General features: G+C 73.3%; 105 protein-coding genes and 5 pseudogenes (1 of these 110 only partly in view). 56 read left to right on the top strand and 54 right to left on the bottom strand.

What is annotated here, in order from left to right; all coding sequences use genetic code 11:
* On the bottom strand, positions 1-258 hold a 258-nt coding region (locus tag ACFV9J_RS21540), incomplete at its 3' end, for a glycosyltransferase (protein WP_385356395.1).
* Between the two features lie 142 nt (positions 259-400).
* Between ACFV9J_RS21540 and ACFV9J_RS21545 the strand changes: the two genes are divergently transcribed.
* The 7 genes from ACFV9J_RS21545 to ACFV9J_RS21575 all read left to right on the top strand — a co-directional run bounded on the left by ACFV9J_RS21545 (position 401) and on the right by ACFV9J_RS21575 (position 6,141).
* Positions 401-1,402, top strand: a complete 1,002-nt coding sequence (locus ACFV9J_RS21545) for a mechanosensitive ion channel family protein (protein WP_385356397.1) — start codon at positions 401-403, stop codon at positions 1,400-1,402.
* A gap of 139 nt (positions 1,403-1,541) precedes the next feature.
* Entirely contained in the window at positions 1,542-2,180 is a 639-nt protein-coding gene (locus ACFV9J_RS21550; RefSeq protein WP_385356398.1) for a class I SAM-dependent methyltransferase, read from the top strand.
* A 125-nt stretch (positions 2,181-2,305) separates the two neighbouring features.
* Positions 2,306-2,494 carry a hypothetical protein gene (locus ACFV9J_RS21555; protein WP_115740535.1) on the top strand — a complete coding sequence of 63 codons (189 nt, stop codon included), beginning with the start codon at positions 2,306-2,308 and terminating at the stop codon, positions 2,492-2,494.
* A gap of 20 nt (positions 2,495-2,514) precedes the next feature.
* Entirely contained in the window at positions 2,515-3,219 is a 705-nt protein-coding gene (locus tag ACFV9J_RS21560; RefSeq protein WP_385356400.1) for a hypothetical protein, read from the top strand.
* A 41-nt stretch (positions 3,220-3,260) separates the two neighbouring features.
* Positions 3,261-4,148, top strand: a complete 888-nt coding sequence (locus tag ACFV9J_RS21565) for a DUF6895 family protein (RefSeq protein ID WP_385356401.1) — start codon at positions 3,261-3,263, stop codon at positions 4,146-4,148.
* Positions 4,145-5,065 (top strand): DUF6895 family protein, encoded by a 921-nt coding sequence (locus tag ACFV9J_RS21570; protein WP_385356402.1) that lies wholly within the window; start codon positions 4,145-4,147, stop codon positions 5,063-5,065. Before ACFV9J_RS21565 ends, ACFV9J_RS21570 begins: the two co-directional genes overlap by 4 nt.
* On the top strand, positions 5,062-6,141 hold the full coding sequence (locus ACFV9J_RS21575; protein ID WP_385356403.1) for a serine hydrolase domain-containing protein: 1,080 nt from the start codon (positions 5,062-5,064) through the stop codon (positions 6,139-6,141). The genes ACFV9J_RS21570 and ACFV9J_RS21575 overlap by 4 nt, the downstream gene beginning before the upstream one ends.
* 71 nt (positions 6,142-6,212) lie before the next feature.
* On the opposite strand, the gene ACFV9J_RS21580 is transcribed toward ACFV9J_RS21575, so the two are convergent.
* The 6 genes from ACFV9J_RS21580 to ACFV9J_RS21605 all read right to left on the bottom strand — a co-directional run bounded on the left by ACFV9J_RS21580 (position 6,213) and on the right by ACFV9J_RS21605 (position 12,859).
* A complete protein-coding gene (locus ACFV9J_RS21580; RefSeq protein ID WP_385356404.1) occupies positions 6,213-7,589 on the bottom strand; it encodes an alpha-lytic protease prodomain-containing protein in 1,377 nt (458 codons plus the stop codon).
* Positions 7,590-7,789: 200 nt separating this feature from the next.
* Positions 7,790-9,451 carry an alkaline phosphatase D family protein gene (locus ACFV9J_RS21585; protein ID WP_385356406.1) on the bottom strand — a complete coding sequence of 554 codons (1,662 nt, stop codon included), beginning with the start codon at positions 9,449-9,451 and terminating at the stop codon, positions 7,790-7,792.
* A 228-nt stretch (positions 9,452-9,679) separates the two neighbouring features.
* On the bottom strand, positions 9,680-10,480 hold the full coding sequence (locus ACFV9J_RS21590; RefSeq protein WP_385356407.1) for a class I SAM-dependent DNA methyltransferase: 801 nt from the start codon (positions 10,478-10,480) through the stop codon (positions 9,680-9,682).
* Positions 10,481-10,578: 98 nt separating this feature from the next.
* Positions 10,579-11,535 carry a transporter gene (locus ACFV9J_RS21595; RefSeq protein WP_385356408.1) on the bottom strand — a complete coding sequence of 319 codons (957 nt, stop codon included), beginning with the start codon at positions 11,533-11,535 and terminating at the stop codon, positions 10,579-10,581.
* Positions 11,532-12,422, bottom strand: coding sequence for an ATP-binding cassette domain-containing protein (locus ACFV9J_RS21600; protein WP_385356409.1), 891 nt, complete (start codon positions 12,420-12,422; stop codon positions 11,532-11,534). Before ACFV9J_RS21600 ends, ACFV9J_RS21595 begins: the two co-directional genes overlap by 4 nt.
* A complete protein-coding gene (locus ACFV9J_RS21605; protein WP_385356410.1) occupies positions 12,419-12,859 on the bottom strand; it encodes a GntR family transcriptional regulator in 441 nt (146 codons plus the stop codon). The genes ACFV9J_RS21600 and ACFV9J_RS21605 overlap by 4 nt, the downstream gene beginning before the upstream one ends.
* A 106-nt stretch (positions 12,860-12,965) precedes the next feature.
* Between ACFV9J_RS21605 and ACFV9J_RS21610 the strand changes: the two genes are divergently transcribed.
* From ACFV9J_RS21610 to ACFV9J_RS21620, 3 genes are all read left to right on the top strand, one after another.
* Entirely contained in the window at positions 12,966-13,646 is a 681-nt protein-coding gene (locus tag ACFV9J_RS21610) for a transcriptional regulator (RefSeq protein WP_385356411.1), read from the top strand.
* Between the two features lie 8 nt (positions 13,647-13,654).
* The gene (locus ACFV9J_RS21615) at positions 13,655-14,632 is read left to right on the top strand and encodes a threo-3-hydroxy-L-aspartate ammonia-lyase (RefSeq protein ID WP_385356412.1); all 978 of its coding nucleotides are present in this window, start codon (positions 13,655-13,657) and stop codon (positions 14,630-14,632) included.
* Positions 14,633-14,713: 81 nt separating this feature from the next.
* Positions 14,714-15,073, top strand: coding sequence for a cupin domain-containing protein (locus ACFV9J_RS21620; RefSeq protein ID WP_007389344.1), 360 nt, complete (start codon positions 14,714-14,716; stop codon positions 15,071-15,073).
* A 91-nt stretch (positions 15,074-15,164) separates the two neighbouring features.
* On the opposite strand, the gene ACFV9J_RS21625 is transcribed toward ACFV9J_RS21620, so the two are convergent.
* The 8 genes from ACFV9J_RS21625 to rhaI all read right to left on the bottom strand — a co-directional run bounded on the left by ACFV9J_RS21625 (position 15,165) and on the right by rhaI (position 25,100).
* On the bottom strand, positions 15,165-16,475 hold the full coding sequence (locus ACFV9J_RS21625) for an FtsX-like permease family protein (protein WP_385356413.1): 1,311 nt from the start codon (positions 16,473-16,475) through the stop codon (positions 15,165-15,167).
* 4 nt (positions 16,476-16,479) lie between these two features.
* Positions 16,480-17,265, bottom strand: a complete 786-nt coding sequence (locus tag ACFV9J_RS21630; RefSeq protein ID WP_385356414.1) for an ABC transporter ATP-binding protein — start codon at positions 17,263-17,265, stop codon at positions 16,480-16,482.
* Between the two features lie 125 nt (positions 17,266-17,390).
* Positions 17,391-18,038: a lactate utilization protein C gene (locus tag ACFV9J_RS21635; RefSeq protein ID WP_385356415.1), complete on the bottom strand. Its 648-nt coding sequence runs from the start codon at positions 18,036-18,038 to the stop codon at positions 17,391-17,393.
* The gene (locus tag ACFV9J_RS21640; RefSeq protein ID WP_385356417.1) at positions 18,035-19,513 is read right to left on the bottom strand and encodes a lactate utilization protein B; all 1,479 of its coding nucleotides are present in this window, start codon (positions 19,511-19,513) and stop codon (positions 18,035-18,037) included. Before ACFV9J_RS21640 ends, ACFV9J_RS21635 begins: the two co-directional genes overlap by 4 nt.
* Entirely contained in the window at positions 19,510-20,262 is a 753-nt protein-coding gene (locus ACFV9J_RS21645) for a (Fe-S)-binding protein (protein WP_385356418.1), read from the bottom strand. The genes ACFV9J_RS21640 and ACFV9J_RS21645 overlap by 4 nt, the downstream gene beginning before the upstream one ends.
* Positions 20,263-20,340: 78 nt before the next feature.
* A complete protein-coding gene (locus ACFV9J_RS21650) occupies positions 20,341-21,795 on the bottom strand; it encodes a rhamnulokinase family protein (protein ID WP_385356419.1) in 1,455 nt (484 codons plus the stop codon).
* Entirely contained in the window at positions 21,792-23,831 is a 2,040-nt protein-coding gene (locus ACFV9J_RS21655; RefSeq protein WP_385356421.1) for a bifunctional aldolase/short-chain dehydrogenase, read from the bottom strand. The genes ACFV9J_RS21650 and ACFV9J_RS21655 overlap by 4 nt, the downstream gene beginning before the upstream one ends.
* 108 nt (positions 23,832-23,939) lie before the next feature.
* Entirely contained in the window at positions 23,940-25,100 is a 1,161-nt protein-coding gene (gene rhaI, locus ACFV9J_RS21660; protein ID WP_385356422.1) for an L-rhamnose isomerase, read from the bottom strand.
* A gap of 276 nt (positions 25,101-25,376) precedes the next feature.
* Between rhaI and ACFV9J_RS21665 the strand changes: the two genes are divergently transcribed.
* The 10 genes from ACFV9J_RS21665 (at position 25,377) to ACFV9J_RS21710 (ending at position 35,650) form a co-directional block, all read left to right on the top strand.
* On the top strand, positions 25,377-26,894 hold the full coding sequence (locus tag ACFV9J_RS21665; RefSeq protein ID WP_385356423.1) for a sugar ABC transporter ATP-binding protein: 1,518 nt from the start codon (positions 25,377-25,379) through the stop codon (positions 26,892-26,894).
* Positions 26,891-27,931, top strand: a complete 1,041-nt coding sequence (locus ACFV9J_RS21670) for an ABC transporter permease (protein WP_385356424.1) — start codon at positions 26,891-26,893, stop codon at positions 27,929-27,931. The genes ACFV9J_RS21665 and ACFV9J_RS21670 overlap by 4 nt, the downstream gene beginning before the upstream one ends.
* Positions 27,924-28,937 (top strand): ABC transporter permease, encoded by a 1,014-nt coding sequence (locus tag ACFV9J_RS21675; protein WP_385356425.1) that lies wholly within the window; start codon positions 27,924-27,926, stop codon positions 28,935-28,937. The genes ACFV9J_RS21670 and ACFV9J_RS21675 overlap by 8 nt, the downstream gene beginning before the upstream one ends.
* Before the next feature lie 40 nt (positions 28,938-28,977).
* Complete coding sequence (gene rhaS / locus ACFV9J_RS21680; protein WP_385356427.1) at positions 28,978-30,060, top strand: rhamnose ABC transporter substrate-binding protein; 1,083 nt, start codon at positions 28,978-28,980, stop codon at positions 30,058-30,060.
* A 27-nt stretch (positions 30,061-30,087) separates the two neighbouring features.
* Positions 30,088-30,408 (top strand): L-rhamnose mutarotase, encoded by a 321-nt coding sequence (locus tag ACFV9J_RS21685; RefSeq protein ID WP_356856219.1) that lies wholly within the window; start codon positions 30,088-30,090, stop codon positions 30,406-30,408.
* A gap of 86 nt (positions 30,409-30,494) precedes the next feature.
* Entirely contained in the window at positions 30,495-31,520 is a 1,026-nt protein-coding gene (locus ACFV9J_RS21690) for a LacI family DNA-binding transcriptional regulator (protein ID WP_385356428.1), read from the top strand.
* A gap of 127 nt (positions 31,521-31,647) precedes the next feature.
* Entirely contained in the window at positions 31,648-32,949 is a 1,302-nt protein-coding gene (locus ACFV9J_RS21695; RefSeq protein WP_385356430.1) for an alpha/beta fold hydrolase, read from the top strand.
* Between the two features lie 18 nt (positions 32,950-32,967).
* On the top strand, positions 32,968-33,711 hold the full coding sequence (locus ACFV9J_RS21700; protein WP_385356432.1) for a PIG-L deacetylase family protein: 744 nt from the start codon (positions 32,968-32,970) through the stop codon (positions 33,709-33,711).
* Positions 33,712-33,769: 58 nt separating this feature from the next.
* Complete coding sequence (locus ACFV9J_RS21705) at positions 33,770-34,744, top strand: sigma-70 family RNA polymerase sigma factor (RefSeq protein WP_385356638.1); 975 nt, start codon at positions 33,770-33,772, stop codon at positions 34,742-34,744.
* 57 nt (positions 34,745-34,801) lie between these two features.
* A complete protein-coding gene (locus ACFV9J_RS21710) occupies positions 34,802-35,650 on the top strand; it encodes a pentapeptide repeat-containing protein (RefSeq protein ID WP_385356434.1) in 849 nt (282 codons plus the stop codon).
* On the opposite strand, the gene ACFV9J_RS21715 is transcribed toward ACFV9J_RS21710, so the two are convergent.
* Positions 35,612-37,186, bottom strand: coding sequence for a cytochrome P450 (locus tag ACFV9J_RS21715; RefSeq protein WP_385356435.1), 1,575 nt, complete (start codon positions 37,184-37,186; stop codon positions 35,612-35,614). The two genes, ACFV9J_RS21710 and ACFV9J_RS21715, sit on opposite strands and share 39 nt — an antisense overlap.
* A gap of 122 nt (positions 37,187-37,308) precedes the next feature.
* On the opposite strand from ACFV9J_RS21715, the gene ACFV9J_RS21720 reads away from it, so the two are divergent.
* Positions 37,309-37,917: a TetR/AcrR family transcriptional regulator gene (locus ACFV9J_RS21720; RefSeq protein WP_385356437.1), complete on the top strand. Its 609-nt coding sequence runs from the start codon at positions 37,309-37,311 to the stop codon at positions 37,915-37,917.
* 107 nt (positions 37,918-38,024) lie between these two features.
* Entirely contained in the window at positions 38,025-38,750 is a 726-nt protein-coding gene (locus ACFV9J_RS21725; RefSeq protein WP_385356439.1) for a DUF2470 domain-containing protein, read from the top strand.
* On the opposite strand, the pseudogene ACFV9J_RS21730 reads toward ACFV9J_RS21725, so the two are convergent.
* From ACFV9J_RS21730 to ACFV9J_RS21745, 4 genes and pseudogenes are all read right to left on the bottom strand, one after another.
* Positions 38,718-39,081: pseudogene (locus tag ACFV9J_RS21730) on the bottom strand (beta-propeller fold lactonase family protein); the annotation flags it as partial. The gene ACFV9J_RS21725 and the pseudogene ACFV9J_RS21730 sit on opposite strands and share 33 nt — an antisense overlap.
* A 155-nt stretch (positions 39,082-39,236) precedes the next feature.
* Positions 39,237-40,301 carry a hypothetical protein gene (locus tag ACFV9J_RS21735; RefSeq protein ID WP_385356440.1) on the bottom strand — a complete coding sequence of 355 codons (1,065 nt, stop codon included), beginning with the start codon at positions 40,299-40,301 and terminating at the stop codon, positions 39,237-39,239.
* Between the two features lie 61 nt (positions 40,302-40,362).
* Positions 40,363-41,619, bottom strand: a complete 1,257-nt coding sequence (locus ACFV9J_RS21740) for an aromatic acid exporter family protein (protein ID WP_385356441.1) — start codon at positions 41,617-41,619, stop codon at positions 40,363-40,365.
* A 105-nt stretch (positions 41,620-41,724) separates the two neighbouring features.
* The gene (locus ACFV9J_RS21745) at positions 41,725-42,219 is read right to left on the bottom strand and encodes an FBP domain-containing protein (RefSeq protein ID WP_385356442.1); all 495 of its coding nucleotides are present in this window, start codon (positions 42,217-42,219) and stop codon (positions 41,725-41,727) included.
* A 189-nt stretch (positions 42,220-42,408) separates the two neighbouring features.
* Here ACFV9J_RS21745 and ACFV9J_RS21750 point away from each other — a divergent pair, with 189 nt between their 5' ends.
* Positions 42,409-43,698 carry an ROK family protein gene (locus ACFV9J_RS21750; RefSeq protein ID WP_385356444.1) on the top strand — a complete coding sequence of 430 codons (1,290 nt, stop codon included), beginning with the start codon at positions 42,409-42,411 and terminating at the stop codon, positions 43,696-43,698.
* Positions 43,699-43,762: 64 nt separating this feature from the next.
* On the top strand, positions 43,763-44,071 hold the full coding sequence (locus ACFV9J_RS21755; RefSeq protein ID WP_385356445.1) for a hypothetical protein: 309 nt from the start codon (positions 43,763-43,765) through the stop codon (positions 44,069-44,071).
* 17 nt (positions 44,072-44,088) lie between these two features.
* On the opposite strand, the gene ACFV9J_RS21760 is transcribed toward ACFV9J_RS21755, so the two are convergent.
* From ACFV9J_RS21760 to ACFV9J_RS21775, 4 genes are all read right to left on the bottom strand, one after another.
* The gene (locus tag ACFV9J_RS21760) at positions 44,089-45,120 is read right to left on the bottom strand and encodes an SDR family oxidoreductase (protein WP_385356447.1); all 1,032 of its coding nucleotides are present in this window, start codon (positions 45,118-45,120) and stop codon (positions 44,089-44,091) included.
* A 296-nt stretch (positions 45,121-45,416) separates the two neighbouring features.
* Positions 45,417-46,616, bottom strand: a complete 1,200-nt coding sequence (locus ACFV9J_RS21765; RefSeq protein ID WP_385356449.1) for an aromatic acid exporter family protein — start codon at positions 46,614-46,616, stop codon at positions 45,417-45,419.
* 103 nt (positions 46,617-46,719) lie between these two features.
* Entirely contained in the window at positions 46,720-47,376 is a 657-nt protein-coding gene (locus ACFV9J_RS21770) for an HAD family hydrolase (RefSeq protein WP_385356451.1), read from the bottom strand.
* Positions 47,377-47,457: 81 nt separating this feature from the next.
* On the bottom strand, positions 47,458-48,489 hold the full coding sequence (locus ACFV9J_RS21775) for a PHP domain-containing protein (RefSeq protein WP_385356453.1): 1,032 nt from the start codon (positions 48,487-48,489) through the stop codon (positions 47,458-47,460).
* Between the two features lie 159 nt (positions 48,490-48,648).
* Between ACFV9J_RS21775 and ACFV9J_RS21780 the strand changes: the two genes are divergently transcribed.
* Positions 48,649-48,885: a hypothetical protein gene (locus tag ACFV9J_RS21780; RefSeq protein WP_109030702.1), complete on the top strand. Its 237-nt coding sequence runs from the start codon at positions 48,649-48,651 to the stop codon at positions 48,883-48,885.
* 33 nt (positions 48,886-48,918) lie between these two features.
* Here ACFV9J_RS21780 and ACFV9J_RS21785 read toward each other — a convergent pair whose 3' ends face one another.
* The gene (locus tag ACFV9J_RS21785; RefSeq protein ID WP_385356455.1) at positions 48,919-50,196 is read right to left on the bottom strand and encodes a ricin-type beta-trefoil lectin domain protein; all 1,278 of its coding nucleotides are present in this window, start codon (positions 50,194-50,196) and stop codon (positions 48,919-48,921) included.
* A 130-nt stretch (positions 50,197-50,326) separates the two neighbouring features.
* A complete protein-coding gene (locus ACFV9J_RS21790) occupies positions 50,327-50,866 on the bottom strand; it encodes a VanZ family protein (RefSeq protein WP_385356456.1) in 540 nt (179 codons plus the stop codon).
* 340 nt (positions 50,867-51,206) lie between these two features.
* On the opposite strand from ACFV9J_RS21790, the pseudogene ACFV9J_RS21795 reads away from it, so the two are divergent.
* Positions 51,207-51,878, top strand: a pseudogene (locus ACFV9J_RS21795) (NADH-quinone oxidoreductase subunit D); the annotation flags it as partial.
* A gap of 28 nt (positions 51,879-51,906) precedes the next feature.
* Here ACFV9J_RS21795 and ACFV9J_RS21800 read toward each other — a convergent pair.
* Together ACFV9J_RS21800 and otr(A) are read right to left on the bottom strand one after the other, a co-directional pair.
* Positions 51,907-52,590, bottom strand: coding sequence for a DUF4230 domain-containing protein (locus ACFV9J_RS21800; RefSeq protein WP_385356457.1), 684 nt, complete (start codon positions 52,588-52,590; stop codon positions 51,907-51,909).
* A 17-nt stretch (positions 52,591-52,607) separates the two neighbouring features.
* Positions 52,608-54,527 (bottom strand): tetracycline resistance ribosomal protection protein Otr(A), encoded by a 1,920-nt coding sequence (otr(A), locus tag ACFV9J_RS21805; RefSeq protein ID WP_385356458.1) that lies wholly within the window; start codon positions 54,525-54,527, stop codon positions 52,608-52,610.
* A gap of 201 nt (positions 54,528-54,728) precedes the next feature.
* On the opposite strand from otr(A), the gene ACFV9J_RS21810 reads away from it, so the two are divergent.
* Positions 54,729-55,682 (top strand): ribose-phosphate diphosphokinase, encoded by a 954-nt coding sequence (locus tag ACFV9J_RS21810; protein ID WP_385356459.1) that lies wholly within the window; start codon positions 54,729-54,731, stop codon positions 55,680-55,682.
* Here ACFV9J_RS21810 and ACFV9J_RS21815 read toward each other — a convergent pair.
* A complete protein-coding gene (locus ACFV9J_RS21815) occupies positions 55,648-56,034 on the bottom strand; it encodes an anti-sigma factor antagonist (RefSeq protein ID WP_385356460.1) in 387 nt (128 codons plus the stop codon). The two genes, ACFV9J_RS21810 and ACFV9J_RS21815, sit on opposite strands and share 35 nt — an antisense overlap.
* A gap of 136 nt (positions 56,035-56,170) precedes the next feature.
* Positions 56,171-57,112: an NADP-dependent oxidoreductase gene (locus tag ACFV9J_RS21820; RefSeq protein WP_385356461.1), complete on the bottom strand. Its 942-nt coding sequence runs from the start codon at positions 57,110-57,112 to the stop codon at positions 56,171-56,173.
* A gap of 172 nt (positions 57,113-57,284) precedes the next feature.
* Here ACFV9J_RS21820 and ACFV9J_RS21825 point away from each other — a divergent pair, with 172 nt between their 5' ends.
* Positions 57,285-57,680, top strand: coding sequence for a VOC family protein (locus ACFV9J_RS21825; protein WP_385356462.1), 396 nt, complete (start codon positions 57,285-57,287; stop codon positions 57,678-57,680).
* Positions 57,681-57,700: 20 nt separating this feature from the next.
* Here ACFV9J_RS21825 and ACFV9J_RS21830 read toward each other — a convergent pair whose 3' ends face one another.
* A complete protein-coding gene (locus tag ACFV9J_RS21830; RefSeq protein WP_003978083.1) occupies positions 57,701-58,009 on the bottom strand; it encodes a DUF4235 domain-containing protein in 309 nt (102 codons plus the stop codon).
* Between the two features lie 48 nt (positions 58,010-58,057).
* Positions 58,058-59,083: a glutathione S-transferase family protein gene (locus ACFV9J_RS21835; protein ID WP_385356463.1), complete on the bottom strand. Its 1,026-nt coding sequence runs from the start codon at positions 59,081-59,083 to the stop codon at positions 58,058-58,060.
* A 245-nt stretch (positions 59,084-59,328) separates the two neighbouring features.
* Between ACFV9J_RS21835 and ACFV9J_RS21840 the strand changes: the two genes are divergently transcribed.
* The gene (locus ACFV9J_RS21840) at positions 59,329-60,243 is read left to right on the top strand and encodes a cation diffusion facilitator family transporter (protein ID WP_385356640.1); all 915 of its coding nucleotides are present in this window, start codon (positions 59,329-59,331) and stop codon (positions 60,241-60,243) included.
* 64 nt (positions 60,244-60,307) lie between these two features.
* On the opposite strand, the gene ACFV9J_RS21845 is transcribed toward ACFV9J_RS21840, so the two are convergent.
* On the bottom strand, positions 60,308-60,757 hold the full coding sequence (locus ACFV9J_RS21845; protein WP_385356464.1) for a nitroreductase family deazaflavin-dependent oxidoreductase: 450 nt from the start codon (positions 60,755-60,757) through the stop codon (positions 60,308-60,310).
* Positions 60,758-61,066: 309 nt separating this feature from the next.
* On the opposite strand from ACFV9J_RS21845, the gene ACFV9J_RS21850 reads away from it, so the two are divergent.
* Entirely contained in the window at positions 61,067-62,299 is a 1,233-nt protein-coding gene (locus ACFV9J_RS21850) for a cytochrome P450 (protein WP_385356465.1), read from the top strand.
* A gap of 12 nt (positions 62,300-62,311) precedes the next feature.
* Positions 62,312-62,512 carry a ferredoxin gene (locus tag ACFV9J_RS21855; RefSeq protein ID WP_385356466.1) on the top strand — a complete coding sequence of 67 codons (201 nt, stop codon included), beginning with the start codon at positions 62,312-62,314 and terminating at the stop codon, positions 62,510-62,512.
* Here the strand turns inward: ACFV9J_RS21855 and ACFV9J_RS21860 are convergent.
* Complete coding sequence (locus ACFV9J_RS21860) at positions 62,487-63,065, bottom strand: TetR/AcrR family transcriptional regulator (protein WP_385356468.1); 579 nt, start codon at positions 63,063-63,065, stop codon at positions 62,487-62,489. The two genes, ACFV9J_RS21855 and ACFV9J_RS21860, sit on opposite strands and share 26 nt — an antisense overlap.
* Positions 63,066-63,161: 96 nt before the next feature.
* On the opposite strand from ACFV9J_RS21860, the gene ACFV9J_RS21865 reads away from it, so the two are divergent.
* The 3 genes from ACFV9J_RS21865 (at position 63,162) to ACFV9J_RS21875 (ending at position 65,222) form a co-directional block, all read left to right on the top strand.
* Complete coding sequence (locus ACFV9J_RS21865; RefSeq protein WP_385356470.1) at positions 63,162-63,599, top strand: nuclear transport factor 2 family protein; 438 nt, start codon at positions 63,162-63,164, stop codon at positions 63,597-63,599.
* A gap of 9 nt (positions 63,600-63,608) precedes the next feature.
* Complete coding sequence (locus ACFV9J_RS21870; RefSeq protein WP_385356471.1) at positions 63,609-64,175, top strand: flavoprotein; 567 nt, start codon at positions 63,609-63,611, stop codon at positions 64,173-64,175.
* Positions 64,176-64,253: 78 nt separating this feature from the next.
* Positions 64,254-65,222: an aldo/keto reductase gene (locus ACFV9J_RS21875; RefSeq protein WP_385356472.1), complete on the top strand. Its 969-nt coding sequence runs from the start codon at positions 64,254-64,256 to the stop codon at positions 65,220-65,222.
* A 37-nt stretch (positions 65,223-65,259) separates the two neighbouring features.
* On the opposite strand, the gene ACFV9J_RS21880 is transcribed toward ACFV9J_RS21875, so the two are convergent.
* Both ACFV9J_RS21880 and ACFV9J_RS21885 read right to left on the bottom strand, forming a co-directional pair.
* Positions 65,260-65,925 carry a DUF4232 domain-containing protein gene (locus ACFV9J_RS21880; RefSeq protein WP_385356473.1) on the bottom strand — a complete coding sequence of 222 codons (666 nt, stop codon included), beginning with the start codon at positions 65,923-65,925 and terminating at the stop codon, positions 65,260-65,262.
* Positions 65,926-66,055: 130 nt separating this feature from the next.
* Complete coding sequence (locus ACFV9J_RS21885; RefSeq protein ID WP_385356474.1) at positions 66,056-68,437, bottom strand: SpoIIE family protein phosphatase; 2,382 nt, start codon at positions 68,435-68,437, stop codon at positions 66,056-66,058.
* A 277-nt stretch (positions 68,438-68,714) separates the two neighbouring features.
* On the opposite strand from ACFV9J_RS21885, the pseudogene ACFV9J_RS21890 reads away from it, so the two are divergent.
* The 5 genes and pseudogenes from ACFV9J_RS21890 to ACFV9J_RS21910 all read left to right on the top strand — a co-directional run.
* Positions 68,715-69,584 (top strand): annotated as a pseudogene (locus ACFV9J_RS21890) (sugar-binding domain-containing protein); the annotation flags it as partial.
* 220 nt (positions 69,585-69,804) lie between these two features.
* A complete protein-coding gene (locus ACFV9J_RS21895; RefSeq protein ID WP_385356641.1) occupies positions 69,805-71,034 on the top strand; it encodes an RNA-guided endonuclease InsQ/TnpB family protein in 1,230 nt (409 codons plus the stop codon).
* Positions 70,982-71,644, top strand: a pseudogene (locus ACFV9J_RS21900) (discoidin domain-containing protein); the annotation flags it as partial. The gene ACFV9J_RS21895 and the pseudogene ACFV9J_RS21900, both read left to right, overlap by 53 nt.
* A 154-nt stretch (positions 71,645-71,798) precedes the next feature.
* The gene (locus tag ACFV9J_RS21905) at positions 71,799-74,042 is read left to right on the top strand and encodes a cellulase (protein WP_385356476.1); all 2,244 of its coding nucleotides are present in this window, start codon (positions 71,799-71,801) and stop codon (positions 74,040-74,042) included.
* A 359-nt stretch (positions 74,043-74,401) separates the two neighbouring features.
* The gene (locus ACFV9J_RS21910) at positions 74,402-76,003 is read left to right on the top strand and encodes an RICIN domain-containing protein (RefSeq protein ID WP_385356477.1); all 1,602 of its coding nucleotides are present in this window, start codon (positions 74,402-74,404) and stop codon (positions 76,001-76,003) included.
* 70 nt (positions 76,004-76,073) lie between these two features.
* On the opposite strand, the gene ACFV9J_RS21915 is transcribed toward ACFV9J_RS21910, so the two are convergent.
* On the bottom strand, positions 76,074-77,243 hold the full coding sequence (locus ACFV9J_RS21915; protein ID WP_385356479.1) for a lactate 2-monooxygenase: 1,170 nt from the start codon (positions 77,241-77,243) through the stop codon (positions 76,074-76,076).
* A 361-nt stretch (positions 77,244-77,604) separates the two neighbouring features.
* Between ACFV9J_RS21915 and ACFV9J_RS21920 the strand changes: the two genes are divergently transcribed.
* Positions 77,605-78,039, top strand: coding sequence for a protease inhibitor (locus tag ACFV9J_RS21920; RefSeq protein WP_087788454.1), 435 nt, complete (start codon positions 77,605-77,607; stop codon positions 78,037-78,039).
* A 133-nt stretch (positions 78,040-78,172) separates the two neighbouring features.
* Here the strand turns inward: ACFV9J_RS21920 and ACFV9J_RS21925 are convergent, their stop codons facing one another.
* The 9 genes from ACFV9J_RS21925 to ACFV9J_RS21965 form a co-directional block, all read right to left on the bottom strand.
* A complete protein-coding gene (locus ACFV9J_RS21925) occupies positions 78,173-78,448 on the bottom strand; it encodes a CDGSH iron-sulfur domain-containing protein (RefSeq protein WP_385356481.1) in 276 nt (91 codons plus the stop codon).
* A complete protein-coding gene (locus tag ACFV9J_RS21930; RefSeq protein ID WP_385356483.1) occupies positions 78,429-79,073 on the bottom strand; it encodes a HemK2/MTQ2 family protein methyltransferase in 645 nt (214 codons plus the stop codon). Before ACFV9J_RS21930 ends, ACFV9J_RS21925 begins: the two co-directional genes overlap by 20 nt.
* Before the next feature lie 30 nt (positions 79,074-79,103).
* A complete protein-coding gene (locus ACFV9J_RS21935; RefSeq protein ID WP_385356484.1) occupies positions 79,104-80,135 on the bottom strand; it encodes an iron-containing redox enzyme family protein in 1,032 nt (343 codons plus the stop codon).
* A gap of 55 nt (positions 80,136-80,190) precedes the next feature.
* Complete coding sequence (locus ACFV9J_RS21940; RefSeq protein ID WP_385356486.1) at positions 80,191-80,370, bottom strand: hypothetical protein; 180 nt, start codon at positions 80,368-80,370, stop codon at positions 80,191-80,193.
* A 66-nt stretch (positions 80,371-80,436) separates the two neighbouring features.
* Positions 80,437-81,447: a Ppx/GppA family phosphatase gene (locus tag ACFV9J_RS21945; RefSeq protein WP_385356487.1), complete on the bottom strand. Its 1,011-nt coding sequence runs from the start codon at positions 81,445-81,447 to the stop codon at positions 80,437-80,439.
* A 30-nt stretch (positions 81,448-81,477) separates the two neighbouring features.
* Positions 81,478-84,300 (bottom strand): NHLP bacteriocin export ABC transporter permease/ATPase subunit, encoded by a 2,823-nt coding sequence (locus tag ACFV9J_RS21950; protein WP_385356488.1) that lies wholly within the window; start codon positions 84,298-84,300, stop codon positions 81,478-81,480.
* A gap of 1 nt (position 84,301) precedes the next feature.
* Positions 84,302-86,524 (bottom strand): NHLP family bacteriocin export ABC transporter peptidase/permease/ATPase subunit, encoded by a 2,223-nt coding sequence (locus tag ACFV9J_RS21955; protein WP_385356489.1) that lies wholly within the window; start codon positions 86,522-86,524, stop codon positions 84,302-84,304.
* Positions 86,521-87,327: an HlyD family efflux transporter periplasmic adaptor subunit gene (locus ACFV9J_RS21960; RefSeq protein ID WP_385356491.1), complete on the bottom strand. Its 807-nt coding sequence runs from the start codon at positions 87,325-87,327 to the stop codon at positions 86,521-86,523. Before ACFV9J_RS21960 ends, ACFV9J_RS21955 begins: the two co-directional genes overlap by 4 nt.
* A gap of 153 nt (positions 87,328-87,480) precedes the next feature.
* Positions 87,481-87,696, bottom strand: a complete 216-nt coding sequence (locus ACFV9J_RS21965) for a hypothetical protein (RefSeq protein ID WP_003978108.1) — start codon at positions 87,694-87,696, stop codon at positions 87,481-87,483.
* A gap of 581 nt (positions 87,697-88,277) precedes the next feature.
* Here ACFV9J_RS21965 and ACFV9J_RS21970 point away from each other — a divergent pair.
* The 4 genes from ACFV9J_RS21970 (at position 88,278) to rfbB (ending at position 93,858) form a co-directional block, all read left to right on the top strand.
* Positions 88,278-89,513, top strand: coding sequence for a S1 family peptidase (locus ACFV9J_RS21970; protein WP_385356493.1), 1,236 nt, complete (start codon positions 88,278-88,280; stop codon positions 89,511-89,513).
* A 426-nt stretch (positions 89,514-89,939) separates the two neighbouring features.
* Complete coding sequence (locus ACFV9J_RS21975) at positions 89,940-92,426, top strand: SpoIIE family protein phosphatase (RefSeq protein WP_385356494.1); 2,487 nt, start codon at positions 89,940-89,942, stop codon at positions 92,424-92,426.
* A 100-nt stretch (positions 92,427-92,526) separates the two neighbouring features.
* Positions 92,527-92,706 carry a hypothetical protein gene (locus ACFV9J_RS21980; protein ID WP_385356496.1) on the top strand — a complete coding sequence of 60 codons (180 nt, stop codon included), beginning with the start codon at positions 92,527-92,529 and terminating at the stop codon, positions 92,704-92,706.
* 177 nt (positions 92,707-92,883) lie between these two features.
* Entirely contained in the window at positions 92,884-93,858 is a 975-nt protein-coding gene (rfbB, locus tag ACFV9J_RS21985) for a dTDP-glucose 4,6-dehydratase (protein WP_385356498.1), read from the top strand.
* Between the two features lie 19 nt (positions 93,859-93,877).
* Here the strand turns inward: rfbB and ACFV9J_RS21990 are convergent, their stop codons facing one another.
* The gene (locus ACFV9J_RS21990) at positions 93,878-94,462 is read right to left on the bottom strand and encodes a hydrolase (RefSeq protein WP_385356499.1); all 585 of its coding nucleotides are present in this window, start codon (positions 94,460-94,462) and stop codon (positions 93,878-93,880) included.
* Between the two features lie 122 nt (positions 94,463-94,584).
* On the opposite strand from ACFV9J_RS21990, the gene ACFV9J_RS21995 reads away from it, so the two are divergent.
* Positions 94,585-95,085, top strand: a complete 501-nt coding sequence (locus ACFV9J_RS21995) for a metallophosphoesterase family protein (RefSeq protein ID WP_385356500.1) — start codon at positions 94,585-94,587, stop codon at positions 95,083-95,085.
* A 399-nt stretch (positions 95,086-95,484) separates the two neighbouring features.
* Here ACFV9J_RS21995 and ACFV9J_RS22000 read toward each other — a convergent pair whose 3' ends face one another.
* Positions 95,485-95,850 (bottom strand): nuclear transport factor 2 family protein, encoded by a 366-nt coding sequence (locus ACFV9J_RS22000; RefSeq protein ID WP_385356501.1) that lies wholly within the window; start codon positions 95,848-95,850, stop codon positions 95,485-95,487.
* 181 nt (positions 95,851-96,031) lie between these two features.
* On the opposite strand from ACFV9J_RS22000, the gene ACFV9J_RS22005 reads away from it, so the two are divergent.
* The gene (locus tag ACFV9J_RS22005) at positions 96,032-96,316 is read left to right on the top strand and encodes a hypothetical protein (RefSeq protein WP_385356502.1); all 285 of its coding nucleotides are present in this window, start codon (positions 96,032-96,034) and stop codon (positions 96,314-96,316) included.
* Positions 96,317-96,324: 8 nt separating this feature from the next.
* Here the strand turns inward: ACFV9J_RS22005 and ACFV9J_RS22010 are convergent.
* A pseudogene (locus tag ACFV9J_RS22010) lies at positions 96,325-98,110 on the bottom strand (ABC transporter ATP-binding protein).
* A 177-nt stretch (positions 98,111-98,287) separates the two neighbouring features.
* On the opposite strand from ACFV9J_RS22010, the gene ACFV9J_RS22015 reads away from it, so the two are divergent.
* From ACFV9J_RS22015 to ACFV9J_RS22025, 3 genes are all read left to right on the top strand, one after another.
* Positions 98,288-99,376 (top strand): S-(hydroxymethyl)mycothiol dehydrogenase, encoded by a 1,089-nt coding sequence (locus tag ACFV9J_RS22015; RefSeq protein ID WP_385356503.1) that lies wholly within the window; start codon positions 98,288-98,290, stop codon positions 99,374-99,376.
* Positions 99,376-100,005, top strand: coding sequence for an MBL fold metallo-hydrolase (locus ACFV9J_RS22020; protein ID WP_385356504.1), 630 nt, complete (start codon positions 99,376-99,378; stop codon positions 100,003-100,005). Before ACFV9J_RS22015 ends, ACFV9J_RS22020 begins: the two co-directional genes overlap by 1 nt.
* 155 nt (positions 100,006-100,160) lie before the next feature.
* Complete coding sequence (locus ACFV9J_RS22025; RefSeq protein WP_385356505.1) at positions 100,161-101,087, top strand: SDR family oxidoreductase; 927 nt, start codon at positions 100,161-100,163, stop codon at positions 101,085-101,087.
* On the opposite strand, the gene ACFV9J_RS22030 is transcribed toward ACFV9J_RS22025, so the two are convergent.
* Positions 101,071-101,610, bottom strand: a complete 540-nt coding sequence (locus ACFV9J_RS22030) for a hypothetical protein (RefSeq protein WP_385356506.1) — start codon at positions 101,608-101,610, stop codon at positions 101,071-101,073. The two genes, ACFV9J_RS22025 and ACFV9J_RS22030, sit on opposite strands and share 17 nt — an antisense overlap.
* A gap of 50 nt (positions 101,611-101,660) precedes the next feature.
* Here ACFV9J_RS22030 and ACFV9J_RS22035 point away from each other — a divergent pair, with 50 nt between their 5' ends.
* Both ACFV9J_RS22035 and ACFV9J_RS22040 read left to right on the top strand, forming a co-directional pair.
* Positions 101,661-102,461, top strand: a complete 801-nt coding sequence (locus ACFV9J_RS22035) for an SDR family NAD(P)-dependent oxidoreductase (protein WP_385356508.1) — start codon at positions 101,661-101,663, stop codon at positions 102,459-102,461.
* Positions 102,462-102,666: 205 nt separating this feature from the next.
* On the top strand, positions 102,667-103,362 hold the full coding sequence (locus ACFV9J_RS22040; protein ID WP_385356509.1) for a L,D-transpeptidase family protein: 696 nt from the start codon (positions 102,667-102,669) through the stop codon (positions 103,360-103,362).
* Positions 103,363-103,395: 33 nt separating this feature from the next.
* On the opposite strand, the gene ACFV9J_RS22045 is transcribed toward ACFV9J_RS22040, so the two are convergent.
* The gene (locus ACFV9J_RS22045; protein WP_385356510.1) at positions 103,396-104,583 is read right to left on the bottom strand and encodes a Gfo/Idh/MocA family protein; all 1,188 of its coding nucleotides are present in this window, start codon (positions 104,581-104,583) and stop codon (positions 103,396-103,398) included.
* Between the two features lie 174 nt (positions 104,584-104,757).
* Between ACFV9J_RS22045 and ACFV9J_RS22050 the strand changes: the two genes are divergently transcribed.
* On the top strand, positions 104,758-105,924 hold the full coding sequence (locus ACFV9J_RS22050) for an ROK family protein (protein WP_385356511.1): 1,167 nt from the start codon (positions 104,758-104,760) through the stop codon (positions 105,922-105,924).
* A 191-nt stretch (positions 105,925-106,115) separates the two neighbouring features.
* Positions 106,116-106,301 carry a hypothetical protein gene (locus ACFV9J_RS22055; RefSeq protein ID WP_003978128.1) on the top strand — a complete coding sequence of 62 codons (186 nt, stop codon included), beginning with the start codon at positions 106,116-106,118 and terminating at the stop codon, positions 106,299-106,301.
* A 73-nt stretch (positions 106,302-106,374) separates the two neighbouring features.
* Here the strand turns inward: ACFV9J_RS22055 and ACFV9J_RS22060 are convergent, their stop codons facing one another.
* Positions 106,375-107,739 carry a S1 family peptidase gene (locus ACFV9J_RS22060; RefSeq protein ID WP_385356512.1) on the bottom strand — a complete coding sequence of 455 codons (1,365 nt, stop codon included), beginning with the start codon at positions 107,737-107,739 and terminating at the stop codon, positions 106,375-106,377.
* A 151-nt stretch (positions 107,740-107,890) separates the two neighbouring features.
* On the opposite strand from ACFV9J_RS22060, the gene ACFV9J_RS22065 reads away from it, so the two are divergent.
* The gene (locus tag ACFV9J_RS22065) at positions 107,891-109,072 is read left to right on the top strand and encodes a MalY/PatB family protein (protein WP_385356514.1); all 1,182 of its coding nucleotides are present in this window, start codon (positions 107,891-107,893) and stop codon (positions 109,070-109,072) included.
* Between the two features lie 51 nt (positions 109,073-109,123).
* Positions 109,124-109,531 carry a PPOX class F420-dependent oxidoreductase gene (locus tag ACFV9J_RS22070; RefSeq protein ID WP_385356516.1) on the top strand — a complete coding sequence of 136 codons (408 nt, stop codon included), beginning with the start codon at positions 109,124-109,126 and terminating at the stop codon, positions 109,529-109,531.
* A 7-nt stretch (positions 109,532-109,538) separates the two neighbouring features.
* Here the strand turns inward: ACFV9J_RS22070 and ACFV9J_RS22075 are convergent, their stop codons facing one another.
* Positions 109,539-109,961 carry a zinc ribbon domain-containing protein gene (locus ACFV9J_RS22075; protein ID WP_356856064.1) on the bottom strand — a complete coding sequence of 141 codons (423 nt, stop codon included), beginning with the start codon at positions 109,959-109,961 and terminating at the stop codon, positions 109,539-109,541.
* Positions 109,962-110,143: 182 nt separating this feature from the next.
* Entirely contained in the window at positions 110,144-110,878 is a 735-nt protein-coding gene (locus ACFV9J_RS22080; RefSeq protein ID WP_385356518.1) for a TetR family transcriptional regulator, read from the bottom strand.
* Between the two features lie 130 nt (positions 110,879-111,008).
* Here ACFV9J_RS22080 and ACFV9J_RS22085 point away from each other — a divergent pair, with 130 nt between their 5' ends.
* Positions 111,009-111,681 carry the 5' portion of a hypothetical protein gene (locus ACFV9J_RS22085; RefSeq protein ID WP_385356519.1) on the top strand. The gene runs 161 nt beyond the window's last position, so the window shows 673 of its 834 coding nt (coding positions 1-673); its start codon is at positions 111,009-111,011; its stop codon lies beyond the right edge, outside the window.

A 111,681-nucleotide genomic window follows, 5' to 3' on the forward strand; every position in this document is an offset into this window, starting at 1 on the left:
GTAGCCGGGCAGGGCGACGTAGCCGCCGAAGCCGACCACGGCGTCCGCCCTGGTGCGCTCCAGGATCTGCTCGGTCGCCTTGATGGTGCCGCGCAGCCGGCCGGGCACCGTGATCAGCTCGGGGGTGGGCTTGCGCGGCAGTGGAACGGCGGGGATCAGCGCGAGTTCCGGATCACCGAACAGCCGGTCCTCCAGATACGTCATGGTGAACAACAGCAGACCCAGTGCGGGCAGCAGCAGGACGGCAACGGTGACCACGCCGGGGACCCCTTCCGCCGAGGGACGACGCCGGGCGGGTGCCCCGAAGGGCGCCGGTGAAAGCCGTCATGTTCGCGCGGCGGATGGGTAGGCGGCTGCGACGACGGACAAGACGCCCCCGAGGAACGGAGCAGCCGAGCCGATGTCGCACATCTCCCCGTCCGCCGAACCGGCCACGAACCCGCAATTGGCGGGCTCGTGGTCGGACTGGGTCGGCGAGCACACCACGGCACTGATCGGGATACCGCTGCGCATCGCGCTCATCGTCGTGATCCTGCTCGTGCTGCGCGCGGTGGCCAAGCGGGCCATCACCCGGGTCGTCCAGCGGGTCCTGGAACCGTCGGCGGGCGAGGCCGAACGCAGCCGCCCCCGCAGGCCGTCCCGCGGCGCCGCCGTCCTGCACCGCGACCGGTCCCGGGCCCGGCAACGCCGCGAACAGCGGGCCCGCACCATCGGCTCGGTGCTCAGCAGCGCCGTCACCATCGTGCTGTTCATGGTCGGCGTGGCCATGGTGCTCGACCAGGTCGGCATCGCCCTCGGCCCGCTGCTGGCCAGCGCCGGGGTGGTCGGCCTGGCCATCGGTTTCGGCGCCCAGAGCCTGGTCGCGGACTACCTGTCCGGGCTGCTCATCATGGTCGAGGACCAGTACGGCGTCGGCGACTCGGTCGACCTCGGCGAGGCCGTCGGCGAGGTGGAGCACGTCGGCCTGCGCCTCACCCACGTCCGCGACCTCAACGGAGGCCTGTGGCACATCCGCAACGGCGAGATCCTGCGGGTCCGCAACGACAGCCAGGAGTGGGCCCGCGCCGTCCTGGACGTCGCCGTGTCCCACGAGGCGAACCTCGACACCGTCTACCGCGTGCTGGAGGACACCGGCCGCGCGCTGCGCGAGGAACCGGACTTCGCGGACGTCCTGCTGGAGGACCCCGCGGTGTGGGGCGTGCAGTCCCTGGACGCCGACGGCGTGCTGGTGCGCCTCGCCGTCAAGACGGTGCCGCTCCAGCAGTGGGGCGTCACCCGCGAACTGCGCCGCCGTGCCAAGGAGGCACTGGACGACGCGGGCGTCGAGATCCCCTTCCCGCGCCGGGCGATCTGGGTGCGCACCGACAGCGCGGGCGGCGACGCGGAGGCGCTCACGCGCTGACGGACCGCTCCGCCGCCGCCGGATTTGCCGGACCGGCAAAGAACTTTGGTGCCGCCGGTCCGGCCGGGGCAGCCTGCACACGGAGCGCGCGGCCCCCGCGCCTTGTACCGAGCAGACGACCCCGGCCCCAGGAGGCACCATGACCGACATCCCCGCGCCGGCCCCCGCCGCGGAATTCTGGGAGGCCCGCTACCGCGACTCCGGCCGCGTGTGGAGCGGCCGCCCCAACGAGCTGCTGGTGCGCGAGGCGGCCGCCCTGACGCCCGGCACCGCCCTGGACCTCGGCTGCGGCGAGGGCGGCGACGCCGTGTGGCTGGCCGCGCGGGGCTGGCGGGTCACCGGCGTGGACATCGCCGTCACGGCCCTCGAACGCGCTGCCCTGCACGCGGCCGAGGCGGGCGTCGGGGACCGTGTCACCTGGCAGCGGCACGAGTTGGGCGAGTGGTTCCCGGAGGGCACCTTCGACCTGGTGAGCGCGCACTACCTGCAGTCGCCGGTCGCCCTGGACCAGCGAGGGGTCCTGCGCCGCGCGGCGGCCGCCGTCGCACCCGGCGGGACTCTCCTGCTCGTCCTGCACGCCGGCTGGCCGTCCTGGCAGACCGAACCCCCGTTCGACGCCGAGTTCCCCACCCTGGACGGCGTGCCGGCCGACCTCGCCCTGCCGGACGGCGGATGGAGCGTCGAGACCCGCGAGACCGTCCGCCGCGCCAGCACCTCGCCGGACGGCGTCGAAGGCCACCGCGAGGACCACGTGTGGCGCTTGCGGCGAAACCGGTGATGTCTGCTTCGACTGATTTGTTGAAAAAGTTATCTCATGAGTTTTTTGAGAGATAGGCATGGTTTTGTGAGTACGGGGACACCTGTGGTGTGAAGGCTATTGGCCGACCAGAGGGAGATGGTGACATGCCTTCCAAGGAGACGGTGACCGAAGAGATCACCCGCACCCCGAACATCGACATCGACGCGGCGCTCGACCCGGCCGAGGCGGAAGGCGTCTTCCGCGACAGCCGCGAGTGCGCGGCACTGGCCCTGGCGGGTGGCGACTACGGCCTGCTGCTGTCGCCGCCGACCCCGCGCCCGAAGAAGGGCTGACCGACCGACAGGAGCAGTGAATGCACCAGCCAAGCACTTCGTCCTTCCTGAAGGACGCGGTGCGGGAGTTGGCAACCGGCGTGGCCTCCGCTCTCAGCAGCGGGGGCCACGGCCCGGTGTCCGGGGACCTGTCGCCGGCCACCGGCGCCGACGGCTACGCACCGGCCGCCGTCCGGGTCCTGGGGGCCGACTTCCTGCTGCCGCACCTTCTCTTCGGCACCCGCCCGGGCGAGGCCGAACTCGCCCTGTTCCGCCAGGCCGTTCAGAGCTACCCGCCGCGTGCCGACGCCGCGCCCACCGTGGTGTGGAGCCACTGGGCGATGACCCGGACCCTGCACCGGCTGACCGGACCCGGCCCGACCGGACCCGGCCCGACCGGTCCCGAACCGGCCGTCGGCCGGCTAGACGTCGCCGACTGGCGGACCCTGAGCCACCAACTCGCCGTCCTGGCCCCGCTCGCGCTCCCCGGCGAGGACTGCGCCGTGGCCCGCGTGGCCCGGCAGCGCCCCCTCGACCTGGCCCGCGGCTTCGTCCGCGCGGTCCGCCGCCGGGACTGGCTCCAGGCGGCCGGCGCCGGCCGCTGGCTCACGGTGCTGGACGGCGTCCCGCAGACCCTCGGCCTCGACTCCGGGCTGGACTTCGTGGAACTCATGGCCGACGGCGACCCGCAGGTGGGCCTCCAGGTGCGGGCGGCCCGGTTGCTGCGGGCCGGGGCACTCGTGTGAGCGCCGTGCCCGTCCGCGAGGCGGTCCGGAGCGTACGGGACGTGGCGGACACGGCACTGGCCTGGGCTGACGCGCACCGCGACGCGTTCACCCTGGGCGACGACGCCCTCGCCGCGCACGCCGAGGTCGACCGCACCTGGAAACCACTCGGCGAACTCGCCCAGGTGTGCGCCACCGTGGCCGCGCTCACCAGCCCCGCCGACCCCCTGCACACCCGCGCCCGCGACCTGCTCGACCACGCCTGGGACCAGACCGGCCGGGGCGCGCTCCTGGTCGCCGTACAACGCCAGGAGCCCTTCGCGACCTACCCGCTGGAGGTCTACGCCGCCTTCGCCGCGGCCGGGCTGCGCCACCGCGACTACGAGAGGGCCGCCGCCACGGTGGCCCGTACCCGGGGCTGGCGGCTCACCGAGCAGGACCCGACCCGTCGGCTCGGCGTCCTGGCGGCCGAACGGCACGGCGGCATCACCCGGTCCGCGGACCCCGACGCGGTACGGGACGGCACCTGGCTGGGCGGCCTGCCCGAACCGTGGACTTTCGAACGGTCCGCCGGATACGCCCTCACCCATGTCGTCTTCCACCTCACCGACTGGGGCCGGGCCGGTCCGGCCGGCGTCCCGGCCCGTCTCGCGCAGTACCTGACGCAGTGGCTGCCGCCCTGGCTCGACACCTGCCTGGACGCCGGCCTGTGGGACCTCGGCTGCGAACTGCTCGCCGTGGCGGCGAGCGTGCCCGGCTCGCTCGGCCCGCCCGCCCTCCGGGAGGGGTGGCAGCGCCTCGCGGCGGCCCGGCACCCGTCGGGCGCCCTGCCCGAGGTGGCCGCGGCCCCCGCGGACGACTTCACCCACTGCTACCACTCCACCCTCATGGCCGCGTTCGCGGCGACCCTCACCCACGTACACCTCGGCGGACAAGGAGCGCTCGGATGACCGCCACGCGCCTGATGCACACCGTCGGGGCCCGCGCCCTGGAATGGCTGTGGGCCCACCGGGACGGCTTCCGGCTGGAGCCCGACGCGGACCCGGAGGTGGGTTTCCTCCAGCGCTTCAAGCCGATCGGCGAACTGGCCCTGATCTGCAAGGTGCTCTTCCGCGAGGGCGTGGCCGGCTCCCGGCAGACCGAACTGGCCCGGCGGCTCCTCGACCACGCCTGGCGCGAGAGCCTGGACGGCGGCCGGATGCTGGTGCGCGGCCAGCGCACGGAACCGATCTCGTCCATCCCCTTCGAGGTGTACCTGCCCTTCAGGGAACTGGGCCACAGCCAGCCCGAGCTGGAGCGGGCCGCCGTCCTCAACCACCGGCTGGACAGCTGGGCGGCCTTCGAGCGGACCCCCACCCGAAGACTGGGCCTGGCCGCGTTCCAGCGCCGCTTCGGCCTGAGCCCCCACCCGTCCGAGGCCGAGGCTCTGAGCGACACCTGGCTGGCCCGCACCCCCGAACCCTGGACGGTCGAGGGCCACATCGCCTACGACATCACCCACGCCGTCTTCCACCTCACCGACTGGGGCGAGAACCCCACCGGCCTGCCGCCCCACGTCGCCGACTACCTCACGGCCTGGCTGCCGAGCTGGATCGACGACTGGACGGACCTGGAACGCTGGGACCTGCTCGGCGAACTCCTCGTCGTCGACGCCTGTCTGCCCGAACCCGTCCTCGACGAACGGGCCTGGGAGGCCTTCGCCGCCGCCCAGCAGCCCGACGGCGCCATGCCCGCCATCCGCGACATGCCCGAGGGCGGCCCCGACGAGGTGTTCGACATCGTCTACCACCCGACGCTCGTCGCCGCCTTCGCCTCCCAGCTGGCCACCTCCCGCGCCCTCACCGAGCTGGCGCACTCCGCGTCGTGACGGGCCCCCGCACGCCCTGGCCGGGCGTCCCCGCCACCGAGGAGTCCGCCCCGCCGCAGCGGGCACCGGCCGACGACACGGCGCTGCGCGAGCGGCTGACCGAGGCCGTGCACGCCTGCGACGCGCCCGACGTCGTCTTCGCCGTGTCCCGGCGCGGCCGCCGCACCCTGTACGCGGGCGGCACCGCCCCGCCGCCCGCCGTACCCCGCGAGGACCTGCGCTACGAGATCGGTTCGGCGTCCAAGACGTTCGCCGCGCTGCTGCTGACGCGACTGATCCGGCGCGGCGTGCTCACCGGCTCGGAGCCGGCCGCCGGCTGCCTGGACCCGGGCAGGACGCCCGGCCCGCACCCCGTGACCCTCGCCCACCTGATCACCCACACCTCGGGACTGCCCGCCCTGCCGGCCGGCTTCCTGCGCCGGGGACTGCCCGCCTGGCACACCAACCCCTACGCCCGCTACCCGGCCGAGCGGTTGACCGACACCTTCCTGCGCCACGAGCCGAAGCACCGCCCCGGAACCCGCTGGCACTACTCCAACTACGGCGTCTCCGTGCTCGGCCACGCCCTCGCCGCGACCACCGGCACCGCCTGGGAGGACCTGATCACCGGGCAGGTGCTGCGCGCCCTCGGCCTCAGCGGAACGGCCCTGCGCGCAGAGGGGCCCGAGAGCGACGCCGTGGGCCACCGCAAGGACGGCCGCACCCCCGTGCCGCCCTTCGACGCGGGCGGCTTCCAGGCCGCCGGAGCCGTCCGGTCCACCCCCAACGACCTGCTCACCTTCCTGGAGGCGCACCTGGACCCGGACCGCTCACCGGCCGCCGGTGCGCTGCGGGCGGTGCGGGTGCCGGTGCTCCGGCGCGGACTGGGACACCGGCACGTGCACACGGTGGGGTGGTTCCGGCACCCCACGGACGGCGGGCCGATGTACTTCCACAGCGGCGCCACCCTGGGTCAGCAGGCGTTCCTGGGCTTCCGGCCCGACACGGACACGGCCCTGGCCGCCGTGTGCACCCGCCGGTTCCGCGCCCGGGACGCGTTCATCGCCACCGCCTACGCGCTCCTCGCGGACGGGTAGGCCCCCCAGCCCGCCGGGACACGGGCCGGCGCGGGGCCGCTTCGGGCGGACCCGCGCCGGACGACTGTCCGTCAGACCCGCTGCCACAGGGCCGGGGCGCTCGCCGGTGACCCGGCGCCCTGGGCCTGGTGGCTCTGCAGGCAGCGGTAGCGCACGCCGTCGTAGGAGACGGTGGTGCCGACCTCGTAGACCCGGCCCGCGGTCCACGCGTCCGCCGCCGCGTTGTCCTGCGGCGCGGGTGTCCCGGTCGCGGCGGAGGTGGTCTTCAGGGTGAGGCCGAAGTCGCTGAGCAGCGGATTGATGGGCTGGTAGAAGGTGGTCCCGCCGTTGGTGCAGTCGCCGGAGCCGCCGGACGTGGTGCCCTGCGCCTGAACGCCCGACACGAAGGGCCCGCCGGAGTCGCCGGGTTCGGCGCACACCGTCGTCTCGGTCAGCCCGTCGACGGTGCCCTCCGGGTAGGTGACACTCGTGTCGTGCTGCTGGATCGTGCCGCAGTGCCACCCCGTGGTCGAACCGGAACGGCACACCGACGCGCCCACGAGCGCCTCCACCGACCCGGCGAGCTGGATCTTCTCGCCGCCCTCGGCCTTCACGTCCGGCGTCGCGGTCCAGTCGGAGTTGACGCCCACCCAGGCCATGTCCTTGCCGGGGAACGTGGAGGCCTGGAAGGTGCCCTGGTCGGCCTCGTTGAACCCGGTGGTGGTGGCGCCCGGGTCGCCGCAGTGCCCGGCCGTGGCGAAGCCCTCCTGGTCGTCCTTGGTGACGGAGAAGCCGATGGAGCAGCGCGCCTGGTCGTTGATGTAGAAGGCGTCGCCGCCGACCAGGTCCTCCAGCACCCGCGGCTGGTCCGGCGAGACGCGGACGCCCACGTCCGCGGCCGGCACACCGGCCGCCTTGACGAAGGCGGCCGCGGCCGACGCACCGGTCGCCTGGACCGTGACCCGGTTGGTCTTCACGTCGACGTACCAGACCGGCGTCTGCCGGGTCCGGGTGCGCACGGCGGCGGCGTCCAGCTTCTCCTTGACCGCGCGCAGTTCGGCGAGGTTCCGTCCCACGACGGCCGCCTTGGCACCCTGCGCCTCGATGGCCGCGGTGTCCGCGGCGTCGGTGGTGGCGACGGTCAGCTCGGCGGAGGTCGCCCCGCTCACCCAGGCACCGGCGAAGCGGTCGCCCAGCGTGTTGCGCAGCATGCCCGCGCGGGTGCCCGCCTCCGCCTCGTTGACCAGCCGGGCCGCCGCCTGTCCCGGCGTCAGCTTCAGGTCGCGCTCCATCGCGCTCAGCATGCGCGCCGGCGCGGTGGCGGCGTCGGGCGTGCGGGCCACGGCGGGCCGCGGCCCGGGGACGGGCGGCGGCGCCGCCGAGGCGGCCGAGGGGAGTGCGGTCAGAACCAGGGCGCCGAGCGCGGTGAGGGCTGCGCGGCGGCTGCGCGCGGCGTGTCTGCCGACCATGCGATGTGCCTCCTTCGGAAGCTGTGCGAGACAGCGGGGTTCGGTGGGCGACCGTGGATCACGGTGCGCCTGCGGCGAAGTCACAGGCATTGCCGCAGGGATCCGCGGCGAAGCCCGACCCCGGGCTGTTTCGCGCGATGGGGGACGCCGTGGGTGCCATGTGCAGTACGCGGGCGCCCTCCCGCCGGGGCCGGGACCGATCAGGCGGGCTTCAGTCCCGGTTCGCCCGCCTCGGTGACGAAGGACGCGGCCGTGGTGATGGGGGCGCCGGGGGTGCTGATGGCGGACACGGTCCTGAAGTCGAGGTGGGTGGCCTGCCGGCCGAGTTCGGCCCGGACGTAGCCGCGCTTGCCGTTGTAGAACTTCATGTGCGGGTTGGCCTTGAGATACAGGTCCCAGTTGGCGGGCTGCTCCACGCCGTCCCGGCCGCTGGCCACCGAGGTGCAGGTGACCTCGGTGCCGACGGTGGCGGAGGCCGGGTCGTCGAAGTCCTCCTTGACGTCGAGGGCGTAACCCACGTGCACGTCGCCGGTGAGGATCAGCCAGTTCTCGACCCCCGCGGCCTTCGCCCCGGCGACCACCCGGTCGCGCGAGGCCCGGTAGCCGTCCCAGGCGTCCATGGAGAGCGCGGCGTCGGCGGTCACGTCGAACCTGCGCTGGGAGAAGCACACCTGCTGGGGCATCACGTTCCACAGCGCGGTGGAGCCCTTCCAGCCGTCGAGCAGCCACTGCTCCTGCGCGGCGCCGGTGATGGTGCGCGCCGGATCGTCCGACTCGGCGCCGGGGGCGTGCGGCCGGTCGTCGTAGGCCTGGTCGGAGCGGTACTGGCGGGTGTCCAGGATGTCGAACTGGGCGAGCGTGCCCCAGTGCAGCCGGCGGTACAGCCGGGCGTCGGGACCCTGCGGCAGCTGGGCGGCGCGCAGCGGCTGGTTCTCCCAGTACGCCCGGTACGCGGCGGCCCGGCGCAGCAGGAACTCGGACGGCGGGATGTCGTTCTCCGGGATGCTGCCCGCGTAGTTGTTCTCGGTCTCGTGGTCGTCCCAGGCGACGACGAACGGGTGCGCCGCGTGGGCGGCCCGCAGATCCTCGTCGCTCTTGTAGAGCGAGTAGCGCAGCCGGTAGTCCGCGAGGGTCATCGTCTCGCGGTTGAACACATCGGGCAGCGTGACGTCGGTGTAGCGGCGCTCCCCGCCCTCGGAGTTCACCGCGTACTCGTACAGGTAGTCGCCGAGGTGGAACACCACGTCCACGTCGTCCTGGGAGACATGGCGCAGCACGGTGTAGTAGCCGTCCATGTAGGCCTGGCAGGCGACCGCGGCGAGTTTCAGCGACGTGGTGATGCTGCCCGCCGCGGGGGCGGTGCGGGTACGGCCGGCAGGGCTGAGCCACGCCCCGGCACGGAAACGGTAGTAGTAGACGGTCCCCGGTGTCAGGCCCTTCACGTCGACATGGACGCTGTGGTTGTACTCGGCGTGGGCGTCGGCGGTGCCCCGGAACAGGACGGCCGCGAAGTACTCGTCCAGGGCCACCTCCCACTCGACGGTGACCCGCTCCGTGCCCATCCCGCCGTCCTGAAGGAACGGCTCGGGGGCCAGCCTGGTCCACAGCAGCACCGAGTCCGGCAGCGGGTCGCCGGAGGCGACGCCGAGGGTGAAGGGGTCCTTGCTGATCCGGGCGGTGCGTTCGGGTGCGGCGACCGCGCCGCGGGCCGGCAGGTTGGTGGAGAAGGCGAGCGCGGCGGCGGCCGCGGTCACGGTGAGGAAGCGCCTTCGGCCGAGGTGCCGGGCGGCGGCGCCCAGCACGGCGTCGTGGGGGGAGAAGGCGTGCTCGGCCAGTGCGCTGGGTCGGCCCGTGGGCGCCATCTGGTGTCCTCTCGTACAACGGGGCGATGCGCGGACCCCGCATGTTAAGCAGACAAAACGCCTTAAACGGGCAGGGCTTGCGGAGTGATCACACAGGAGGAGGTACGCGCGCGTGGGCGCGGCTGCCGGCCGCCGGGGCGCGGACTCCCGGTCCGCCTGACGGCGCGTCGACCCGCGCCCGTAGGGGCCGGACGAACCGTCCGGCCCCTACGTCATGGGATCGGCCGCCTACGACGGCAGCGGTGAGCGGCTCACCCGGATCTTGGACTGGCCGTGCGGCCGCTTCTCCCAGTCCTCCATGAACCGCGCGTGCAGGCCGTGCTGGGCGGCCAGGGTGAGCAGCGTGTCCGTGCGGTAGTAGAAGTCCTCTCGGAGCACCTGGTGCTCGGTGCCCTCCGTCCGGTCGAAGGTGAAGTCGAAGAACCCGGTGTCCGTCAGGACGCGCCCGACGTGCGCCAGGCACTCGTCGATGACGTTCAGCGGCGAGTGGGAGAAGACGCTGTGCGCGTGGACGACGTCGAAGTGGTCGTCGGGCAGGAACTCCAGCCGCAGGTCGCCGGTGATGGTCAGGTGGGGCAGCTTGGCCTGGAGCCCGCGCTCGGTCAGGGTCCTCTTGGCGGCGATCAGGATGTCCGGCGAGATGTCGACGCCGTAGTAGTGGCCGCTGTCGAGGTGGTCGATGAACCGCCAGCCGCCGCGCAGGTTGCCGCAGCCGATGTCGAGCATCCGGTGTTCGGGGCGCAGTCCGTGCTCGACCAGGTAGTCGAACTGCATCTGCCCGAGCGCCAGCCAGCGGTCGTGCGTCCGGCTGCCGACCGCGGCCTCGGGACTGCGCCGGGCGTCGGAGGCCATCACCGCCCGGTAGTAGCCGACGTGGTCGGGGTGCTTGACCCGCAGCCACGCGTCCCGGCCGGCCCGGCGGACGTAGGGGCCGACGCGCTCGGGGTGGCGCAGCGCGTACCCGACCTTGTGCGTGAGCGCGGCGCGGTTGCTGCGCAGCTTCTTCGGGGACTTGGCGTCTTTGGGCATGGGGGGAACGACCTCCGTACGACGGACTCGGGCAGTGGAACTCGGACAGTGGAACTCGGACAGTGGGACTCGGGCAGTGGGAGAGGCCGGCCGGGGTGTCAGACCCGGCGGCGCAGCAGAAGGACCGTGACGAGGACGAGGACTAGGGCGAGGCCGCCGAGCAGTGCCGTGTCGGTCCACTGGAAGCTCCAGTAGTCGCCGGCCGGATTGGCCTCGTAGTAGCGGGAGACATACCCGTGCCGCGTCATGCACTCCCGCAGTTCCCGCCCGGAGGGGAAGGCGCACTCCAGCACGGAGTCCCGGCGGCCGGAACCGGTGATCAGGCCGTAGTGCCCGGTGGACCACTTGTCGCCCATCGGCTCCTTCGGCTGCCAGCCGTCGCTGACGTACCGGTGCGGCGGAACCAGCAGCCGGGCCCGGTGCGTCCACTGCACCGCCACCGCCGCCACGCCGGTGACCAGCAGCGTCCAGGCCATCGCGGACAGCACCCGGCGCGTGAGCAGACCGGCGAGGGTGCCCACCGCCAGCCCGAACAGCGCGGCGGCGACCAGGGAGGGCCCGGAGCCGGTCAGCGCGGTGGCCTCGTACCAGAACAGGCCGTAGCTGCGGTTGGCCGCGGGCTCCCACCACCAGCGGAACAGCAGGGCCAGCGCGCCGGACAGCGTCACGGTGCCGAGCGCGGCCAGCGCGAACCGGGACGCGAACCACTGGGCCCGGCCGACGCCCTGGGACAGAACCATCCGGTGGGTGCCCAGCTCCCGGTCGCGGCCCAGCAGCGGCGCGCCCCAGAACATGCCGACCAGGGCGGGCAGCGCGATGTTGAGCGCGCCGAGCAGCCGGAGCGGCTCGACGTCCAGGAACCGGGGCAGTCCGTCCGGCGCCCGGGTGCAGTACAGCGGCCCGGGGTCGCAGCCGTCGAACAGCCCGCTGCGCAGGTCGTCGACCATGCCCGCGCGGGAGTACGCGGCGAGCGCGGCGGCGGCCAGCAGGACCGCGGCGCCGCAGACGATCAGTGCCCGTTGCTGGCGCCAGGCCAGCCACAGCGTGCCCTTCACGCCGCCTCCCCGTTCGCGGCCGCGGCACCGTCCTGGAGGTGCCCGAGCAGGATCTCCTCCAGGCCGGGCCGCTCGACGTGCCAGTCGCCGCCGACCGGGCCCCGCGGGCGCACCAGGGCGGTCAGCTGCCGCCCGTGCGTACGGCGCCGCACCACGGTGTGCTCCCGCAGCGCAGGCTCCTCGTCGACGTGCCCCGTGAGCAGGGTGTGGCCCTCGCGGAGCGCGTCGGCGTCCTCGCTCAGCTCCACCCGGCCGGCCCGCAGCAGCAGCACCCAGTCGCAGGTCTGCTCCAGATCGGGCAGGACGTGCGAGGACATCACGATGCTCACCTCGCGCTCCGCCGCCTCGGCCATCAGCGTCGCCATGATCTCGGCGCGCACCACCGGGTCGAGGTCGGCGAGCGGCTCGTCCAGCAGGAGCAGTTCCGGCCGCTTGCCGAGGGCCAGGGCGAGCGCCACGCGGGTGCGCCGGCCCGGCGACAGCTCGCCCACCCTGGCCGTCGGGGCGATGTCCCCCTCGCGCACGACCCGCTCGGCGACCGACCGGTCCCACGAGGGGTTCAGCTTGCCGCCCATGCGGAGGGTGTCGGCCACGGTGAAGCGCGGGTAGAGCGGCCTGTCCTGGGTCAGCAGGGCCACCCGGGTGCGGGCCGCGGCGGCGTCCGGCGCCGAGCCCAGCACCCGTATGTGCCCGTGCGTGGGGCGCAGCAGCCCGCCGGCCAGGTGCAGCAGCGTGCTCTTGCCGGCGCCGTTGCGGCCGACCAGGGCGGTGATGCGGCCGCGCGGCACCGTGAACCCGCAGTCCCTCAGCGCCCGGTCGCCGCGGGCCCGGTAGCGGAACCCGAGGTCCGTGGCGTGCAGCGCGGCGGGCTCGTCAGGCCCGGTCATGCGTCCTCCTGTTTCCGTCCCCGGTCGCCCGGGTCGTGCTCGTGTTGCCCGTCGTGCTCGTCGAGGGCCGCCGTGACCAGGGCGAGTACGTCGTCCCGCTCCAGTCCGGCCGCCAGGGCCCGTGCGACCCATTCGGCGACGTCCGCCCGCAGGGGCGAGTCGTCCTCCGCGCCGGGCCGCGCCAGCGACCGGGTCACGAAGGTGCCGAGCCCGCGCCGCGAGCGGACCAGGCCCGCCTGCTCCATGTCGCGGTACGCCCGGAACACGGTGTTGGGGTTGATGGCGGTGGCGGCGACGACCTCCTTGGCCGTCGGGAGTCTGTCCCCGACCCGCAGCACACCCATCCGGAGTGCCTGCTCGGTCTGCCGCACGATCTGCACATAGGCCGGGATGCCGCTCTGTCGATCGATCCGGTACTCGACCACGTCACCTTCCATGCTTTCATTAATTCATTAGTAGAAGCATGATCAAATCCCGCCCCGATGTCAAACGGCACCCACCTTGGACTGTGCGTCCAGCGGCTGGACGTGTAGTCTCAGCCGTATGAACGAACCCGCACTGGACGCCGAACGCGACGCCGTCCTCGCCGCGCTGCGCCCCGTTATCGACGGGATCGCCGCGACGTTCGGGCCGGTCTGCGAGGCGGTGCTGCACGACTACCGGCGCCCCGAGCGCTCGGTCGTGGCCGTCGCCGGGGCGGTGACCGGGCGCACGGTGGGCGGGGCGATGAGCGAGATCGGCATGCGCGTGCTGGCCCGCGGCGACGAGGCGCACGACGAGCTGAACTACGTCACCCGCACGCCCGACGGCACCCTGCTCAAGTCCTCCACCATGGTGCTGCGCGACTCCACGGGCGCCGTGTTCGGAGCCCTGTGCGTCAACCTGGACGTCACCGCCGTCGACCGGGCCCACGCCCTCCTCGGCGCCCTCGCCGGGACCGCCCGCGCCCCCGCCCACGTACCGGCGACCACCTTCGGCGACGACATCGACGCCGTGGTCGACGCCATCGTGGACGCCCACCCGCTGCGCCGCGACACCAGTTGGGCGGCGCTGGACCGGGACCGGCGGCTGCAGCTGTTCCGCGACCTCGACGGGCGCGGCGTGTTCGCCGTACGCCGCTCGGTCGAGCACGTCGCCACCCGGCTCGGCATCTCCCGCGCCTCCGCCTACCACTACCTCTCCCAGGCCCGCGCCGACACCGGCCCGGCCGCCGACACCCCCTGAGGACTCCCGTGACGACCACCACCCCGCCGGTCACCCTCGACGACGTCCGCTCCGCCGCGGCCCGCATCAAGGGCGTCGCGCACCGCACCCCGGTGCTGCGCTCGCGCACCCTGGACGCCCTCGTCGGCGCCGAGGTCTTCCTCAAGTGCGAGAACCAGCAGCGGGTCGGCGCCTTCAAGTTCCGCGGCGCCTACAACGCGGCCTCCCGCCTCACCCCGGAGCAGCTGGCCCGGGGCATCGCCGCCTACTCCTCGGGCAACCACGCCCAGGCGGTCGCGCTGGCCGCCCGTGAGCTGGGCACGACCGCGGTGATCGTCATGCCCGAGGACGCGCCGCCCGCCAAGCGGGACGCCACCGCGGGCTACGGCGCCGAGATCGTCACCTACGACCGCTACACCGGCGACCGCGTGGCCGTCGCCGAAGCGCTGGCCGCCGACCGCGGGCTGACCCTGATCCCGCCCTACGAACACCCGCACGTCATCGCGGGCCAGGGCACCGCCGCCCTCGAACTGGTCGAGGAGACGGGGGAGCTGGACGCGCTGGTCGCCCCGGTCGGCGGCGGCGGACTGATCGCCGGGAGCGCCACCGCCGTCAAGGCCCTGCACCCCGGCACCCGGGTGATCGGCGTCGAGCCGGAGGCCGGGGACGACACCAAACGCTCCCTGGCCGCGGGCCGGCGGGTCACCGTGCCGGTCCCGCGCACCATCGCCGACGGCCAGGCCCTGCCCACCCCCGGCGAGCTGACGTTCTCCCTCAACCGGCGCCTGCTCGACGGGATCGTGCTGGTGTCCGACGACGAGATCCGGGACGCGATGCGGTTCGCCTTCGAACGGCTCAAGACCGTCCTCGAACCCAGCGGCGCCACACCACTGGCCGCCCTCATGAACGGCCGGATCGACGCCCTGCCGCGCCGCGTCGGCGTGATCCTCTCCGGCGGCAACGTGGACGCCGCCCGGTTCGCCGAACTCTGCGGCGCGCCCCGCTGAGCCGCGCGCGTCCCCCCGGATGGCGCCGCCGAGTTGACAGGCGGACGATGGAGTGGTGGGGACAGGGAAAGGAGGAGCGTCATGCTGGAGGCAAAGACGCTCGACAAGCCGGACGAGCGGCGCGATTTCCCCCGCGGGCACATCGAGGCCGTGCACATGGAAGGGCTCGACTTCGCCGTCGCCACCTTCGAACCGGGCTGGCGCTGGTCGGAGTCCGTGGCGCCGATCGCGGGCACCGACAGCTGCATGATCCACCACAACTGCTACGTGGTCGAGGGACGCATGCACGTCCGCATGGACGACGGCACCGAGAGCGAGGTGGGCCCGGGCGACGTCTTCGTCTGCTCGCCGGGCCACGACGCCTGGGTCGTGGGCGACGGACAGTGCGTCGTGTACGACTTCGCGGGCAGCATGGCGAAGGAGTACGCCAAGGCCGACTAGCGCGCCGCCGGCCGGCACACGAGAGGAAGGGGGCGACCGCCACGGCGGCCGCCCCCTTCCCCCTTCCCCCTTCCCCCTTTGCCCTCGCCGCTCACGCGGCCGACGTCACCGCCCCCACCGCCGGCGTCCGCAGCACCCGCCGGGCCGTGCCCAGGCTCGTCCCCAGCGTCACCGCCGCCGCCAGCGCCACCATCGCGAGCCACACACCGAGGAACTGGTCCGGCAGCACCGCGTCGGTGCGGACGACCGTGAACGGCACCACACCGGCCAGCGCGGCCACCGTGCCGAAGAACACCCCCGTGACCGTGAGGAGCACGCCCTCGGCGCCGACCACGCCCAGCACCTGCCCCGGCGTCGCCCCCGCCAGCCGCTGCTGACCGAACTCGCGCGAGCGGTACGTCGTCGCCGCGTACAGCGAGTTGACCAGCATCACGCAGACGAACACCGCGATGATGCCGACCACCGTGAGGTTCAGCGTCTCCAGGTTCTTGGCGTCGACCGACTTGACCAGACCGGAGGCCTTGACCGCGTCGCTCTCCACCGACTGCATCGTGAGCGTCGCCGTCGACACCGCGGTGAACAGGATCAGCGAGACCAGGATCCCGGCCAGGTGACTCGCCCGCTCACGCAGGTTGCGCACCGCCAGCCAGCCGCTCGCGCCGCTCAGCGGCAGCCGGTCGAGCACGCCCTTCAGCAGCCGCGGCGACAGCAGGGCGAAACCGACCGACAGCAGGATCGCCCCGTAGGCGGGCGCCGCCATCAGCATCTCGTCGGTCGCGGAGAACAGGAAGGTGGCACCGGCCGCCGAGGCACCGGTGACCAGCGCCGCACCGGCCAGGAACCGCTTCGCGCCGGTCCGCTCCCGGCCACCGCGCGTCAGCCGCCGCACCGCCAGGAACGCGGCGCCCGCGGACGCCAGCAGGGTGATGTCCACGCCGCTCAGCAACGCGACGGGGCCGAAGGAGTAGTCCACCGACCGCGCCACCTGGCCGCTGTCCTGGAACATGTCCAGCAGTGCCCGCCCGCCGAGCATCGCCGGGCCGATCGCCAGTGCCGCGCCCACCAGCGCCACGGCCACCGCCTCGCCCACGACCATCCGCTTGATCTGCGCCGGGGTCGCCCCCGAGCAGCGCAGCAGGTCCAGTTCGGCGGTGCGCTGACGCACGTTGACCGTCAGCGTGGAGGCCACCGCGAAGAACACCAGCAGCGTCCCGTAGCCGCCGACGACCCCCGCGGCCGTGCCCAGCGTCTCCGAGCTGACCGGGTCGACGCCGCCCTGCCCGGCCGTGTCGTGCATCGAGTTGAACGTCATGATGATCGCCGCCCCCAGGAAGGCGGACAGCAGCGTCGCCAGGAACCGCCCGGGACGGCGCCGGATCGACCGGAGAGCCAGTAGGAACATCACCTCACACCCCCACCGGCATGTCGTCGCCCAGGTGCGCCAGCCGCTCCGCGACCGCGTCCGGGGTGGGCGCGTCCATCCGCCCCGCCAGCCGGCCGTCGGCGAGGAAGACCACCGAGTCGGCGTACGAGGCGGCGACCGGGTCGTGCGTCACCATCACCACGGTCCGCCCGTGCGTCCGGACCGCCTCCTGGAGCAGCAGCAGCACCTGCCGGGCGCTGCGCGTGTCCAGCGCGCCCGTCGGCTCGTCCGCGAAGATCACCCGCGGTTCGGTGACCAGCGCCCGGGCGATCGCCACCCGCTGCCGCTGACCGCCGGAGAGCTGGTCGGGACGGTGACCGAGCCGGTCGCCGAGGCCGACCGAGGTCAGCACCTCGCGGGCGCGGTCGCGGTCGACGCGCCGCCCGGCCAGCTTGAGCGGCAGCACCGTGTTCTGCGCGACGGTCAGCGTCTCCAGCAGGTTGTACTGCTGGAAGACGAACCCGACCCGGCCGCGCCGGAACCTGGTCAGCTCCGCCTCGCCGCCACCCGTCAGCTCCTTGCCGTCCACGCACACGATGCCGCTGTCCGGCCGGTCGAGGCCGGCCGCGCACTGCAGCAGCGTGGACTTGCCCGAGCCGGACGGTCCCATCACCGCGGTGAACGTGCCGCGTCCCAGGCTCAGCGTCACACCGTCCAGAGCGGTCACGGCGTTGTCCGCCGAGCCGTACGTCCGGGTCACCTTGACCAGCCGGAGTGCCTCGGGGGCGGGGCCGGGGCCTTGGTCGCCTCGTGCGCCGGAGCGAAACATCCTGATCACCTTCCGTGTGGCACGCCCTGTGCGGTGCCTCGTGGAAGACGCTACGGAGAGTGGGGCCGGACCACACTGGGTGCAGAGCCCGTATCGGGGGGTGTACTCAGCGACACCCCGCCGCGCTACGAGCCGCCCACCAGCACCACCTCCAGGGTGCGCGGGCCGTGCACCCCCTCGACGCGGTCCAACTCGATGTCACTGGTCGCGGAGGGCCCGGAGATCCACGTCAACGGCCGTTTCGGATCGAGGCGTCCGAGCGCCTCGGGCACCGAGGACACGACCTGGCCGGGTACCCGTACGACGCAGATGTGGTGGTCGGGGACGAGGGTGATGCGCCGCCGCCCCTGGTCGGGGGAGCCGTCCAGGACGATCGTGCCGGTCTCGGCGACGGCGACGGCGCAGCCGGTCACCACGCTGTCGACCCGGTCGAGTTCCGGGGCCGTACTCGCCGCCGAGTCCTGGACGAGCGTCGTGCCGACGGCCCCCAGCCACCCCGTCGGCAGCCCCGGCGGAACCACCACGCTCCCGGAACCGCGCGCAGCCAGCAGCCCGGCCACCAGCCCGGGCAACTCCCCGTCCGAGCACCGGTGCACGAGGGCCCGGTAGTCCGCCAGGTTCTCGGCGAGGAGGTCCACCGTCTCCGGCACCGACCGGCGCCCGTGCTCGCGCAGATAGTCCCGGGCGACGGCCTCCTCGTAGGGCCGCGCGTCGTCCGGCACGTCCGCCAGGGCCCGCCGCACCCGGCCCAGAACGCGTTCCCTGCTGTTCACTTCGCTCCGTCCTTCCCGCCGTGCGTGCGCTGCCACCAGTCCCGGAACGGCTCCGCGGGCACCGCCGGCAGGTCCCGGCTGCCGCTCCACGCCCGGCCGGGACCGGGCAGCGTGCGCGGATGCAGACGCCGGGTGCGCGAGGCCAGCCGCTGCCCGGTCCGCAGCGCGCCCGGCCGCGTGAACGCCCACTGCGCCGCCCGCATCGCCGCGCGTTCGGCGGCGTGCCCCTTGGCCGGCTTCAGCACCACCCGGTTGCCGCCCCGGACGGCCGGCCCGCCCTGCACCACCCGCTCCCGCAGGTGCACCAGTACCTCGGGGATGTCGATGGCGACCGGGCACACCTCGTAGCAGGCACCGCACAGCGAGGACGCGTACGGCAGGGAGGCGTCGATCTCGCTGCCGGTGCCCCGCAGTTGCGGGCTGAGGATCGCGCCGATGGGGCCCGGATACACCGAGCCGTAGGCGTGTCCGCCGGCCCGCTCGTACACCGGGCACACGTTGAGGCAGGCCGAGCAGCGGATGCAGCGCAGCGCCTGACGGCCGACCTCGTCGGCGAGCGTGTCGGTGCGGCCGTTGTCCAGCAGGACCAGGTGGAAGGTGCGCGGGCCGTCGTCGCCGGTGGTGCCGGTCCACATGGAGGTGTACGGGTTCATGCGCTCGGCCGTCGAGGAGCGGGGCAGGGTCTGCAGGAAGACCTCCAGGTCCTGCCACCTCGGCACGATCTTCTCGATGCCGACCACCGAGATCAGCGTCTCGGGCAGGGTCAGGCACATCCGCCCGTTGCCCTCCGACTCCACGACCACCAGCGTCCCGGTCTCGGCCACCACGAAGTTGGCGCCGGAGATGCCGACCTTGGCCCGCAGGAACTTCTCCCGCAGGTGCAGCCGGGCCGCCTCCGCCAGTTCGGCGGGCGTGTCCGTCAGGTTCTCGGGCGCGGGGCGGCCCCACTCGCTCATCTCGGCGCGGAAGATGTCCCGGATCTCGCCCCGGTTGCGGTGGATGGCGGGCACCAGGATGTGCGAGGGCCGGTCCTTGCCCAACTGCACGATCAGCTCGGCGAGATCGGTCTCGTAGGCGTGGATGCCCCGCGCCTGAAGGGCCTCGTTGAGGGCGATCTCCTGCGTCGCCATCGACTTGACCTTGACGACCTCCGACTCGCCGGTCTCCTCCACGAGGCGGGCGACGATCTCGCCCGCCTCGTCCGCGTCGGCGGCCCAGTGCACCGTGCCGCCGGCGGCCGTGACCGCCTCCTCCACCTGCACCAGGTACCGGTCGAGGTGGCGCAGCGTGTGGTCCTTGATCTGCTTCCCGGCCTCGCGCAGTGCCGCCCAGTCGTCCAGCTCCGCCACCGCGCGGGCCCGCTTGTCCCGGATGGTGTGGGTGGCGTGGCGCAGATTGCCGCGCAGTGTCCCGTTGCCCACGGCCTCCCGGGCCGCGACGGGAAAGGCCGGCATTCCCAGATACGTCCCGCTCATACGGCCGCCTCCCCGGTGCTCGCCAGGATCTCCGCGATGTGCACCGGCCGCATGCCCGTGCGCAGCCGCGCCATGGTCCCGCCGATGTGCATCAGACAGGAGTTGTCGGCCGCGCACAGCACGTCCGCGCCGGTGGACTCGGCGTTGCGGACCTTGTCCGTGCCCATCGCCGCCGACACGTCGGAGTTCTTCACGGCGAAGGTGCCGCCGAAGCCGCAGCACTCCTCGGCGCCCGGCAGCTCCACCAGTTCCAGCCCCTTCACCGCCTCCAGCAGCCGCCGCGGCCTCTCGCCCAGGCCGAGGCTCCGCAGGCCGTGGCAGGTCGGGTGGTACGTCACCGTGTGCGGGTAGTACGCCCCCACGTCGGTCACCCCGAGCACGTCCACCAGGAACTCCGTCAGCTCGTACGTCTTCGGCACCACCGGTGCCAGCACGGCCGCGAGCGTGTCCCCGCGCCCCTCCGCCCGCGCCCGCTCGCCCAGCCGCGGATACAGCTCCCGCACCATCGCCCCGCAGGAGCCCGAGGGCGTCACGATCGCGTCGTAGTCCGTGAACACGTCCGCGAAGTGCCGGGCCAGCGGCTCGGCCTCGTGCCGGTAGCCGGTGTTGTAGTGCGCCTGCCCGCAACACGTCTGGGCCATCGGGAAGTCGACCTCGACACCGAGTCTGGTCAGCAGCCTCACCACGGCACGGCCGGTGTCCGGATAGAGCGTGTCGTTGACGCAGGTCAGGAACAGAGCGACACGCATCGCGGCTCCTCGTGTTCGATCATCGGATGAATGATGAGTGCAGACTAGTCGGCCGAGCCGGTGCTGGGGACCCCCGGCTCACCGGTCGGCGAGTCGGGCCGCGGCCGCCCGCCACCGGGCCGGGTCGCCGCGCGGTTCGTACCGGGTCAGGGACTGGGTGCGCGCCACCAGCCTGCGCATCCCGGCGAGGTCGCCGACCAGTCCGTGGGCGCGGGCCTGCACCAGGACGTTGCCGAGTGCGGCGGCCTCCGTCGGCCCCGCCACCACCGGCAGCCCGCAGGCGTCGGCGGTCAGCCGGCACAGCAGCGCGTTGCGGGTGCCGCCGCCGACCACGTGCACGACGTCGACCGGATGCCCGGCGAGCCGCTGCGCCTCCTCGACGGCCGCGCGATGGGCCAGCGCCAGCGAGTCGAGGATGCACCGGGTCACCTCGGCGGGCGTCTCGGGCACCGGCTGACCCGAGGCGCGGCACGCCTCGGCGATCCGCTCCGGCATCCGCCCCGGCGCCAGGAACGCCGCGTCACCCGCGTCCACCACCGACCGCAGCGCCGGTACGCGGGCCGCCGCGAGCAGCAGCTCACCCAGATCCGGGTCGCCCCAGGCCCGTACGCACTCCTGGAGCAGCCACAGCCCCATGATGTTGCGCAGGTATCGGACCGTGCCGTCCAGCCCCAGCTCATTGGTGAAGTTGGCGGCCCGGCTCTCCTCCGTCACCACGGGAGCGTTCAGTTCGAGCCCGGCCAGTGACCAGGTGCCGGTGCAGATGTAGGCGAACCGTTCGCCCGATGCCGGTACCGCGGCGACCGCGGAGGCGGTGTCGTGCGAACCGACGGCCGTCACCGGCACGGGCCCCGCCAGCCCCGTCTCCTCCAGCACCTCCGGCCGCAGCAGCCCCGCCGCGTCCCCGGGCCGGCGCAGCGGCGCGAACAGGCCGAGGTCGATCCCCAGCCGGTCCGCGACCTCGCGCGACCAGTCCCGGGTGCGGGGATCGATCAGCTGGGTGGTGGAGGCGTTGGTCAGCTCCGTGCCCTGCTCGCCGGTCAGCCAGTAGGTCAGCAGGTCGGGGATGAGCAACAGCCGCCGGGCCGCCGCGAACTGGGCCGTGCCCCGGGCCGCGACGAGCTGGTACAGGGTGTTGAAGGGGGCGTACTGCAAGCCCGTCGCCGCGTACAGCTCCCCGGCGGGCAGCGAGGCCCACACCCGCTCCGCGACGCCCTCCGTGCGGGCGTCGCGGTAGTGCACGGGGTTGCCGAGCAGCACCCCGTCCGCGTCCAGCAGACCGTGGTCGACGGCCCAGCTGTCCACGCCGACCGAGTCCACCGGCCCCGCCGCCCGCAGACCGTCCAGCACACCGGCGTACAGCGCGAGGACGTCCCAGCGCAGCCCGTCGGGCGTACGGACCGGCCGGTTCGGGAAGCGGTGCGCCTCGGCCAGCTCCAGCCGGCCGGCGCCGACGCGGCCGACCATGACGCGCCCGCTGGACGCACCGAGGTCGACCGCGGCGAACGCCTTGACGTCCACGCCGGTGCTCATCGCAGGAACGCGGCGGCGACGCCGGCGTCGACCGGGACGTGCAGACCGGTGGTGTGGGTCAGGTCGCCGCCGGTCAGCGCGAACACGGCGTTCGCCACGTGCTCGGGCAGCACCTCGCGCTTGAGCAGGGTCCGCTGCGCGTAGAACTCGCCCAGCTTCTCCTCCGGAACGCCGTACACGGCCGCGCGCTTGGCGCCCCAGCCGCCCGCGAAGATCCCGGAACCGCGCACCACGCCGTCGGGGTTGACGCCGTTGACCCGGATGCCGTGCTCGCCCAGCTCGGCGGCGAGCAGGCGCACCTGGTGGGCCTGGTCGGCCTTGGTGGCGGAGTAGGCGATGTTGTTCGGCCCGGCGAACACGGCGTTCTTCGACGCGATGTACACGATGTCGCCGCCCAGCTCCTGCGCCGTCATCACCCGGGCCGCCTCGCGCGAGACGAGGAAGGAGCCGCGGGCCATGATGTCGTGCTGAAGGTCCCAGTCCTTCGCGGAGGTCTCCAGCAGCGGCTTGGAGATGGAGATCCCCGCGTTGTTGACCACCAGGTCGACGCCGCCGAAGGCCAGCACGGCCGCCTTGAACGCCTCGGCGATCTGCTCCTCGGAGGTGACGTCGACGCTCACGGCGACGGCCTTGTCGTCCCCGCCCAGCTCCTCGGCGACCGCCGCCGCGTTCCCGGCGTTCAGGTCGGCCACGACCACACAGGCGCCCTCCTCCACCAGCCGCCGGGCGATCGCCTTCCCGATCCCGCTGCCCGCGCCGGTCACCAGGGCGACCCGGGTGGCCAGCGGTTTGGGCTTCGGCAGCCGCCGGAGCTTGGCCTCCTCCAGCGCCCAGTACTCGATGCGGAACTTCTCCGACTCCTCGATCGGCGCGTACGTCGACACCGCCTCGGCCCCGCGCATCACGTTGATCGCGTTGACGTAGAACTCGCCGGCCACCCGGGCGGTCTGCTTGTCCTTGCCGAAGCTGAACATGCCCACACCCGGGACCAGCACGATCGCCGGGTCGGCGCCGCGCATGGCGGGGGAGTCCGGCTCCGCGTGCCGCTCGTAGTAGGCGGCGTACTCCTCGCGGTAGGCCGCGTGCAGCTCCCCCAGCCGGGCCACCGCCTCCTCCAGCGGCGCGGTCGGCGCCACGTCCAGGACCAGCGGCCGTACCTTCGTCCGCAGGAAGTGGTCCGGGCAGGAGGTGCCGAGCGCGGCGAGCCGCGGGTGCTCGGCGCGCGCGAGGAAGTCCAGCACCACGTCCGCGTCGGTGAAGTGCCCCACCTGCGCCCGGTCCCGGGACGCCAGACCCCGGACGTACGGCGCCAGCGCCGCCGCCCGCTCCCGCCGCTCGGCCTCGGGCAGCGCCTCGTACCCCTCGACCACCGCGCCGAACGGCTCGGCCCTGCCGCGCTCGGCCAGGAAGGCCTCGGCGGTGCGGATGATGTGCAGCGAGTTGCGCTCGCACTCCTCGGAGGTGTCGCCCCAGGCGGTGATGCCGTGCCCGCCGAGCACGCAGCCGATCGCCTGCGGGTTGGCCTCCTTGACGGCCGCGATGTCCAGCCCCAGCTGGAAACCGGGCCGCCGCCACGGCACCCACACCACGGTGTCGCCGAAGCACTCGGCGGTCAGCTTCTCCCCGTCCGCCGCGCAGGCCAGCGCGATCCCGGAGTCGGGGTGGAGGTGGTCGACGTGCGCGGCCCCGACGAGCCCGTGCATCGCCGTGTCGATCGAGGGCGCGGCGCCGCCCTTGCCGTGCAGGCAGTAGTCGAAGGCGGCGACCATCTCGTCCTCGCGCTCGACGCCCGGGTAGACGCCCTTGAGCGCCCGCATCCGGTCCAGCCGCAGCACCGCGAGCCCCGCCCCGGTGAGCGTCCCGAGGTCCCCGCCGGACCCCTTGACCCACATCAGCTCCACCTCACCCCCGGTGACGGGATCGGTCCCGGTGCCCTTGGCGGACGCGTTGCCACCGGCGTAGTTGGTGTTGCGCGGATCGCCACCGAGCCGATGGGAACGGGCGAGGAGGGCATCGGCAGCAGGGTGGGTCGCCATGTCTCTACAGTCCTTCTTGAACGAGGGTTGACTTTTCAGGGGCGCGGGGAACTGCGCGACCAGCCACATACGGCCCGCAGCCCGCGAACAACAGGACCCGGCAGATGCTCACGCCCCCCACCCGGCCTGCTGCCCACCCATTCGCTCGGCAACGACCTTCTCGCCCCAACCGGACGCCCGGTACGCCTTCAGGGGCTCGGGGTCCAACCCCGACTCCTCCCGCACCTCCCCAAGAAGCGGACGCACGTCCGTGTCGTACGCGTCCATCAACACCGCGTTGGCCTCCAGCACATCCCCCGAGCCCTGCGCAGCAGCCAGCGCCGGACCGTCGACCAGCAGCGCCTTCGCCGTGGCCTCCTGCACGTTCATGACCGACCGGATGATGGCCGGAATCTTCGCCTCGATGTTGTGGCACTGGTCGAGCATGAACGCCACGTCGGAGGTGAACCCGCCCCCGCGCACCACCTCGTACATGATCCGGAACAGCTGGAACGGATCGGCCGCGCCCACCATCAGGTCGTCGTCGGCGTAGAACCGCGAGTTGAAGTCGAACCCGCCGAGCTTCCCCTCCCGCAGCAGCGTCGCCACGATGAACTCGATGTTCGTGCCCGGCGCGTGGTGCCCCGTGTCGACCACGACCTGCGCCCTCTCGCCCAGCTTGAGACAGTGCGCGTACGCCGTGCCCCAGTCCGGCACGTCCGTCGTGTAGAACGCCGGCTCGAAGAGCTTGTACTCCAGGAGCATCCGCTGCCCCTCGCCGAGCCGCTCGTACACCTCGGCCAGGCCCTCCGCCAGCCGGTCCTGCCGGGAGCGGATGTCGTCCTGCCCCGGGTAGTTCGTGCCGTCGGCGAACCACAGCTTCAGGTCGCGCGAGCCGGTGGCGTCCATGATGTCGACGCACTCCAGCAGGTGGTCGACGGCCTTCCTGCGCACCGCCGCGTCGGGGTGGCAGATGCTGCCCAGCTTGTAGTCGTCGTCCTGGAAGGTGTTGGAGTTGATCGCGCCGATCCGCACGCCCCGCTTCTCGGCGTGCGCCGCCAGCGCGGCGTAGTCCTCGACCCTGTCCCACGGGATGTGCAGGGCGACGGTCGGGGCCGCGCCGGTGAACTCGTGCACCTTCGCCGCGTCGTCCAGCTTCTCGAAGGGGTCGCGCGGCACACCGGCCTGGGCGAACACCTTGAAGCGGGTGCCCGAGTTGCCGTACGCCCACGACGGCGTCTCGACGGCCTGGGTCTTGAGCGCGGCTTTCACCGCGGCGAGCTCGGTCACTTCGGCGCTCCTGTGGCATCGGGTCGTGGCCTGCTGTGAGTACGACCATGTGTGAAACGATTCAGAACGCGAAGTTATGAGCCGCCCGAAGGGGTGTCAACCCTTCTGGTCACTCCGACTGTTCGTGACTCGGTCGTGACCTTCGGCTACCGGAAGTTTTTGGACCCGGAACCATTGACGTGACATACCCTCGCTGCCTAACGTCCCCGGCAACCGAGTTGAAACCTTTCACGACGCCGTGAGGGCCGTCCCGCCGGCGTCGTTGAGGAGCCCCCAATGACCCACCCGTCCGACACGGGTTCGGCCCCGGTTCTGGCGCTCAGGGACGTCTCCAAGTCCTTCGGCGCGGTCCGTGCGCTGCGGGACGTCTCCCTGGAGCTGTTCCCCGGCGAGGTGCACGCCCTCGCCGGCGAGAACGGCGCCGGAAAGTCGACCCTCATCAAGACGCTGGCCGGAGTGCACCGGCCGGACGCCGGCCAGGTGCTGCTCGACGGCGCACCGGTCGTGTTCCACGGTCCCGGCGACGCCCGCGATGCCGGCATCGCCGTGATCTACCAGGAGCCCACCCTCTTCCCCGACCTGTCGATCGCCGAGAACATCTTCATGGGCCGACAGCCACGCCGCGCCCTCGGCCGTATCGACCACAAGGCCACCCACGCCGCCACCGCCGAACTGATGCGGCGCCTCGGCGTCGAACTCGACCCCGACCGGCCCGCGCGAGGTCTGTCCATCGCGGACCAGCAGATCGTGGAGATCGCCAAGGCGCTCTCCTTCGACGCCCGCGTCCTGATCATGGACGAGCCGACCGCCGCCCTCACCGGCAGCGAGGTGGCCCGCCTCTTCGGCGTGGTGCGCACCCTGCGCGACCAGGGCGCCGCGGTGCTGTTCATCTCCCATCGCCTGGAGGAGATCTTCCGCATCTGCCAGCGGGTCACCACCCTGCGCGACGGCGCCCGGATCGCCGGCGAGCCCCTGGCGGGCATGACCGAGGACGACCTGGTGCGCCGCATGGTCGGCCGCGACCTCGACGAGCTGTACCCCAAGCAGGAGGTCACCCCCGGCGAGAGGGCCCTCAGCGTGCGCAGGCTGACCCGCGAGGGCGTCTTCACCGACGTCTCCTTCGAGGTGCGGCGCGGTGAGATCGTCGCCCTGGCCGGACTGGTCGGCGCCGGGCGCACCGAGGTCGCCCGCGCCGTCTTCGGCGTCGACCGCTGGGACGCGGGCGAAGTGGAGGTCGACGGGAAGCCGCTCGTCAACGGCGCGCCCTCCACCGCGATGGCCGCCGGTCTCGCCCTCGTCCCGGAGGACCGCCGCGCCCAGGGACTGGTGATGGACATGTCCATCGAGCGCAACATCGGCCTCACCGGTCTGCGGACGACCGTGAAGGCCGGCCTGATGGACCGCGGCGCCGAGCGCAGCCGCTCCCTGGACTGGGCGGTCAAGCTCCAGGTCAAGTACGCCCGCATCGCCGACACCGTCGCCACCCTGTCGGGCGGCAACCAGCAGAAGGTCGTCCTCGCCAAGTGGCTGGCCACCGGCCCCAAGGTGCTGATCGTCGACGAACCCACCCGCGGCATCGACGTCGGCACCAAGGCCGAGGTGCACCGGCTCCTTTCGCAGCTCGCCGCCGACGGCGTGGCCGTCCTGATGATCTCCTCCGACCTGCCCGAGGTGCTCGGCATGGCCGACCGCGTCCTGGTGATGCACGAGGGCCGGCTGACCGCCGAGATATCCCGCACCGACGCCACCGAGGAGACCGTGATGGCCGCAGCCACGGGGAGGGCCGCCGCATGACGGTCACCACACCGGAGCAGGCCCCCGCGGCCGACGTGCCGAAGGCGGGCGCCACCCGGCTGGTGGACCGCATCTTCAAGATGCGCGAACTGGCCATCCTGCTGGTCTTCCTGGTGATGATCGCCGTCACCCAGGCAGGCAACAGCGAGTTCCTGTCCGAGCAGGGCATCAAGGACCTCCTGCTGAACGCGACCATCCTGGTCCTGGTCGCCACCGGACAGTCCCTGGTCGTCATCACCCGCAACGTCGACCTGTCCGTCGGCTCCACCCTCGGCATCAGCGCCTTCGCCGCGGGCGTCCACCTCCAGGACGGCGGCAACCCCGTCGTCGCCGTGCTGCTCGCGGTGCTGTTGGGCATCGGCTTCGGCCTTCTCAACGGCCTGCTGGTCAGCCTCGGCCAGGTGCCCGCCCTGGTCGTGACCCTCGGCACCCTCTACATCATCCGCGGCATCGACTCCATCTGGGTCGGCTCCCGGCAGATCACCGCGGCCGACCTGCCCGGCGGCTTCGTCGACTTCGGCTCCGGCGGCGTCTCCGCCGTGCCCTGGCTGGCCATGATCGCCCTCGCGGTGCTCGTCGCCACGGCGTACTACCTCAGGCACTTCGGCAGCGGACGCGAGCTGTACGCCCTCGGCTCCAACCCGGAGGCCGCCCGGCTGGCCGGCATCCCGGTCCGCAAGCGGATTCTCGCCGCCTACACCTTCTGCGGGGCCCTGGCCGGACTCGCCGGAGCCCTCTACCTGGCCCGGTTCGGCAACGTCGACTCCGGCACCGGCAACGGTTACGAACTGACCGTCGTCAGCGCCGTGGTGGTCGGCGGCGTCGTCTTCACCGGCGGCTCCGGCAGCGTCTACGGCGCGGCCCTCGGCGCGCTGCTGCTGACCTCGATCAACAGCGTGCTGCCCGCCCTCGGCGTCAGCTCCGTGTGGGTGCTGGCCATCAACGGCATCCTGCTCATCCTCGCCATCGCCGTCGACCGGATCGTCGCGCTGCGCGTGGCCAACGCCCTGAAGAAGAGGAACGCCCGCCATGGCTGACAGCTCCCTGACGCGCGCCGTCCGCTGGGACACCGTGGTGGGCGCGCTGCTCGTGGTCGTCCTGCTGCTCTCCTTCGGCTTCGTCGACGGCTTCGGCAACGCCCTCAACCTGTCCTTCCTGATCGGCAACACGCTGCCGATCGCGCTCATCGCCCTGCCGATGACGCTGCTGGTCGTCTCCGGCGAGATCGACCTGTCGGTGGCCTCCACCGCGGGCCTGTCCGGCGCGGTGATGGGCGCCCTGTGGAACCAGGGCATGACCATCGAGACGATCATCCCGGTCTGCCTGCTGCTCGGCGTGGTCTGCGGTCTGGTCAACGGCCTGCTGGTCACCCGCCTCGGACTGCCCTCCCTCGCCGTCACCATCGGCACCATGGCCGCCTACCGGGGCATCGCGCAGATCGTGCTCGGCTCCGACGCGGTGACCGACTTCCCCTCGCAGTACCTGGACTTCGCGGCCGGACGCGTCGACGGCACCTTCGTCCCGTACGCCTTCCTGCCGTTCCTCGTGCTGCTGGCCGTCGCCGTCGTCGCCCTGCACGCCATGCCGCTGGGCCGGTCGCTGTTCGCCATCGGCGCCAGCGAGGAGGCCGCGCGCTTCGCCGGCATCCGGGTCAGGCGGCAGAAGCTGATCCTGTTCACGCTGACCGGCCTGATGTCCGCCCTCACCGGCGTCTTCTGGGCCCTGCACTACGCCAGCGCCCGCTACGACAACGCCACCGGCCTCGAACTGTCCGTCGTCGCCGCCGTGCTCCTGGGCGGCATCGACTTCGACGGCGGCAAGGGCACGCTCGGCGGGGCGGTCGCGGGCGTGTTCCTGCTCGGCGCGCTGCAGAACGTCATGAGCCTGAAGGACGTCTCCGCCCAGTCCCAGATCGTCGTCACCGGCGTCCTGCTCGTCCTCTCCGTCCTCGGCCCCCGCGTCGCACGGCAGATCTCCCTCGCGAGGGCCGGACGCAGGGCGGCACCGGCGCCCCCGTCCAAGGCGCCCGCCCCCACCCCGTAACCCCGTCCCCGGCTCCGCCCACCCTCGTAAGGAACCCACCATGCGCAAGTCGTCCATCCGCCGTACCTGCGCGGCCCTCGCCGCCGTCACCTCCCTCGCCCTGGCGGCCACCGCCTGCGGCGGCACCACGAAGGAGGACGTCAAGGACGAGGGCGGCAAGGCCGCCACGGCGGGCAAGGCCGACCCCAACGCCGAGACGAAGAAGGGCCTGACCGTCGGCTTCCTGCCCAAGCAGGTCAACAACCCCTACTTCACCGTCGCCGACAAGGGTGGTGAGAAGGCCCTGAAGGAGCTGGGCTCCAGCTACAAGGAGGTCGGCACCTCCAGCGGCACCGACACCGCCGGCCAGGTGTCCTACGTCAACACGCTCACCCAGCAGCAGGTCGACGCCATCGCCGTCTCCGCGCAGGACCCGGGCGCCCTGTGCACCGCGCTCAAGCAGGCGATGAAGAACGACATCAAGGTCGTCACCTACGACTCGGACACCAACCCCGAGTGCCGCAACGCCTTCATCTCCCAGGCGTCCGCCGACGACATCGGCCGCACCCAGGTGCAGCAGCTGGCTGAGCAGATCGGCAACAAGGGCGAGATCGCGATCCTGTCCGCCGCGCAGACCGCGACGAACCAGAACGCCTGGATCGAGATCATGAAGGACGAGCTGAAGGACCCGAAGTACAAGGACGTCAAGCTGGTCAAGGTCGCCTACGGCGACGACGACGCCCAGAAGTCCTTCCAGCAGACCCAGGGCCTGCTCCAGGAGCACCCGAACCTGAAGGGGATCATCTCCCCGACCACCGTCGGCATCAAGGCCGCCGCCCAGTACCTGTCCGGCTCCAAGTACAAGGGCAAGGTCAAGCTGACCGGCCTCGGCACCCCCAACGACATGCGCAAGTACGTCAAGAACGGCACCGTCGAGGCGTTCGAGCTGTGGGACCCGGCCAAGCTCGGCGAACTGGCCGCGCGCACCGCTGTCGCCCTCGCCTCCGGGCAGATCACCGGCAAGGAGGGCGAGACCTTCGAGGCCGGCGACATGGGCGAGTACACCATCGGCAAGGACGGTGTGATCAACCTCGGCAAGCCGACCGTGTTCACCGCCGACAACGTCGACCAGTTCGACTTCTAGTCACCGAACGTACGGGAGCGGCAGTCCATGCAGCGCGTCTGTTTCCTGCTCAAGGTCCGAAGGGACCGCATCGCGGAGTACCGCGAACGCCACGCCGCCGTGTGGCCCGAGATGTGCGAGGCGCTCTCCGCCACCGGCTGGCACAACTACTCGCTCTTCCTGCGCGACGACGGCCTGCTCGTCGGCTACCTGGAGACCGAGGACTTCGCCGCCGCCCGGGACGGCATGGAGGCAACCGAGGTCAACGCCCGCTGGCAGGCGGAGATGGGCCCGCTGTTCGAGTCCCTCGACGGGGCCCGTCCCGACGAGGCGATGAAGCCCCTCACCGAGGTGTTCCACCTCGCCTGACGGGCGCCGTACCGGGGTGGCCCGGGTACTGTGTGAAGGTCCCGCGGCCGCCCCCACACCCCCTCGACCTCGGAGGTCCCTGCCCGATGGCCCATTCCGTGGGTATCAAGGACGTCGCCCGCGCCGCCGGAGTTTCCGTGGGCACGGTCTCCAACGTCATCAACCGCCCCGGCACCGTCGCGACCGAGACCCGGGCGCGGGTGCTGTCCGCGATCGACCGGCTGGGCTACGTCCGCAGCGAGTCCGCGCGCCAGCTGCGCGCCGGCCGCAGCCGCATCATGGGGCTCCTCGTCCTGGACATGGGCAACCCCTTCTTCGTCGACGTCGCCCGCGGTGCCGAGCGGGCCGCCCGCGAGGCCGGGCTCGGCGTGATGGTCTGCAACAGCGCGCAGAACCCGGGCGAGGAGGCCGAGTACCTCTCGCTCTTCGCCGAGCAGCGGGTCCGGGGCGTCCTGCTCACCCCCGCCGACGCCACCGGCCGCAACATCGAGGGCTTCAGGCGCCACAACATCCCCTTCGTGCTCGTCGACCGTGTCGCCGAGGGCACCACCGAGTGCTCGGTCTCCGTCGACGACGTCGCGGGCGGCGCGCTGGCCGTACGCCACCTCGTGGACGCCGGACACCGCTCCATCGCCTACGTCAGCGGCCCGCCCGGCCTCAACCAGGTCCGCGACCGCCGCACCGGCGCCCTCGCCGCGCTCGCCGAGGCCGGGCTCGGCCCCGCCGCGCTGCGCGAACTGCCCACCGAGCGCCTCGACGTCGCCGCGGGCCGCGACGCCGGCGCCCGCCTGCTGGGTCTCGCCGAGCGGCCGACCGCCGTCTTCTGTGCCAACGACCTGCTCGCCCTCGGCGTCCTGCAGGCCATGTACGCCGCCGGGGTCGGCGTCCCCGACGACCTCGCGATCGTGGGCTACGACGACATCGAGTTCGCCGCCGCCGCGGCGGTCCCGCTCACCTCCGTGCGCCAGCCCGCCGTCACCATGGGCGCCATGGCCGCCGAGCTGCTCCTGGAGGAGACCGAGCTGGAGGGCACGGACCGGCCCCACCCGCACCGGCGGGTCGTCCTCCAGCCGGAGCTGGTGGTGCGGCGCTCCAGCCTTGCCGCACGCTGATCGGCCGTTCAGTAGATCCTTCCGTACGATTTCATGATCCCGGGGGTCGGCGGCCGCAGGACGGTGTGCTGAACTGGGACGCGGCCGAAAGAATCGGCCGCCAGATCCGTCCGCCCCGGGAGACCCCTTGAGCGTCAGCTACCGCCAGCCAGGCGTCGTCCTCACCGACCGCCGTTTCACCGTGCCCCTCGATCACGCCGACCCCACCGGGGAGACGATCGAGCTGTACGCCCGCGAGGCCGTCGCGAGCGACAAGGCCGACAAGGATCTGCCCTGGCTGGTCTACCTCCAGGGTGGGCCGGGCTTCGGGGCGAACCGTTTCATCGGCCGGCCCGCGTGGTTCGGCCGTGCCCTGAAGGAGTACCGCGTCCTGCTCCTGGACCAGCGCGGCACCGGCGCCTCCACCCCGGCCAACCGCCAGACGCTCCCGCTGCGCGGCGGCCCCGCCGAGCAGGCCGACTACCTCGGCCACTTCCGCGCCGACGCCATCGTCCGCGACTGCGAGGCCATCCGCCCCCGGGTCACCGGCGGAGCCCCCTGGACCGTCCTCGGCCAGAGCTTCGGCGGCTTCTGCACCGTCGCCTACCTGTCGCTGGCCCCCGAGGGCCTGAGCGCCGCCCTGATCACCGGCGGCCTGCCCTCCCTGGACGCCCACGCGGACGACGTCTACCGGGCCGCCTACCCCCGCATCGAACGCAAGGTCGTCGCGCACTACGCCCGCTACCCGCAGGACGTCGAGCGCGCCCGCCGCATCGCCGACCACCTCCTGACCCACGACGTGGTCCTGCCCAACGGATACCGCCTCACCGTGGAGGCCTTCCAGTCCCTCGGCATCATGCTGGGCGGCAGCGAGGGCAGCCACCGGCTGCACTTCCTGCTGGAGGACGCCTTCGTCCGCACCCCGAACGGGCACGAGCTGTCCGACGCCTTCCAGGAGCAGGCGCAGGGCCTGCTCTCCTACGCGGCCAACCCGCTGTACGCCCTCATCCACGAGGTCATCTACGGCCAGGACGCCCGGCCCACCGACTGGTCCGCCGAGCGCGTCCGCGCCGAGTTCCCGCGCTTCGACGCCGCGAAGGCCCTCGCGGGCGACGAACCGCTGCTGTTCACCGGCGAGTCGATCCACCCCTGGATGTTCGACTGCGACCCGGCGCTGCGTCCGCTGCGCGAGACGGCCGGACTGCTCGCCGCCCGCACCGACTGGACCCCGTTGTACGACCCCGCCCGCCTCGCCGCCAACGAGGTGCCGGCCGCCGCGGCCGTCTACCACGACGACATGTACGTCGACACCGCCCACGCCCTGAGCACCGCCCGCGCGATCCGGGGCCTGCGCACCTGGGTCACCGACGAGTTCGAGCACGACGGCGTGCGGGCCGGCGGCCCCCGCGTCCTGGACCGGCTGCTCGCGCTCGCCCGCGACGAGGCGTGAGCGGGTTAGTGTGCGGGCATGACGGAGCCGACGGTCACGCAACTGGAGCCCATGCCCGGCGACTGGCGCCGCGCCCTCGCCGTCGTGGCCCACCCGGACGACCTGGAGTACGGCTGCTCGGCGGCGATCGCGGCCTGGACCGACGAGGGCCGCGAGGTCGCCTACGTGCTCGCGACCAGGGGCGAGGCGGGCATCGACACGCTGGCGCCCGCCGAGTGCGCCCCGCTGCGTGAGCGGGAGCAGCGGGCGAGCGCCGCCGTCGTCGGGGTGAGCGAGGTGGAGTTCCTCGGCCACCGGGACGGTGTCGTCGAGTACGGCACCGCGCTGCGCCGCGACATCGCCGCCGCGATCCGCCGCCACCGGCCCGAACTGGTCATCACCATGAACCACCGGGACACCTGGGGCGGCGTCGCCTGGAACACCCCGGACCACGTCGCCGTCGGCCGCGCCACGCTCGACGCGGCGGCCGACGCCGGCAACCGGTGGATCTTCCCGGAGCTGACCGACCAGGGCCTGGAGCCCTGGAACGGGGTGCGCTGGGTCGCGGTCGCCGGTTCCTCCTCGCCCACCCACGCCGTGGACGCCACCCCGGGTCTGGAGCGCGCGGTGCGTTCGCTGCTCGAACACCGCACGTACATCGAGGTGCTGACCGAGGAGGACCCGGAGACGTACGTGCGCGGATTCCTCACCGGCCTCGCCGAGGCCGCGGGGGAGCGGTTCGGCGGAAGGCCGGCGGTGACCTTCGAAGTCTTCGCCCGGTAGCGGCATGACGGGGGAGCAGGGCATGACGGGGGACCAGGGCATGCGGAGAGAAGACGGCATGGGGGGAGAGCGCGACGTGCGGGGAGAGCAGGACGTACGGGGAGAACAGGACGTGCGGGGAGAACGGGACGTGGAGGGACAGCAGCGTCTCGCGGAGCGCTTCGAGGAGCACCGCGGGCAGCTCAAGGCGGTGGCCTACCGCATGCTCGGCTCCCTGGCCGAGGCGGAGGACGCCGTGCAGGAGGCCTGGCTGCGACTCGACCGCTCCGCAGCGGACGGCATCGACAGCCTCGGCGCCTGGCTGACCACCGTGACCGGCCGGATCTGCCTCGACCTGCTGCGCTCCCGCACCGCGCGCCGCGAGGAGCCGATGACCGAGGGCTTCGACTCCTTCGTGCCCGACCCCGTGCTGCGGGCGCTGCCCCGGGCGGACCCGGAGGCGGAGGCGCTGCACACCGACTCGGTGGGCATCGCCCTGCTGGTGGTGCTGGAGCGGCTGGAACCTGCCGAGCGGCTGGCGTTCGTCCTGCACGACATGTTCGCCGTGCCCTTCGACGACATCGCGCCGGTCGTCGAGCGCAGCCCGGCCGCCACCAGGCAGCTCGCCAGCCGGGCCCGGCGCCGGGTGCGCGACGCCACCCCCGCCGCCGAGCCGGACCTCGGCCGTCAGCGCCGGGTGGTGGAGGCGTTCCTCGCCGCCAGCCGCGCCGGTGACTTCGAGGCGCTGGTGTCCGTCCTCCACCCGGACGTGGTGCTGCGGGCCGACGCGGGCGCGCCGGCCCGGGGCATCGCGGCGTCCAAGGTGGTGCGGGGAGCGCGGACGGTCGCCACCGGGGCCTTCCACTTCCGCCACCTCGCCGCTCTCGCCCACGTCGTCCTGGTCAACGACGCGGTGGGCACCGTCGCCGTGTCCGAGGGACGTCCCGTGTCGGTCACCTACGTCACCGTCGCCGACGGCCTCATCACGGGCCTGTACATCCTGTCCGACCCGGAGCGGCTGGCCGGGTTGGACGTGTCCGCGCTGGCGGCCTGACCGGTCGCGCGGGGCCGCCCGCGACCCCGCGCGGCGGCGGCCCGTATCCTCGACGACATGCGAGAACACACGGCGGACCGGACTGAGGCGGGGGCCCGGGCGGAACTGCGCGGCGACTGCGCGAGCTGCTTCGGCCTGTGCTGCGCGGCCCTGCCGTTCGCCCGCTCGGCGGACTTCGCGATCGACAAGGACGCCGGAACGCCCTGCCCGAACCTGCGCACCGACCACCGCTGCGGCATCCACGCGACGCTGCGGGAGCGCGGCTTCACCGGCTGCACGGTCTACGACTGCTTCGGCGCGGGGCAACGGGTCTCGCAGCTCACCTTCGGCGGCCGGGACTGGCGCGCGGGCCCGCCGGAGCAGAGCCGCCGCATGTTCGACGTGTTCCCGGTCGTCCGCCACCTGCACGAGCTGCTCTGGTACCTGACCGAGGCGCTGACCCTGCCCGCCGCCCGCCCGGTCCACGCCGACCTGCGCGGTGCCCTCGCCGACACCGAACGCCTCGCCGGGGGGACCCCCGAGGAGCTGGCCGCCCTCGACGTGGCCGCACACCGGCAGCGGGTCAACGTGCTCCTGCTGCGCACCAGCGAGCTGGTCCGGGCCGGCACCCGCGGCCGGAAGAAGAACCGCCGCAACGCCGACCTGATGGGCGCCCGTCTCAAGGGCGCCGACCTCGCGGGTGCCGATCTGCGCGGGGCCTACCTCATCGCCGCCGACCTCACCGGCGCCGACCTGCGGGGCGCCGACCTGATCGGCGCGGACCTGCGCGACGCCGACCTCACCGACGCGGACCTGACGGGCGCCTTCTTCCTGACCCAGCCGCAGGTCAACGCGGCCAGGGGCGGCCCGGGCAGCAGGCTGCCGGACTCAGTCACCCGCCCGGTGCACTGGACAGCCGGGCGCTGAGACGGCGTCCCCGGCATCGTCGGCCGCCCCCGCGCCGCCCGCGCCGGCCGTGCGGCGACCGGGCGCCGGCGCGGCCGCGGTCCGCCGGACCAGGTGCAGGCGCAGCCCCTCGGGCATCAGCGTCAGCCGCTCGGTCACCCGCAGCCGGTAGCCGGGCTCCGGCCGCAGCTCGTAGCGGCGCAGCAGCAGCCCGAGGACCAGCGTGGCCTCGTGCAGCGCGAACTGCCGCCCGATGCACGCCCGCGCCCCCGTGCCGAACGGCTTGAACGTGTGCGGGGCGCGCGACCGTACGGCCTTCGCGTCGAAGCGGTCCGGGTCGAACCGCTCGGCGTCCGCACCCCACACCTCGGGATCGCGGTGCAGCATGCCCGTGAGCACCAGCGCCCAGGCCCCGCGGCGCATCGGGTGGGCGCCGCCGAGCACCGTGTCCTCGCGGGCCTCGCGCGCGAATCCCGGCGCGGTCGGCCACAGCCGCAGCGACTCGTCGAGGACCCGGCGCACATAACGCAGCTTGGCCACCTGCTCGTAGCCGGGTGCCTCGGTGCCGCCCCACACGCGGTCCACCTCGGCGCGGGCCCGGGCCGCGACCTCGGGGTGCTGGGCGAGGTAGTGCAGGGCGAAGGAGAGCGCGCCCGAGGTGGTCTCGTGACCGGCGACCAGGAAGGTGATGACCTGTCGGCGGACGTTCTCGGGCGACAGCCGCTCACCGGTCTCCGGGTGGGCCGTCGCCAGCATCCGGTCGAGCAGGTCGCCGTCACCGCCACCGCCGCCGCCGTTCGCCCGGCGGTCACGGACGAGGTCGTCGACCGTGCGGTTGAGGTGGGCGATGTCGGCGGCGTTGCGGCGGCTCGCGTCGCGCAGCAGCCAGGGGGCGAGCGGCGCGGGCACCGTGTTGAGGCGCTGCGCGTAGCCGAGCGTGCCCACCATCGCGGTGACGAAGGGATGGAGGCGGGAGCGTTCGAAGGAGCCGAAGTCGTGGCCGAAACCGGTGCGCGCGATGGTCTCCAGCGTCAGCTTGGTCATGTCGCCGGGCACGTCCACCGCCCGGCCCGACCGCTCGGCCAGGTCCCAGTGGCCGGTGAGCCGCGCGGCCACGTCCAGCATCATCACGTGGTACCCGGCCATGGCCTCGCGGCTGAAGCCGGGCGCCAGCACGTCGTGCGCGAGCTGCCAGTTGGGCTCGTGGTTGTACGCCGTGAACAGCCCGTCCCCGGCCACCGGCCGCAGGTTGGCCACCCCCAGGCCCACGTGCTTGGCGAACCGCGTCTCGTCCGCCAGGTCGGCGGCGAGGGCCGCGCCCCACACGAACACGAACTCCTTGCCGAAGGCCCGCCGCCGGAATATCGGCCCCAGCCGCCGCGCGTACCGCAGCGAGTCCTGCATCGGGGTCCGCCTGCTCGCTCCCACGACGTCCCCGAGCAGGGGCAGCCGGTACGGGGGGTGCGGGATGCGGCGCAGTTCCGGCCAGCCCAGCTCGGCGCTGCGGAAGCCCTTCGGCAGTCCGTCCCGGGCCGGTTCCCTCGCTGTCTGGGCCATGACGCGATCTCCCTTGACGCAGCGGCGTGTTGCACGAGCCGAGGCGAGCGTGTTGTACATGGATTCAATAACGCGTCCAGTCTCGACCCGTTGTTGAACCCGCGTCAAGTAAGGTGCGGGGCATGGCCGCGAACCAGGGCGAGCGCATCCGCCGCCGGCTCAGCACGGGCGAGCGCCGGGAGCAGTTGCTCTCGGTGGGCGCGCGGCTGTTCTCGGAGAGCCCCTACGACGAGGTCTGGATCGAGCAGGTCGCCGAGATCGCCGGCGTCTCCCGCGGGCTGCTGTACCACTACTTCCCGAACAAGCGGGACTTCTTCGCGGCGGTCGTCGAGCGCGAGAGCGAGCGCATGCTGCGGATGACGGCGGCCGTGCCCGGCGTCCCGGTCCGTGAGCAGCTCACCGCGGGCCTCGACGCCTACCTGGAGTACGTCCGGGCCCACGCGCACGGCTACCGCGCCTTCCACCGCGCCGACGCGGCGGGGGACCGCGCGGTGCGCCGCGTCTACCACAAGGCGCTCGCCGCGCAGGAGCGGCAGATCCTCGCCGCCCTGGCCGCCGACCCGGAGTTCGGCCCGGCCTTCGAGGAGCGCGGCGACGTACGGCTGGCGGTGCGCGGCTGGCTGGCCTTCACCACCGCGGTGTGCCTGGAGTGGCTGCGGGATCCGGAACCCGCCCGCGAGCAGGTGCGGGACCTGTGCGCACGGGCGCTGCTGGGAGCCATCGCGCCCTGACGGCACCGGTCCGGATGTCGGTTCGAGGGGGTGTCGTGGTTGGCGCACCCCCCGATCTCCGCTAGGTTAGGTGAGCCTTACCTAATGAATTGTGAACGGAGGTTGGGATGGGTGACAGCCACACCTGGACGGCCGCACCCGGCGCGGCGGAACAGGCCCGTTCCGTGCTCGCCGCCGCCTGGTCCTGCGCGGTAACCGCGGAGGGCGGCCGCGAGGAGTTCGTCGGCGCGCACACCGTGGCCGACGACGGCCGGGTGCTCCTGCACGTGCCCGAGGACAGCGCGCTGCTCGCCGCGGCGGTGTGCGCGCCCCGCGGAGAGCCGTCCGCCGTGCTGGAGTTCGCCGACGTGGCGCCCGTCCCGGTGCGGGGCCGGATCAGGGCCCGGCTCTGGCTCGCCGGCTGGTTCGCCGTGACGGACGGGCACCTGGCCTTCCGGCCCACCCGTGTGGTGCTGCGGCGGCCGTCCGGCGCTGTGGTGGTCGACGTCGAGGAGTTCACCGCCGCGGAGCCCGATCCGCTGGCCCTGGCGGAGGCGCGGCTGCTGACCCATCTCGCCGACTGCCACGACGACGCCGTGCAGCGGCTGAGCCGGCTCGTCGACCCGGACAGCCTGCACGGAGCGGTCCGGGTGCGGCCGCTCGCCGTCGACCGGCACGGACTGACCCTGCGGGTCGAACGCGTCCGTGACCACGGCGACGTACGCCTGCCGTTCCACGCGCCCGCCGACGAGATCGCACAGCTCACGGAGCGGGTGCACGTGCTCCTCGCGCAGGCGAGCGCCGTCCCCTGCCCGCGGGCCCTACAGCGGCAGCGCACAGACGGCGACGGGTGAGGCGAAGGGCTCTCCCGTGCGCCGCAGTCCGGAGCCGGGCACCCTCCGCCTCCACCGCGTACCGCGCGAGACTGTCGTGCCCCCGGTTGGCGAGGAAGGCGTACGCGCCGTCGGACGTCACCAGGATCTGCGCCGGGTGGTTGGCGCCGGACCCCTGACCCGGTGGCGCCCCGGTGGACTGCGGCTCGCTGACGGACAGCCGTCCCGTCCCCGGCTCGTACGCGCAGACCGCGACGGTGTTGCCGACCTCGTTGGCCACATAGGCGTGGCGTCCGCCGGGGTGGAAGGCGAGGTGCCGGGGCCGCGCCCGGCCGGGGCGCGGTGGGCGCCGCGGTCGGCGCCCGTGTCTTTGCCGGGCCGCCGCACGCCGCCGCGGGGAGTGCCGCCGCCGCGGTGGCGGTTGGGCGAGGAGTCCGATCAGCCGCCGCCTGCTCCAGCCGTCCCCGTCCATGCCGCCCTCCCGCACCCGTACCGTCCCGCGCGCCGCTACCAGTCCCCGTCCTGCACCGGCTTGCCCGGCGCGTCCCCCAGCGGGTGGACCTGGTGGGGCGCGGGCGGCTGCCAGGGCTGGTGGTCGTCGCCGATCCAGTCCCCGACCGGCTTCACGTCCTGCAACGGCCCGGTGGGCGCGAGGTCGTGGGCGTCCTGGTCGTAGTAGTCGTACCAGGGCAGGCCGGCCCGGGTGTACGCGGCCCGGTCCACGGGGGAGGGCGGCGGCGCCTCGCCGGTGATGCGGTGCCACTCGGGCGGCGTCACCAGGTGTACGAAGACCCGGCCCGCCGGGTGGTCGGCCCAGTCGCTCGGCGGCCGCTGGTCGCGGTACACCTCCTGGCGCATGGAGCCGCCGACGCCGAGACCCATGGCGGGGGCCGACCGGGGCCGGGCCGCACCGCCGTACGCCGGGGCCGCGCCCGGGGCGGCCGGTGCCGACGCCGGTGCCGGAGCGCCGAGGGCCCCGCCCGGACGGGCCGCCCTGCGAGCCGCCCTGCGGGCCGTCTCCGCACGGCGCCGCTCCTCCTCGCGCCAGCGGGCCAGCTCGGTGTCGTTGAGGGTGAACGCCTGCAACTGGACGCCTCCCCAGACCTCCTCGCCGGTGACCTGGCCCTCGACACTCGCCCCCATGCCGAGCGGCACCGCCACGAACTGACGGACCGTGCCGGTACCGGAGTTGATGCCGTCCAGCCAGGGCTGGCGGGGAAGGACCACGTAGTTCTGCGGATCCCGGGACAGCCGGTCGCTCCAGGGCCTGCCCGAGACCGCGCACACCTTGCCCACCCCCACCTGAAGCGCGGCGGGCTCCCGAGTGCCCGCGAAACTCAGCCACATGGCCTCACGCAGGTACACCGGCAGCATCACGCCGCCCCGCGCCCGCCACGCCTCGGGCACACTGCCGGCGTAGTCGGCGACCCGGCGGACCGGGAACTCGCCGAGCCCGGGCGGCAGCGGATGCGTGCCCGTCTCGGGCAGCCGCAGGGTGCGTATGAAGCGGACCGTCGCCCCGCCCGGCAGCGTCAGCCGGTTCCCGTCGATCCGCACACTGGTGTCGGTCATCCGAACGCCCCCTCATTCGCCGTTCACGCGCCTTCGTCGGCCGCGCGCGCTTCGCCGTTCCTCAAGGGGAACGCCGGGCGGCGGTGCCGCGGTTCCGCCTGCGCAGCGCGGCCCGCGCCCGGTCCCGCAGCCGGGTCAGCCGCGGCATGCGCTCACGCTGCTCGCGCGTGTGGCGGTCCAGCTCCTCCAGGAGCCGGCGGGAGCGGTGCTCGGTGTCCATCTCGTCGATGATCCGGTTCACCTCGGCCAGCACCGCGCCCCGCAGCTGCCACCGTGTCGCGTCGCGCCGGACCTCCTCCAGCAGCAGCTCGGCCAGCCTGTCCCGGGTGGCCGCGGCCTGGCGCAGCTCGGCGGCCAGACGCTCCTCCGCGGACTCGGCGTTCTCGCTGGCGTTGCTGGTGACCAGCACCGAGAAGCTGACCACGGCGTCGGCGATCTCGGACAGCAGCTGCTGGACGGCGGCGCCCGTCTCCGGCGCGAACAGGGGCTCCGGCTCGCGCTCCTTGGCGAGGTCGGTGAAGCTGCGCGCGAGGACCCGCATGACCACCGTGCAGATCTCCAGGGTGTCCAGGCCGGTACGGAGCACGACCCGGTGGAGCAGCCCCTCGCGCACCCGGGGATTGAACCGCAGGCTGTCCTCGGCCTGGCGCAGGTCCTCGTCCACCTCGCCGATGTCGTGGTCGAGCCGGCGGGCCTCGTGCAGCCGGGCCGCCGCCTCGTGGAACGGCGTGCTGCCGGCCGCCTCCTCGCCCATGCGCAGCAGCAGTTGGCGCACCTGCCGGGCCAGCCCCACGACGGACTCCCCGGCCTGCTCCACCCACACCGGAGGCGCGAGGATCAGGTTGAAGACGAGGCCGACGATCGCCCCGATCAACGTCTCCACCACCCGGGCCCAGGCCAGGCTCCCGTGCGAGGTGACGCCGAGCACCAGCATCGCGCTGATCGCCACCTCGGCGGTGAACTCCTCGGCGCGCACCAGGTGCCCGACACCCAGCGCCGCCACGATGATCAGGGCCAGGCTCCACCAGCTCAGCCCGACCAGCTGGCTGAAGGCGATGGCGACCAGGACACCCGCGACCACGGCGTTCACCCGGCGGAAGCTCATCTTCAGCGTGGCGTACAGGGTGACCTGGACGACCAGCAGCGCGGTCAGCGGCGCGGTGAGCGGCGCCGCCGACTTGTCGGGGGTCAGCCGCACCGCGATGACATAGGCGATCGAAGCCGCGGCGGCGGAGCGCAGGGCCTGCACGACCATGGGGTCCCGCAGCCACTTCACCCGCCGCAGAGCCGTCCTCGCGGCCTCAAGCACATCCCGCATCCTCGGGCTGTTCCCTTCCGCAGGCGCCTCGAACGTGTCCGATCAGGACGGTAGCCGGACCCGGGCGGCCGGGCCCCGCTCACGCGCCGGGCGCCGCCGGACGGGTCAGCCGGTCACCTTGGCGACGAACGCGGACAGATTGCCCAGCGTCCGGGCGACCTGTTCCTCCAGGGTGAGGCTCTCCTCGAAGCGGGCCCCGCTCTGCGACACCTTCTTGCCCCGCAGATACAGCGAACAGGCGAGATCGGTGCACATGTACAGACCGACCGAGTTGCCCTCGCGGCCGGCTGCTCCGGCCTTGCGCGCCGCCATCAGGGCCACGCCGCCCCGGGGGTGGGTGGTCAGGCACAGCGCGCACATGCTGCGCTGGAAGTAGCCGCTCCGGGCCGGCTGGAAGCGCAGCGCCACACCGGTGGGGCGCCCGTCGAGGTCGGCGACCAGGTAGCTGCGGTCGGGCGCCCCGGGATCCCGCCAGCCGAGGAAGTCGAGATCGTCCCAGGGACGCTCGTCCAGGTCGCGGGGGACGGCCAGGCGCTTGGCCTCGCCCTTCGAGCAGTTGATGAAGGAGGTGCGGACGTCCTGCTCGTCGAGTGCTCTCATGGGAGCCTCCCCTGGGTCAAAGGAACCTAGGATCTCTAGGTTTCCGCCTAGCGTAGATAGCCTACGGGCGGAGTCGCCACCGGATTTCGGGGAGGTGAGTTCATAGCATGAATTAAGCACAAAGGGAAGTCGCGTACGGTCCCGCGGCGGAGGTATCTTGCAGACCGGGCACGGTACGGGAGGAGCCACATGGCGGGGCGGAACGGGCGCACGGTGCGCGACCTCAGGAGGGCCAACCGTACGGCCGTGCTGCAACGGCTCTACTTCGACGGACCGCTCAGCCGCTTCGAGCTGGGTCCGGCGACCGGCCTCAGTTCGGGTTCCGTCAGCAACGTGGTCGCCGACCTGGTCGCCGACGGACTGGTGGAGGAGGCCGGCAGCGTCGACTCCGACGGCGGCAGGCCGCGCACCCTGCTGCGGGTGGCCCCCGCCAGCGGGCACATGATCGGCGTGGACGTCGGCGAGACCCGGGTGCGGGTCGAGCTGTTCGACCTCACGCTCACCGAACTCGCCCGCGCCGAACGCCCGCTGGCCCCGCAGCGGCACGACGTCGACGTCGTCGTCGGACACGTCCGCGACGGCATCGCCGAGGTGCTGGCCACGGCGGGACTCCCGCCCGAGCGGCTGCTCGGCGCCGGGATCGGGGTCCCCGGCATCGTCGAGCACACCGCCGACCGCGGTGCCGTGGTGCACGGCCAGACCGTCGGCTGGGACGCGGTCCCGCTGGAGGCCCTGCTCCGTGCCGGTTCACCACTGCCCGACACCGTCCCCTTCCTCATCGACAACGGCGCCAAGACCCTCGGCCAGGCCGAGATGTGGTTCGGCGCGGGCCGCGGTGCCCGCAACGCGGTCGTGGTCCTCTTCGGCTCCGGTGTCGGCGCCAGCCTCGTCACCCCCGAGGCCGAGCAGGGGCGGGCGGTCGAATGGGGCCACCTGACGGTCCGGGTCAGGGGCCGCCGCTGCCGCTGCGGAGCACTCGGCTGCCTGGAGGCGTACGCCGGTGCGGAGTCGCTGCTGGCCCGCTGGCGGGAGGAGGGCGGCCGGGTGCCCGAGGGCACCGACGAGGAGACCGCCCTCACCGCGATGCTCGCCGCCGCCTACCCGGCCGACGGCGCGGCGGCCGACCCGGTGGCGCTCGCCGTCCTGGAGGAGACCGCCGAGTACCTGGGCGCGGGCCTGTCCGACCTGATCAACCTCTTCCAGCCGGAGCGCATCCTCATCGGCGGCTGGGCCGGCCTCCAGCTCGGCGCCCGTTTCCTGCCCGCCGTACGGCGCCACGCCGTGTCGTACGCGCTGCGTCATCCCGCCCGGAAGGTGACGGTCGAGCTGGGGCGGCTCGGCCCGGACGCCGTCACCGTCGGCGCCGCGATCCTGCCCCTGGCCGACTTCTTCGCACGGGGCGGCAGACGCCCCGAACCGGCCCCCGAGTACCCGGTCCCGGCCTGGCGCACGGCGCTCGAGGACCGGGCACCGCACTGAGGTTTCGCCGGTCGCCGCGGAGGTACCCGACGTCGCTCCGAGACCCACGGGAAGGGAGCGCGCCGTGTCCGAACACCGCCACGAAGGACCGGGTGAGAACGGTGCCCCCGTCCCGCGCGACATGCCCGACCAGCAGGCCGGCGACCACGACGACCCGTGGGAGGCCGCCTCGCCCACCCGCGAGCAGAGCGAGCACCGGCAGGGCCCGGACGGCGAACGGCCCGAGGACGACGCGGAGAGCGCCGGTGACGCGGAGACGGGGCCCGTGCCCGACGTACCCGACACCGACGAGGCGGGCACGGGCCGGCAGGGTGCACCGCACTCGGCCGCCGTACACCCCGAGCACCCGGTGCCCGACGAGTCCTCCGGCTGAGGCCCGGCCCGCGCGGCTCAGCCGACCTCGCGTCCGCGCATCGGCTCCGTGTCCGCCCCCGCGCCCTGCCGCAGTCCCCGCAGGAACTCCTCCAGCACTTCGGTGGCGGTGCGCGTCGCGTGCCAGCCCAGCTCCACCCGCGCCCGTGTGCAGTCCATGACCGGCAGCCGCAGCACCGCGTCGAACAGGTGCGGTGAGGCGGGCAGCAGCCGCAGCCCCCACGCGGCCGCGATCGCCGAGCGGGCCGCGGTGCGCGGCAGGCGCACCGGACGCACCCCGAGCAGCTCGCCGAGCAGTTCGGCGTCCACCGGCGGCTCGGCCGCCAGGTTGAACGCGCCCCGGGCGCCCGCGGAGCGCACCGCCAGCCGGTAGGCCCGGGCCGCGTCGTCCGTGTGCAGGGCCTGCACCCGCAGACCGGGAACGTCCGGCAGGAACGGGAGCAGCTCCGGACGAGCCGCCGGACCCGGCAGGAACCGGCCGCCGAAGATCCGGCGCTGCTCGCTGGCCGACTCCCGCTTGAAGAGGAAGGCCGGCCGCATCCGCACCACCCGGATTCCCGGGTGATCGCGTTCGAACGTGTCCAGGGCCCGTTCCAGATAGGCCTTCTCCCGGCAGTACGCGGCGTCCGGCCAGCCGTGCGTCGGCCAGGACTCGTCCACCGCGTGAATCTTCGGCCCCGGCGAGTACGCGCCGACCGACGAGGCGTGCACCAGCGCCGGCACGCCGGCCGCGGCCACCGCCTCGAACACCCGGATGGAGCCGAGCACGTTCGTGCGCCAGGTCGTCGCCGGGTCGTGCGTCGGCTGGAACGCCCAGGCCAGATGGACCACCGCGTCGGCGCCCGCGAAGTGGCCCGTCAGGTCGCTCTGCTCCGAGGCCAGGTCGACCGCGGCCCACTGCGTCTTCGCGGGCGACCGGTCGGGGATCCGCCGGGCCAGCCCCAGCACGGTCCCCACCTCCGGATCCTCACGGAGAAGCCGCACCACACTGGTGCCCACGTTGCCCGTGGCACCCGTGACCACGATCTTGCTGCCCGTTGCGCTGCTCACCCTGTGCTCCTCTCGGCCGCCTGCCCGTGCGGAGAGCACCGGGTACCCGCGGCCGGGGAAGGGCACGCAAGGAGAAGCCCCGACCGCGACGGGGGAATCACGATCGGGGCGGTACGAGGTGGATACGGACGGCGGTCGCCTCTCGGCGAAAGGCTCCACAGGGCTTCAGCCGAACGATCGTCCCTGTGGGCAATAGGTGGGGCCCGGGGACACTGTCCCGTCCGTACCCACGCCCTGTTCAACGGCGAACCAACGGCCGGTGTTCCACCGTCTGTCGTGGTTTGGGGTGATGTGCGTCACTGCTCGGTGGACTCGCGGGGCTCGGGCACGATCTCGGCCCACAGGTTCTCCGCCTGCAGCAGCAGCGTGCCGAGCACCGCGGTCCGGGCGGCGCCCTGCCCGGCGTGCTCCCGCAGCCCCTCCTGGAGCCGCTGGTGCAGCTCCTCCATCGTCTCCTCGGTGGCCGTCACCGGATCGGCCTCGGCCCGCTCGCCCGCCCACCGGTCCGCCTCGGTGTGACAGGCGTCGCCGATCAGCCGCAGCAGGCGCGCGTACAGGTCCAGGACCGGACCCTCGGGCGGTGCGGGCGTCCGGTGCTCGTCGGCCGCCACCGCCAGGGTCCGGGTCAGCGCGCCGAGGTTCCCGGTGACCCGGCTCCACCGCCGGTCCTCGTCCTCCGGCGGCACGACGGTGGGCCCGCGGTGCAGTCGCCGCAGCCGGCCCGAGGTCAGCCGCAGGCTCTCCCGGCTCCACGACCGGGCGCAGTACAGCGCCCCCAGCCGCCGCTCCAGCCGTGCCGCGTCACTGGACCAGCCGGCCGCGCTCTGCGCGTCCCACTGGGTCTCCCGCAGGTCGGCGGCGACGGAGTGCAGGAGGTCGCCCGCCTCCCGGGCCAGCGCCGCGAGGTTCTCCCGCACGTCCCGCAGGTGGATCGGCGGCAGCACCAGGGCGTTGACCGCCACGCCGATGACCGCCCCGAGCGCCGCCTGCCCCACCCGGTGACCGACCGCGGCGGCCGAGACCGCCGTGCCGGAGGCCAGGACGAACACCGCCGTGGTGGCCGCGTAGATGCCCTGCCCGCCGAACCGCGACCAGTTCGCCACCAGCATCAGCACCGGCAGCGACAGCACCAGCGCCCCCGTGTTGTCGTCCGTGATCGCCTGCGCCGCGGACGCCAGCAGCGCGCCCGCGCAGATCGCCGCGAACTGCTGCCCGGCCTGCCGCACCGAGCTGTAGACGGTGGCCTGCACCAGGACCAGCGCCACCCAGGGCGCCATCAGCGCCATCGGGTCGCCCAGCCAGACGCCCGCCACGGTCCAGGCGATCAGCGCCGCGCCCGCGGCCTTGAGCGACTGCACGACCAGGTCGCGTTCGCGCCCCGGCCCCCGCCAGGCGGCGCGGACGGCCCGTCCGACGGCACACGCCTCCCACCACACCGCGGCCGCGGGCCGCCGTCCCCGGAGTGCCTCCCGGAGGGCGTGTGCCACCGCGCTCATGCGGTGCCGGACGTCCGCGCGAGCGGCGGAACCGTCCCGGTGCCCGGTGGGCGGGGCGGGCGAGGGGATCGCGGTCGGGGCGTGCGGGGCAGGGACCGGCGCCTCATGCCAGCGGGCTCCCGCGCAGCGAGGCCAGCAGGTCGGCCGGGCCGGCGTAGACCGCCTGTGCTCCCGCCTCCTCCAGGTCGGCGCGGGGCAGACCGCCGCACAGCACGCCCACGCACCGCACTCCGGCGCGGCTGCCCGCGCGCATGTCCCACACGGTGTCGCCGACGAAGACGGCCCGCCCGGCCGGTACCCCGGCCAGCTCCAGGGCGTGCTCGACCGGCTCCGGGGCGGGCTTGCCCGCGTCCACGTCGTCGGCGCTCGCGGTGGCGTCGATCGCGTCGTCGGCGTCGATCGCGCGCCGCAGGGCGCCCAGCTCCGGCCCGCCGGCAGAGGTGGCGAGCACCACCTTCCAGCCGTCCGCGGCCAGGCGGCGCAGCAGGTCCCCGGCGCCCGGCAGCGCCGGCAGCCGGTCGAAGTACTGTCCGTACAGTGCCTTGTGCGCGGCGCTCAGCTCCGCGTCCCGCTCCTTGTCCCGGTCCTCGCCGAGCAGCCGTGCGACGAGGTCGCCCGACGCCAGGCCCACGGCACGGTGGACGGCGTGCATCGGCACCCGGTGCCCCGCCTGCCGGAACGCCTCCCACCAGGTGGTCACGTGCAGGTGATTGGTGTCGACGAGGGTCCCGTCGACGTCGAACACGGCCGCCCGTTCCATGCGCTGTTCCCTCCTGGTCGCTTTCCGGCCCGTGGATCCGGCCCGTGGATCCGGCCCGTGGATCGGCGGGCGGGTACCACGTCAGCGGCTCGCCACTCCGGCCGGCGTACGGCCCTCACGCGTCCAGGCCAGCAGCTCGTCCAGGGTCCAGGTCGTCACCACGCGCTCCGGGGGCACCCCGCACTCCTCGGCCCGGGCGCACCCGTGGATCTGCCAGTCCAGCTGACCCGGCGCGTGCGCGTCCGTGTCGATCGAGAACAGCACGCCGGCCGCCACCGCACGGCGCAGCAGCCGCCGCGGCGGGTCGAGCCGCTCCGGGCGGCTGTTGATCTCCACGGCCGTGCCGGACTCCGCGCAGGCGGCGAACACCGCGTCCGCGTCGAACGCCGACTCCGGCCGCCCCCGCCCGGTCAGCAGCCGGCCGGTGCAGTGCCCGAGCACGTCCGCGTGCGGGTCGCGGACGGCGGCGACCATCCGGCGGGTCATCGAGCGGGCGTCCATCCGCAGCTTGGAGTGCACGGACACGACGACCACGTCGAGCCGCTCCAGCAGCTCCGGTTCCTGGTCGAGCGAGCCGTCGTCGAGGATGTCGCACTCGATGCCGGTCAGCAGCCGGAACGGCGCCCAGGCGGCGTTCAGCTCCGCCACCACGTCCAGTTGCTCGCGCAGCCGCGCCGGGGAGAGCCCGCGGGCCACCGTCAGCCGCGGCGAGTGGTCGGTCAGGGCCGCCCACTCGTGCCCGAGCGCCGCCGCGGTCCGGCCCATCTCCTCGATCGGGCTGCCGCCGTCGGACCAGTTCGAGTGCAGATGGCAGTCGCCGCGCAGCCGCTCCCGCAGCCGTTCACCGCCCCGGGCGAGCGGGGAGTCCGCCTCGTCCTGCAGCTTCGCGAGGTAGCCGGGCACCCGGCCGTCCAGCGCCTCGCGCGCCACCTGCGCCGTCTTGGGGCCGACCCCCTTCAGGGACTCCAGTGAGCCCGCCCGCTCGCGCAGCTCGGCCGAGGACAGCCCGCCGAGTACCCCCGCGGCGGTACGGAAGGCCCGGACACGGTACGTCGGGGCCTGGGCCCGCTCCAGGAGGAACGCGATCCGCTCCAGTGCCTCGACGGGGTCCATCGCCACCTCCTCGTGCGACCTCGACCGCTCCCCACCGGACCTCACCGGCAAGTCCAGGGTTCCCCAGGGCACCGGGACCCGCACCACGAGCCGGGCGGGTCGGCCCGTCGCGGACCGCCCCGGTCCTCGCTCGCGCGGGTTGCGGCCTACCCTCTAGGCATGACCGAGATCGACAGCCCGCACATCGGCAGTCCGCGGATCCTCGTGCTCGGGGTGCAGGCGGGCCCGCCCCCGTTCCGGATCGTGGAGATCGACGGCCAGGTGGTCGGTGAGGCCAAGGCCGTCACCGACGTCCTGGAGGCCGCCGCCGCGTTCGGCATCACGGTCCACGACCTGGACGACCCGGACGTGGTCCGCTGGGTGGGCGGGGACAAGTTCACCTGGAAGCCGCGCTAGGCGGAGCGCCGCCTCCCGCCCCCGTCCCGTGCCTCAGCCGACCGTCCACTTCTGGTTGGCGCCGCCCGTGCAGGTCCAGATCTGCAGCCGGGTGCCGTTGGCCGAGTTGTTGCCGGTGACGTCGAGGCACTTGTCGGCCTGGGGATTGACGATGTCGCGCGCGGCGGTGACGACCCAGCGCTGGGCGGCGCTGCCGTTGCAGTCCCACAGCTGGACGACCGTGCCGTCCGCCGTGCCGCCGGCGTTGACGTCCAGGCACTTGCCCAGCGCCCGGACCGTGCCGTCGGAGCCCACCGTCCACCGCTGGGCCGCCGTGCCGTTGCAGTCGTAGAGCTGTACGGGCGTGCCGTTGGCGGTGTTCGCCGCGGCGACGTCCACGCACTTGCCGGCCAGGCCCCGGATCGCGCCGCCGGTGGGAGAGTCGCCCGTCGTCACCGACACGTGGTCGACGACGAGGGTCTGCGGGAAGACCGTGGAGCCGTCCGGGTCGCCGGGCCAGTAGCCGCCGACCGCGAGGTTCAGGATCAGGAAGTACGGCCTGTTGAACACCCACTGCTTCCCGCCCAGGTCGGCCGGGGTGCGCCGCTGGTAGACGGTGCCGTCCACCGACCAGGTGATGGAGTCGGGCGCCCAGTCGACGGCGAAGGTGTGGAAGGCGTCCGCGAAGGCCTGGCCGCCCGGCAGGGTGTATCCGGCGCCGATGCCGCCCGAGCCGGAGTAGCCGGGGCCGTGGAGGGTGCCGTGCACGGTGGACGGCTCGAAGCCGACGTTCTCCATGATGTCGATCTCGCCGGAGTCCGGCCAGTTCACCGGGGTGCCCAGCATCCAGAACGCGGGCCACATGCCCTGGCCGCGCGGCACCTTCATCCGCGCCTCGACGTGACCGTACTGCGCCGTGAACTTCCCCGAGGTGTTGAGCCGGGCGGAGGTGTACTGGCAGGTGCCGTACCAGCACTGGTAGTTGGCCGGGTTCTCCTTGCGGGCGGTGACGACCAGGTGGCCCTGGCCGTCCAGGGCCGCGTTCCTGTTGCCGGAGGTGTAGTACTGCCGTTCGTGGTTGTTGACGTTGTCGCCGGTCTCGATCTGCCACTTCGAGGAGTCGACGGCCGCGCCGGCCGGGCCGTCGAAGGTGTCGGAGAAGGCCACGGCGGCCGCCGCGGAGGACGAGGCGGACCCGGCGGACCCGGCGGCCCGGGAGGCCCGGGAGGTTTCCGGGTCCGCCTGGGCGGGGCCGGTCACGAGGGACGCGGCCAGCCCGGCGGACAGGGCGGCGGCGAGGAGGCATCTGCGGAGCAGGCGTGGGCGGGCCACGGCTCTCCCTTCCGTACGACGCCTCGCGCGAAGGCGCCGACCGAGGTGGGGGGTTGGGGATGACGCCTCTTTATTCAAGTAGTGAGATAAGGGTCGGTCAATACCTTGGTACGGACCGGATGGCCCGGTCTCAGGTGCGCCCCCCGCGCGCGTGCACCGTGCGGCTCATGCGCCGGCCGAGGAGCAGGTAACCGATCAGCGCCCCGCCGGTGTTGAGGATGACGTCGTCGACGTCGAAGGCCCGCCCGGTGACCAGGAAGCCCTGCGCGGACTCCACGAGCAGCATCACGAGGGCCGTCAGCACCAGCACGCGCAGCACCCCGCGGGTGCGCGGGGCGACCACCGGGACCAGGACGCCGAACGGCACGCCGAGCAGGATGTTCCCGCCGATCTGCTTGACCGCGTCGCGCAGGGCGGGCTGGTCCAGATAGGCCTTCAGCGAGCGTCCGGGGTGCAGGTTGGTGTGCGTGAGGGCCTCGGACGCGGGGGAGGGGTGCAGCGTCAGCCGCGCCAGCACCACCGCGAACGCCACCATGAAGACGAACGCGCACGCCGTCGCCAGCAGCCGCAACGGCAGGGCGAGTGTGTGCCGTTCGGGACGGTCGCCGTCCCGCGGCCTGCCGGCGCGGGGATGCGACCGCGAACGTGGTCGTGAGACGGCGCGAGCCATGTCGGTCCTCCAGTCGTCAACTTCCCCGCGTGGTAGCGCGGTTACCCGCCGAACCGCCGAGGATGCCCGGCGAACCGCGCGCCCCCGCACACAGCTGTCCGGTTCTCCCTCCCCCGGCCGGGGCACTCCGGCCGGGGGAGCCGCCGCGCGCCGCCGTCGGCCGTCGCCCGCACGGTGCTTGGATGACGGCGAAGCCGGAACAACAGTGACAAAAGGTGTGCTTGTGCAGAGCCGTAGGACACTCCTCGCCGCGGCCGAGGTGGCCGCGTGGCGGGCCCCGCTCACCGCGCTCTGGCTGGTCCTCGTCAGCACCGTCGACCCCCTGGAACTGGCCGTGGGCGCGCACACCGGTCTGTTCCTGCTGGGGGTCGGCACCCTCACGCCCGAGGGCGACGCGCTGGGCCTCGTGGGACTGCCGCCGTTCGGCACGGGGCTCGGCAAGTCCGTCACCGAGGAGGCGGTGGGTGGCCCGCTCACCGTGCTCTGCGTCCTGGCGAGCGCGGTCACCGCGGCCGCCGTACTGCGGGTCGCGGCCCGGGTGTTCTGGGGCCTGGGACCCACACCCGAGGACGCCGGCACAGGGGGCGGTGCCGACGCGTACGAGAGGACCGGCGCGGGGGAGGAGCCGGAGACCCGCCGGCCGCTGGGCCGGGTGCCCGACACCATGACGGCCGTTCCCGCCCTCCTGCTGGCCGGGGCCCTCGCGGCCGGTGCGGTCCCCGGGTTCGGCAACGCGGTGGCCCGCGCCATGAGCGAGGCCACCTCGGCCGGTCTGGTCCACACCTCCGTGCACTGGACGCCCCTGTGCGTCGGTCTGGGGCTCCTGTCGACCGTGCCGGCCGTGGCGCCGGCCGCCGTCGCCGTCGGCCGCCCCGGGCTGCTCGCCGTACCCGACCGGGTGCTGGCGCTGCGGCGGCTGCGGTCCGGGCACGTCGGCGACTACGTGGCGTGGCTGCTGGCCGGCACCGCCCTGCTGGGGGCGCCGGCCCTCCCCGGCGTGCTGTCCGGGTGAGCCGGGCGGCACCCGCGGCCGGCCCGGCCTAGGCCCCGTACGTCACCCGCACCTCCTCGAAGCCGAGGGAGGTCAGCAGCCCCCGGAGCATGGCGGTGGTGTTGCTCTCGGCCCGCGCCTTCAGCTCGCTGTCCTTCGCCGCGTCGCCGATGTGCCGGGCGGCGAGCTTCTGCACGGCCTGCTCGCCGTTCGGGTTGTCCGAGAACAGGTCGCCGAGCCGGTCGAGCAGCCCGCGCTGCTTGGAGACCGCGTAGGAGCGCTCGGGGTCGAGCGCCGGTTCGCCCAGTGCGGCGTGCGGCAGCCGGAGCGTGGCCGAGGTCCGCGCGTCGTCGACCGTCACGTCCTCCTCGTCCACCTCACCGAGGTCGACGAAGGCGTCGACGGTGCCGGCGCCGACGTACAGGGTGCGGGTGCCGCGGATCGCGTCGGGCAGGAACTTGGTGTCCTTCTCCAGGTCCACGACGACCTGGAAGTTGCCGGATGCGGCGTCGTAACGGCTGATGTCCTGGACGGACTTCAGCAGCGCGGGACCCGAACGGTCCCGGGTCTCGGAGCCGAACAGGTCCTTCAGCCCCGGTACGACACTCAGGCGCAGCCCCGCGAACAGCACGACGAGCACCAGCACCAGCGCGGTCAGCGCCTTCGCCCAGCCGGGCATGCGCCGCGCGGGCGTCTCGGCGGGACTCGCGGGCTTCCTGACGGGAGTCGTCATGGCGACGGCCCTCCTTCCTACTCACCCGAATGCCCCCCAACTCCCTTGCCAGGCCCAGAGTTTCCGGGCTTCAGCGGGCGGTCCTCGCAGGGGCGGGAGGACCAGACCGCCTCCCCGCGCGTCAGTCCCGGCAGCCCCAGCTCGGCCTCCCGCACCCGCCTGGCCGGCAGCTCGCCGCTGACGATCCAGGCCGGGTCGCCCCCCGTCGTTCCGCTGAAGTCCGCGCCCAGCGAGGCCAGCAGGGCCGTCACGGCGGCCAGCGTGTCCGCCGGGACCTCCGCCTCGAAGGCCTGGTACGGCTCGTGGAGCACGGTCCCCGCCCGGGCGAGGGCACGGCGCAGCACGAAGGGTGTCAGCCCGCGGAAGTCGGCGGCCGTGCTGAGCACCGAGTTGAAGCCGGAGCGGACCAGGGTGACCCGGTAGTCGGTGACCGCCGCCCCGGTGAGTCCGGTCCGCAGCGTGGCGTGGACGGTCTCCTCGACGGCCTGGTGGAAGGCCCGGGGGAGCGCGCCCAGCTCCGTCTCGTACCCGAAGGCCCCGCCGGAGCCGCGCGGACCCGGTTCGACGCGCAGCCCGATCGTCGCGAAGTACCGGGTGCGGTCGAGCCACGGCATCTCCTCCGCGGCCTCACCGGTGCCCGCCGGACGCTCCAGGAACCGGACGCGGCCCGGCGTGAACTCCGCCTCGATCCCGAAGTCCTCGGCCAGTGTCGCCGCGAGCACCTCCATCTGGACCTCGCCGTACAGGAGCAGGGCGGTGGCGCCGGACGCCGCCGGACGGGCGTGCAGCAGCGGATCCTGGTCGGCCAGCGCCAGCAGGGCGGAGCGCAGCGGCGCCGCCTGCTCCGGGTGCCGGGCCCGGACCAGCGTCTGCAGGGTCGGTGGCGCGAACTGCGGTGCACGGTCGGTCGGTCCGCCGAGCCGGTCGCCGACGCGCAGGCCCCCGGGGACGGTGAGCGCGGCGATGTTCCCGGCGGTGAGCGTGGCGTCGCCGCCGACGACGTCGAGGCGGGTCACCCGGCCGGAGACCTCGGTGGTCCGCCCGTCGGACTCGCGCCGCAGGAAGGTGAGCCGCCGGCGCGGGTGCACCTCGCCGCCGTACAGCCTGAGGTACGCGGTGCGCTCGCCGGCGGGTCCGGGGCGCACGGCGAAGACCGTGCCGCGCGGTTCCGTGCCGTCGGACGAGCCGCCGGACGTGCCCGGCGTGGTGGCCGGGAGCAGGCAGAGCAGACCCTCGACCAGCTCCGCGACGCCCTGTCCGCCGAGCGCCGAGCCGTGGTACAGCGGGTGGAACGAGCCGTCGGCGGTACGCGCGGCCAGGGCGCGGGCCACGTCCTGCCCGGTCGGCTCGGGGCCGTCGACCAGCGCGGCCAGGATCTCCGTGTCGACCTCGGCGAGCGCCTCCGCGGTCCGCCCGTCCGGCGGGCGGCGGGTGACCCGGGCGCGCGGGGTACCGGCGTCCGTCACCTCGGTCAGCGGCGCGACGTGCGGCGTCAGCAGGCGCCGGACGTCACCGAGCAGGCCGTCGGTGCGCGCGCCGGCCCGGTCGATCTTGTTGACGAACACGAGCGTGGGCAGCCGCAGCCGCCGCAGCGCGCGCATCAGGACGCGGGTCCGCGCCTGGACGCCCTCGACGGCGGACAGCAGCAGCACCGCGCCGTCGAGCACCTCCAGGGCCCGCTCGACCTCCGCGACGAAGTCGGAGTGTCCCGGGGTGTCGATCAGGTTGACGCGCGTGTCGCCGACGGTGAAGGCGGCGACGGCGGAGCGGATGGTGATGCCGCGGCGGCGCTCGATGCCGCCGTCGTCCGTACGGGTGTCGCCGGCGTCGACGCTGCCGAGCCGGTCGACGGCGCCGTGGTCGAACAGGAGCCGTTCGGTGAGGCTGGTCTTACCCGCGTCGACGTGGGCCAGAATGCCGATGTTCAGGGTGCGCATGCGTGGAGGAGTCCTCGGGAGCCGTGGGCCGGAAGGGGCGCTGGGGGAATCCGAGGAGTCGGCGCATGCGGGGGATCCTGACGTGAGGAGGGCGGAGGGAGTACGGACGGCGCCATCATGGCGCGGGGCCCCGGGCGCGGCGCAACAGGATTTCCGTAAGCTGGGGATCCCGGCCGGACAGGATCACGCGAGGAGCGGTCCGTGCGAGACATCGCCGTGTTCAGCGGTAGTGCCCACCCCGACCTGGCCGAGGAGGTCTGCGCGCAGCTGGGCGTGCCGCTCAGCCCCACCCGGGTCAGCCGGTTCGCCAACGACTGCCTGGAAGTGCAGTTGATGGCCAACTGCCGCGAGCGGGACGTGTTCCTCGTCCAGCCGCTGGTCGCACCGGTCCAGGAGCACCTCGTCGAGCTGCTGATGATGTGCGACGCGGCCCGCGGGGCGTCGGCCGGCCGCATCACGGTGGTCATGCCGCACTACTCCTACGCCCGCTCCGACAAGAAGGACGCCCCGCGCATCTCGCTGGGCGGGCGCCTGGTCGCCGACCTGCTGGTGGCGGCGGGGGCGAGCCGGGTCCTCGCCATGACCCTGCACTCGCCCCAGGTGCACGGCTTCTTCTCCGTCCCGGTCGACCACCTGCACGCGCTGCGGGAACTGGCCGCGCACTTCCGGCAGTACGACCTCTCCCGCGCAACCGTCGTCTCGCCGGACCTGGGCAACGCCAAGGAGGCCGCGGCGTTCGCCCGGATGCTCGGCGCCCAGGTGGCGGCCGGGGCGAAGCAGCGGTACGCCGACGACCGGGTCAGCATCAGCTCGGTGATCGGGGACGTCGCGGGGCGGGACGTCATCGTGCTCGACGACGAGATCGCCAAGGGCAGCACGGTTGTGGAACTCCTCGACCGGCTCCGGGAGTCGGGCCCGCGCAGCATCCGCCTCGCCTGTACGCACGGGCTGTTCGCGGCCGGTGCGCTGGGCCGCCTCAGCGAGCAGCCGGACGTGCTGGAGATCGTGTGCACCAACACCGTGCCGGTGCCGGCGGACGACCACACGGACAAGCTGCGGATCCTGTCCATCGCCCCGGCGCTCGCCGAGGCGGTGCGCCGCATCCACAACGGCGAGTCGGTCAGCGCCCTGTTCGACGCCCGGCCGGCCGGCTGACGCCGAGGGCCTCGTCCAGGGTCGGCCACGGCGGCAGCAGCCGCGCCAGGCCGGTGATCCGCAGCATGCGCAGGGTCAGCACGTGGGTGCACACCAGGCGCACCTGCCCGCCCCCGTCGAGCACCTGGCTGCGGGCCCGGTACAGCAGGCGCAGACCGGAGCAGTCGAAGAACTCGATGCCGCCGAGGTCCAGGACGACCCGGGCGCCGGGACGGCCAGTCTCCCGGTCCAGGTAGGGGGCGATCTCCGCCGCCGAGGCGATGTCGATCTCGCCCCGGAACTCCAGCACCGTGTGTCCCCGGTGGTGGCGCACCCGTAGGTGCCGGGTGGGCGACGCGGATTCCTGCCGCACGAACCTTGCCTCCAGCCTGTCGCGGCCTTTCCGGCCTGCTTCCGGGGGCTCAACTACCCAGTCCGCTCGGAAAGTTACCCCGATCGAGCGAGTTTGAGCATGTTCGATTGACATATGTCAGCGAAATCTCATGCGGTCAGTCGACTACGAGGACGAGCTTGCCCGTCGTGCGTCCGGTCTCGCCCTGCGCGTGCGCCCGCGCCGCCTCCGCCAGCGGGAACGTCCCCGCGATCGTGGCCCGCAACTTCCCCGACTCGACCAGGCGGGCGACCTCCTCCATGCCGGCCCGGTCGGCGTCCACCAGCATCCGCACCGCCCGTACGCCCAGCCGGTCGGCCTCCTCGTAGAACTCGTCCGACCCGACCGGCAGGATCGAGACCACCACCCCGCCCGGCCGCAGCACCCTGAGGGACCGCAGTGACGTGTCGCCGCCGATCGTGTCCAGGACCACGTCGACGTCCTTCACGGCCTCGGCGAAATCCGTCTCCCGGTAGTCCACGGTCTCGTCCGCCCCGAGGGAGCGCAGGAACTCGTGCTTGCCGGCGCTGGCCGTGCCGATCACATGGGCGCCCCGTGCCTTGGCGATCTGCACCGCCACATGGCCCACACCGCCGGCCGCCGCGTGGACCAGCACCCGCTGCCCCGGCCGCACCTGCGCGCGCTCCACCAGGGCCTGCCACGCCGTCAGCGAGACCAGGGGCAGGGCGCCCGCCTGGACGTGGTCGATCCCGGACGGCTTGGGCGCGAAGGTGCGCGCCGGGGCGGTGACGTACTCGGCGTGGGAACCGTGGCCGAAGGGGTAGGACAGCATGCCGAAGACCTCGTCACCGGGCCGGAACGCGGCGACGCCGATCCCCACCGACTCCACCACGCCCGACACGTCCCAGCCCAGTACGAAGGGCGGTTCGCCGAGGAAGCCGCCGGTCGCCCGGTGCTTCCAGTCGGTCGGGTTCACCCCGGCGGCACGCACCCGTACCAGCACCTCGTTCGGGCGCGGCTCGGGGCGCTCGGGCCGTACCTCCTTCAGGACCTCGGGACCGCCGAGGACGTCCTGGCCGATGGCGCGCATGGTGTTCATCGAGACCTCGCAACTCGGGAGGGGAGGGGTGAGGGGTGAGGGGGACGGGCGGCACGGTCCGCGACCGTACCGGCCGGTGGCCGCCCGCCGACTGTTTCCGCCCGGCCGGGATATCCGCAAGGTACAGGGCAGGGGGCACGACGCCCCGCGCCCGGAATCCTTCGGAGGAGACATGGCACTGGTCAACGCGGGCGTCGTGGTGCTCGACTGCGCCGAACCCGAGCGGCTCGCCGAGTTCTACAAGGGCCTGCTGGGCGCCGAGGAGAGCGACGTGAGCGCCAACCGGATCGAGATCGAGGGCCTCCGCGGTTTCCGCATGGCCTTCCGGCGGGACGTGAACGCCACCCCGCCGAGCTGGCCGCGTCCGGAGAACTCCCTCCAGGCCCACCTGGAGTTCGTGGTGGCGGACCTGGACGAGGCGGAGCGCGCGATCGTGGGGCTCGGCGGACGTCCGGTGGAGGCGAAGGACCCGGCCGGCCCGCACGAGGAGCGCGGCTTCTCCGACCCGGCCGGCCACTCCTTCACCCTCCGCCGGGCCCTCGCACCGACGGCACCCAAGCAAGGCTAGGGGCCGCCGGGCGGCGCGGGTCAGTCCCGGCCCTTCGCGGGGACCGGCCAGGAACCGGTCGAGCGTTCGATGGCCTTGGCGCCCGTACGGTCCACGGCGCTGCGCACCGCGGCGAAGATGGCGCCCTGGATCGCGGCGGCCAGCAGGATCTCGCCCCAGCCGCGGTCCGGGTCGAGGGCGTCGGGCGCGTCGTCCTCGTGCCGGATGACCTTCCAGGTCTTCTGGAAGGTCATCCCGGCCAGCGTGCCGCCCAGCCAGCCGAGCGCGAACCCGACGGGCTTGTAGGCGAGGGGGAGCTTCTTCTTCTTTTTCTTCGCCGTCTTCGCCATGGGAATCTCCTTGTCCGGTGTGCGCTGAATGGTCGTACGGATGACGGTTCAGGGCCTGCCCCGCGCCGGCACCTCCTCCTCGGCCCTGGCCGGCCCCGGCGGGGTGCCCTCGCCGAACGGCCGCCCGCCCAGCTCCTGCCGGTGGTGGGGCGCGAGCCAGCCGGCCAGGTCCGGGCCCAGGGGCACGATGCCGGTCGGGTTGATGCCGGTGTGCACCTGGTAGTAGTGGCGCTTGATGTGGTCGAAGTCGACGGTGTCCCCGAACCCGGGCGTCTGGAACAGATCCCGGACGTACGCCCACAGCACCGGGTTCTCCGTCAGCTTCCAGCGGTTGCACTTGAAGTGGCCGTGGTAGACGGCGTCGAAGCGGACCAGCGTGGTGAACAGCCGGATGTCCGCCTCCGTGATCGTGTCCCCGACCAGGTAGCGCCGCCGTTCCAGCCGGGGCGTCAACTGCTCCAGCCGCCGGAACACACCGGCGCACGCTGCCTCGTACTCCTCCTGGCCGGTGGCGAAGCCCGCCCGGTACACACCGTTGTTGACGTCCTCGTAGACGCCCGCCATCACCTCGTCGATCTCGTCGCGCAGGGCCCGCGGGTACAGGTCGGGCGCGCCCGGCCGGTGCAGCGCGGTCCACTCGGTCGCGAGATCGAGGGTGATCTGCTGGTAGTCGTTGGTGACGAGCGCCCCGCTGGGCACGTCCACGACCGCGGGCACGCTCACCCCGCCCGGGTAGCCGGTCTCCCGCCGGTCGTAGGCCTCGCTGAGGTAGCGGATGCCGAGGACCGGGTCCCGGCCGTCCGGGTCGAGCGTGAACCGCCAGCTGCGGTCGTCCTGGACCGGGTCGGCGACCGCCAGGGACAGGGCGTCCTCCAGACCGAGCAGCCGCCGTGAGACCAGGGCCCGGCTCGCCCACGGACAGGCCCGGCTCACCACCAGGCGGTAGCGGCCGGCCTCCACGGGCCAGCCGTCCCGGCCGTCCGCCGTGATCCGGTCCGCGAAGTGGCTCCGGGACCGTTTGAACGCCTTCTTCCCGTAGCCGCTGTTCCCGGGCGTCCCGTCGTCACCGCTCATGGCCCTGCCTTCCTTCCCGCCGTCCGAGTCCGTGGGTTCGTGCGTCCGTGTCCTCGACCGGCCCCGCGCCCTCGAACCGGTCCCTTGTAGAGGCGTTCCCCGATTTCGCCGGTCGGCACTGGCGGCCACCCGCAAGGCGGGGTGTGATCCGCGCCGGCCGGGGCAGTCGGGGCTTCGTGAGTGGGACAGGTGGGGAAGAGAAGCCGGGCCGGAAGGCCGACCGCAGGACACGCGTCACCGTACTCGTGGCCCTGGCGGCCAACCTGGTGATCGCCGCCGCCAAGGCGGTCGGCGGATTCGTCGCCGGTTCGCCCGCACTGCTGTCGGAGGCGGCACACTCGGTCGCGGACAGCATGAACGAGATCTTCCTCCTCGCCGCACTGCGCCGCAGCCGCCGTCCCGCCGACCGGCGGCACCCCTTCGGCTATGGCAAGGAACGGTTCTTCTGGTCGCTCCTCGCGGCCGTCGGCATCTTCGTCATGGGCGGCTGCTTCTCCTTCTTCCAAGGCGTCGAGGCCCTGCGTACCGGCGCGGACGAGGAACTCGGCGGCTACGTGGCCGGACTGATCGTGCTGGGCCTCGCCCTGCTCGCGGAGGGCGGCTCCCTGCTGCGGGCCCTGCACCAGGTGCGGGGCCAGGGCGGGCTCGCCGAGGGGATGCGGGACCCGGCGCTGCGCACGGTCGTCGCCGAGGACGGCACCGCGGTGCTCGGTGTCTGCCTCGCCATGACCGGCATGGCGCTGCACATGGTCACCGGGCAGGTGGTGTGGGAGGCCTGCGCCTCGCTCGCCATCGGCGCGCTGCTCGTCTACGTGGCCTACCGGCTGGGCCGCGAGGCCCGCGACCAGCTGATCGGCGAGGCCGCCGACCCGGAGGCCAGCGGCCGGATCCGGGCACTGCTGCGCGCCCAGCCGGAGATCGACAGTGTCGAGGCGCTGTTCACCATGAAGACCGGCCTGGACTCGACCCTGGTGGCGGCCCGCGTCGATCTCGTGCCGGGCCTGGACAGCGAGCGGGTGGAGGAGGTCGCCGTGCGCATCAAGAGGTCGATTGCGCGCACCGTCCGCGAGGCGGACCAGGTCTTCCTCGACGTCACGGACCGGCCCGCGCGGGAGGCGGCGGAAAGCCCCGCCGCGACGGGGGAACGCGGCGGGGCCTGAACGGCGTGTGCCCGAAACCGCCCGGCCCATGCACGCCGGCCCGGGAAGCTCCCGCCCGCCCGGTTCAGCCCGCGTGGGACGGCTCCAGCACGAAGACGGGGATCTCCCGCTCCGTCTTCTTCTGGTAGTCGGCGTACGACGGATACGCCGCGACCGCGCGCTCCCACCACTGGGCCTTCTCCGCGCCGGTGACCTCACGCGCCGTCATGTCCTGCTTCACCGGACCGTCCTGGAGCTCGACCCGGGGATCGGCCTTCACGTTGAAGTACCAGACGGGGTGCTTGGGCGCCCCGCCCAGGGAGGCGACCACGGCATAGCGGCCTTCGTGCTCGACGCGCATCAGCGGCGCCTTGCGCAGCTTGCCGCTGTGCGAACCCCGGGTGGTCAGCACGATCACGGGCAGACCGGTGTCCATCAGCGTCGTGCCCTCGGTGCCGCCCGAGCTCTCGTACCGCTCGACCTGTTCGCGCACCCACTGCGTCGGGCTGGGTTCGTACTCGCCGTCAAGAGGCATGTGCATCCGTCCGTGTTCGTCGTGATGTGAGGCCGGCGGACCGGCGCGTTCCCGTCCTTACCGCATCCCGCCCCCGAAACCCGTGCCGCTCGGCCAGTCACGGGGCGCGATCGGGGCCGCGGGAGGCCGCGATCACGCCACGCGCGTCGCGGCGGAGACCGGCACGGGAGGGTCCTACCACCTCTGGAGCGTTGTTCCCCGGCCAGTCTGCCTCCGCCACCGATCTGGCCGAACTTGCCGTCGCCGCATAGGTGCCCCAGGCATCTAATGAAGATCGATCCGACGCACTCCTCGTCTGCGAGGTCTTCCATGACGGACACCGACACGACGAACACCGACACGCCGAACATTCACCCGGCACCCCCCGTCGCCTTCCCGCAGGACCGGACCTGTCCCTACCACCCGCCCGCCGCCTACGACCCGCTGCGCGCCGCCCGCCCACTGGCCCGGATCACGCTCTTCGACGGCCGCCCGGCCTGGCTGGTGACCGGGCACGCCGCCGCGCGCCGGCTGCTGGCCGACCGGCGCCTGTCGACCGACCGCACCCGCGACGGCTTCCCCGCCACGTCGGCGCGCCTGGCCGCCGTACGCGAGCGCCGGACCGCCCTGCTCGGCGTGGACGACCCCGAGCACCGCGTCCAGCGCAGGATGGTGCTCCCGGAGTTCACCCTGAAACGCGCCGCCGCACTGCGCCCGGGCATCCGGCGGATCGTCGGCGAACGGCTCGACGCGATGATCGCGCAGGGCCCGCCCGCCGACCTGGTGACGGCCTTCGCGCTGCCCGTGCCCTCGATGGTGATCTGCGCGCTGCTCGGCGTCCCCTACGCCGACCACGAGTTCTTCGAGGAGCAGTCCCGCCGGCTGCTGCGCGGCCCCCTGCCCGCCGACGCCAGGGACGCCCGTGACCGACTGGAGGCGTACCTGGGGGAGTTGGTCGACCGCAAGCGGCGGGAGCCCGGCGAGGGCCTGCTGGACGACCTGGTCCGGCGACAGGCGAGCGAGGGCGTGACCGACCGTGAACAGCTGGTCGCCTTCGCGGTGATCCTGCTGGTCGCGGGACACGAGACCACCGCCAACATGATCTCGCTGGGCACCTACACCCTGCTGACCAACCCCGGGCGGCTGGCCGAACTGCGTGCGGATCCCGCGCTGCTGCCCGGTGCCGTGGAGGAGCTGATGCGCGTCCTGTCGATCGCCGACGGGCTGCTGCGGATGGCCACCGAGGACATCGACGTGGACGGGCAGACCATCCGGGCCGGCGACGGCGTCGTCTTCTCCACCTCCGTCATCAACCGCGACGAGAGCGTCTACCCCGAACCGGACGCCCTCGACTGGCACCGCCCCGCCCGCCACCACGTCGCCTTCGGGTTCGGCATCCACCAGTGCCTCGGTCAGAACCTGGCCCGCGCCGAACTGGAGATCGCCCTGCAGAGCCTCTTCGACCGGCTGCCCACGCTGCGCCTGGCCGCACCGGCGGACGAGATCCCCTTCAAACCCGGCGACACGATCCAGGGGATGCTGGAACTCCCCGTGGCCTGGTAGGAGGCTTCCGGCATGCGTATCGGCATCGACAAGGACACCTGCATCGGCGCGGGCCAGTGCGCCCTGACCGCCCCCGGCGTCTTCACCCAGGACGACGACGGCTACAGCACGCTCGTACCCGGCCAGGAGGACGGCGGCGGCAGCGCGCTGGTCCGGGAGGCGGCCCGCGCCTGCCCCGTCCGGGCGATCACCGTCTCGGAGCGGGTCGGCTGACCCCGGCCGCGCCCAGCAGCACCCGTGCCGCCTCCCGTGCCTGACGCGCGGGCTCGGCATCGCCCGTCACGCCCGCCGTCACCATGGCGCCCTCCGCCAGCAGGAACAGCTGCCCGCCCAGCGCGGCGGGCAGCCCCGCGCCGGCCGCCAGAGTGTCGAGGAAGGCGCGGAACGCCGCCTTGTGCGCCCGCACCCGCTCCGCCACGGCGGGTGAGGCGGGGCCGAGTTCGCCGTAGGCGTTGATCCAGGCGCAGCCGCGGAAACCGGGCTCCGCGAACCACCCGCCGAGCCAGTCGAACACGGCCAGGACCCGCGCGCCGGGCTCCTCGTGCCGGCCGGCGTACTCGGCCAGCCGCCCGCGCCAGCGCACGTCGCGCCGGTCCAGGCAGGCCACGACGAGCTGTTCCTTGGCCGGGAAGAGCTGGTAGAGGCGTTTGAGCGACACGCCGGAGGCACCGCGGACCTCGTCCATGCCCACCGCCCGCACGCCCCGCGCGTAGAAGAGTTCCTCCGCCGCGTCCAGCGCCCGCTCCCGGGCGATCTCGCTGTCCATGGGGACCTCTTCCTTGACCGGAGAACGTACGTTCTCCTACGGTAGCAGTCCAGTGGAGAACGCTCGTTCTCCGCTGCTGCCCCTGGAGGTTCAGCCATGACGACGACCGACCGGCCGCCCCTGCCGCCGTTCACCTGGGAGAGCGCCGAACGCAAGGTGCGGGCCGCCGAGGACGCCTGGAACACCCGCGACCCGCACCAGGTCGCCCTCGCCTACTCCGAGGACTCGGTCTGGCGCAACCGCGACGCCTTCCTCACCGGCCGCGCCGCCATCGTCGAGTTCCTGACCGCCAAGTGGGAGCGCGAGCGGCGGTACGCGCTGCGCAAGGACCTGTGGGCCTTCGACGGCAACCGCATCGCCGTCCGCTTCCGGTACGAGTCCCAGGACGCGGACGGCCAGTGGTGGCGCTCCTACGGCAACGAGCTGTGGGAGTTCGACGAGCACGGCCTGATGACCCGGCGCGAGGCGAGCATCAACGACGTGCCCATCGAGGAGGGCGATCGGCGCATCTTCGGCCCCAGGCCCGCCCAGTAGGGTTCGGGGGTGAGCGAACAGGCTGGAAGCGGCAAGGCCGCCCGACCCTTCCTCTACGTCGTCGTCTGCGCCGCGGGCGTGGCCGAAGGCGTGGTCGGGCTGATCGACGCGGCGCGGGGACGCGGCTGGGAGGTCGGGGTCATAGCGACACCGGTCGCCATGGGCGGCTTCTTCGACACGGACGCCGTCGAGGCACGGACCGGCCGCCCGATCCGCTCGGCCTGGCGGACTCCCGGCGATCCGCGGCCCTTTCCGGCGCCCGACGCCGTCGTGGTCGCTCCGGCCACCTTCAACACGATCAACAAGTGGGCCGCGGGCCTGGCCGACACCCTCGCCGTGGCCACCCTGTGCGAGGCGAGCGGCCTCGGGGTCCCTGTCGCCGTCCTGCCGTGCGTGGGCGAGGCGCTGGCCTCCCACCCCGCCTACCGGGAGAGCCTGGCCCGGCTGCGCGGGATGGGGGTGCGCTTCGGCGACCCGCACGCCGGGAACACCGGTGACGCCGGGGACGCCGCGCAGGGCGGCGGCCGTCCGGAGTTCGGCTGGGAACAGGCCCTGGACCTGATCCAAGGGCGCTGACCCGGCCGGGGCCCGGGCCCGCGCGAAGACGTACGCTCGCCCTGGTAGCGATGATCGGCGACGACAGGAGCAGCAACGATGCAGTACGTGAAGCTCGGTTCGACGGGTCTGGACGTGTCGCGGATCTGCCTGGGCTGCATGACCTACGGCGTGCCCGGCCGCGGCACGCACGAGTGGACCCTCGACGAGGCGGCCTCGCGTCCGCTGATCCGGCAGGCGCTGGAGGCCGGCGTCACCTTCTTCGACACCGCCAACGTGTACTCCGACGGCACCAGCGAGGAGATCGTCGGCAAGGCGCTGGCCGACTTCGCCCGCCGCGACGACATCGTGCTCGCGACCAAGGTGAACGGCCGGATGCGGCCCGGGCCGAACGGCGCCGGACTCTCCCGCAAGGCGGTCATGACCGAGATCGACCACAGCCTGCGGCGCCTGGGCACCGACTACGTCGACCTCTACCAGATCCACCGCTTCGACCCGCACACCCCGGTCGAGGAGACGATGGAGGCGCTGCACGACCTGGTGAAGGCGGGCAAGGTCCGCTACATCGGGGCCAGTTCGATGTACGCCTGGCAGTTCTCCAAGATGCAGTACACCGCCGAGCGGCACGGCTGGACGAGGTTCGTGTCCATGCAGAACCACTACAACCTCGTCTACCGCGAGGAGGAGCGCGAGATGCTGCCCCTCTGCGCGGACCAGGGCGTCGGCGTGCTGCCCTGGAGTCCGCTCGCCCGCGGCCGCCTCACCCGCGACTGGGACACAGCCACCGGGCGCAGCGCCACCGACGACTTCGGCAGCACCCTGTACCAGGAGGGCGACCGCGCCGTGGTGGAGGCCGTCACCCGCATCGCCGGCGAGCGTGGCGTCCCGCGCGCCCGGGTCGCCCTGGCCTGGCTGCTGCACCAGGACACGGTGACCGCGCCGATCGTCGGCGCCTCCCGGCCGGGCCACCTCGAGGACGCCGTGGCGGCGGTCGAACTCACGCTGGGCGAGAAGGAGATCGAGGAGCTGGAGCGGCCCTACGCGCCGCACCCGATCGCCGGTCACTGAGCGGGGGACCGGCACCGCCGGGCACCGGTGCGGTGCCTCAGGGGCCGGTGCCCGCGTCCAGGGCGCTGACGGACACCGACGACTCGTTGCCGCCGACCGGGACCTCGCCGGCCGTCCACGTCACCTTGAGCGGCTCCCGCTCGTCCGGCGGGGTGACGAGCAGCGCGGCCGGGGTGGCCGTGCGCGCGCCGCTGATCTGCGGACTGGAGAACGACAGCCCGGCCCACGCGCTCTTGCCCGGCGTCAGCGTGATCGTCCCGGGGGAGCCCGGCGCGCGCTCGGGATCCGGACCCAGCTGCTTGCCGGACGCGTCCACGAAGGCGGCGCCCGGATAGCCGTACACCGTGCAGGTGCGGTCGGAGGTGTTGGTCAGCACGACGGGGAAGTTGCGCTGACCGGCCCCCGGGTCCACGCGGCCGACGGTGGCCCGCAGTTCGGCGGTGTGGCAGCGGCCGTCGGTGCGGGCCGAGGCGGAGGCCGAGCCCGCGGTGTCGGTGGGTGCGGCGCCGACCGACGGTGCGGTGTCGCCGGACGTCGGGGTGCCGCTGCCCGGGTCCGCGCCGACCGTGCGGGCGGCCTCGCTGGGCCGCGGGGTCCCGCTCGACGTGGCGCTCTCGGTGCCGCATGCGGTCAACAGGCCGAGCAGCGCGACCCCGCTCGCGAGCAGGGCCGTCCGGCGCAGCGGCTGGGACGTGTTCGCCATCGTTTCTCCACACTCCCGTCGGACTCGCCCGCGGCCCCGGCACGACCGGCACCGCGCGCCCCCGTACTGCGAGTGTCCCGCGGTACGGCCCGGGAAACGAGGGGGCGCACTCCGCATCGGTGCGCGGGGCTCACGCCTCGTCGTCGAGCAGCCCCAGCTCCGCCCAGATCGTCTTGCCCTCGGTCGTGTGCCGGCTGCCCCAGCGCTGGGTGAGCTGGGCCACCAGGAGGAGACCGCGCCCGCCCTCGTCCCAGGTCCTGGCCCGGCGCAGGTGCGGCGCGGTGTGGCTGGTGTCGGAGACCTCGCAGATCAGGGTGGCCGTGTCGTGGATCAGCCGGAGCCGGATCGGCGGGGAGCCGTACCGGATGGCGTTGGTGACCAGCTCGCTCACGACCAGCTCGGCGGTGAAGGTCGCCTCCAGCAGGTTCCAGTCGGAGAGCTGGTCGAGGACCTGCTTGCGCACCGGGGCGACCAGCGCGGGGTCGGCGGGGATGTCCCAGGTGGCGACCTGCCCGGCGGGCAGTCCCCGGGTCCGGGCCAGCAGCAGGGCCACGTCGTCGGCGGCGCTGCCCGAGGGGAGGAGGCGGTGCAGCACCCGGTCGCAGGCGGTGTCCAGGGAGTCGGCGGGGGCGGCCAGCGCCTCGCGCAGCAGTGCCTGGCCGGCGTCGGTGTCCCGGTCCCGGCTCTCGACCAGTCCGTCGGTGTACAGCGCCAGCACGCTGCCCTCGCGCAGCTCCAGCTCGGCCGACTCGAAGGGCAGTCCGCCCACGCCCAGCGGTGGCCCGGAGGGCAGCTCGACCTGCTCCGGCGGACCGTACGGCGGGACCAGGACGGGCGCCGGGTGCCCGGCCCGCGCCATGGAGCAGTGCCGCGACACCGGGTCGTACACCACGTACAGACACGTCGCGCCGACCTCGCCGGCCCGGTCGTCGCCGGACTCCTCGGACAGCCGGACGACCAGGTCGTCCAGGTGGGTGAGCAACTCCTCGGGCGTCAGGTCGATGTCGGCGAGGGTGCGGACGGCGGTGCGCAGCCGGCCCATCGTGGCCGAGGCCGGGATGCCGTGGCCGACGACGTCCCCGACGACCATGGCGACCCGCATCCCGGACAGGGGGATGACGTCGAACCAGTCGCCGCCGACGCCGGAGCGGGCCGCGGGAAGGTAGCGGGAGGCCGCCTGCACCGCGGCGGTGGGCGGCAGCCACCGGGGGAGCAGACTGCGCTGCAGGGTGAGCGTGGCCTCGCGCTCGCGGGAGTAGCGGCGGGCGTTGTCGATGCAGACGGCGGCACGGGCGCTGACCTCCTCGGCCAGCAGCACGTCGTCGTGCGTGAACGGGTCGGGACGCCGGAACCGGGTGAAGACCGCGACGCCGAGGGTGGTGCCGCGGGCCTGGAGCGGCACCGACATCGTGGAGTGGATGCCGTACTCCTTCACCCGCCGCAAGCGGGCCGGGTCCCACTGGAGCCAGCGTTCCAGGTCGCCGTAGGCCTCGGAGGCCACGATCACCTGCCCCGAGAGCAGGCACTCGGCCTGGGGGGAGCCGGCCGGATAGACGTCCAGCCGCCCAATCTCGGCCACCGCCTGCGAGGGGTCCTCGGTGATCGACCGGTGCGCGGTGCGGCGCAGACCGACCGGCGGTGCGACCAGGGTGGCGGGCTCACCGCCGTGCTCGTGCGGGTCCAGCAGGTCGACGCTGACGAAGTCGGCCAGCGGGGGGACGCACACGTCCGCCAGCTCCTCGGCCGTACGGGTGACGTCGAGGGTGGTGCCGATGCGCACGCTGGCCTCGTTGACCAGTTGCAGCCGCTCCCGGGCGCGGTGCTGCTCCGTGAAGTCGTGGGCGCTGACGCACACGCCGAGCACCCGGCCGCCGGCGTCGGTGAGTGGCGCGACACGGGCGTTCCACGCGTGGGCGCGGCTCTCGCCGACGGCCCTGAGCCGGGTCTGCATGTCGTGCCGGCGGCCGGTGGCCAGCACGCGCCGCATCTGCCGTTCCAGCTCCGCGTTCTGCGGCCGGTTGCTGAAGTCGGTGGCCCGCAGCCCGCGCACGCGGTCGGCCGGGAGCCCCAGCAGCCGCGCCATGGCGTCGTTGACCCCGCGCAGCAGGAGCCGCTCGTCGAAGATCATCATGGCGCAGGGGGACTGGGTGAGGGCCGCTCTGACCAGCGGGTCGTCCTCCGGTTCCGGACCGGATCGCAGGGGGGTGGCCGCGAGCCACGTGGGCGGGGCGCCGTCCGCCGCCGGTCTGCGGTGCGCGAGCACCCACACCGACACGGTGTGCCCGTCGCGGTGGCGCAGGGCCAGGGTGCCGCTCCACTGTTCGTCGTCGTGTCCCGGCGGTGTGCCGTCGTGGTCGTCGGCGAGCAGGTCGGCGGCGGGGCGCCCCACCACCTCGGCGGCCGGGTGGCCGAGCAGGAGGCGGGCGCCCTCGTTCCACTCCCGCAAGGTGCCGGAGCCGTCGACGACGGCGCGGGCCGTGGCGGCATCGTCGAACGGGTTGACCGGACTCATCGTCGCCACTCCATTGCGCACACTCACGGTGATCAGCGCGTCACCTTGTTTCCAGCCTAGTGGGTCAGGGCGCCGTGCGGACCCGTACTCACCGGGCACACGGTGCCGGCCGCCCCGCGGGTCACCGGTCCGGTCGGGGCGGCGCAGGGTAGAAAGTGCTTTCCGTGGCCTTGACGGGCACGTATGGCTCGACGTCAGAATCTGTTTGTTCACGATCGCTTGTGAGTACTTCTGAGTTCTGATGAGCCTCGATGACTTCTGATGAGGGAGATCCGTCATGACGGTCACGCGCAGATCGGTTCTGATCGCCTCCGCCGCCACGCCCGCGGCCGGGATGGCGCTCGCCGCCCCGCCGGCGTGGGCCGCGGACGCGACCGGCGGCTCGGCGGGCCGCAGCACCCTCGCCCTGCGGGACGGCTGGCGTTTTTGGCTGATCGACCCCGACGGGGCGGCCGAGGACGACACGGACGCCGCCGATCCCGCCCACGACGACTCGGGGTGGCGCGAGGTCGCCGTCCCACACGACTGGAGCATCGAGCAGACGCCCACCACCGAGCACGGCACCACCAGCGGCACCGGCTTCCTGCCGGGCGGTCTCGGCTGGTACCGCCTCGCCTTCACGCTGCCGCCCGCCCTCGCCGGGAAGCGGATCTCGGTCGAGTTCGACGGCGTCTACATGGACTCCCGCGTCCACTGCAACGGCCGGGAGGCCGGCCACCACCCCTACGGCTACACCGGCTTCGCCCTCGACCTCACCGACCTGGTGCACACCGACGGCCGCACCGAGAACGTCCTCGCGGTGCGGGTGCGCAACCAACTGCCGAGCAGCCGCTGGTACTCCGGCAGCGGCATCTACCGCGAGGCCCGACTGGTCGTCACCGAGCCGGTGCACGTACGGCGCTGGGGCACCCACGTCACCACGCCCACGGTGAGCGAGGACAGTGCCGTCCTCCGGGTGGCGACGCAGGTGGTGAACGCCTCGGGCACCGCGCGCGAGGTCGAGATCCGGTCGACGGTCAAGGACGCCGACGGCCGCACCGTGGCGCGCACCGCCTCCACGGTGGACGTCACCGACGCTGTGTCCGAGACCCACGAGGTCACCGTCGGGCGCCAGCGGCGCCGGGACTTCGTGAGTCCGCACAGCTACCAGGATTCATTCGCAGTGCGTCGGGCTTCAGCCTGGGCGGTGTAGCGCATTTGGGAGTGGCGATGCGGAGCATCGCAGATGCTTGCCCGTGGAGAGTGGGCCATTGCTGCCCAGGTGGTGCGGGGTGCTGCGCGGATGGGCCGGAGGGAATGATTCCGGTGGTGCGAGGAACGGGTGTTCCCGGAGACAGCGGGTGCGCGGTGTTCGTACGCTTCCTAGTATGCAGCTTCGGTACACCTTCCGTGTGCACCCCGAGCCCGGTCAACGCGCCGCGCTAGCGAGGGCGTTCGGGTGCGCGAGGGTGGTGTTCAACGACGCCGTCCGGGCCGGTAGGGACGCGCATGCGGCAGGTGAACCCTGTCCGAGCGGGGCCACACTCTCGAAGCAGTTGATCACTCAGGCGAAGCGCACTCCGGAGCGGGCCTGGCTGGGCGAGGTCTCCTCGGTGGTGCTTCAACAGGCGCTGCGGGACGTGGAGGCCGCCTACAAGAACTTCCTCGCCTCGCTGAAGGGGGAGCGCAGGGGGCCGAGGGTGCGGGAACCGAGGTTGAAGTCCCGTAAGGACGCCCGGCAGGCGATCCGGTTCACTGCCAACGCCCGTTGGAAAGTCAGTGACCGGGGGCGGCTGGCACTGCCGAAGATCGGCGAGCTGAAGGTGACCTGGTCACGCGTCCTGCCCGCGCCCCCCTCCAGTGTGACCGTGATCAAGGACGCGGCGGGCCGATACTTCGCGAGCTTCGTCATTGACACCGACCCGGACACCGACCACACCCGGTGGGAGACCCCCGACCCCACCAGCGCGGTCGGTATCGACCTCGGGCTGACGCACTTCGCGGTGCTGTCGGACGGCACGAAGATCGCCTCGCCGAGGTTTCTGCGCCGGGCGGAGAAGAAGCTCAAGAAGACCCAACAGGCTCTGTCTCGCAAACAGAAGGGGTCGAAGAACCGGGCCAAGGCCCGCCTGAAGGTCGCCCGCGCCCACGCGAAGGTGGCCGACGCGCGCAAGGAGTTCCACCACCAGCTCTCCACCCATCTGATCCGCGAGAACCAAGCGATCGCGGTGGAGGGCCTGGCGGTGAACGGACTCGCACGCACCCGGCTGGCCAAGAGTGTCCATGATGCGGGCTGGGCGCAGTTCGTGAACATGCTCGAATACAAGGCCTCCCGGTACGGGCGGGTCTTCGTGAAGATCGGACGGTTCGAGCCGACCAGCCAGATCTGCTCCGCCTGCGGCCACCGCGACGGACCCAAACCCCTGCACATCCGGGAATGGACCTGCCCCGCCTGCGGGGCAGTCCACGACCGCGACCACAACGCCTCGAAGAACGTGATCACGGCCGCTGGACTGGCGGTCACAGCCTGCGGAGCGCCGGTAAGACCCGAACCCGTTCGGGCACAGCGCGGAGAAACAGGAAGCCACGGAATCCCTGCCCACCGCCGTGCCGCGTAGCGGCACAGCAGTAGGCAGGGACGGCCAGAATAGGGGCACCGTCCGCGTGACCGCCCGCACGGACGGGCTGCGCACCGGCGCGGCGACGGTCCGCGCCCGGCGGGCCCCGGACCGGGCGACCACGCCGGCACCGGAGTTCCGCCCCGAGCACCCGGCGCCCGTGGACCACCCGCACGCGGACGCGAGCTACTCCGGGCGGCCCGACACCTTCCCCGCCGCCGTGCTCGACGGCGACCCGGCCACCGGCTGGTCCAACGGCTTCCACAAGGCGGCCACCGCCCTGCTGCCCGCCTTCGACGGGGCCCGCGCCGAGGACTGGATCTCGGTCGACCACGGGCGCACGCGCACCTACGACCGGGTCGAGGTCTCCTTCACCGTGGACGACGGGCACAGCCTGCCCGCGACCCTCGCGGTGGACGTCTGGGACGGCCGTGCCTGGCGTGCGGCCGCGGAGGTGCGGACCGAGTGGGCCACCGCCTCCGACGCGCCCACGGTCATCGGCTTCCGGCCGCTGCGCGGGTCCAGGATCCGTCTCACGCTGACCAGCCGTCACCCCGGCGAGGCGCGGGGAGCGGTCCGGGTCAGCCGCCTGGAGGCACCCGCCGCCTGAGCCGCCGTACCACCCTCCGGACGGGAACCGGTCGGAAAACCGGTCCCGTCCGGACCGTTGACGGCATGTCATGTCTACCACAAGCATGTCCTGCGACCGCATTTGGGAGCGCTCCCATTCCCGGCGAGCGCCACCTCCCCCGAGGAGCCCGGACGTGAAAAGACGCAGAACCGCGCTCGTCTCCCTGACGGCCCTGCTGGCGGCGGCCGTCACCGCGCTGCCCGCCGCCCCGGCCGGCGCCGAGGAGACCGAGCAGGTCAGGAACGGCACCTTCGACAACGGCACGGACTCCTGGTGGACGAGCGGCAACGTCACCGCCGCCGTGACCGACGGCCGGCTGTGCGCCGACGCCCCCGGCGGCACCACCAACCGCTGGGACGCGGCCCTCGGCCAGAACGACGTCACCCTGGTCGCGGGGGAGTCGTACAAGTTCTCCTTCACCGCCACCGGTACGCCCGCCGACCACGTGGTCCGGGCGATCGTCGGTCTTTCGGTGTCCCCGTACGACACCTATTACGAGATCAGCCCGCAGCTGAGCGTCTCGGGCAACACCTACTCGTACACCTTCACCTCGCCCGTCGACACCGCTCAGGGCCAGGTCGGCTTCCAGCTCGGCGGCACGCCCGACGCCTGGCGGTTCTGCGTGGACGACGTGTCCCTGCTGGGCGGCGTGGCACCGGAGCCGTACGTGCCGGACACCGGGCCGCGGGTGCGGGTCAACCAGGTCGCCTACCTGCCGTCGGGACCGAAGAACGCCACCCTCGTCACCGACGCGACCTCGCGCCTGCGCTGGCGGCTGAAGAACGACGACGGACGCGTCGTCGCCCACGGCTGGAGCGTGCCGCGCGGCGTCGACGCCTCCTCCGGACAGAACGTCCACTCCATCGACTTCGGGCGCTACAAGAAGCGCGGCGAGGGCTACACGCTCGTCGCCGACGGCGAGACCAGCCGCCCCTTCGACATCGGCACGGCCGCCTACGAGCGGCTGCGTCTGGACTCGGCGAAGTACTACTACACGCAGCGCAGCGGCATCGCCATCAGCGACGCACTCCGCCCGGGCTACGGCCGCCCCGCCGGGCACGTGGGCACGGCACCCAACCAGGGCGACACCGAGGTGCCCTGCCAGCCCGGCGTGTGCGACTACACCCTCGACGTATCCGGTGGCTGGTACGACGCCGGCGATCACGGCAAGTACGTCGTCAACGGCGGCATCTCCACCTGGGAGCTGCTCAGCACCTACGAGCGCTCGCTGCACGCCCGCACCGGAGAACCCCGCAAGCTCGGCGACGGTTCGCTCGACATCCCCGAGAGCGGCAACCGGGTGCCGGACATCCTCGACGAGGCCCGCTGGGAGCTGGACTTCCTGCTGAAGATGCAGGTGCCGCACGGGCAGCCGCTGGCCGGGATGGCCCACCACAAGATCCATGACGAGCAGTGGACCGGCCTGCCGCTGCTGCCGAGCGACGATCCGCAAAAGCGCGAACTGCACCCGCCGACCACCGCGGCGACCCTCAACCTGGCGGCGACGGCCGCGCAGGCCGCGCGCCTGTACCGCCCCTACGACCGGGAGTTCGCGGCGAAGGCGCTCGACGCGGCCCGCACCGCCTGGACCGCCGCACTCGCCCACCCGGACCTGCTCGCCGACGAGAGCGACGGCATCGGCGGCGGCGCCTACCCCGACGCCAAGGTCGCCGACGACTTCTACTGGGCCGCGGCCGAGCTGTACCTGACGACGGGGGAGCGGGACTTCAAGGAGCACGTGCTGAAGTCCCCGGTGCACACCGCCGACATCTTCGGGCCGATCAGCTTCGACTGGGCGAGCACCGCCGCCCCCGCCCGCCTCGACCTGGCGACCGTCCCCAGCCGGCTCCCCGGCCGGGACAAGGTCCGCCGCTCCGTCGTGGAGGGCGCCGACGGCTACCTGGCCACGCTGAAGGCCCACCCGTACGGCATGCCCTACGCTCCCGACGGCAACGTGTACGACTGGGGCTCCAGCCACCAGATCCTGAACAACGCGGTCGTCCTCGCCACCGCCTACGACATCACCGGCGGGTCGAAGTACCGTGACGGCGCCGTCCAGAGCATGGACTACATCCTGGGCCGCAACGCCCTGAACATGTCGTACGTCACCGGATACGGCGAGGTCAACGCGCACAACCAGCACAGCCGCTGGTACGCCCACCAGCTCGACCCCGCCCTGCCCGCGCCGCCCGACGGCACCCTGTCCGGCGGGCCGAACTCGAGCATCCAGGACCCCTACGCGCAGAGCAAACTCCAGGGCTGCGTCGGCCAGTTCTGCTTCATCGACGACATCCAGTCCTGGTCGACCAACGAGCACACGATCAACTGGAACGCCGCGCTGGCCCGGATGGCCTCCTTCGTGGCGGACCAGGGATGACCGGCTGACCCCTGCGCACCGCGCCCGAGGGCCGCGCCGCTTCCGCGGAAGAATGCGGAAAGCCGGTGCGGCCCTCTCGGCATGTCGGGGATCATGGCATGCCGGGGATTCTGACCTTCTTTCAAAGGCGGCCGATGTTGCCCGGTCGCCTTGTTGACCATGAGTGGTTTGTGCGAGAGTGAAGCACCCGTGCGGGGGGTAAAGGCCGGGTCTCGCACGCGCTTTGACGGACCGGGTCCGATTTCGCCATGGCGAATTCACGCCTCCCGCGCTCCGCCCAAGAGGTACACACCAATCCGTGGGTCCTTTTCGGCGATCGGAACTTCTGAGTCACCTGCGCGTGGGAAGGAAACATCTCAGTGCCCACCCCCCACCCCCCTCGGCCCGCCCACCCGCCCTCCGGCGGCGATCCCGGGGAGTCCGACGAGTTGCTGGCCGCGCGGCTCCGGGACGGCCCGGAGAACGAGGCCGCCCGGATCGCCGCGCTGCTGATGGCCCGCCACTGGCAGCCGGCACACGACTACGCGACCATCTGCCTGGCCACCTCGGCCCAGGTCACCGCCATGGTCACCGCCGCGGCCTGGCACCGGGTGCTGGCCCGCCTAGCCGAGGGCGAGCCGGCCACCGCGCTGCGCCCGAGGCTGCTGGTGGCCGTGCGCGACACGGTCCGCCAGTGGTCCGGCGACGACGCGATATCCGGCGCTCTGCCGCAGTTGCTCAAACCCGCCGGGGGGCGGGGTATGCGGGCGGCGAAGTCCCTGACTCCGGAAAACCGCACGTTGGCGGCCCGGGCATTCGCCTCTCTTCCCGGACCGGCCCGTTGTTTGCTATGGCACACGGAGGTTGAAGGAGAGTCCATAAGCGTCCCGGCCGGTCTGCTGGGCATGGACACCGACACCGCGTCGGCCACTCTCGAACAGGCGCGTGAGAAATTCCGCGAGGGATGTCTGCACGCCCACCGGCAGCTCGCGCCGAGCCAGGAGTGCCGCTTCCACAGCCGACTGCTCGACGTCCCGATTCGCCGGGGCGGTGCCCTGCTGCCGGACGTCCGCAAGCACCTGGCGGACTGCCGCCACTGCCGGCACGCGGCCGACCAACTCGGTCACTTCGAGCGTGAGTTGGGCACGCTGATCGCCGAGGCCGTGCTCGGTTGGGGCGCCCGGCGCTATCTCGACTCCCGTCCGTCGCGCGCGACGCTGGGTGTGCTGGCCAAGGGCGCCGCCCGGCACCGCGGCTCACGCACCGGGCTGCTGGCCCGGATCCCCGGTCCCGTGCGCCGGGTGCCGGGCCGCCCGCGCTCCGGCCGTTCGGTGCTCCGGCAGTTCGGCGCCGCCTCCGCCGGGGTGCTGGCCATCGTGCTCGTGGTGAGCGTGTGGTCCTACGACGGCGGTGGCGCCGATCCGGCCGCCTCCACCAGCGCGGTCGACGGCGAGACGTCCGCGACGAGCCGTCCGAAACCGCCCGACGCGGCCGGGATGCCCACGTCGGCGGACCGCACGCGGCTGCGCAACGTCGCCGCCGACCTGTGCCTCGACGTCCGGGGTGAGCCGAAGGCCGGGGCGGGCGCCCGGCTGGCGGAGTGCTCCGAGGCGGGGACCCAGCAGTGGACCTACGAGGACGACGGACTGCTGCGCAGCGTCGCCGACCCGGGGCTGTGTCTGGACTCGCGGGCGGACGCCGGAGTCGTCATTCTCGGTACCTGCGCCGACGAGGGAACCGAGCGGGGCGAGGACGTGCGCTACGACCTGACCGGCCGGGGCGAACTGCTGCCGCGCGGGCAGAAACTGCTCGCGCTCGCCACCACCACCCGTGCCCCGGACGCCGACATCGTCGTCAAGGTGCACGACGGCTCCGACGACCAGCGCTGGCGCACCGACCCGGTGCCGACGGCGGAGGGCTCCCTGTCGATCGCCCGTACCGACGCCCCTGGGGCGCGGGCCGTGGACCTGTCCGGCGGCTGAGCGGGACGGTGCGCCTCAGGCGTGCCTTCGACGGCGTCGTCAGCGGTGTGAGGGACGGTGTCCCCGTCCCTCACACCGGGTCCTCCACCAGGTCCGCGGGCCCCGGGGTGGCCGGTGAGGCGTGCCCGGACAGGGCCAGGGTGAGGTCCAGTTCGGCGAGCAGGCAGCGGATCACGTGCTCGACGCCGGCCTGGCCGTCCAGGCCGAGCCCGTAGACGTAGGGACGGCCCAGGAGCACCGCACGGGCCCCGAGTGCGAGCGCCTTGAAGACGTCGTCGCCGGTGCGGACACCGCTGTCGAACAGCACGGTCAGCCGGTCGCCGACCGCCTCCACCACGCGAGGCAGGGCGTCGGCCGCCGCGACCGAGCCGGCCACCTGACGGCCCCCGTGGTTGGAGACGACCACGCCGTCCATCCCGGCGTCGGCGGCGAGCCGGGCGTCGTCCGGGTGCAGGACGCCCTTGAGGACGATCGGACCGTCCCAGTTCTCCCGCAGGAACGCCAGATCGGGCCAGGACTTGGCCGGATCGGAGAACATGCCGACGAAATGCATCACCGCCGCGTTCGGGTCCTCGTGCACCGGCTTGGCCAGCCCGGCCCGGAAGGCCGGGTCCGAGAAGTAGTTGGCGGTGCCGACGCCGTGCAGGAACGGCAGGTACGCCTGGTCGAGGTCGCGCGGGCGCCAGGACAGCAGCGGCGTGTCCAGCGTGACGAACAGCGCCGTGTACCCGGCCGCCCGGGCCCGGTCCAGGAAGCTGCGCGCCACCTCGCGGTCCCGCGGCCAGTACAGCTGGAACCAGCGCTCGGCGTCGCCCATCGCCTCGGCGACCTCCTCCATGGGCGTGCTGGAGGCGGAGGAGAGGATGTACGGCACGCCCTGGGCCGCGGCGGCCCGGGCGGCGGCGGGCTCCGCCTCCGGATGCATGATCGACAGGACGCCGACCGGCGCGAGCGCCAGCGGGGCGGGCAGGGCACGGCCCAGCACCTCGACACGCAGGTCGCGTTCGTGCACGTCCCGCAGCATGCGCGGAACGATCCGGCGCCTGGCCAGCGCCGCCCGGTTGGCTCGGGCGGTGCTGCCGTCGCCCGCGCTGCCCGCGACGTATCCGAAGGGGCCGGGTCCGAGGCGCCGCTCGGTGAGCTCCTCGAGCCGGGTCAGGTCGGTGGGCAGCCGCGGGACCGCGCCCGTCATGCCGTTCAGATAGATCTCGTACTGGAAATCCGCCCAGTGCTTCGGCATGCCGGGGTCCGCCTCTCGTCGTCGAGCTCGCGCTGCCCGGCACCATACCCGCGGGTATGCCAAGGGGTGGCGGTCAGGGTCGACGGACCTGTTCCGGGGGTGTTTCAGGCCTATTGGCGAAGGTGCGGATCACGCCATTCGGCCAGTTCTGTTCTCAATAATCGATCAAGAAACGCCCAGTACCGGACTTGGAACGTTCTAATTCTGTGACTTCACGCCACTGATTCAATACGCAAGGTTACCGAAACCCATGGGGTCGAGATGAGTTTCGGTGCCGGACTCGGCAGACTCGCGCTCGCCGCTCCGGCACCGACCGGGCCGGACCGGCACCACCCTCGAAACGAGCGGAAGGATGCACACAATGCGGAACACCGCGCGCTGGGCAGCGACTCTGGGCCTGACGGCCACCGCCGTCTGCGGGCCCCTCGCCGGGGCCTCCCTCGCCTCCCCGGCCACCGCCCCCGCGTCGCTCTACGCCCCCTCGGCCCTGGTGCTGACCGTGGGGCACGGAGAGAGCGCTGCCACCGCCGCACCCCTGCGCGCGGTCACCCTGACCTGCGCCCCGACCGCCTCCGGCACCCACCCGGCGGCCGGCGCGGCCTGTGCCGAACTGCGCGCCGCGCACGGCGACCCGGGCGCCCTGGCCGCCGAGGACTCGGTGATGTGCACCCGGGAGTACGCCCCCGTGGTCGTCACCGTCGACGGCGTCTGGCAGGGCCGTCGCCTCTCCTACGAACGCACCTTCGCCAACGAGTGCGTGAAGAACGCGGGCAGCGCGAGCGTCTTCACGTTCTGAGGGACCGGGACCGCCGGGACCGTGCGGCGTGATCGGCTGCTCGCTACTGGGGAGTGCGAGCGCCGCCGTACGGGTCCCGCGGGCCCGCACCGGGGACGGCGGACGGAGTGGGGCCGTCCGCCGTTCTCCCGGTTCACGGGCACGGTCGGTCGTTCGCGGCCGAGCCGTCCGCGTCCGAGCCGTCCGCGGCCCTGGCGGAGCGGGCACGGTGGCTGGTGTCGCACCACGGAAAGCGCCGGCTGCGCCGGCACGTGCACAGCGCCACCCGGAAGCGGTCGGAGGACACCGTCGTCCCGTCCTCCAGCTCCACCTCCACCGGTCCTTCCACCAGCAGCGGCCCCCGGCGCTGGACCTTGATCCGGCGCGGGGCGCCGGGCGGGCGAGGGGTGTCAGACGGGGAGTTCGGCACGGACGACCACCAGCTCTTCCTCGTAGTCCGCCAGGGACAGCAGCCCGCGCTGCCGCAGCCAGCGCTCCCGGCCGCGCACCACGGGACCGAACGCGATCCGCCGCCGCCGGATCACCGCCGCCTTCAGGCCCGCCTCGCGCAGCAGCGCCTCGGTCCTCGCGGGGTCACTGAGCGCCGACTGCACGAGCAGCAGCACCCCGCCGGGGCGCAGCAGCCGGGGTACTTCCAGGCAGATCCGGTCCAGGACCATGCGACCGTCGTGGCCCGCGTCCCAGGCCCGCGCGGCACCACGCGGCCGGCGGCCGGAGGCGGGCGCCGGCACATACGGCGGGTTGGCCAGCACCAGGTCGAACGACTCGCCGCGCACGGGTGTGAAGAGGTTGCCGCGCCGGACGCGGATCCGCAGCCCGGCCCGGGCCGCGTTGAGCCGCGCGGCGCACACCGCGCGCCACGACAAGTCCACCGCGGTCACCCGGCCGCCCCGCAGGGCCGCCGCCAGGGCGAGGGCGCCCGAGCCGGTCCCCACGTCGAGCACGGCGGCGCCCGGCCGGAGCGACTCGTCGGACAGCGCTCCGGCCAGCAGGGCGGTGTCCTCCTGAGGGGCGTAGACGCCCGGTAGCACCATGAAATTCACGGATCCCACGTACCCCGGCCGTCACGAAATATGAGAAATCTCCCCGTGAACGCGGCGCGGGGCGGGAAGCGGCGTACGCAGCGACGACCGTCCCGCCCGCCAGTCGGCGAGCAGCCGGGCGCCGAGGCGCTCCTCGAGGTACCCGGTGGCGTCGATGCCGAACGCGACGTCCGCCGCGAGGTGCGGTTCCTGTTCCAGCAGGCCGTCGATCACCTCGTGCCGCACGATCTGCTCGTGCACCGCGTCGGCCTCGACGTGCTCGTCGTAGAAGTGCTCGGCGGCCGGACCGGCGCCCGTGCGGCGCATCGCCTCGGCCAGTCGCCGGGAACCGGGTGACGAGGTGATCTCCACCGCCGCGAAGTGCCCCACCAGCGCCCCGCGCAGCGACCGGTGCAGGCCGAACAGGGACATCATGTTCACCGTGGCCAGGCACTCGGCCGAGGCCGCGTCCAGATGGGCCCCGTACGTGGTGTCCAGGTCCAGGTCCGTCATCAGGTCGGCGAACAGGCGGGCGTGCACCCGGTCGGCGCGCCCGCCGCCGTACTCGTCGAACTCCACCGCCGCCATCGCCGCCTTCGCGCGGCCCGACAGGCGGGGCAGCACCCAGGCGTGCGGGTCGGCCTCCTTGAGGTGGTACAGCGAGCGCTGGGCCGCGTACTCGCGCAGCTGCCACAATTCGCCCTCGTCCCGCAGGAAGTGGCTGACCCCCTCACCGTGGGCGGGTTCGACGAGCAGTGCCCCGACCGCGTCCGCCACGCTCTCGTGGACGGGGGTGCCGGCCCGCAGGGCGGCCAGGAAGCGCCGCTCCAGCGCGGCCCGGACGCCCAGCAGGCCGGGGTCCCACTCGAGGTCGGGGCGGACCCCCGCGAAACCCCGGTAGTGCAGCTCGTAGCACTGGTACAGGGCGAGCTGCAGGTCGTCGCCGTACACCGGCGCGGCGGCGACGGTCTCGGGGGAGGGCAGTGGGCCCGTGCCGAGCAGATGTGCGCCGACGGCCTCGGAGACCGGTCCCCGGGCCGTCGGCAGCCGTGGTTCCTCGCGGTCGTACTCCATGCGCCGCGAGTACCCGGTCGGCGCCGTGGCACCCCCGGCCGCGCGGAGCGGCGCGTCACTCGCCCTCGACGTCCTCCTGGGCGCCGGTGTTCGGGGAGGTGGCGTCCCCCGCCTCGCCCCGGTGCCCGACCTCGTCGGACTCCGCGTCGCGGGGCCTGGCCTCCTCCATCTCGCGCAGAACCTCCTCGGCCGCGGTCTCGGGCTGCTTGTGGTCGTGCTCGCCGTCCTGGGACACGGGGTCCTCCTTCTCGCTTCTCGTTGTCCTTCTCGCTTCTCGTCGTCGGTTCCTGCTCGCGGTCGTTCAGTTCGACGCGGACGCCAGGCGCAGGGGCACCGGCGCCGGGGGAGCGGCCTCGTCGCTGCGGCGCACCACCTCGGCCCACCAGGCCGGCCCGTCCTCGATGTGGCGCAGCAGGACCCCCTCGCGGATCGCCCAGGGGCAGAGCGCCACCGACTCGAGACCGGTCAGCTTCATCGCGGTGTGACCCACCACGGCGCCCGCCAGGCTCTGGGCCGCGCGCGGTGCCGAGATGCCGGGCAGCCGGGCCCGCTCGGCCGCGGACAGGGCGGCCAGCCGGCCCACCGCGTCCCCCAGGTCCGAGCAGCGCATCCGCCGCTCCGTGAAGGGTCCGTACCGGCCGGGCGGGGCGCCGCACAGCCGCCCGAGCTGCTGGAAGGTCCGCGAGGTGGCGACGGCGGTCCGCGGTCCCTCCCAGCGGATCCGCGCCGCCGCGTCCCGCAGTTGGTGGCGGACCCTGCGCCGCAGCGCCCTGACCTGCTCCGGCGAGGCCGGGTCCCGGCCGCCCGCCAGGAACTCGTGGGTCAGCCGGGCGGCCCCCAGCGGCAGCGAGGCCACGAAGCCGGGCAGCCGGCCACGTCCGAAGGCGACCTCCAGCGAGCCGCCGCCTATGTCGAGCAGGGCGAGCGGACCGGACCGCCAGCCCATCCAGCGCCGGGCCGCGAGGAACGTCAGCTCCGCCTCCACCTCGCCCGGCAGGGTGCACAGCGGCACGCCGGTGCGGGCATGGACGGTGCGCAGCACCTCACGCCGGTTCGGCGCGGCGCGCACCACGGCGGTCGCGAAGGCCGGCGGCTCCGACGCCCCCCACCGGTCCGCGGTCCTGCTCGCGTCGGCGACCGCCCCGACGAGCCGCTCCACGGCCTCCTCCGGGACCGGGTCGCCCGGCCTGACCTGCTCCGACAGCCGCAGCCGCCACTTCGCGGTGTGCACCGGCAGCGGGACGCCGCCCTCGGCGTCCGCCACCATGAGCCGGACCGTGTTCGACCCCACATCCACCACGCTGGTACGCATGAGGGCAACAGGTACCCATTTGAGCGCCGATCAGGCCAGCTGCCGCCGCACCAGCTCGTGCAGCCGGCCGCCGGTGTCCGCCAGCAGCGAGGCGGGCGGGCCCTGCTGGGCGACCCTGCCGTCCTCCATCACGATCACGCGGTCGGCGTCCAGGACCGTGGACAGGCGGTGCGCGATCACGATCCGGGTGGCGTTGAGCGCCTTGGTGGACTCGATCACCGTGCGCTGCGTCTCGTTGTCCAGGGCGCTGGTCGCCTCGTCGAAGAAGAGGATGCGCGGCCGGCGGATCAGGGCCTGCGCGATCATCAGCCGCTGCCGCTGGCCCCCGGAGACCGCCCCGCTGCCCGACACGATGGTGTGCAGCCCCATCGGCATCCGCTCGATGTCCTCCGCGAGCCCCGCCATCCGGGCCGCCGCCATCGCCTCCTCGGGCGTGTACGCTTCGGTGCCGCAGATGACGTCCAGGATCGAGCCGGTGAAGGGCTGGGCGTGCTGGAGCACCACCCCGCACTGTCTGCGCACCGCCGACTGGTCCAGCGCGGCCAGGTCCTGACCGTCGTACAGGACGCCGCCCGAGAGCGGACGGTCGAAGCCGATCAGCAGCCGCAGCAGGGTCGACTTGCCGCAGCCGCTGGGGCCGACGACCGCCACGAACTCGCCCGGCCGCACCTCGAAGGACACGTCGTCCAGGACCAGCGGCCCGTCGTCGGTGTACCGGAAGGACAGCCGGCGCGCCTCGATCGCCCCCGACAGCGGCCCCGGCCGGGTGCTCGCCGTCCGCACCTCGGGCGTGGCGTCCAGGACCGGCCGGATCTCCTCGAACAGCGGCAGCGCCGCCACCCCCGACACGAACGCGCCGGTCAGCTGGGTGACCGAGGTCAGCAGCATCGTCACCGAGGCGTTGAAGGTGAGGAACTGGGCCGCCGACATCGAGCCCCGCGCCGGGCCGGCCAGCAGCATGAACATCAACAGGGTGCACAGCGGCAGGTACACCGCGCCGAGCACCGCGTTCAGGTTCTTGATCCGGCCCGCCCGCCGCTGCAGCTCCCGGCTGTGCGCGAACCGCTCCGCCCACGCCGCGTAGGCGTAGTTCTCGGCCGCCGCCACCCGCAGCTTCGGCAGCCCGCGCAGCGTCTGGAACGCCTGGTTGTTCAGCTTGTTGGTGAGTTTGACCAGCCGCCGCTGCCAGCGCACCTGCCACAGCCCGAGCCCGAGGAACACCCCGGCGACCAGCACCAGCATGCCGATCGCCGCGAACGCCATCGGCACGCTGTACCAGAGCAGCAGACCGAGGTTCATCGCCCCGACCGTCACCGACTGGGCCACCGTCGGACCGACCCCCGCGAGCAGCCTGCGGATCGCGCTGATGCCCATGGCCGCGCTCGCCAGTTCGCCGGTGGAGCGCTCGGTGAAGAACCTCGTCGGCAGCCGCAGCAGCCGGTCCCAGACGGCGGGCTGGAGCGTGGCCTCGATCCGGCCCTCCAGACGCAGGATGGTGAGGTTCTGCAGCAGCATGAAGGCCGCCGCGACGACGCTGCTCAGCATCACCGCGAGACACACCTGCGCGATCAGCCCGGTCTGCGCCTTCGGCACGAACTCGCCGAGCACCCGGCCCGTCGCGATCGGCACCAGCGCGCCGAGCGCCACCGTCACCAGCCCGGCGAGCAGCAGGGACGTCAGGTCCCGGCGGGTGCCCGCCAGACAGAACCGCAGCAGCCCGAGCGGACTCGGCCGCCGCTCCGGCAGCGGGCGGTAGAACATCACCGCGCGCGGTTCGAACTCCCCGGCGTTCGCCCGCTCCACGGGCGTCTCACGACCGGTCGCCGGATGCACGGCCACATAGCCCCCGCGCCGCCACAGCAGTGCCACCGGCGCCCCCGACAGGGTGCGGTGCCCGACCAGCGGCCCCACGTCCTCGCGCCACCAGCGGTCCGCCAGCCGTACCGACCTGGTCCGCACCCGCGAGGCGAGCGCGATCCGCTCCACCGGGTCGAGCCGGTCGCTCTCGGTGCCCCCCGGGGCCGGCTCGGCGAGCGGAATCCCGGCGGCGCGGGCGACCAGCCCGCAGGCCGCGTACGTGGCGTCGGCGTCGGCGGCCGTGGTGCGCTGCGCCGAGCGCTTGCCGATGGAGGCAAGCAGCGTCCGGTCGGCCTGCGCGCGCACCGCCTCACCGGCCTTGATACCGGCCGCCGCCCGGGTCTCGTGGGTGCGCTCCAGCTGCTCGATCCACCGGTCCAGGGTGGTCAGCAGCCGGTACTGCTGGTCGACCATGCTCTGCCACAGGGCCGGGTCCATCAGCAGGTCGGCGGCCGCCTCCTCGCCGTACACCGCCCCGTACTGCACGCTGCCCGGCGGCACCTGCATCCAGAACACGTCGTCGTCCGTGGGCGCGTCGGCCCGCTCCGCGGCCATCGGCGCCTGGAAGAGGACGGTCAGGCCGCGCCCCACGCCGAGGGCCAGGGCGTACTCCAGCGGACTCGTCGTCTGCGGCACGTACTGGGGGTTGCCGTACGCGTCGTACGACCACGTCTGGGTGTGCGCCGGCTGGTACAGCTCGCGCAGTCCGATGCGGTGCACCACGCAGTCGCGCAGTGGACGCGCCACCAGCGTGTGCCGCGGCCCGGCGACCGGTCCCAGCAGTACCGAGCCCGCCTCCAGGCGCCCCAGGTGGTGCCAGTGGCCCTGCTCCCCGGCGTCGACCGCGAACAGGTCCACCGCGCCGGACACCACGAGCCACAGCACCTGCGGCCCCTCCAGGTCGAGGCGGTTGAACCCGGCGCAGTCGACGCGCGTGCCCAGCGGGCCGAGCGCCCCCAGGACCAGGTCGCCCTGCCCCTCGTGCACGGTTGTCATCTCACCGCTCCCTGACCAGCGCCGCGTACGCGCCACCGCGCGCCAGCAGCTCCTCGTGCCGCCCGCGCTCCACGACCGTGCCGTGGTCGAGGACGACGATCTCGTCGCTGTCCCGCACCGTGCTGAGCCGGTGCGCGATCACCACGCAGGCGCAGCCGCGCCGGCGCAGGTTGTCCATCACCACCAGCTCGGTCTCCGCGTCCAGTGCGCTGGTCACCTCGTCCAGGACGAGGACGCTGGGCCGGCGCACCAGGGCCCGCGCGATCTCCAGGCGCTGGCGCTGCCCGCCGGAGAAGTTGCGGCCGTCCTGCTCCACCGGGCTGTGGAGCCCGCCAGGCCTGCGCGTCACCACGTCGTACAGCGCGGCGTCCTTCAGCGCCTCCACCACGGCGTCGTCGGAGATCGACGGGTCCCACAGCGCCACGTTGTCGCGCACCGTGCCCTCGAACAGGAACACGTCCTGGTCGACGAAGGAGACGGAGGACGCCAGCGCCCCGCGCGGGATGTCGTCGAGCCGCTGCCCGTCGATGCGGATCACGCCGTCCCAGGGCGCGTACAGGCCCGAGATCAGCCGCGACACCGTCGACTTGCCGCTGCCCGAACCGCCGACCAGGGCGACCTGCTGCCCCGGCCCCACGGTGAGGTCGAAACCGGTCAGCAGCGGCTTGTCGAGCGGGTTGTAGCCGAAGGAGACGTTCTGCAGCTCCACGTGCCCGCGCAGCCGGCGGGTGGAGTCGCCGCCACCGGGGCGGTCGTAGAGCGGATCCGCCCGGAAGTTCTCCACGTCCTTGAGGCGGGCCACGTCGGCCGCGAAGTCCTGGATGCGGCCCGCGACACCGTTCAGCCGGGTCAGCGGCGCCGTGAAGCGGACCACCAGCGCCTGGAAGGCGACCAGCAGCCCGACCGAGATGTGGCCCTCGACCGCGCGCATGCCGCCGATCCACAGGATCAGCCCGCTGTTCAGCGTCGCCAGCGTCGGCGCGACCACGCCCAGCCAGGCACTGGGCACCCCGAGCCGCTGCTGCTCCTCCAGCGTGGTGGCGTGCTGGCCGGCCCACTTGCGGAAGTAGCCGTCCTCGCCGCCGGTCGCCTTCATCGTCTCGATCAGCTGGAGACCGGTGTAGGCGGTGTTGGTCAGCCGCGCCGTGTCCGCCCGCAGCTTCGCCGTACGGGTCGCGCGCAGCCGGATGACGACCCGCATCGCCAGGATGTTGAGCAGTGCCACACCGATGCCGACGAAGGTGAGCTGCGGGTCGTACGTGTACAGCAGCACGGCGTACAGGACGACCACGATCGCGTCCACGCCCGCCGCGGCGAGGTCGCGGGCCAGCGTCTCGGCGACGGCGTCGTTGGACTGCAGCCGCTGCACCAGGTCGGCGGGGCTGCGCTGGGAGAAGAAGGTCACCGGCAGCCGCAGCAGGTGCCGCAGGAAGCGGGCGCTGGAGAGGGTGGAGGAGATGATGCGCCCGTGCAGCAGGTTGGCCTGCTGGAGCCAGGTCAGCACCACCGTGAGCAGGACGCAGGCCCCCATCGACGCGAACAGCACGCCGAGCAGCGAGGTCTGCCCCCCGATCAGGAACATGTCGATGTAGGTGCGGCTGAGCGCGGGCACCGCCGCGCCGACCGCCACCAGGAGCAGGCTCGCCAGCACCGCGGCGGGCAGCGTGCCCGCGGTTCCGCGCAGCCGGGCGGGCATCGCGCCGAGCACACCGGGCTTGCGGCCGCCGCGGGCGAAGCCGTCACCGGGCTCCATGGTCAGCACGACACCGGTGAAGGACCCGTCGAAGTCCTCCAGGGACACGAACCGGCGTCCCTTGCCCGGGTCGTTGATGAACACCCCGCGCCGTCCGAACCGGCGGCCCATGCCGTCGTAGACGACGTAGTGGTTGAACTCCCAGAAGAGGATGGCCGGTGCCGCCACCTCCGCGAGGGCCGCCAGGTCCATCTGCATGCCCTTGGCGGTGAACCCGTAACTCCGCGCGGCCTTCAGCAGGTTGCTCGCCCGGGACCCGTCGCGGGAGACGCCGCAGGCGATCCGCAGCTCCTCCAGGGGGACATGGCGGCCGTAGTGTCCCAGCACCATGGCGAGGGAGGCGGCACCGCACTCCACGGCCTCCATCTGGAGCACGGTGGGCGTGCGGACGGTCTTCACGCGGCCCTTCGGCACGCTGCGCCTCGGCGGGGCGGCGCGGCGCCTGCCCCGGGTCTCCTGTGCGGTGCTCACGGCAGCAGCCAATCGACGGGACGCTGGTCGGCCAGCCGGATCGAGCCCGAGGCCAGGGTCATGGAGGTCAGTTCGAACGGCGGTCCGTCGGCCGAGGACCACGCGTAGCCGCTCTTCGTGGACTTCGAGGTCGCCAGCCGCACCGTCACGGCCACCGGCCTGCCGTCCTCGGTGAACTGCTCGCCGAGCGCGCTGTCCCCGAGGAACGCGCCGATCGTCTGCGCCGACTGGGCCGAGCGGTCCACGGACTTCACCTCCCCGTGCAGGACGCCGTACTGCTGGGTCGGCACCGACTGGACGGTCAGGTCGACCGAGGCGTGGGCGGGGATGGCGGCGGCGTTCTCGGCGGGGACGTAGACGGTGGCGTAGAGGGGGTCGTCGGCGTGGGCGACCTTCTCGACGGACGCGACGTTCGCGCCGGTGGAGATGATCTGCCCGACGGTGGCGGCGAGTGCGCTGACCCGGCCGGCGTCCACCGTGCGGACCACCGTCTCGCCCTTCGCGGTGCGGACCTTCAGCACCGGGGCGTCGGCGGCCAGCCGCTGGCCCGGACGGGCGAGGACCGCGGTGACCTGCCCGGAGACGGGGCTCTGCAGGAGGTAACTGCCCTGGCCGTGGGTGAGGACGGCGGGCGCGGACACCGTGGAGGTCACCGAGCCGCCCACCGCCCACACGGACCCGGCGGCCATGGCGATCAGCGTCACGGACAGCACCAGCCAGCCCTGGGGACGGGCGAAACGCACCGGGAGATCGAGCTCCTCCGGTGACTGGAGCTTTGCGAGGGCCTGTTGGCGGAACTGCACGGCTGACGTATCCAGGGCTCGGTGAGAACGGCCGGGGACGAGAACGGCCGGGGGACGAGAACGGCCGCAGGGGGAGAACCAGCCGCAGGGGGAGAGCAGCCGAAAAGTCCCGGAGCCTGGACGGCTCCGGGACTCAGCGACGCAAGGGCGCGATCAGAGACCGGCGACCAGGCCCGTGACGGGGGCCGTGTTCAGGCCGGTGACACCCTCGACGGTGCCGACGGCGGTGTTGAGCAGGCCGGAGACCGGGGCGATGCCGTCCACCAGGCCGGTGACGGTGCCGACGGCGTTCACGTTCAGGCCGCCGGAGACGTTGTCGAGGTCGGCGTCGGAGATCTCGACGGTCTCAACCTGGGGGGTGGAGTTCATGATGGAACTTCCCTTCGTATAGCCATTTCACAAGGGGGGAGCGGCCCCCTCTGGGGACAGATGACGGCCGCGACCGCGGGCACCGGGCGCCCTTTTCCGGAGCCCTCCGCGGCCCCCGCGGTGCGATGGATCAAAGCACGCGGCCGGTCCGGGCTTCCAATCAAACACCCCTCTCACCAGCACACTTGCGAGGTCTGCGCGCCCAAGCGTGCAGGGGCGCGCACGCCTTCGCGGCCACTTCTTCACACGGTGCGCGAGATCGGCTCGCGCGGCCCCTTGCCCCTGCCGAGGCGATTGGGACACTCCGGCCCCAAAGGCGTACGGGCCGCCGCGGGCTTGTGCAGATGCTCCAACGGGAGTGACCGGGTTGGGCATTCGATGTGCAGATTCGCTGAAGCGGTCATTCCGCTCCGTGATCGCGACGGTGCGTCGCATGCCGGATGCGGAGGGTGTCGACCGGGAGCGACGCGAGGGTCCGGCTGAACACCCCGCCCGGCCCGTGCGTACCAACAGCCGTCCAGGCGCCCCCAACAGCTGCCGGACCGGCGGGTACCAACCCCGGTCCCAGGAGGTCGAGTAGGTTGAGTCACAAGCGAATCCCGAAGCGCAGGGCCGCGATGGCGGCGGGCGGTGTGGTGGCGCTCGGCGCGGCCGCGATCCTGCTGCCGAACGCCAACGCCTCGCAGGACGGCGGCTCCTCGGACGATGCCGCCGCGGCACCCAGGACCCTCAAGGCGGCGGACGCGTCGGATCTCGCCTCCCGGCTCGCCGGCCTGCTCGGCGACACCTTCGCCGGCTCCTACTACGACTCCGCCGCCCGGCGACTGGTCGTCAACGTCGTCCCCGGCGACAACAACCAGGTGGTCGCGCAGGCCGAGAAGGCGGGCGCGCAGGTCCGCGAGGTCGACAACAGCATGGGAGAGCTGCGGAGCGGCGCGCAGACCCTGAAGGCCGAAGCCGGCATCCCCGGGACCGCGTGGGCGATCGACCCGCGCACCAACAGGATCCTGGTGACCGCCGACAGCACCGTCACCGGCGACCGGTGGGACCGGCTGGAGTCCACCGTCGACGGTCTCGGCCCCGGCATGGCGACGGTCAGGAAGTCCGCCGGCACCTTCAAGACCTTCGCGTCGGGCGGCGACGCGATCTTCGGCGGCGGAGCGCGCTGCTCACTCGGCTTCAACGTCACCGCGGGCGACGGCTCGCCCGCCTTCCTGACGGCCGGTCACTGCGGGGTAGCGGCCGACCAGTGGTCCGACGCACAGGGCGGACAGCCGATCGCCACCGTCGACCAGGCGGTCTTCCCCGGCGAGGGCGACTTCGCGCTCGTCAGGTACGACGACCCGGAGACCCGGGCCCCCAGCGAGGTGAACCTCGGCGACCAGACCCTGCCGATCAGCGGGGCCGCCGAGGCGGCGGTCGGCCAGGAGGTCTTCCGCATGGGCAGTACGACCGGACTGGCCGACGGGCAGGTGCTCGGCCTGGACGCCACCGTCAACTATCCCGAGGGCACGGTCACCGGCCTCATACAGACCGACGTCTGCGCCGAGCCCGGCGACAGCGGCGGCTCCCTCTTCACGCGGGACGGCCTCGCGATCGGCTTGACCTCCGGCGGCAGCGGTGACTGCACGGTCGGCGGCGAGACCTTCTTCCAGCCGGTCACCACGGCCCTGGCGGCGGTCGGCGCCACCCTCGGCGGCGAGGACGGCGACGCGGGCGCCGGAGACACGGGCGACGGCGGTGCGGCTGCGGGTGCGGGGGATGCGGGTGACGGTGCGGTCGTCGGCGGTGCGGACGGCTCGGGGCTGACGGGCTGACGCCACGTTCTCCCGCCCCGGGCCGCCGCCCGGCCCTCGCCGGGGCCGGGCTGCGGCCCGGTCCGGTCCCGGGCGTCCGGTGGACGCGCCGACCTGGCGGCGGCAGCCGGCGGCAGGTGTCCGTGCCCCGCGCGCCCGTGCGACGGTGGGCGCGGGCCGCGGATGGCTCGGCGCGGCCGGTCTGTCCCGGGCCGCGCCGCCTGACGTATCTGCCGTCGGTCTGCGGGCGGTAACCGGGGGGCGTGGCCCGCGTGCCCGTGCGACGGGGGCGCGGATGGCTCGGCGCCGCCGGTCTGCCCCCCCGGGCCGCGCTGCCTGACGCACCGGTTCGTGCTCCTCTGCGCGGCGGCCGCGGGTGCGGAGCGCCTGTCCGCGAGCCCCGGAGTGCTCCTGATCGCCGGTCCCCGGTCCCCAGGGGCTGCGCGGATGCCGTACAAGCGCTGTAATGGCGAGGTGGCCGGAGAGGACGCTGCGGAACGCGGACCGAGGACGCTGCGTGCCGAGGGCGCCCTGAACGCGATCGTGGCCGGACCGGTGCCGCAGGAGCGGCTGCGCCCAATCCTCGAGCAGGCGCTGGTCTTCGCGGGCGCCTCCTTCGCCGCGCTCTACACGCCGGGCGACGACCGCGAGCTGCTCTGCCTGGTCGAGTCGGCCGGAGTACCCCGCACCCTGTACGGCGTACGCGACAGCTACCCCGCGTCCGGCGGCTCCCCGGTCGCCGACGCCCATCGCGCCGGCGAGGCGGTGTGGATCGGGCCGGAGGAGTTCGCCGGAACGGCGGAGTCACGGCATGTGCCGTCGAGCGGCTTCTCGCTCGCCGTCCTGCCGGTGCGCGGGGACGGCGGCGGCTGCTTCCTCGCCCTGACCGAGCGCCCGGACGGGTTCGACGCCGACGACCGTACGTGCCTGGAGGTGATCGCCGAGGCGATGACCTGCCCCGCCCCGGCCGGGACCGCCGACCGCGCCGAGGCCGGTGACCTCCAGCCGGACGCCTTCACCCTGGCCATGGACACCGGCCGGGCGGAGGTCGGCGACGACATCCTGCGGCTGTTCGGACTGGCTCCCGGGGAGTTCGACGGCAAGGTCGAGACGCTGCTCGGCCTCACCGTGCCGGAGGACCTGCCGTCCCTGATGTCGGTGACCGAGTCCGACCACCTGACGATCGGCGAGCGCGAGCTGGAGTTCCGGGTGCTGCAGCCCACCGGCCCGCCGAAGTGGCTGCGGCTCAGCGGGCGCCTGCTGCCCGGCGGCGACGGCCGGCCGGCCCTCCTGGTCGGCACCGTCGCCGACGCCTCCACCCTGCGCCCGGACGTGACCGACGTCGCCCGCGTGCAGCGGCTGGCCGCCGCGCTCGCCACCGCCGGGACGGTCCGCGACGTCAGCCAGGCCGTCGTCGCCGCCCTGCGCAGACCGCTGCGGGCCGACCGCATCGCGCTGGCCGAGCTGGAGAACGACCGGCTCGTCGTCACCGTCCTCGACCCGCCCGACCCCGAGTCCTGGCCCGAACTGTGGCGCCTGGAGTGGCGCACCGAGTGGCCGGACGCCCCGGTACGGGCCATGCCCACCCTGGCCGCCGCGCTGCGCGAGGGCCGCGCCCGGATCTGGCCCGCCGGCACCGGCGACCTGGAACCCGCCCTCGCCGACGTCGGCCCCGGCGGCCTCGCCGTGCTGCCGCTGCCCGCCGGCGGGCGCATGGCCGGGGCCTGCCTGATCGGCTGGGACACCCCGCACGACTTCGGCCCCGACGAACGCGCCCTGCTCACCGCCTCCGCGGGCCTGGCCGGGCAGGCCCTGATGCGCGCCCACGCCTTCGACGCCGAGCACGAGCTGGTCGGCATGCTCCAGCGACAGCTGCTGCCGCGCCGCCTGCCCAAGCTGCCCGGCGCGGTCGCCGTCGCCCGCTACCTGCCCAGCACGGCGGGCCTGGAGCTGGGCGGCGACTGGTACGACGTGATCCCGCTGCCCGACCACCACGTCGCCCTCGTCATCGGCGACGTCCAGGGCCACAGCGCCGGCGCGGCCACCCTCATGGGCCAGATGCGCACCGCCCTGCGCGCCTACGCCGTCGAGGGCCACCCGCCGGACGTCGTGGTCTCCCACGCCAACCGGCTGCTGACGGGCATGGAGACCGACCTCTTCGCCACCTGCGTCTACGTCGACCTCGACATGGAGGAGGGCTCCGCCTGGTGCGTGCGCGCGGGGCACCTGCCACCGGTGCTGCGCCACCCCGACGGCAGCACCGAGATCGCGGAGGTGGAGGGCGGCCCACCGCTCGGCGTGGTGACGCAGGCCGACTTCCCGATGAGCCCGCTGCGGCTGCGGCCCGGCACGCTGATCGCCCTCACCACGGACGGCCTCGTGGAGACGCCGGAGTCCGACATCGACGAGGGCATGGACCGGTTCGCACACGCGCTGGCCGTGTCCGCCCCCGGCCACCTCGGACTCGTCGCCGACGCCCTGCTCGGCAACGCGCGCCGCAACGACGACGTGGCCCTGCTGCTGGTGCGCTACGACGGAATGGCCCTGCGCCCGTTGCGCGAGAGCTGGTCGGTGTGGCGGCTGCCCGAGGCCGTGCGGCACGCCCGCCGCTTCACCCGGCGCACCCTGCGCACCTGGGGCGTACCGGACGACGACATCGACGCAGTGCTCCTGATCGTCTCCGAGCTGGTCACCAACGCCCTGGTGCACACCGACGGCAAGGTACGGCTCGACCTCACCCTGATCGGCGGACGGCTGCGCGTGGCCGTCGCCGACGCCTCGCCGCGCACGCCCGTCAAGCCGACCAGCATCGGCTGGGAGGCCACGGGCGGACGCGGCATCCTCCTGGTCGAGGCGATGTCGGCGACCTGGGGGACGCTGCCGGTCAGCGGGGGCAAGCAGGTGTGGAGCGAGATCCCGGTGGGCGGCGGCTGAGCCGCGCAGCCCGCACGCCCCCCGGGTTTCACGGGTCCCCGCACGGGGACCCGCAGGGGCGAGCACACCAGAAGCGGAACCAGAAGGAAGATGATGCCCCGTGACCACGGACACCGGCGGCAAACCCGCCGTCCGTCGGCTGGAGACAGGATGGTCGAAGGCCCGCCGCCTGCGCAGCAGGGGCGTGATGCGCACCTGCGTACCCGCCGTGGAGGACGGCAGCACCGTCCGCGCACCGCATTCGGGCCAGGAGTCGAACATCGTCCGGGGCGAGGACTGACCGAGCCCCGAGGGTGGTGACACCGCCCAGCGCGCCGGCCTTGGTGCCGGCGCGGTGCGCGTTCCGGGGCGGTCGCGGACCGCGAGGGGCACGCCGGTAGCGTCACAGGAGTCCCGCACCACCCGAGTCCCCCACCCGCAAGAGGGCACGAGCCCGCGACAAGGCACGGATCCGCTCATGAACATCCTGGTCACCGGCGCCGCCGGCTTCATCGGCTCCCGGTACGTCCGCGGGCTCCTCGCCTCCGACGCGCCCGGCGCCCCGCGGGTCACCGTGCTGGACGCCCTCACCTACGCCGGAACCACCGCGAACCTCGAACTCGGCCACCCCCGGCTGGAGTTCGTGCACGGCGACATCCGCGACGCGGCGCTCGTGGACAGGCTGACGGCCGGGGCCGACCAGGTGGTGCACTTCGCCGCCGAGTCGCACGTGGACCGCTCCATCCACGCCGCCTGCGACTTCGTCCTCACCAACGTCGTCGGCACCCAGAACCTGCTGGACGCCGCGCTGCGGCACGGCGTGGGGCCCTTCGTGCACGTCTCCACCGACGAGGTCTACGGCTCCCTCGGCTCCGGCTCGGCGACCGAGGAGCACCCCCTGCGGCCGAGCTCCCCGTACTCCGCCTCGAAGGCTTCGGGCGACCTGCTGGCCCTCTCCTACCACCGCACCCACGGCCTCGACGTACGGGTGACCCGGTGCTCGAACAACTACGGCCCGCACCAGTTCCCCGAGAAACTCGTGCCGCTGTTCGTCACCCGTCTCCTGGACGGCCACCGGGTCCCGCTGTACGGGGACGGCCGCAACGTCCGCGACTGGCTGCACGTCGACGACCACTGCCGGGGCGTCGACCTGGTCCGCACCCGCGGCCGGGCCGGCGAGGTCTACAACATCGGCGGCGGCACCGAGTTGAGCAACCGCGACCTCACCGGCCTGCTCCTGGACGCCTGCGGCGCGGGGCCGGACCGCATCGTGCACGTCGAGGACCGCAAGGGCCACGACCTGCGCTACTCGGTCGACTGGAGCAAGGCCCGCGAGGAGCTGGGCTACCGCCCTCAGCGCGACTTCGCGACCGGGCTGGCCGAGACCGTCGCCTGGTACCGGGACAACCGGGCCTGGTGGGAGCCGCTGGAGCGGTGTGCCGACGCGGGCTGACGGGCCTCGTCCGTGCGGGTCAGCCGTGCGTCTTGGCCAGCAGTTCCAGGATGTCCCGCGTCGTGCCCGTCTCGCCCAGGCGCGGGAAGATCCGCTCGACGCTGCCCCGGTGCGCCTCGGCACTCATGTCGCTCATGGCGTCGGTCGCGAGGGTGACGTGATAGCCGTGCTCGTGCGCGGCCCGGGCGGTGGACTCCACACCGATGCTGGTGGCGATGCCGGTCAGCACGATCTGGGTGACGCCGCGGCGGCGCAGCTGGACATCGAGGCCGGTGCCGTGGAAAGCGCCCCAGTTGCGCTTGGTGACGGTGAGGTCGCCGGGGTGCCCGGCCAGTTCGCCGACGACGACGTCCCAGCCCTCGGGCCGCGGCCCGCCGGCGCCGCCGGCCTCCGTACGACCGGGCACGGCGTCCGCCCCGTCGGCGGCGAAGGAGACCCGGACCAGCACCACGGGCAGGTCGCGGGCCCGGAAGGCTTCGGCCAGTTCGGCGCTGCGGGCCACGACCTCGGCGCCGGTGTACGGCTCGGTGGGCGCGGCGACGATCCCGGCCTGGAGGTCGATCACGACGAGGGCGGTACGGGGGTCCAGGGCGGTGACGGTCATGGGGTGGTGCCTTTCGGACGGTTCTCACACGGTTCGGCCGCGATCGACCCCACGGTAAGTTCGACAGGTAAAACTGTCCAGCTAAGCCTGCACAGTTTTACCTGTCGATTAAGCTGGACCACGTGCGTCTGCTGATCACGTCCGACACCCACCTGCCCAAGCGCGCGAAAGAACTGCCGGCGCCGCTGCTGGCCGAAATTCCGCGCGCGGACGTCGTCCTGCACGCGGGGGACTGGGTCGACACGGCCACACTCGACCTGCTGGAGAGCCGCAGCCGCAGACTCGTCGGCGTCCACGGAAACAACGACGGACCCGCGCTGCGTGCCCGGCTGCCCGAGGTGGCGTACGTGGACCTCGGCGGCCTGCGCTTCGGCGTCGTCCACGAGACGGGCGCCGCACAGGGGCGGGAGGCCCGCTGTGCCGCCCTCTTCCCCGGCCTGGACGTCCTGGTCTTCGGGCACAGCCACATCCCCCGGGACACCACCGCCGCCACCGGCCTGCGGCTGCTCAACCCCGGGTCGCCGACGGACCGGCGCCGTCAGCCGTACCACACCTACATGACCGCCACGGTCGCCGGCGGCCGGCCGCGGGACGTCGAGCCGCACCGGCTGCCGCCGCGGTGAGCGGCGGCCCACAGCGGGACGGGCGGCACCCGTGAGGGCGCCGCCCGGTGCGGACCGGGCCGCTCCGTGTCGCGGGAAGCGGCCCGGGCGCTTCTTCTGGAGTGCGCTGTCACGGACCTCCTTCCGGGGCAGTGGTGTCGAGGGCATGCATGCCTCGTCCGTTGCCGGGCGACTACCCGGGACGGGCCGGCTCACACATGCGCGCGGGTACGGCCCGCCGGGCCCGGACCGCGTGGTGTCTCGGTCGGCCGACGGGCACGGAGACCGACGTCTCGCCGGTGCCGAGACCTGGCAGTACGGCTTCGACTCGTCGGGCGAGAAGACGGCGGGCCGCACCGCGTCCGAGTGCTCGCCGAGGCCGACCGCGTCGAGCCGCTCGCGCATGTCGATGCCCCCCGGCTACTCGTCCCAGGCCTGGATCATGGTCTGCTCGACGATCTCACCGTCCCGCAGCGACAGCATCGACTCCGCGAGCACCCGCACGCCGTCCGGATAGGTGCACTCCTCGGAGAACGCGACCTGGTCGCCCTGGACCACACAGCGTGCCATCCGGTGGGTCATGTCGCGGCTGTAGACGTCGTCGAGCATCTCGGCGATCTCGTCCCGGCCGTGCAGGACCTTGGGGCGGCTGGGCTGGTCGTACCGGTCGACGACGCGGACCTCCGCGTCCCGCGCGTACAGCGACAACAGGGGTGCCGCCGTCTCTCCTTCGATGGCCCGGCGCAGCGCTTCGGTGTCGAAGCCGGGGCCTGCCGTGGTACCCATGACGACCTCCTTCGGACGTCGAGGGCCGCGACCCGGAGCCCGAAGGGGCCGCCTCGGCCCTCTCCCTTCGAGCTTCCTCCGTCCGGGCGGCCACGGCAACGGTGACCGTGACACTGGTCCTCACGGGTGAGCGGCGCCGCCCGCCCGTGTCCAGGCCGTGCCCGCCCGCGTTGCTCAGCACATGATCTCAACACGACGTATCGCCGCCGTCGTCGGGCTCGCCGCCGGTGTCACCGGCCTCGCCGCCCCGATGGCGAGCGCGGCCGGCGGGGGTCCGCTGGGCACGGAGAAGCTCAGCGTGACGAACACCCTCGACTCGCTCGCGGTCGGTGACATGCCCGCCGAGGACCGGGCCCGGATGCCGCTCCCTTCCCAGCAGCTGAACCGGCTGCACGACCTCCAGCAACTCCAGCAGGTCACCGGCCTGGTCTCGCCCGTCTTCGGCGTGGTCCCCGCCCTGGGCTGACGCCCGCGTCAGCCACCGGTCGCCAGGAACTGGGTGGCCGCCAGCTCCGCGTACAGCGGATCGGTGGTCACCAGCTCCCGGTGCGTGCCGACCGCACGCACGCGCCCCGCGTCCATCACCACGATCCGGTCCGCCATCGTCACCGTGGACAGCCGGTGCGCGACCACCAGTACCGTGGTCGTCCGGGCCACGTCCGCCACGGTGTCGCGCAGCGCGGCCTCGTTGACCGCGTCCAGCTGCGAGGTGGCCTCGTCGAGCAGCAGCAGACGCGGCCGGCGCAACAGCGCACGGGCGATCGCCACCCTCCCCCAGTGCCTGAACGGCCTGGGGGCACCCCCAGCGCTCACCCCCGGACAACTTCGTGCCCCGATGCCCGACCAGCGTCTCCAGGCCGCTCGGCAGCCGCTCCACCAGAGAGTCCAGACGCGTCGTCTTCAGCACGGTGGTGAGCGTGCCCTCGTCCGCCTCCGGATTGCCCAGCAGCAGGTTGTCCCGCAGCGAGCCGGACAGCACCGGGGCGTCCTGCTCCACATAGCCGATCGAGGCCCGCAGTGAGGCCAGTTCCCACTCCGCGAGGCTCCGGCCGTCCAGCGTGATCTCCCCGGCACTCGGGTCGTAGAACCGCTCGATCAGGGAGAAGACGGTGGTCTTGCCCGCGCCCGACGGGCCGACGAACGCCGTCATCCCCCGGGCCGGCACCTCGAAGCTCACCCCGTGGTGGATGTACGGCAGGTCGTCGGCGTAGCGGAAGCGGACGTCGTGGAAGGCGACGGACGCAGGCTGCGCTCCGGGCGACGGCAGCGGGACCGGCCGGGCCGGCGGCTCCGCGGGCAGGCGCAGCGCGTCCTGGATCCGGCCCAGCGCCGCCCGTCCCGTCTGGTACTGCGTGATCGCGCCGACGACCTGCTGGATCGGGGACATCAGATAGAAGACGAACAGCAGGAACGCGACCAGCGTGCCCACGTCGATCGCTCCCGTCGCCACCCGCGCCCCGCCCACCGCGAGCACCGTGATGAAGGCGATCTGCATCGCGAGCCCCGCCGTGTTGCCCGCGGCGGCCGACCACTTGGCGGCCCGCACGCTCTGCCGCCAGGACTCCTCGGCGGCCTCGTGCAGCACCCGCTCCTCCCGGGGCTCGGCACCCGACGCCTTCACCGTGCGCAGCGCGCCGAGGATCCGCTCCAGCGCGGCGCCCATCACACCCACCGCGTCCTGCGCCTGCCGGCTCGCCCGGTTGATGCGCGGCACGATCAGCCCCAGCACCGTGCCCGCGCCCAGCACCACCGCCAGCGTCACCCCGAGGAGCACCGGATCGACGACGCCCATCATCACCAGCGTCGCCACCAGCGTCAGCCCGCCGGTGCCGAGGCCGATGAGGGAGTCGGTGGTCACCTCGCGCAGCAGCGTCGTGTCGGAGGTGATCCGGGCCATCAGGTCACCGGGCTCGGTGCGGTCCACCGCCGCGATCCGCAGCCGCAGCAGATACGACGACAGGGTGCGCCGCGCCCCGAGCACCACCGACTCCGCGGTGCGCCGCAGCACGTACGAACCCAGCGCGCCCAGCGCCGTGTTGGCGACCACCAGCCCCGACATGGCCAGCAGCGCCCCGGTGATGGTCCGGTCGTGCGCCAGGTCGTCGATCAGCTCCCGCGCCACCAGCGGCAGCAGCAGCCCGGTGGCGCCCGTGACCAGGGAGAGCAGCGCGCCCGCCAACAGCGCCGTGCGGTGCGGTCGTACGTAGGACAGGAGCAGCCGCCAGGCGGGCGTACCGGTCTGAGGCTGTGCGGTGGTCACGTCGCTCCTTCGGCACACGGACGGGGCACTCAGGCTACGTCGGCGCCGTACGGCACGACGCGCCGGTCCGCGCGAGACCTCCCGCACTGCCTGAACCGCCCTGTCACCTGCCCCTTTCCGATCACTTGCGCGTAGGGTCTGGGGGAACGCTGAACGGCCGAGGAAGGGGTCAGGACCATGGCGCAGGAAGTACGCGGCGTGATCGCGCCGGGCAAGGACGAGCCGGTGCGGATCGAGACGATCGTCGTGCCGGACCCCGGCCCGGGCGAGGCCGTGGTCAAGATCCAGGCCTGCGGGGTGTGCCACACCGACCTGCACTACAAGCAGGGCGGCATCAACGACGAGTTCCCGTTCCTGCTCGGCCACGAGGCCGCGGGCGTGGTCGAGTCGGTCGGCGCCGGGGTCACCGACGTGGCCCCCGGTGACTTCGTGGTTCTCAACTGGCGCGCCGTGTGCGGCACCTGCCGGGCCTGTCTGCGCGGACGGCCCTGGTACTGCTTCGACACCCACAACGCCGAGCAGAAGATGACCCTCGCGTCGACCGGCCAGGAGCTGTCCCCGGCGCTCGGCATCGGCGCCTTCGCCGAGAAGACCCTGGTCGCCGCCGGACAGTGCACCAAGGTCGACCCGGCGGTCTCGGCCGAGGTGGCCGGGCTCCTCGGCTGCGGGGTGATGGCCGGCATCGGCGCCGCCATCAACACCGGCAACGTCGGCCGCGGTGACACCGTCGCCGTCATCGGCTGCGGCGGCGTCGGCGACGCGGCGATCGCCGGGTCGTACCTGGCGGGCGCGTCGAAGGTCATCGCCGTGGACATCGACGACCGCAAGCTGGAGACCGCCCGTTCCATGGGCGCCACCCACACCGTCAACTCCCGCGGGACCGACCCCGTCGAGGCGATCCGCGAACTGACCGGCGGCTTCGGCGCCGACGTCGTCATCGAGGCCGTCGGCCGCCCGGAGACCTACCGCCAGGCCTTCTACGCCCGCGACCTGGCCGGCACCGTCGTCCTGGTCGGCGTGCCCACTCCCGAGATGAAGCTGGAGCTGCCGCTGCTCGACGTGTTCGGCCGCGGCGGCTCGCTCAAGTCCTCCTGGTACGGCGACTGCCTGCCCTCCCGCGACTTCCCGATGCTCGTCGACCTCCACCTCCAGGGCCGCCTGGACCTCGGCAAGTTCGTCACCGAGACCATCCGCCTCGACGAGGTGGAGCAGGCCTTCGACCGGATGCACGCCGGTGACGTGCTGCGCTCGGTGGTGGTGCTCTGATGGCTCCCCGCATCGAACGCCTCGTCACCTCCGGGCAGTTCAGCCTCGACGGCGGCACCTGGGACGTCGACAACAACGTCTGGCTGGTCGGCGACGACCACGAGGTGGTGGTCATCGACGCCGCCCACGACGCCGACGCCATCGCCGAGGCCGTCGGGGACCGGCGGCTCACCGCCATCGTGTGCACCCACGCCCACAACGACCACGTGGGCGCCGCGCCCGCGCTCGCCGAGCGCACCGGCGCCACCGTCTGGCTGCACCGTGACGACCTGCCCCTGTGGCGGCAGACCCATCCCGACCGCGACCCGGACGCGTGGCTGACCGACGGCCTCGTCATCGAGGCCGCCGGCGCCGATCTGACCGTCCTGCACACCCCGGGCCACGCGCCCGGCGCGGTCTGCCTCCACGACCCCGGTCTCGGCACCGTGTTCACCGGCGACACCCTCTTCCAGGGCGGACCGGGCGCCACCGGCCGCTCCTACTCCCACTTCCCGACCATCATCGACTCCATCCGCGACAAACTGCTCGTCCTCCCGCCCGAGACCGAGGTCCGCACCGGTCACGGCGATTCCACGACCATCGGCGCCGAGGCCCCCCACCTGGAAGAGTGGATCAAGCGCGGGCACTGACCGGGACGGTCGCCGCCGAGACCGCCCCGGCACGTGCCCAAACGCGTAAACGCGGGGACACGCGGTAAAGGTGACAGAAGATGTCCGGCTTCCCGGGCACTCTCGAACACGACATCGCTCGTGCGGGACGTGTGGGAGAGGAACGGAAGCCGGACATGACAGGGTCATCGAAAGGTCCGCTGGCGGGCAGGGTCGCACTGGTCGCCGGGGCGACCCGCGGCGCCGGCCGGGGCATCGCCGTCGAACTGGGCGCGGCCGGCGCCACCGTCTACGCCACCGGCCGCAGCACCCGCGCCCGGCGCTCGGAGTACGACCGCCCCGAGACCATCGAGGACACCGCCGACCTGGTCACCGAGGCGGGCGGCCACGGCATCGCGGTACCCGCCGACCACCTCGACCCGGCCCAGGTCGCCGCCGTCGTCGACCGGATCGCCAGCGAACAGGCCCGCCTCGACATCCTGGTCAACGACATCTGGGGCGGCGAGACCCTCTTCGAGTGGGACAGCCCCGTCTGGGAGCACGACCTCGACAACGGCCTCAGACTGCTGCGGCTCGCCGTCGAGACCCATGCCATCACCAGCCACCACGCGCTGCCGCTGCTGCTGCGCCGTCCCGGCGGACTGGTCGTCGAGGTCACCGACGGCACCGACGCCTACAACCGCGACCACTACCGCAACTCGTTCTTCTACGACCTCGCCAAGACGTCCGTCCTGCGGATGGCCTTCTCCCTCGGGCACGAGGTGGGACCGCGGGGCGCCACCGCCGTCGCGCTGACCCCCGGCTGGCTGCGTTCGGAGATCATGCTCGACCACTTCGGCGTGCGCGAGGAGAACTGGCGCGACGCCCTCGACCGCGTCCCGCACTTCGCCATCTCCGAGACGCCCCGCTATGTCGGCCGCGCCGTCACCGCCCTCGCCGCCGACCCCGGGGTGGCGCGCTTCAACGGGCGGTCCTTCTCCAGCGGCTCGCTCGCCGGGGAGTACGGCTTCACCGACCTCGACGGCAGCCGCCCGGACGCCTGGCGCTATCTCGTGGAGGTCCAGGACGCGGACAAACCCGCCGACGTCACGGGGTATCGCTGACGGGCGGCAACGGCCACCGGGCGCCGTGCCCCGGTGGCAGCGCCAGGTCCTCCCGCACGGCGGTGTAGTAGCCCTCGCGTGCGGTGCGCTGCCGCTCCAGCAGGGCCCGCCAGGCATCCGGGTCGCGGGTCTCCTCGCGCAGGAAGCGCTCCATCTCCATCACCGCCACCACCCAGATGCGCGCCTTCTCCACCACGTCCCTGCTGCCCAGCAGGAGCAGTGCCTCACCGGCCGGGTCCCGGGCGACGGCGGCCTCCGCCTGGGCCGGCGCGGCCTCCCGGGGCGTCAGCGGATGCGGATGGAGGTCGTTGCCGAGGTGGGCGGCGACCCGGTACGTCAGCGTGACGGAGGTCTTCACGGTCCGCGCGTAGTCGGAGTACACGGCGAGCCTGCGTTCCTCCCAGCGGGCCGCGCTCTCGCGCCGGAACCGGGCCCGGTCACCGCGGACCACGGCGAGATAGGAACCGAGCGCGCCGATGACGACGCCCATGAGTGCGGGGAGTTGCTGCAGGAACGCGGACATGGCCGCACGCTATCTGCCCCTGTGATCGTCGCGGTACTACCGTCTGCCCCATGACGGACACCAGGCGATTCACCGACCACGCGGCACTCGTGACGGGCGCGGCCCGGGGCATCGGCGCGGCCACCGCACGCCGGCTCGCCACGGAGGGGGCCCGGGTACTGCTGACCGACGTGGACCTCGTGGCGGCGCGGCGGACGGCGGCGGAACTGGCGGACGACGGGCTCGACGCGACCGCGTTCGCCTGCGACGTGAGCGACCGGGCGTCCGTAGAGAGGGCCGTCGCCCACGCCGTGGAAACCTTCGGCGGCCTGGACGTGCTGGTCAACAACGCCTTCGCCTGCACGCCGGACGCCCCGCTCTTCGAGGACGAGCCGGACGAGGTCTGGGCCCGCGACCTCGATGTCACCCTCACCGGCGCCCACCGCTGCTGCCGGGCCGCGCTGCCCCACCTCGCGACCTCCGGACGCGGCGCGATCGTGAGCATCGGCTCGGTCAACGGGGTCCAGGACTTCGGCAACCACGCCTACAGCGCGGCCAAGGCGGGTCTCGCCTCGCTGACCCGCACCCTCGCCGGACACGCGGGCCCGCGCGGCGTCCGCGTCAACCTCGTCACGCCGGGCACGGTGCGCACCACGGCCTGGGAGGGCCGGGACGAGGAACTGGCGGCGGTGCGGGGGCTGTACCCGCTGGGGCGGGTCGGCGAGCCCGAGGACGTCGCGGCGGCCGTCGCCTTCCTCGCCTCGCGCGACGCCGCCTGGATCACCGGGACCACCCTGGCGGTCGACGGCGGCCTGACCGCGGTCAACACCGGCTTCCGGCGGGCGATCGCGCGGGCGGAGGGCGCGGACTGACGCACCAGGGCGGGCCGGTGCGGCCAGGCGAGGTCCGGTGCGGTCAGGTGCGGTCCGGTGCGGTCCGGTGGTGTTTGTCACGGTTGCGTCGCGGCGGCGGGCGGCAGGCAACCAAAGCCGCCGGGCGGCGGTCTAGCTTGCCGGGATCGCACGAAGGCGACCTTCCGCCCAGCGCACCGCCTCGACGCGAAAGGCATGACCGGCCATGGGGGACATACGCAGACGGGGAGCCGTCGCACTCGGGGTCACCGCACTGGTGGCACCGCTCACACTCGCGCTCACGGCGGCACCGGCCCAGGCCGCGAGCTGCACCGCGAAGGCGGGTCCGTACCAGAAGAAGGCGGAGAAGTTCCTCGGCCGCAAGGCCGACGGCAAGCAGTCCACCGCCGACTGCAAGGCGATCCGCGCCTTCCAGACCAAGCACGGCATCCAGCCCGACGCCGGCTACGCGGGTCCCGTCACCTGGGGAGTGATGGACCTGATGACGAAGCAGAAGGCCGTCGGAAAGAACCCGAACAAAGCCGGCAAGTGCCCCACCAACAAGGGCCGCGTCGCCTGCGTGAACCTCAGCCTCCAGCTGAGCTGGATCCAGGACGGCAAGAAGCTGGTGTACGGGCCGGTGCCGGTCCGCACCGGGCGCAACGGCTACGAGACCCGCACCGGTCTGAAGAAGGTCTACTGGCGCAACATCGACCACGTCTCGACCATCTACCACGTGCCGATGCCCTACAGCCAGTTCTTCGACGGCGGCCAGGCCTTCCACTCCGTCGGCGTCAGCATGTGGAACCCGCCGGGCTCGCACGGCTGCGTCAACATGACGAAGACCGCCGCCAAGAAGTACTGGTCCCTGCTGAAGAAGGGCGACGACGTCTACGTGTACGGCCGCAAGCCGGGCACCTGACGGACACGGGCGCGCGGCTCGCGCAGCGGCGCCTCACCGCCCGGGAGCGTCCCCGAAGTCCGGGATCTGCAGCCGGACCCCGCCCTGCCGTGCGGAGTCGTGCGCGACGATGCCCGGCAGCGTGTAGCGGGCGGCCACCCACGCGTTCACGGACGGCAGCGTCCGGGAGTTGACCGCGGTCACGAAGTCGTCCGCCAGGAAGTGGTGGCTGCCCTCGTGGTCGTAGGCCCGCGGCAGCCGCGCCCGGTCGTGCACCGGCGCCGAACCCGAGGTGAAGGCGGCCCGCAGCTTTGGCGCGACGTGCTGGAGCGACGGGTCGTCGGGGGACGTGGTGGGCTTGGGCTGCAGCAGTTCGCTGATGTCCGCCACCCCGGTCCTGTCCTGCCACAGCGCCACCGTGGCCAGCTGCTCCATGCTCGCCTCCGTGCCGAAGAACCGGAAGCGCGACTCCCTGATGTGCGAGGGATAGCCGACCCGGCGGAACTCGTTGGTGCGGAACGACCCGCCGCCGGCCACCTCGAACAGCGCGGTCGCGTTGGACACGTCGTTGTCGAACCGGCTGACCGACCGGTCGAAGACCCCGTCCCCGCGCTCGTCCACCACGCCGATCGCCGAGACGCTGACCGCGTGCGTCCGCCAGGCGCCCAGCACCCCGCCCACCGAGTGCGTGGGGTACAGCAGCGGGGGATAGCTGGCGGTGGCCTTCCAGTCCTCGCCGCCGCTGTACCGGTACGCGTCGTAGAAGCCGAGGTCCATGTCGTGGACGTAGTCGCCCTCGGCGTGGAAGAGCCTGCCGAAGGCGCCCTCGGCGATCTTGTTGCGGGCGTGCACGGTCGCCGGGTTGTACTGGCTGGTCTCACCCATCATGTACGTCAGGCCGGTCGCCCTGACCGCGTCGATGATGTCCGCGATCTCCTGCGCGCTGATCGCCATGGGGACCGCCGAGTAGACGTGCTTGCCCGCGCCCAGCCCCTGGAGCACGAGCGGGCCGTGGGTCCAGCGCTGGGTGAAGATCGCGACGGCGTCGACCGCCCTGGACTCCAGCATCGCCTCGTAGCCCGGGAAGGTGCCGGCCAGGCCCTCGTCGGCGGCGAGCCGCTCGGCCCGCTCCGGCAGCAGGTCGGTGACGTACACGTCACGTACGCCCGGGTGTGCCCGGAACAGCCTGGCGAACTGCCCGGAGAACTGGCCGGCACCGACGATGCCGATGGAGAACGTCATGGATGGCGTGCCCTTCACTGTCGCGTGCGGCGGCGCGGACTCATTTACTTTCGATGCAGAACAATGTCGCCGTCAAGGGGGCGCGGAAACATCCATCCACGGCTCCTCCGCAGATCCTGCGGGCGTAAAATCACCTTGTTATTTCCGATGTGGAAGAAACCGGAGCGCGAGCCCATGCCCACACGTCCCGAAAGCTGGCCGCCCCTGAGCCCCGGGGAACGCGCCGTTGCGATCGAGGTCCTCCTGCACGGCCCGCTCTCGCGCAGCGAGATCGCCCGGCGGCTCGGCCTCTCGCCCGGCAGCCTGACCCGGCTGACCAAACCGCTCATCGAGTCGCGGCTGCTGGTCGAGGTCCCGGAGGTAGGCGGCGGCCCGGCCGGAGTGCGGCAGGGGCGCCCGTCCCGGCCGCTCGACGTGGTCGCGGACTCCCGGTACTTCCTCGGCTTCAAGATCACGCAGGACATGGTGTACGGCGTCGTCACCACCCTCAGGAGCGAGATCGTCGCCCGCCACGACCGCGCGCTCGCCACCCACGACCCCGCCGAGGTCGTCGAGCTGCTGGCCGGCATGACCGCCGAACTGTCCCGTGGCCGGCCCGGGGTCGCCGGGATCGGCATCGGCGTCGGCGGGCTCGTCGAGGACCGTGCCGTCGTCGGCGAGTCACCCTTCCTGGGCTGGCGCGGGGTGCCGCTGGCCGCGCTGGTGGAGGAGCGCACCGGGCTGCCCGTCGTCGTCGAGAACGACACCGCCGCCTTCGTGGAGGCCGAGACCTGGTTCGGGGCGGGGCGCGGACTGGACCGGTTCGTCGTCCTCACCATCGGTGCCGGCATCGGGTACGGGCTGGTACTGGGCGGCAGGCGGGTGCCGTACGCCGGGGACGAGGACCGAGACTTCGGGCGGCACTGGATCCTCGACCCCCACGGGCCGCTCACCCCCGACGGGCGGCGCGGCAGCGCCGTCTCCCTGCTGACCATCCCCAACATGCGCTATCAGGTGCGGGCCGCGACCGGCCACGACCTGACCTACGAGGAGATCCTCGCGTCCGCCGCCGCCGGGGAGCCCATGGCCGCGCGGGTCGTGACGGAGGCCGGGCGGGCGCTGGGCACCCTGGTGGCGCAGATCGCCAACTTCGTGATGCCGCAGAAGATCCTGCTCGCGGGAGAGGGGGTCGGGCTGATGGAGGTGGCGGGCGACACGGTCGCGGAGGCCGTCCGGGACAACCGGCATCCGCGGGCCGCGCCGGTCGGCCTGGAGACCCGGGTGTCCGACTTCCACGACTGGGCCCGGGGCGCGGCCGTGCCGGCGATCCAGGTGCTGGTGCTGGGGGCCGCGCCGGTGTGAGCGGCTCCGGTGCGAGCGGGCGAGGCGATCGGGCGGGGCGAACGGGCGGGCCGTGTGCGGCAGAACACATCTGTTGCGAACGAACTCGCCGGTAGGTCTTGACAGATGGGAGCATGGACGTGATCAGTAACACTGTCCGATATGTCCGCTTGGCTCGCGATTACTCACATCGTCTTCACGCGGGGCGCCGTATGCTTCACAGCATGTCCACCACTGTTGAACCCTCCTCCGAGCGATCGGCTGCCGAGGTCAACGAGGAGATCCGGGCCCTGTGGCTCCGGTCGGGCGGGACACTGAGCGTCGAGCAGCGCGCGGAGTACCAGCGGCTCGTCATGGAGTGGGCCAACGCGGCCCCGGAGTCCGTGAAGGCCGCCTGACCGGCGCCGCCCAGGACTCCTCGCCGTCCCGGCCCGCCGACAGCCCCGAGGGCCGGGCCTCGTACCGCCCCTCTCAGCTCCACGTCGCCGAGTACCGCCGCCGATAGGCCTTGCGGTCCTGCTCCTCGCGAATCCACCGCGTGGCCACCAGCGCCACCAGGCTGCCCGCGACCACCAGCAGGCCCGGTCCTATGTTCCGGCGGTCGGTGAGCCGGGCGAGCAGGGTCGAGCCGTCGGCGCCCGCCACGGGGGCCGACGCCCCCGCACCGGAAGTGCCCGGCGCCCGGGTGCCCGGTGCCTGGCCGGCCGGTGCCGAGGGGCCCGCGGCGGCACCCTCCCGCCCCGGGACGATCAGCCGGACCCCGAGCGACGCCATGGCCTCCGGCAGCGGCTGGAAGAACGTGGTGCCGCCCTTGGCGCAGTCGCCACTGCCACCCGACGTCACCCCGAGCGCGACGCCCTCGGAGAACATCGGCCCACCGCTGTCCCCGGGTTCGGCGCACACGTCGGTCTCGATCAGACCGGTGACCGTGCCCTCCGGGTAGTTGACCGTCGCGTCCAGCGCCGTCACCCGGCCGTCGCGCAGCCCGCTGGTGCTCCCGCTGCGGAACACCCGCTGCCCGACCGCCGGTTCGCCCGCCCCCGTGATCCGCACCCCCTTGCCGTCGCCGACCGCCACCACGTCGGCGCCGTCGCCCGCCTCGCCGTCGGCGTACTCCACCAGGGAGAAGTCGTCCCCGGGGAAGCTCCCGGCGACCGTCCTGCCGACCTGCCCGTCACCCGGGCGGTCGCCGAACCAGACGGAGCCCGTCGGGCCGCAGTGCCCGGCGGTCAGGATGAAGTCGTTCGTGCCGTCGGTCACGTTGAACCCCGCCGAGCAGCGGCCCGCCGTGGACAGGATCGGCTCCGCCCCGTTCAGACGGGTGGTGAACGTGCCCTCCGTACGCTCCATGCGGACGAACCCGCCGATGCCCTCCGCGACTCCCGTCAGCCGCGACCAGTCCGACCCGGAGACCGTGCGGTCGCCCCGGACCACCACCTCGTTGGAGCGGTAGTCGAGCGCCCACGCGGTACCGGCCACGCGGGGCGCCGAGCGCAGCGTCGAGGCCGCCGACCTCAGCTCGGCCATGCTGTGCCGCACCCGCTTCGCCGTCGCACCCGCCCGCCGCACCGCCTCGGCAGCGCGCTCGTCCGTCACCGCCACCACCGGCCGCCCGTCGGAGTCGACCCAGTGACCCGCCGTACGATCCGTGCCGAGCCGGGACACGAGGCCGGCGCCGGCGCCGGACGGGGGCTGCGCGAAGGTGTGCGGCGCGGCGGACGCGTCGGGCGGCTCACTCGCCACGGCCCGGGTGACCATCGTCCCCCCGAGCAGCAGTCCGCCGACGGCCGCGAGCCGCGCCACTCGCCGGACGATGCGTCGTCGTGCGTGCCTCATGCCTGCGCTCCCGAACCCGACCGCGCGGCGTCGCCGCCGCGGGGGCCTCCGGACGTCGAGCACCCTCCTCCCATACGGCGGCGGGAACCTCGGTGTTCACCGGGCCGGCGTCCTGTTCCCCGGCCCCGTCACCGCGTCCTATCTTGGCCCCATGACCAGCAACCCGTGGGACCAGGCCGGTGAACCGAACCCGCTGCGCGCACTCACCCTGGACCAGTTGCGCCGACGTACCAGCATGAAGTGGCGCACCCACCCGGCGGACGTACTGCCGCTGTGGGTGGCCGAGATGGACGTACCGCTCGCCCGACCCGTCGTGCGTGCCGTCACCGACGCCATGGAACTCGGCGACACCGGCTACCCCGTCGGCACCGCCTACGCCGAGGCCCTCGCCGCCTTCGCCGGCAAGCGGTGGGGCTGGGACGGCCTGGCCGTGGAACGGACGGCGATCGTGCCCGACGTGATGCTGGGCGTGGTCGAGATGCTCAAACTGGTCACCGGGCCCGGCGACCCGGTGATCGTCAACCCGCCGGTGTACCCGCCGTTCTACCAGTTCGTCACCCACATGGACCGGCGCGTCGTCGAGGCGCCCCTCGGTCCCGACCTGCGGATCGACCTCGGCGTGCTGGAGGAGGCCTTCCGGCGGGCCGTCGCGGGCGGTGGCCGGGCGGCCCACCTGCTGTGCAGCCCGCACAACCCGACCGGCACCGTGCACACCGCCGGGGAACTGGCGGCCGTCGCCGCCCTGGCGGAGCGGTACGGCGTCCGGGTCGTCGCCGACGAGATCCACGCTCCCCTCGTCACCGCCCCCGACGCGCGGTTCGTGCCCTACCTGAGCGTGCCCGGCGCCGAGCGCGGCCTCTCCCTGATGTCGGCGTCCAAGGGATGGAACCTCGCCGGGCTCAAGGCGGCCCTGGCCGTCGCGGGCCCCGGGGCCGCCGCCGACCTGGCGCGGATGCCCGAGGAGGTCGGTCACGGGCCGAGCCACATCGGCGTCCTCGCCCACACCGCCGCCCTGCGCGACGGAACCGCCTGGCTGGACGCCGTACTCGCCGGGCTCGACGAGAACCGGCGGCTGCTCACCGGCCTGCTCGCCGAGCGGCTGCCCGGCGTCGTGCACCGCACCGGGGAGGCGACCTACCTCGCCTGGCTCGACTGCCGCGCCCTCGGCCTCGGTGACGAACCGGCCGACGTCTTCCTCGACCGGGGCCGGGTGGCCCTCAGCTCCGGCATTCCCTTCGGCAGCGGCGGGGCGGGGCACGTGCGGCTCAACCTGGCCACCTCGCCGGAGGTGCTCACGGAGGCGGTGCGGAGGATGGCGGCCGCCCTGGAGTGAGGCGGGGGAGGCGACGCGGGGGGCCGGCGGGCGGGCCTAGACTCCCGGAGCATGGACGACGACGCGTCACTGGACCGGCTCGGCGCCGGCAAGTACCTGCTGGTCACCACGTACCGGAAGAACGGCACGCCGGTCGCCACCCCGGTGTGGGTCGTGCGGGACGGGGACGCGCTCGGCGTCTGGACCGTGGCCGACTCCTGGAAGGTCAAACGCGTGCGCAACCGCGCCGACGTCCTGGTCGGCCCCTGCGACGTGCGCGGCAGGCCCACCGGCGAGCAGGTCCCGGGGTTGGCGGAGATCTGCGATGCGGCCACCACGGCCCGCTACCGGCGGCTGCTCGCCCGCAAGTACGGCGTCGTCGGCCGGCTCACCCTGCTCGGCAGCAGGCTGCGCCGCGGGCTCGACGGCACCCTGGGAATCCGCGTCACGCTCACGTCCGGGACACCGGCCGGGAACTGACCCGGCCTCAGGTCCAGGCCCGGTACGGCTCGTCGACCAGCTGGAAGACCGGCTCGCCGCGCACCGGGTCCTTGGCCGTGGACAGCCGCACCCGGTCCCCGCTGTGTATGCCGATCAGCGGACCCATCACCCGGCCGCGCAGCACGAACCCCTCGGCCATCTCGATGAGGGAGACATTGCGTGCGGCCGGGGTGTTGCGGTGCACCACCGTGGCGTGGCGCACCGTCCCCGTGCCCTCGCTCCGCTCCGTCCGCAGCTCGCTGCCGCGACAGACCGGGCACAGCACCCGGTGGTACACGGCGGTGCCGCACCAGGTGCAGCGCTGGTAGAAGACGGCCTCGGTGTCCGGGCCCCGGTCCTCGGCCCTCGGGTCGAGCAGGCCCGTCGCGGGGCCGGCCGCCTGCTGAGCGACGTTTCCTGAGTGGTACACGCTGGTCAACTCCCTGCGCTCGGGCCGGAATCCCGCGTGCGCGGTCACCGGGCACGCGGATGCGCGGCTCACCGTGCCGCCGTGCACGCACCACAGCGTATGGCACTGAGTGTCAAGCGTAAAGGCACTCGGTACCCTTTATTGCGGGTGAATCGGTGCGTGAGAGGCGTCGTTCCCGGCCGTCAGTCGTGCGCGAACGCCGTCTCGATCTCCCGCAGCACCTGCCACAGCGGTGTCCCGCGACGCGCGGCCACGACCACCACGTCCTCGGGCGAGGTGCCGCGGGGCGGCACCGGAACGTCGCCGAACGCGGACTGCGCGTACGCCAGTGCGTGGTCCACCGCGGCGCCCGCGTCGTCGAGCCCGTCCGAGCGCAGCCAGGACCGCAGGGCGTTGTTGTGTGCCGCGACCACCGCGGCCGCGATCACGTCGGCGCGCAGACTCCCGTCCGGGCGTCCGCCCAGCCGCCCGCGCAGGTACTCGGCGAGGGCCCGCTCGTAGCGCCACACCACCGACAACTCGTAGGCGCGCAGGCCGGGGACCTTCTTGGTGAGGCGGTAGCGCTGCACGGAGAACGCCGGGTTCTCGGCGTACATGCCCAGGACGAGCCGGGCCGCGTCGCAGACCCGCCGCACCGGGTCGGCGTCCTCGGGCGAGCGGGCCAGGAACGCCTGCATGTCGGCCAGGCACCGTTCGTGGTCGGGGAAGACCACGTCGTCCTTGGACGGGAAGTACCGGAAGAAGGAACGCCGTCCGACGCCGGCGAGGGCAACGATGTCGTCCACGGTGGTCTGTTCGTACCCCCGCTCCAGGAACAGCCGGAACGCCGCCGCGACCAGCGCCTCCCGCATCGGCGGCCGGACCTCCGCCGCGTCCGTCCCGTCCCCGCGGCGGGGCGCCGCACTGCTGGTGCTCATGAAGGGGAACGTAGCAGCCCGCAGAGCTGCATGGCACTCAGTGCAGGAACCAGAGGGAACTGAGTGCACCTGCCGTCCCACCGTCCCGGTCGCATACGATCACTTCCGATCAGTCCCGGAGGAGTCCCGTATGCCGTTCACCCGCTCCCGCATCCTGTACGTCACCGACCTGGCCTACGCGGCGCGCGGGCGGCGCTACTGCGACGAGGACATCTACCTGACCTCGCGGCTGCGCGAGGAGTTCGACCTGGCCCTGTGCCATCCCCGGGACGCCGCCGCGCTGCTGGACGCCTTCGACGCCGTCGTCGTCCGCAACAGCGGTCCCGTGCAGGGGTACGAGGCCGCCCACGCGGCGTTCCGGGAGCGCGCCACCGAGCGCGGGACGCGCGTCTACAACCAGCTCACCGGCCGGGCGGACATGGTCGGCAAGCAGTACCTGCTGGACCTCACCGCCGCGGGGTACCCCGTCATCCCCACCGTGGACCGGGCCGAGGACCTGCACCGGCTGCCCGCCGCGGACGAGTACGTCGTCAAGCCGAGGCTCGGCGCGGACTCGGCGGGCCTCGGGATCGTCCCCGCGGGCCGGGTGGCCGAGGCGCTGGACGGTGCCGGGGACCTCCTGGTCCAGCCGCGCGTCGACTTCGCCTACGAGGTCTCCTTCTACTTCGTCGACCACGACTACCAGTACGCCCTGTACGCGCCGCACCCCGACCGCCGCTGGCAGCTGGAGCCGTACGACGCCACCGTGGCCGACCTCGACTTCGCGCGGCGGTTCATCGAGTGGAACGGCGTCGACCACGGCA

The organism is Streptomyces sp. NPDC059906 (genome assembly GCF_042730645.1).
Classification (GTDB): domain Bacteria; phylum Actinomycetota; class Actinomycetes; order Streptomycetales; family Streptomycetaceae; genus Streptomyces; species Streptomyces rubrogriseus.

Coding starts and splice junctions, on each gene's coding strand:
- ACFV9J_RS21545 (WP_385356397.1), top strand. CDS start 401: ATGTCGCACATCTCCCCGTCCGCCGAACCGGCCACGAACCCGCAATTG.
- ACFV9J_RS21550 (WP_385356398.1), top strand. CDS start 1,542: ATGACCGACATCCCCGCGCCGGCCCCCGCCGCGGAATTCTGGGAGGCC.
- ACFV9J_RS21555 (WP_115740535.1), top strand. CDS start 2,306: ATGCCTTCCAAGGAGACGGTGACCGAAGAGATCACCCGCACCCCGAAC.
- ACFV9J_RS21560 (WP_385356400.1), top strand. CDS start 2,515: ATGCACCAGCCAAGCACTTCGTCCTTCCTGAAGGACGCGGTGCGGGAG.
- ACFV9J_RS21570 (WP_385356402.1), top strand. CDS start 4,145: ATGACCGCCACGCGCCTGATGCACACCGTCGGGGCCCGCGCCCTGGAA.
- ACFV9J_RS21580 (WP_385356404.1), bottom strand. CDS start 7,589: ATGGTCGGCAGACACGCCGCGCGCAGCCGCCGCGCAGCCCTCACCGCG.
- ACFV9J_RS21585 (WP_385356406.1), bottom strand. CDS start 9,451: ATGGCGCCCACGGGCCGACCCAGCGCACTGGCCGAGCACGCCTTCTCC.
- ACFV9J_RS21590 (WP_385356407.1), bottom strand. CDS start 10,480: ATGCCCAAAGACGCCAAGTCCCCGAAGAAGCTGCGCAGCAACCGCGCC.
- ACFV9J_RS21600 (WP_385356409.1), bottom strand. CDS start 12,422: ATGACCGGGCCTGACGAGCCCGCCGCGCTGCACGCCACGGACCTCGGG.
- ACFV9J_RS21605 (WP_385356410.1), bottom strand. CDS start 12,859: ATGGAAGGTGACGTGGTCGAGTACCGGATCGATCGACAGAGCGGCATC.
- ACFV9J_RS21610 (WP_385356411.1), top strand. CDS start 12,966: ATGAACGAACCCGCACTGGACGCCGAACGCGACGCCGTCCTCGCCGCG.
- ACFV9J_RS21620 (WP_007389344.1), top strand. CDS start 14,714: ATGCTGGAGGCAAAGACGCTCGACAAGCCGGACGAGCGGCGCGATTTC.
- ACFV9J_RS21625 (WP_385356413.1), bottom strand. CDS start 16,475: ATGTTCCTACTGGCTCTCCGGTCGATCCGGCGCCGTCCCGGGCGGTTC.
- ACFV9J_RS21630 (WP_385356414.1), bottom strand. CDS start 17,265: ATGTTTCGCTCCGGCGCACGAGGCGACCAAGGCCCCGGCCCCGCCCCC.
- ACFV9J_RS21640 (WP_385356417.1), bottom strand. CDS start 19,513: ATGAGCGGGACGTATCTGGGAATGCCGGCCTTTCCCGTCGCGGCCCGG.
- ACFV9J_RS21645 (WP_385356418.1), bottom strand. CDS start 20,262: ATGCGTGTCGCTCTGTTCCTGACCTGCGTCAACGACACGCTCTATCCG.
- ACFV9J_RS21650 (WP_385356419.1), bottom strand. CDS start 21,795: ATGAGCACCGGCGTGGACGTCAAGGCGTTCGCCGCGGTCGACCTCGGT.
- ACFV9J_RS21655 (WP_385356421.1), bottom strand. CDS start 23,831: ATGGCGACCCACCCTGCTGCCGATGCCCTCCTCGCCCGTTCCCATCGG.
- ACFV9J_RS21665 (WP_385356423.1), top strand. CDS start 25,377: ATGACCCACCCGTCCGACACGGGTTCGGCCCCGGTTCTGGCGCTCAGG.
- ACFV9J_RS21670 (WP_385356424.1), top strand. CDS start 26,891: ATGACGGTCACCACACCGGAGCAGGCCCCCGCGGCCGACGTGCCGAAG.
- ACFV9J_RS21675 (WP_385356425.1), top strand. CDS start 27,924: ATGGCTGACAGCTCCCTGACGCGCGCCGTCCGCTGGGACACCGTGGTG.
- rhaS (WP_385356427.1), top strand. CDS start 28,978: ATGCGCAAGTCGTCCATCCGCCGTACCTGCGCGGCCCTCGCCGCCGTC.
- ACFV9J_RS21685 (WP_356856219.1), top strand. CDS start 30,088: ATGCAGCGCGTCTGTTTCCTGCTCAAGGTCCGAAGGGACCGCATCGCG.
- ACFV9J_RS21690 (WP_385356428.1), top strand. CDS start 30,495: ATGGCCCATTCCGTGGGTATCAAGGACGTCGCCCGCGCCGCCGGAGTT.
- ACFV9J_RS21700 (WP_385356432.1), top strand. CDS start 32,968: ATGACGGAGCCGACGGTCACGCAACTGGAGCCCATGCCCGGCGACTGG.
- ACFV9J_RS21705 (WP_385356638.1), top strand. CDS start 33,770: ATGGGGGGAGAGCGCGACGTGCGGGGAGAGCAGGACGTACGGGGAGAA.
- ACFV9J_RS21710 (WP_385356434.1), top strand. CDS start 34,802: ATGCGAGAACACACGGCGGACCGGACTGAGGCGGGGGCCCGGGCGGAA.
- ACFV9J_RS21715 (WP_385356435.1), bottom strand. CDS start 37,186: ATGGCCCAGACAGCGAGGGAACCGGCCCGGGACGGACTGCCGAAGGGC.
- ACFV9J_RS21720 (WP_385356437.1), top strand. CDS start 37,309: ATGGCCGCGAACCAGGGCGAGCGCATCCGCCGCCGGCTCAGCACGGGC.
- ACFV9J_RS21725 (WP_385356439.1), top strand. CDS start 38,025: ATGGGTGACAGCCACACCTGGACGGCCGCACCCGGCGCGGCGGAACAG.
- ACFV9J_RS21735 (WP_385356440.1), bottom strand. CDS start 40,301: ATGACCGACACCAGTGTGCGGATCGACGGGAACCGGCTGACGCTGCCG.
- ACFV9J_RS21740 (WP_385356441.1), bottom strand. CDS start 41,619: ATGCGGGATGTGCTTGAGGCCGCGAGGACGGCTCTGCGGCGGGTGAAG.
- ACFV9J_RS21745 (WP_385356442.1), bottom strand. CDS start 42,219: ATGAGAGCACTCGACGAGCAGGACGTCCGCACCTCCTTCATCAACTGC.
- ACFV9J_RS21750 (WP_385356444.1), top strand. CDS start 42,409: ATGGCGGGGCGGAACGGGCGCACGGTGCGCGACCTCAGGAGGGCCAAC.
- ACFV9J_RS21765 (WP_385356449.1), bottom strand. CDS start 46,616: ATGAGCGCGGTGGCACACGCCCTCCGGGAGGCACTCCGGGGACGGCGG.
- ACFV9J_RS21770 (WP_385356451.1), bottom strand. CDS start 47,376: ATGGAACGGGCGGCCGTGTTCGACGTCGACGGGACCCTCGTCGACACC.
- ACFV9J_RS21775 (WP_385356453.1), bottom strand. CDS start 48,489: ATGGACCCCGTCGAGGCACTGGAGCGGATCGCGTTCCTCCTGGAGCGG.
- ACFV9J_RS21780 (WP_109030702.1), top strand. CDS start 48,649: ATGACCGAGATCGACAGCCCGCACATCGGCAGTCCGCGGATCCTCGTG.
- ACFV9J_RS21790 (WP_385356456.1), bottom strand. CDS start 50,866: ATGGCTCGCGCCGTCTCACGACCACGTTCGCGGTCGCATCCCCGCGCC.
- ACFV9J_RS21800 (WP_385356457.1), bottom strand. CDS start 52,590: ATGACGACTCCCGTCAGGAAGCCCGCGAGTCCCGCCGAGACGCCCGCG.
- ACFV9J_RS21820 (WP_385356461.1), bottom strand. CDS start 57,112: ATGAACACCATGCGCGCCATCGGCCAGGACGTCCTCGGCGGTCCCGAG.
- ACFV9J_RS21825 (WP_385356462.1), top strand. CDS start 57,285: ATGGCACTGGTCAACGCGGGCGTCGTGGTGCTCGACTGCGCCGAACCC.
- ACFV9J_RS21830 (WP_003978083.1), bottom strand. CDS start 58,009: ATGGCGAAGACGGCGAAGAAAAAGAAGAAGAAGCTCCCCCTCGCCTAC.
- ACFV9J_RS21835 (WP_385356463.1), bottom strand. CDS start 59,083: ATGAGCGGTGACGACGGGACGCCCGGGAACAGCGGCTACGGGAAGAAG.
- ACFV9J_RS21845 (WP_385356464.1), bottom strand. CDS start 60,757: ATGCCTCTTGACGGCGAGTACGAACCCAGCCCGACGCAGTGGGTGCGC.
- ACFV9J_RS21850 (WP_385356465.1), top strand. CDS start 61,067: ATGACGGACACCGACACGACGAACACCGACACGCCGAACATTCACCCG.
- ACFV9J_RS21855 (WP_385356466.1), top strand. CDS start 62,312: ATGCGTATCGGCATCGACAAGGACACCTGCATCGGCGCGGGCCAGTGC.
- ACFV9J_RS21860 (WP_385356468.1), bottom strand. CDS start 63,065: ATGGACAGCGAGATCGCCCGGGAGCGGGCGCTGGACGCGGCGGAGGAA.
- ACFV9J_RS21865 (WP_385356470.1), top strand. CDS start 63,162: ATGACGACGACCGACCGGCCGCCCCTGCCGCCGTTCACCTGGGAGAGC.
- ACFV9J_RS21875 (WP_385356472.1), top strand. CDS start 64,254: ATGCAGTACGTGAAGCTCGGTTCGACGGGTCTGGACGTGTCGCGGATC.
- ACFV9J_RS21880 (WP_385356473.1), bottom strand. CDS start 65,925: ATGGCGAACACGTCCCAGCCGCTGCGCCGGACGGCCCTGCTCGCGAGC.
- ACFV9J_RS21885 (WP_385356474.1), bottom strand. CDS start 68,437: ATGAGTCCGGTCAACCCGTTCGACGATGCCGCCACGGCCCGCGCCGTC.
- ACFV9J_RS21895 (WP_385356641.1), top strand. CDS start 69,805: ATGCAGCTTCGGTACACCTTCCGTGTGCACCCCGAGCCCGGTCAACGC.
- ACFV9J_RS21915 (WP_385356479.1), bottom strand. CDS start 77,243: ATGCCGAAGCACTGGGCGGATTTCCAGTACGAGATCTATCTGAACGGC.
- ACFV9J_RS21920 (WP_087788454.1), top strand. CDS start 77,605: ATGCGGAACACCGCGCGCTGGGCAGCGACTCTGGGCCTGACGGCCACC.
- ACFV9J_RS21930 (WP_385356483.1), bottom strand. CDS start 79,073: ATGGTGCTACCGGGCGTCTACGCCCCTCAGGAGGACACCGCCCTGCTG.
- ACFV9J_RS21935 (WP_385356484.1), bottom strand. CDS start 80,135: ATGGAGTACGACCGCGAGGAACCACGGCTGCCGACGGCCCGGGGACCG.
- ACFV9J_RS21945 (WP_385356487.1), bottom strand. CDS start 81,447: ATGCGTACCAGCGTGGTGGATGTGGGGTCGAACACGGTCCGGCTCATG.
- ACFV9J_RS21950 (WP_385356488.1), bottom strand. CDS start 84,300: ATGACAACCGTGCACGAGGGGCAGGGCGACCTGGTCCTGGGGGCGCTC.
- ACFV9J_RS21965 (WP_003978108.1), bottom strand. CDS start 87,696: ATGAACTCCACCCCCCAGGTTGAGACCGTCGAGATCTCCGACGCCGAC.
- ACFV9J_RS21975 (WP_385356494.1), top strand. CDS start 89,940: ATGCCGTACAAGCGCTGTAATGGCGAGGTGGCCGGAGAGGACGCTGCG.
- rfbB (WP_385356498.1), top strand. CDS start 92,884: ATGAACATCCTGGTCACCGGCGCCGCCGGCTTCATCGGCTCCCGGTAC.
- ACFV9J_RS21990 (WP_385356499.1), bottom strand. CDS start 94,462: ATGACCGTCACCGCCCTGGACCCCCGTACCGCCCTCGTCGTGATCGAC.
- ACFV9J_RS22000 (WP_385356501.1), bottom strand. CDS start 95,850: ATGGGTACCACGGCAGGCCCCGGCTTCGACACCGAAGCGCTGCGCCGG.
- ACFV9J_RS22005 (WP_385356502.1), top strand. CDS start 96,032: ATGATCTCAACACGACGTATCGCCGCCGTCGTCGGGCTCGCCGCCGGT.
- ACFV9J_RS22015 (WP_385356503.1), top strand. CDS start 98,288: ATGGCGCAGGAAGTACGCGGCGTGATCGCGCCGGGCAAGGACGAGCCG.
- ACFV9J_RS22020 (WP_385356504.1), top strand. CDS start 99,376: ATGGCTCCCCGCATCGAACGCCTCGTCACCTCCGGGCAGTTCAGCCTC.
- ACFV9J_RS22025 (WP_385356505.1), top strand. CDS start 100,161: ATGACAGGGTCATCGAAAGGTCCGCTGGCGGGCAGGGTCGCACTGGTC.
- ACFV9J_RS22030 (WP_385356506.1), bottom strand. CDS start 101,610: ATGTCCGCGTTCCTGCAGCAACTCCCCGCACTCATGGGCGTCGTCATC.
- ACFV9J_RS22035 (WP_385356508.1), top strand. CDS start 101,661: ATGACGGACACCAGGCGATTCACCGACCACGCGGCACTCGTGACGGGC.
- ACFV9J_RS22040 (WP_385356509.1), top strand. CDS start 102,667: ATGGGGGACATACGCAGACGGGGAGCCGTCGCACTCGGGGTCACCGCA.
- ACFV9J_RS22045 (WP_385356510.1), bottom strand. CDS start 104,583: ATGACGTTCTCCATCGGCATCGTCGGTGCCGGCCAGTTCTCCGGGCAG.
- ACFV9J_RS22050 (WP_385356511.1), top strand. CDS start 104,758: ATGCCCACACGTCCCGAAAGCTGGCCGCCCCTGAGCCCCGGGGAACGC.
- ACFV9J_RS22055 (WP_003978128.1), top strand. CDS start 106,116: ATGCTTCACAGCATGTCCACCACTGTTGAACCCTCCTCCGAGCGATCG.
- ACFV9J_RS22060 (WP_385356512.1), bottom strand. CDS start 107,739: ATGAGGCACGCACGACGACGCATCGTCCGGCGAGTGGCGCGGCTCGCG.
- ACFV9J_RS22065 (WP_385356514.1), top strand. CDS start 107,891: ATGACCAGCAACCCGTGGGACCAGGCCGGTGAACCGAACCCGCTGCGC.
- ACFV9J_RS22070 (WP_385356516.1), top strand. CDS start 109,124: ATGGACGACGACGCGTCACTGGACCGGCTCGGCGCCGGCAAGTACCTG.
- ACFV9J_RS22080 (WP_385356518.1), bottom strand. CDS start 110,878: ATGAGCACCAGCAGTGCGGCGCCCCGCCGCGGGGACGGGACGGACGCG.